Origin of the sequence: Frankia umida (assembly GCF_023242945.1) — a bacterium.
GTDB classification, from domain to species: Bacteria; Actinomycetota; Actinomycetes; order Frankiales; family Frankiaceae; genus Frankia; species Frankia umida.
On record NZ_JALKFT010000009.1, the window covers coordinates 1 to 114733 of the forward strand.

81 protein-coding genes, 4 tRNA genes and 1 pseudogene are annotated in these 114733 nt (G+C 72.3%); 56 read left to right on the forward strand and 30 right to left on the reverse strand.

The window, feature by feature from the left end; all coding sequences use genetic code 11:
• Positions 1-1013, forward strand: a 1013-nt coding sequence (locus tag MXD59_RS11065; RefSeq protein ID WP_248824605.1) for an IS3 family transposase, incomplete at its 5' end; no start/stop codon positions are given.
• Between the two features lie 279 nt (positions 1014-1292).
• Positions 1293-1539 (forward strand): annotated as a pseudogene (locus tag MXD59_RS11070) (tyrosine-type recombinase/integrase); the annotation flags it as partial.
• A gap of 117 nt (positions 1540-1656) precedes the next feature.
• Here MXD59_RS11070 and MXD59_RS11075 read toward each other — a convergent pair.
• Both MXD59_RS11075 and MXD59_RS11080 read right to left on the reverse strand, forming a co-directional pair.
• Positions 1657-1729: transfer RNA gene (locus tag MXD59_RS11075), tRNA-Arg, on the reverse strand.
• Between the two features lie 246 nt (positions 1730-1975).
• On the reverse strand, positions 1976-2857 hold the full coding sequence (locus MXD59_RS11080; RefSeq protein WP_248810789.1) for an aldo/keto reductase: 882 nt from the start codon (positions 2855-2857) through the stop codon (positions 1976-1978).
• A 411-nt stretch (positions 2858-3268) separates the two neighbouring features.
• On the opposite strand from MXD59_RS11080, the gene MXD59_RS11085 reads away from it, so the two are divergent.
• Together MXD59_RS11085 and MXD59_RS11090 are read left to right on the forward strand one after the other, a co-directional pair.
• Positions 3269-3859: a single-stranded DNA-binding protein gene (locus MXD59_RS11085; protein ID WP_248824606.1), complete on the forward strand. Its 591-nt coding sequence runs from the start codon at positions 3269-3271 to the stop codon at positions 3857-3859.
• 85 nt (positions 3860-3944) lie between these two features.
• Positions 3945-6020, forward strand: a complete 2076-nt coding sequence (locus tag MXD59_RS11090) for a DUF7846 domain-containing protein (protein WP_248824607.1) — start codon at positions 3945-3947, stop codon at positions 6018-6020.
• Between the two features lie 127 nt (positions 6021-6147).
• Here MXD59_RS11090 and MXD59_RS11095 read toward each other — a convergent pair whose 3' ends face one another.
• On the reverse strand, positions 6148-7494 hold the full coding sequence (locus MXD59_RS11095) for a DUF1214 domain-containing protein (protein WP_248824608.1): 1347 nt from the start codon (positions 7492-7494) through the stop codon (positions 6148-6150).
• Between the two features lie 141 nt (positions 7495-7635).
• Here MXD59_RS11095 and ettA point away from each other — a divergent pair, with 141 nt between their 5' ends.
• On the forward strand, positions 7636-9318 hold the full coding sequence (gene ettA / locus MXD59_RS11100; RefSeq protein WP_248810781.1) for an energy-dependent translational throttle protein EttA: 1683 nt from the start codon (positions 7636-7638) through the stop codon (positions 9316-9318).
• 134 nt (positions 9319-9452) lie between these two features.
• Here ettA and MXD59_RS11105 read toward each other — a convergent pair whose 3' ends face one another.
• Together MXD59_RS11105 and MXD59_RS11110 are read right to left on the reverse strand one after the other, a co-directional pair.
• Entirely contained in the window at positions 9453-9875 is a 423-nt protein-coding gene (locus MXD59_RS11105; protein WP_251079226.1) for a globin, read from the reverse strand.
• A gap of 30 nt (positions 9876-9905) precedes the next feature.
• Complete coding sequence (locus MXD59_RS11110; protein WP_248824609.1) at positions 9906-11633, reverse strand: glycoside hydrolase family 13 protein; 1728 nt, start codon at positions 11631-11633, stop codon at positions 9906-9908.
• Between the two features lie 188 nt (positions 11634-11821).
• On the opposite strand from MXD59_RS11110, the gene MXD59_RS11115 reads away from it, so the two are divergent.
• Positions 11822-14176, forward strand: a complete 2355-nt coding sequence (locus MXD59_RS11115) for an ATP-binding SpoIIE family protein phosphatase (protein WP_248824610.1) — start codon at positions 11822-11824, stop codon at positions 14174-14176.
• Here the strand turns inward: MXD59_RS11115 and MXD59_RS11120 are convergent.
• Together MXD59_RS11120 and MXD59_RS11125 are read right to left on the reverse strand one after the other, a co-directional pair.
• Entirely contained in the window at positions 14135-15703 is a 1569-nt protein-coding gene (locus MXD59_RS11120) for an SDR family oxidoreductase (protein WP_248824611.1), read from the reverse strand. The two genes, MXD59_RS11115 and MXD59_RS11120, sit on opposite strands and share 42 nt — an antisense overlap.
• Before the next feature lie 57 nt (positions 15704-15760).
• A complete protein-coding gene (locus MXD59_RS11125; protein WP_163549320.1) occupies positions 15761-16276 on the reverse strand; it encodes an HNH endonuclease in 516 nt (171 codons plus the stop codon).
• 435 nt (positions 16277-16711) lie between these two features.
• Here MXD59_RS11125 and MXD59_RS11130 point away from each other — a divergent pair, with 435 nt between their 5' ends.
• The 6 genes from MXD59_RS11130 to MXD59_RS11155 all read left to right on the forward strand — a co-directional run bounded on the left by MXD59_RS11130 (position 16712) and on the right by MXD59_RS11155 (position 23936).
• The gene (locus MXD59_RS11130) at positions 16712-17980 is read left to right on the forward strand and encodes a mechanosensitive ion channel family protein (RefSeq protein ID WP_248824726.1); all 1269 of its coding nucleotides are present in this window, start codon (positions 16712-16714) and stop codon (positions 17978-17980) included.
• 85 nt (positions 17981-18065) lie between these two features.
• Entirely contained in the window at positions 18066-18800 is a 735-nt protein-coding gene (locus MXD59_RS11135) for a response regulator transcription factor (protein ID WP_308301691.1), read from the forward strand.
• A 194-nt stretch (positions 18801-18994) separates the two neighbouring features.
• On the forward strand, positions 18995-20716 hold the full coding sequence (locus MXD59_RS11140; RefSeq protein WP_283096737.1) for an ATP-binding protein: 1722 nt from the start codon (positions 18995-18997) through the stop codon (positions 20714-20716).
• Entirely contained in the window at positions 20713-23124 is a 2412-nt protein-coding gene (gene malQ / locus MXD59_RS11145) for a 4-alpha-glucanotransferase (protein ID WP_248824613.1), read from the forward strand. Before MXD59_RS11140 ends, malQ begins: the two co-directional genes overlap by 4 nt.
• A gap of 10 nt (positions 23125-23134) precedes the next feature.
• Entirely contained in the window at positions 23135-23506 is a 372-nt protein-coding gene (locus MXD59_RS11150; protein WP_248824614.1) for a hypothetical protein, read from the forward strand.
• The gene (locus tag MXD59_RS11155) at positions 23493-23936 is read left to right on the forward strand and encodes a DUF5130 family protein (RefSeq protein WP_248810770.1); all 444 of its coding nucleotides are present in this window, start codon (positions 23493-23495) and stop codon (positions 23934-23936) included. The genes MXD59_RS11150 and MXD59_RS11155 overlap by 14 nt, the downstream gene beginning before the upstream one ends.
• Before the next feature lie 159 nt (positions 23937-24095).
• Here MXD59_RS11155 and pepN read toward each other — a convergent pair whose 3' ends face one another.
• A complete protein-coding gene (gene pepN / locus MXD59_RS11160) occupies positions 24096-26642 on the reverse strand; it encodes an aminopeptidase N (RefSeq protein WP_248824615.1) in 2547 nt (848 codons plus the stop codon).
• Between the two features lie 311 nt (positions 26643-26953).
• On the opposite strand from pepN, the gene MXD59_RS11165 reads away from it, so the two are divergent.
• The 3 genes from MXD59_RS11165 to MXD59_RS11175 are packed head-to-tail and all read left to right on the forward strand — an operon-like array spanning position 26954 to position 29581.
• Positions 26954-28441 (forward strand): AI-2E family transporter, encoded by a 1488-nt coding sequence (locus tag MXD59_RS11165; protein ID WP_248824616.1) that lies wholly within the window; start codon positions 26954-26956, stop codon positions 28439-28441.
• Positions 28438-29073 carry a mycothiol-dependent nitroreductase Rv2466c family protein gene (locus MXD59_RS11170; protein ID WP_248824617.1) on the forward strand — a complete coding sequence of 212 codons (636 nt, stop codon included), beginning with the start codon at positions 28438-28440 and terminating at the stop codon, positions 29071-29073. Before MXD59_RS11165 ends, MXD59_RS11170 begins: the two co-directional genes overlap by 4 nt.
• 19 nt (positions 29074-29092) lie before the next feature.
• Positions 29093-29581, forward strand: a complete 489-nt coding sequence (locus tag MXD59_RS11175; protein WP_248824618.1) for a ribose-5-phosphate isomerase — start codon at positions 29093-29095, stop codon at positions 29579-29581.
• Here the strand turns inward: MXD59_RS11175 and MXD59_RS11180 are convergent.
• The gene (locus tag MXD59_RS11180; RefSeq protein ID WP_248824619.1) at positions 29524-29913 is read right to left on the reverse strand and encodes a hypothetical protein; all 390 of its coding nucleotides are present in this window, start codon (positions 29911-29913) and stop codon (positions 29524-29526) included. The genes MXD59_RS11175 and MXD59_RS11180 overlap by 58 nt on opposite strands.
• 577 nt (positions 29914-30490) lie before the next feature.
• Between MXD59_RS11180 and MXD59_RS11185 the strand changes: the two genes are divergently transcribed.
• On the forward strand, positions 30491-31465 hold the full coding sequence (locus MXD59_RS11185; protein ID WP_248824620.1) for a glycosyltransferase: 975 nt from the start codon (positions 30491-30493) through the stop codon (positions 31463-31465).
• 116 nt (positions 31466-31581) lie between these two features.
• Positions 31582-35622, forward strand: coding sequence for an alpha-(1->3)-arabinofuranosyltransferase domain-containing protein (locus tag MXD59_RS11190; protein ID WP_248824621.1), 4041 nt, complete (start codon positions 31582-31584; stop codon positions 35620-35622).
• On the opposite strand, the gene MXD59_RS11195 is transcribed toward MXD59_RS11190, so the two are convergent.
• On the reverse strand, positions 35583-36383 hold the full coding sequence (locus tag MXD59_RS11195) for a hypothetical protein (RefSeq protein WP_248824622.1): 801 nt from the start codon (positions 36381-36383) through the stop codon (positions 35583-35585). The genes MXD59_RS11190 and MXD59_RS11195 overlap by 40 nt on opposite strands.
• Before the next feature lie 470 nt (positions 36384-36853).
• Between MXD59_RS11195 and MXD59_RS11200 the strand changes: the two genes are divergently transcribed.
• Positions 36854-38431: a condensation domain-containing protein gene (locus tag MXD59_RS11200; protein ID WP_248824623.1), complete on the forward strand. Its 1578-nt coding sequence runs from the start codon at positions 36854-36856 to the stop codon at positions 38429-38431.
• Positions 38432-38524: 93 nt separating this feature from the next.
• Here MXD59_RS11200 and MXD59_RS11205 read toward each other — a convergent pair whose 3' ends face one another.
• Entirely contained in the window at positions 38525-40384 is a 1860-nt protein-coding gene (locus MXD59_RS11205) for a hypothetical protein (protein WP_248824624.1), read from the reverse strand.
• A gap of 192 nt (positions 40385-40576) precedes the next feature.
• Positions 40577-42133, reverse strand: coding sequence for an MATE family efflux transporter (locus MXD59_RS11210; RefSeq protein ID WP_248824625.1), 1557 nt, complete (start codon positions 42131-42133; stop codon positions 40577-40579).
• A gap of 102 nt (positions 42134-42235) precedes the next feature.
• Between MXD59_RS11210 and MXD59_RS11215 the strand changes: the two genes are divergently transcribed.
• On the forward strand, positions 42236-43936 hold the full coding sequence (locus MXD59_RS11215; protein WP_248824626.1) for a glycosyltransferase family 4 protein: 1701 nt from the start codon (positions 42236-42238) through the stop codon (positions 43934-43936).
• Here the strand turns inward: MXD59_RS11215 and MXD59_RS26935 are convergent.
• Both MXD59_RS26935 and MXD59_RS11225 read right to left on the reverse strand, forming a co-directional pair.
• Positions 43903-44583, reverse strand: a complete 681-nt coding sequence (locus MXD59_RS26935; RefSeq protein ID WP_308301692.1) for a GNAT family N-acetyltransferase — start codon at positions 44581-44583, stop codon at positions 43903-43905. The genes MXD59_RS11215 and MXD59_RS26935 overlap by 34 nt on opposite strands.
• 26 nt (positions 44584-44609) lie before the next feature.
• Positions 44610-45026, reverse strand: a complete 417-nt coding sequence (locus tag MXD59_RS11225; RefSeq protein WP_248824627.1) for a type II toxin-antitoxin system TacA family antitoxin — start codon at positions 45024-45026, stop codon at positions 44610-44612.
• Positions 45027-45056: 30 nt separating this feature from the next.
• Here MXD59_RS11225 and MXD59_RS11230 point away from each other — a divergent pair, with 30 nt between their 5' ends.
• Positions 45057-45902 carry an aldo/keto reductase gene (locus MXD59_RS11230; protein ID WP_248824628.1) on the forward strand — a complete coding sequence of 282 codons (846 nt, stop codon included), beginning with the start codon at positions 45057-45059 and terminating at the stop codon, positions 45900-45902.
• Positions 45903-45924: 22 nt separating this feature from the next.
• Here the strand turns inward: MXD59_RS11230 and MXD59_RS11235 are convergent, their stop codons facing one another.
• Together MXD59_RS11235 and MXD59_RS11240 are read right to left on the reverse strand one after the other, a co-directional pair.
• Entirely contained in the window at positions 45925-46710 is a 786-nt protein-coding gene (locus tag MXD59_RS11235; RefSeq protein ID WP_248824629.1) for a DUF2705 family protein, read from the reverse strand.
• Entirely contained in the window at positions 46707-47897 is a 1191-nt protein-coding gene (locus MXD59_RS11240; RefSeq protein WP_248810739.1) for an ABC transporter ATP-binding protein, read from the reverse strand. The genes MXD59_RS11235 and MXD59_RS11240 overlap by 4 nt, the downstream gene beginning before the upstream one ends.
• 667 nt (positions 47898-48564) lie before the next feature.
• Here MXD59_RS11240 and MXD59_RS26385 point away from each other — a divergent pair.
• Both MXD59_RS26385 and MXD59_RS11255 read left to right on the forward strand, forming a co-directional pair.
• Positions 48565-50478 carry a PP2C family protein-serine/threonine phosphatase gene (locus MXD59_RS26385; RefSeq protein WP_308301693.1) on the forward strand — a complete coding sequence of 638 codons (1914 nt, stop codon included), beginning with the start codon at positions 48565-48567 and terminating at the stop codon, positions 50476-50478.
• A 48-nt stretch (positions 50479-50526) separates the two neighbouring features.
• Positions 50527-51231 (forward strand): DUF4230 domain-containing protein, encoded by a 705-nt coding sequence (locus MXD59_RS11255; protein ID WP_248824630.1) that lies wholly within the window; start codon positions 50527-50529, stop codon positions 51229-51231.
• A 70-nt stretch (positions 51232-51301) separates the two neighbouring features.
• Here MXD59_RS11255 and MXD59_RS11260 read toward each other — a convergent pair whose 3' ends face one another.
• Complete coding sequence (locus tag MXD59_RS11260) at positions 51302-54166, reverse strand: alpha/beta fold hydrolase (protein ID WP_248824631.1); 2865 nt, start codon at positions 54164-54166, stop codon at positions 51302-51304.
• Positions 54167-55633: 1467 nt separating this feature from the next.
• Between MXD59_RS11260 and MXD59_RS11265 the strand changes: the two genes are divergently transcribed.
• The gene (locus MXD59_RS11265) at positions 55634-56224 is read left to right on the forward strand and encodes an Hsp20/alpha crystallin family protein (RefSeq protein WP_248824632.1); all 591 of its coding nucleotides are present in this window, start codon (positions 55634-55636) and stop codon (positions 56222-56224) included.
• A gap of 92 nt (positions 56225-56316) precedes the next feature.
• Here MXD59_RS11265 and MXD59_RS11270 read toward each other — a convergent pair whose 3' ends face one another.
• Positions 56317-57213, reverse strand: a complete 897-nt coding sequence (locus MXD59_RS11270; protein WP_248824633.1) for an exodeoxyribonuclease III — start codon at positions 57211-57213, stop codon at positions 56317-56319.
• A 43-nt stretch (positions 57214-57256) separates the two neighbouring features.
• Here MXD59_RS11270 and MXD59_RS11275 point away from each other — a divergent pair, with 43 nt between their 5' ends.
• From MXD59_RS11275 to MXD59_RS11285, 3 genes are all read left to right on the forward strand, one after another.
• A complete protein-coding gene (locus MXD59_RS11275; RefSeq protein ID WP_248824634.1) occupies positions 57257-58012 on the forward strand; it encodes a RibD family protein in 756 nt (251 codons plus the stop codon).
• An 82-nt stretch (positions 58013-58094) separates the two neighbouring features.
• Entirely contained in the window at positions 58095-58931 is an 837-nt protein-coding gene (locus MXD59_RS11280) for a DUF1206 domain-containing protein (RefSeq protein ID WP_248824635.1), read from the forward strand.
• A gap of 83 nt (positions 58932-59014) precedes the next feature.
• On the forward strand, positions 59015-61720 hold the full coding sequence (locus tag MXD59_RS11285; protein ID WP_248824636.1) for an ATP-binding cassette domain-containing protein: 2706 nt from the start codon (positions 59015-59017) through the stop codon (positions 61718-61720).
• On the opposite strand, the gene MXD59_RS11290 is transcribed toward MXD59_RS11285, so the two are convergent.
• A complete protein-coding gene (locus tag MXD59_RS11290) occupies positions 61707-62141 on the reverse strand; it encodes a DUF962 domain-containing protein (RefSeq protein ID WP_248824637.1) in 435 nt (144 codons plus the stop codon). The two genes, MXD59_RS11285 and MXD59_RS11290, sit on opposite strands and share 14 nt — an antisense overlap.
• Before the next feature lie 187 nt (positions 62142-62328).
• Between MXD59_RS11290 and MXD59_RS11295 the strand changes: the two genes are divergently transcribed.
• Positions 62329-63672: an MFS transporter gene (locus MXD59_RS11295; protein ID WP_248824638.1), complete on the forward strand. Its 1344-nt coding sequence runs from the start codon at positions 62329-62331 to the stop codon at positions 63670-63672.
• Here the strand turns inward: MXD59_RS11295 and MXD59_RS11300 are convergent.
• Positions 63667-65028, reverse strand: a complete 1362-nt coding sequence (locus MXD59_RS11300; RefSeq protein ID WP_248824639.1) for an aminotransferase-like domain-containing protein — start codon at positions 65026-65028, stop codon at positions 63667-63669. The two genes, MXD59_RS11295 and MXD59_RS11300, sit on opposite strands and share 6 nt — an antisense overlap.
• A gap of 560 nt (positions 65029-65588) precedes the next feature.
• On the opposite strand from MXD59_RS11300, the gene MXD59_RS11305 reads away from it, so the two are divergent.
• Together MXD59_RS11305 and MXD59_RS11310 are read left to right on the forward strand one after the other, a co-directional pair.
• Positions 65589-66836 carry a glycosyltransferase family 4 protein gene (locus tag MXD59_RS11305; protein ID WP_248824640.1) on the forward strand — a complete coding sequence of 416 codons (1248 nt, stop codon included), beginning with the start codon at positions 65589-65591 and terminating at the stop codon, positions 66834-66836.
• A gap of 56 nt (positions 66837-66892) precedes the next feature.
• Positions 66893-67873: a beta/alpha barrel domain-containing protein gene (locus tag MXD59_RS11310; RefSeq protein WP_248824641.1), complete on the forward strand. Its 981-nt coding sequence runs from the start codon at positions 66893-66895 to the stop codon at positions 67871-67873.
• Here the strand turns inward: MXD59_RS11310 and MXD59_RS11315 are convergent.
• The 4 genes from MXD59_RS11315 to MXD59_RS11330 form a co-directional block, all read right to left on the reverse strand.
• Complete coding sequence (locus tag MXD59_RS11315) at positions 67870-68382, reverse strand: DUF3291 domain-containing protein (protein ID WP_248824642.1); 513 nt, start codon at positions 68380-68382, stop codon at positions 67870-67872. The two genes, MXD59_RS11310 and MXD59_RS11315, sit on opposite strands and share 4 nt — an antisense overlap.
• 90 nt (positions 68383-68472) lie before the next feature.
• On the reverse strand, positions 68473-69201 hold the full coding sequence (locus MXD59_RS26940; protein ID WP_372512036.1) for a L,D-transpeptidase: 729 nt from the start codon (positions 69199-69201) through the stop codon (positions 68473-68475).
• A gap of 192 nt (positions 69202-69393) precedes the next feature.
• Positions 69394-71481 (reverse strand): class I SAM-dependent methyltransferase, encoded by a 2088-nt coding sequence (locus MXD59_RS11325; protein WP_248824644.1) that lies wholly within the window; start codon positions 71479-71481, stop codon positions 69394-69396.
• A 659-nt stretch (positions 71482-72140) separates the two neighbouring features.
• Positions 72141-72214, reverse strand: a tRNA-Gly gene (locus MXD59_RS11330).
• A gap of 47 nt (positions 72215-72261) precedes the next feature.
• On the opposite strand from MXD59_RS11330, the gene MXD59_RS11335 reads away from it, so the two are divergent.
• The 5 genes from MXD59_RS11335 (at position 72262) to clpX (ending at position 77261) form a co-directional block, all read left to right on the forward strand.
• Positions 72262-72334: transfer RNA gene (locus tag MXD59_RS11335), tRNA-Pro, on the forward strand.
• Positions 72335-72397: 63 nt separating this feature from the next.
• Positions 72398-73900, forward strand: coding sequence for a trigger factor (gene tig, locus MXD59_RS11340; RefSeq protein WP_248824645.1), 1503 nt, complete (start codon positions 72398-72400; stop codon positions 73898-73900).
• Between the two features lie 349 nt (positions 73901-74249).
• Positions 74250-74891, forward strand: coding sequence for an ATP-dependent Clp protease proteolytic subunit (locus MXD59_RS11345; protein ID WP_248810697.1), 642 nt, complete (start codon positions 74250-74252; stop codon positions 74889-74891).
• Positions 74892-75040: 149 nt separating this feature from the next.
• Positions 75041-75667 carry an ATP-dependent Clp protease proteolytic subunit gene (locus tag MXD59_RS11350; protein ID WP_276511369.1) on the forward strand — a complete coding sequence of 209 codons (627 nt, stop codon included), beginning with the start codon at positions 75041-75043 and terminating at the stop codon, positions 75665-75667.
• A gap of 304 nt (positions 75668-75971) precedes the next feature.
• Complete coding sequence (clpX, locus tag MXD59_RS11355) at positions 75972-77261, forward strand: ATP-dependent Clp protease ATP-binding subunit ClpX (protein WP_163549139.1); 1290 nt, start codon at positions 75972-75974, stop codon at positions 77259-77261.
• Between the two features lie 104 nt (positions 77262-77365).
• On the opposite strand, the gene MXD59_RS11360 is transcribed toward clpX, so the two are convergent.
• Positions 77366-78640: a bifunctional folylpolyglutamate synthase/dihydrofolate synthase gene (locus MXD59_RS11360; protein ID WP_248824646.1), complete on the reverse strand. Its 1275-nt coding sequence runs from the start codon at positions 78638-78640 to the stop codon at positions 77366-77368.
• A gap of 233 nt (positions 78641-78873) precedes the next feature.
• Between MXD59_RS11360 and MXD59_RS11365 the strand changes: the two genes are divergently transcribed.
• The 10 genes from MXD59_RS11365 (at position 78874) to MXD59_RS11410 (ending at position 94993) form a co-directional block, all read left to right on the forward strand.
• Complete coding sequence (locus MXD59_RS11365; RefSeq protein ID WP_248824647.1) at positions 78874-80418, forward strand: glutamate ligase domain-containing protein; 1545 nt, start codon at positions 78874-78876, stop codon at positions 80416-80418.
• A 102-nt stretch (positions 80419-80520) separates the two neighbouring features.
• On the forward strand, positions 80521-80934 hold the full coding sequence (gene ndk / locus MXD59_RS11370) for a nucleoside-diphosphate kinase (RefSeq protein WP_163549136.1): 414 nt from the start codon (positions 80521-80523) through the stop codon (positions 80932-80934).
• Between the two features lie 421 nt (positions 80935-81355).
• Complete coding sequence (locus MXD59_RS11375) at positions 81356-82387, forward strand: rod shape-determining protein (protein ID WP_248810691.1); 1032 nt, start codon at positions 81356-81358, stop codon at positions 82385-82387.
• Between the two features lie 242 nt (positions 82388-82629).
• Complete coding sequence (mreC, locus tag MXD59_RS11380) at positions 82630-83625, forward strand: rod shape-determining protein MreC (protein WP_248824648.1); 996 nt, start codon at positions 82630-82632, stop codon at positions 83623-83625.
• Between the two features lie 6 nt (positions 83626-83631).
• Positions 83632-84174, forward strand: a complete 543-nt coding sequence (gene mreD, locus MXD59_RS11385; protein WP_248824649.1) for a rod shape-determining protein MreD — start codon at positions 83632-83634, stop codon at positions 84172-84174.
• Entirely contained in the window at positions 84171-86441 is a 2271-nt protein-coding gene (gene mrdA / locus MXD59_RS11390; RefSeq protein ID WP_248824650.1) for a penicillin-binding protein 2, read from the forward strand. Before mreD ends, mrdA begins: the two co-directional genes overlap by 4 nt.
• A gap of 63 nt (positions 86442-86504) precedes the next feature.
• Complete coding sequence (gene rodA / locus MXD59_RS11395; protein WP_248810686.1) at positions 86505-87740, forward strand: rod shape-determining protein RodA; 1236 nt, start codon at positions 86505-86507, stop codon at positions 87738-87740.
• Between the two features lie 55 nt (positions 87741-87795).
• A complete protein-coding gene (locus MXD59_RS11400; protein WP_248824651.1) occupies positions 87796-89856 on the forward strand; it encodes a TIGR03960 family B12-binding radical SAM protein in 2061 nt (686 codons plus the stop codon).
• Complete coding sequence (locus MXD59_RS11405; protein WP_248824652.1) at positions 89840-90664, forward strand: TIGR03936 family radical SAM-associated protein; 825 nt, start codon at positions 89840-89842, stop codon at positions 90662-90664. The genes MXD59_RS11400 and MXD59_RS11405 overlap by 17 nt, the downstream gene beginning before the upstream one ends.
• Before the next feature lie 315 nt (positions 90665-90979).
• A complete protein-coding gene (locus MXD59_RS11410; RefSeq protein WP_248824653.1) occupies positions 90980-94993 on the forward strand; it encodes an Rne/Rng family ribonuclease in 4014 nt (1337 codons plus the stop codon).
• Between the two features lie 132 nt (positions 94994-95125).
• On the opposite strand, the gene MXD59_RS11415 is transcribed toward MXD59_RS11410, so the two are convergent.
• Positions 95126-95806, reverse strand: coding sequence for an MFS transporter (locus MXD59_RS11415; protein WP_248824654.1), 681 nt, complete (start codon positions 95804-95806; stop codon positions 95126-95128).
• Between the two features lie 402 nt (positions 95807-96208).
• Here MXD59_RS11415 and rplU point away from each other — a divergent pair, with 402 nt between their 5' ends.
• The 4 genes from rplU (at position 96209) to proB (ending at position 99796) form a co-directional block, all read left to right on the forward strand.
• Positions 96209-96526, forward strand: coding sequence for a 50S ribosomal protein L21 (rplU, locus tag MXD59_RS11420; RefSeq protein ID WP_163548120.1), 318 nt, complete (start codon positions 96209-96211; stop codon positions 96524-96526).
• Between the two features lie 5 nt (positions 96527-96531).
• A complete protein-coding gene (gene rpmA, locus MXD59_RS11425; protein WP_163548119.1) occupies positions 96532-96801 on the forward strand; it encodes a 50S ribosomal protein L27 in 270 nt (89 codons plus the stop codon).
• Positions 96802-96963: 162 nt separating this feature from the next.
• Complete coding sequence (gene obgE, locus MXD59_RS11430; protein WP_248824655.1) at positions 96964-98601, forward strand: GTPase ObgE; 1638 nt, start codon at positions 96964-96966, stop codon at positions 98599-98601.
• 73 nt (positions 98602-98674) lie between these two features.
• Positions 98675-99796, forward strand: coding sequence for a glutamate 5-kinase (gene proB / locus MXD59_RS11435; protein WP_163548117.1), 1122 nt, complete (start codon positions 98675-98677; stop codon positions 99794-99796).
• 39 nt (positions 99797-99835) lie between these two features.
• Here proB and MXD59_RS26395 read toward each other — a convergent pair whose 3' ends face one another.
• A complete protein-coding gene (locus MXD59_RS26395; protein ID WP_283096732.1) occupies positions 99836-103078 on the reverse strand; it encodes an AAA family ATPase in 3243 nt (1080 codons plus the stop codon).
• Entirely contained in the window at positions 103078-104298 is a 1221-nt protein-coding gene (locus MXD59_RS11450; RefSeq protein WP_248824656.1) for a metallophosphoesterase family protein, read from the reverse strand. The genes MXD59_RS26395 and MXD59_RS11450 overlap by 1 nt, the downstream gene beginning before the upstream one ends.
• Positions 104299-104495: 197 nt before the next feature.
• Between MXD59_RS11450 and MXD59_RS11455 the strand changes: the two genes are divergently transcribed.
• The 4 genes from MXD59_RS11455 (at position 104496) to MXD59_RS11470 (ending at position 110124) form a co-directional block, all read left to right on the forward strand.
• Positions 104496-105755: a glutamate-5-semialdehyde dehydrogenase gene (locus MXD59_RS11455; RefSeq protein WP_248810676.1), complete on the forward strand. Its 1260-nt coding sequence runs from the start codon at positions 104496-104498 to the stop codon at positions 105753-105755.
• A gap of 132 nt (positions 105756-105887) precedes the next feature.
• Positions 105888-107513, forward strand: coding sequence for a malate synthase A (aceB, locus tag MXD59_RS11460; protein WP_248824657.1), 1626 nt, complete (start codon positions 105888-105890; stop codon positions 107511-107513).
• A gap of 219 nt (positions 107514-107732) precedes the next feature.
• A complete protein-coding gene (locus MXD59_RS11465; RefSeq protein WP_248824658.1) occupies positions 107733-108620 on the forward strand; it encodes an AAA family ATPase in 888 nt (295 codons plus the stop codon).
• A 64-nt stretch (positions 108621-108684) separates the two neighbouring features.
• Positions 108685-110124, forward strand: a complete 1440-nt coding sequence (locus tag MXD59_RS11470) for a vWA domain-containing protein (protein ID WP_248824659.1) — start codon at positions 108685-108687, stop codon at positions 110122-110124.
• 80 nt (positions 110125-110204) lie between these two features.
• On the opposite strand, the gene pgm is transcribed toward MXD59_RS11470, so the two are convergent.
• Entirely contained in the window at positions 110205-111854 is a 1650-nt protein-coding gene (gene pgm / locus MXD59_RS11475) for a phosphoglucomutase (alpha-D-glucose-1,6-bisphosphate-dependent) (RefSeq protein ID WP_248824660.1), read from the reverse strand.
• 239 nt (positions 111855-112093) lie between these two features.
• On the opposite strand from pgm, the gene nadD reads away from it, so the two are divergent.
• The 4 genes from nadD (at position 112094) to MXD59_RS11495 (ending at position 114191) form a co-directional block, all read left to right on the forward strand.
• Positions 112094-112693 carry a nicotinate-nucleotide adenylyltransferase gene (nadD, locus tag MXD59_RS11480; RefSeq protein ID WP_175084472.1) on the forward strand — a complete coding sequence of 200 codons (600 nt, stop codon included), beginning with the start codon at positions 112094-112096 and terminating at the stop codon, positions 112691-112693.
• Positions 112694-112811: 118 nt separating this feature from the next.
• Positions 112812-113318: a ribosome silencing factor gene (rsfS, locus tag MXD59_RS11485; protein WP_248824661.1), complete on the forward strand. Its 507-nt coding sequence runs from the start codon at positions 112812-112814 to the stop codon at positions 113316-113318.
• Positions 113315-114016, forward strand: coding sequence for a histidine phosphatase family protein (locus MXD59_RS11490; protein WP_248824662.1), 702 nt, complete (start codon positions 113315-113317; stop codon positions 114014-114016). Before rsfS ends, MXD59_RS11490 begins: the two co-directional genes overlap by 4 nt.
• Positions 114017-114117: 101 nt before the next feature.
• A tRNA-Ala gene (locus tag MXD59_RS11495) sits at positions 114118-114191 on the forward strand.
• Between the two features lie 243 nt (positions 114192-114434).
• Here MXD59_RS11495 and MXD59_RS11500 read toward each other — a convergent pair.
• Positions 114435-114733, reverse strand: a 299-nt coding sequence (locus tag MXD59_RS11500; protein WP_248824663.1) for a tetratricopeptide repeat protein, incomplete at its 5' end; no start/stop codon positions are given.

Genomic DNA, 114733 nt, shown 5'->3' on the forward strand with positions numbered 1-114733 from the left:
AAGAGCCCGGTGACGCGAGAGTGTCACGCCGGGATCTGCGGGAGCCCGGGGGTGCGATTCCCCCGGGCCACCCGACCGAGCTTCTTCGCGAGCGAGCAGAGGTGAAGTTCGAGTTCATCTCGAACCATGCTCAGGAGAAGCCGGCTTCCGCCGACGGTGTGGGCACGTTCCCCGTCGATTACATGTGCCGGAAACTCGATGTCTCCCGGCAGGGCTACTACGCGTGGAAGAAACGCGGCCCGTCGCAGCGTGAGAAGGACGACGTCACCCTGTCCACCATGATCCGGGCGATCTTCGATCGGCACGAGGGACGGTACGGCGTGCGACGGATCTTCCACGAGCTCCACCGCCAGGGCGTCGCCGTCGCCTACAAGCGTGTCCAGCGGCTGATGGCGACGACGGGCCTGGTCAGCGTGCATCCGCGGCCACGGCGGCCGGTGACGACGACGCAGGCAGCCGAGCCCTCCTCGCTGCCTGATCTTGTCGGCCGGGACTTCACGGCGTCCGAGCCGAACCTCCTGTGGTTCGGCGACATCACCTACATCCGCACCTGGGACGGCTGGGTGTACATGGCGTCCGTCCTCGACGCGTTCTCCCGGAAAGTCGTCGGCTGGGCCGTCGCCGACCATATGCGCACCGACCTCGTTCTCGACGCGCTCCGGATGGCCGTCGCCCGCCGGCAACCACCAGACGGGGTGATATTCCACGCAGACCGGGGAAGCCAGTACACCAGCCACGAATTCGCTGCCTTCTGCCACAAAAACAAGATCCGAAACTCGGTTGGTCGCACCGGGATCTGCTTCGACAACGCCGCCGCGGAATCCTTCTGGGCAACCCTCAAGAAAGAGTTCATCCACCTTCACCCGTTCGACACCATCGACCGCGTCCGGGCGGGAGTCTTCCAATACGTCGAAGTCTACTACAACCGGCAGCGAATACATTCATCAATCGGCTACCTCACTCCAGTCGAGTTCGAGGAGAAATTTGACAGAGGAAGCCTTCTCGTGGCATAGTCCGTACTGTCCACAAAAGCGGGAACCCTCCATCTCGTACCGGCGGCCGACGACCTCGACGCTTGCTTCCAACTGCTCCAAGGAGGCGTTATCGACGTTGGAGGCGGCGAACAGCTGCATCCGCCGGGTGATCTCGTCCAGTTCCTCGTCGAGCGTTCCGGGCCTGTTCCCGGTGCGGGTGGCACTGCGGATGACCGAACCCGACCAAGTCGACCTTGCCCTTGGCTCCTACGCCCGTGACTGCGGCGCCCGTGCATACGAGATCACCCGCACTGCGCACACCTCCGCCGGTTCTGGATGCCGCTACGACAGGCGGCCGGACTCGACAGCATGGCCTTCCACGGGCTACGGCGCACCTGCGTCACCCTGCTTCTCGACCTCGGCGTTCCGCCGCACATCGTCCGCGACATCGCCGGACACTCGGGCGATCGAGGTCACGATGACGATCTACGTCCATGCGTCCATGGGGGAGAAGCGCCGCGCCCTCGGCAAACTCGACGGCCACCTGACCAACCCGCGGCCCTGAGCACGCCCGACCCGTCGCTACAAGCGTTGCTACACGTGAGGGGTTTCGGGGAGCTCGGCTCCCCGGCAGACATGACGGAGGGATCGAAAGGCGCAGCATGTGGGCATGATCCCTACGTGCGCCCGGCAGGGATCGAACCTGCGACCTGGTGCTTAGAAGGCACTCGCTCTATCCACTGAGCTACGGGCGCGCTGATGCGTGGGCCCACCGGGCGGGCCGAACTCAGGGTAGCAAGTTCAGGGCCTGTGCTGGACACGTGGTGGACACGCCTGCGTCCGGAGCGTCGAAGAGACGGCCTGTGGTCGCGGTTGTGGTGCTTCGTCGTGCCTGGCGGCGTTGGTGCCGAGCCCGGCGGCCGTCACCTGATCGGGTGACGGCCGCCGGGGCTACTCGGCGATCAGCCGGTGGTACCGCTGGTACCTAGGCGTTGCTTGGGTCAGGCGGCGAGGTGGGCCAGGTCGGTGAACTCCTGGTCGGTGAGGGTGATGCCGGCGGCGGCGATGTTCTCCTCCACGTGGGCCACCGACGAGGTGCCGGGAATGGGCAGGACCACCGGCGAGCGGCGCAGCAGCCAGGCGAGGGCCAGCTGGGCGGGGGAGGCGGTGTGCGTCCTGGCGGCGGTGTCGAGGACACCGCCGGGCTGGGCCAGCCGGCCGGTGGCCATCGGGTCCCAGGGGATGAAGGCGATGTTCTCCTTCTCGGCGTAGTCGAGCAGCTCCTCGGCGGTGCGGTAGGCCAGGTTGTAGCGGTTCTGCACGCTGACGATCGGCACGATGGAACGGGCGTGGGCCAGCTCGGTCACGTTGACCTCGGACAGGCCGATGTGGCGGATCTTGCCCTCGTCCTGGAGAGCTTTCAGTTCGCCGAGGGAGTCCTCGACGGGGGTGTCGGGGTCGATCCGGTGCAGCTGGTAGAGGTCGATGCGCTCGAGTCGCAGGCGGCGCAGCGACATCTCCACCTGCTGGCGCAGGTAGGCGGGGCGGCCGACGGGGGCCCACTGGTTCGGGCCGCCGCGGGTCAGCCCGCCCTTGGTGGCGATGATCAGGTCGGCCGGGTATGGGTACAGCGCCTCGGCGATCAGGTCCTCGCTGACCTCCGGACCGTACGAGTCGGCGGTGTCGATGAAGGTCACGCCAAGATCTACAGCTCGGCGCAGGACGGCCAGGGCCTGCGCCGGGTCGGCGGGTGGCCCCCAGATCCCAGCGCCGGTGATCCGCATCGCGCCGAACCCGAGCCGGTTGACCGGCAGGTCGTCGCCGAGTCGGAACGAGCCGCTCGCGGCGGCATCCGTGCTGGTGGGGGTCGTGGTCGTCGACATCAGTGTCCTCCGGTACGACGGTGTGGCGGCGTGGCGGTGTGGCGATGCGCGGGACGGCACGAGTGCTGCCGGGGCCCGCGGCGACGGTTCGCCCCACGGACGGCACCGCCTGCCGTGGACGGCGTGGCCCGGATCGCCCGGGTCTACGGCCAGTGGCGGGTGCGGCGTCCGTGAGGGCAACAGCCCCACAGCGACAACCGGGGTGTCCCGGACGGTGTTCCCGTCCGCGAACGGTGTTGCCCGCCCCGGGCCGCTCCTACCGGGCCCGATGTGGGGATGCGCCGGCTGTGGACGGCGTCGCGTCGTCCACAGCCACACCGGATGGGCTTTGCCGGGCCGCGGTGGTGTCGCAGGCTGGGACGCACCCCGAACACCGGTCGTGGGGCACCCTCCCTGAACCTGAGGAGCACCATGCTTGACACCACCATCACTGTCGTCGGCAACCTCGTCGACGCGCCGGAGCTGCGGGTGACGGCGGGCGGCGCGTCCGTCTGCAGCTTTCGGCTGGCGTCCACGCCGCGGCGGTTCGACCGGGCGGAGAACCGCTGGGTCGACGGCGCCACGTTGTTCGTGCGGGTCTCCTGCTGGCGCCAGCTCGCCGACAACGTCGCCTCCAGCCTGACCAAGGGGGACCGGGCCCTGGTCTTCGGGCATCTGCGCCAGCGGTCGTTCGAGACGAGCGAGGGCGAGCGGCGGGTCTCCTTCGAGATCGACGCCGAGGCTGTCGGGGCCGAGCTGACCTGGCATGGCGCCCGCTCGCAGCGACTGGCCCGGGGCAGCACGCCCGCGCCCGCGCCGGCACCCACCGCGCAGCCCGACGACCAGGCCGCCGGCCAGCCCGACGACCAGGCCGAGGAGTTCACCGATGATGCCGTGGCGGCGGGTGACGACGGGCTGGCGGAATTCGCCGACCTGCCGGAGCTGCCCCTGCCCGCCGAGATGTCGAGCCGCCACGACGGGCGCGACAGCGCGGATCGTCACGCGGATGCGCTGGTCGGCTAGCCCGCGCGGGTCCGGTCCGTGGCCAGTGCGGCGCGGGCCGGACCTGCCGCCCGGTGGGCCGCGACTGCTCGGTAGCGTGCCGGGGGTGACAACCGGGCACGATGACGACGCGTCCGTGCCCCGGCGCAGCGCGGTCGGCTGGTACGTGGTGGCGCTCGCCGTGTGCGCGGGCCTCGGCGCGGTCGTGCTGCGGCACACCGTGTTCCCGCTGCTGTCGGTGAACAACGACGAGGGCATCTACCTGTTGCACGCCCGCACCCTCGCCGCCGGGCGGCTGTTCCCCGCCGCGCCCGACCCGGCGCAGTCCTACCTGCCGTGGCTGGGCACGGTGGTCGACGGCCACTACGTCCTGAAGTACACGCCGTTCGTCCCGGCGATCTACGCGGTGGGTCTGCTGCTGACCGGCAGCATCGACCTGGCGCTGGCCGTCATCGCCGCGGCCGCGGTGGTCGTCACCTACCTGCTCGGCGTGGAGCTGGGCGGGAGCCGCCGCGTCGCGGCGTTGTCCGCGACCCTGCTCGCGTTCTCCCCGCTGACCGTGATCCAGAGCGCCATGGTGCTCAGCTATCTGCCGGCGCTCATCCTGACGCAGGCCGCGGTCCTCGGGGTGCTGCGCGGGCGGCGTCGCCTGCGGGCCTGGCCGGTCGCGCTGGGGGGCGCCGCCCTGGGAGTGGCCGCCGCGGTGCGGCCCTACGACGTGGTGCTGCTGCTGGGTCCGCTGGCGGTGTGGCTGGCGGTCACCAGCGTGGGCCGGCGCTGGTGGCTGCTGCGCTGGCTGCTGTGCGGGCTGGCCGTGCCCGCCGTGGTGGTGCTGGTGACGAACCTGGCGGCGACCGGCAACCCGCTGCGGTTGCCGTTCGCCCTGCTCGAACCGGACGACCGGCTCGGCTTCGGTGGGCGCCGGCTCTACCCCGCGGACGGGCTGCACCAGTTCGGGCTGCCCGACGGGCTGCGCTCGGTCGGGGACCATCTGTGGCTGATGGGCGGCTGGGCCTGCGGCGGGGTGGTGCTGGCCGCCGCGGCGATCGGCGCCGCCGTGCGGCGACGGCTGCCCGCCCCGGCGGCGATGCTCGGGGTCGGCGCCGTGGTGTTCCTGATCGGATATGTGGGGTTCTGGGGGGCGTGGAACGCGGCCGAGCTGTGGGGTGGGATTCGCTATGTCGGGCCGTTCTACCTGGTCCCGGTGCTCATCCCGCTGGTCCATCTGGGTGCGCGGGGCGCTGCCGCGGGGGCGGCGGCGTTGCTGGCCCGCGGGCGGCGAGTGGGCCTCGCGGTGCTCGTGCCGGTGGTGACCGCCGTGGCGGTACTGACCGGCTTCGTGTTCTCCGGGGCGGTGCGCGACAACCTCGTGCTCACCGACCACGACAAGGACCTGCGCGCCATGGTGGCCGGGCTGCCGGGGCGGCCGCTGGTGTTCGTCGCGGCCAGCCCCGCCTTCCTGGGGCATCCCTCGCCGGTGACCGCCAACGGGCCGGACCTCGACGGCCGGCAGCTGTACGCCATCGCCCGCGGTGTGGACGACCTGACCGTCGCGGCGGACCATCCCGACCGGCCGGCCTACCTGCTGCGGCTGGCCACCGCGTACAACCGGTCGCCGAGTTCGCCGTCGGCGGCCCGGCTCGAACGGCTGGCTGTCCGGGCCGGCGGGCAGGTCGAGGTGACGGTGGCCGTCGGCGCCCGGTCGGTGTCGGGACCGGTGCGATCGGCTCGGCTGGTGGTCACCGCCGGCAGCCATCGCCTGACGGTCCCGGTCGATCCGCGGGCGGCCAGCGCGTTCACCCTCACCGTCGACGCGGACGGCCTCGACCCGGCGGACCTCACCCCGTCCGGTGGCGGCGACACCGCAGAACCGGACTCACCCACCGTGACGGCCAGCGCCGTGCGCGGTGGCCGCGGCACGTCGATCACCGTCGCTCTGCTGGCCACGGACACCCACGGGCGGGACCGCACGGTGGACCGCCAGATCCTCCCCGTCCGGCTCGCCACCCCCGCCGCCCCCGGCACTCCCAGCGCCCCCGGTGCGGTGACCCGCGCGGGGTCGGCGGCGGTCACGGTGCTCGGGTCGCTTGGGCGCGTCGACGAGGTCGGGGCCGGTGCTCGTCCACCGCTGAGCCTCACCCTCGCCTCGGCGCCTGGCCAGGGACGGTCCGGCAGCCGGTGAGCCGCGCCCAGCAAGTGGCAGCCGGTGCGTGGCAGCCGGTGCGTGGCAACGGGTGCGCGGCAAACGGTGCGCGGCAACCGACGCCGGCGGTGATGGTGGTGCTGATGGTGCTGGTGGGTCGTCCGGGTCAGTCGATCCGCTGGATGGTGGGTGGGGCGTAGCTGTCGTCGAGTACCGCGGGGCCGGGGCCGTCGACGCGCAGGGTCGGCCGGAAGTCGCCGGGGGCGGTGGGCAGCCAGTTCGCCAGTTCGTCGTCGTCCGACGGTGGTTCGCACTGCAGGAACAGGCGGACCGAGCCGTCCGGTCGGGTGCGTAAGCCCTTGGTGCGGCTGCCCAGCCAGTAGCGGGACAGCGGATTGTCGACCAGGTAGTAGTCGGGATAGTCGTGCATGGTGAGCGACCAGCTCGCCCCGTCCGGCGGCGGCGCGAGGTCGAGGGTGTAGCGGTGCGCGCCGGTCAGACGTCGACCGTCCGCGTCGAACAGGCAGCTCGCGCGCAGACTGCGGTACCCGTGGGTCGGGCCGACCGGCTGGCGGGCGAGGATCGCCCGGGCCAGGCGTCCGTGCTGGCGGTCCGCGATCCGCCAGGCCGGGTCGTCGCGGGTACCGGGACCGAAGAAGTCGATGTTGAAGTCCAGCGCGTGTGGGGTGCTCGACCAGCCACCGCGCAGCGCCCGGCCGGCGTGCACCAGGCGTTCCAGGCCGTCGCGGCCCGCCCGCAGGCCGCCGCGCAGCGACCAGGCCAGCGACGGATCCGGGTCGACGTAGGGCGACGGATCGTCGAACAGGCCCAGCGGGGCGAACCGGCGGGCGTACTCGACCTCGGCCGACGCCGGCGGGAACGCCGCCAGCCACATCCGCAGCTCCTCCCAGAACCGCAGGTCTTCGCAGATCGTCGAGGTGAACGGGGGCGGGCCGGGGGCCGCCGGCCCGTGCGGGTTGAGCGGGAACAGCCGCAGCGCGTCCTGCCGATGGTGGACGAGGTCGGCGTCCTGCGGGCTGTCCAGGGCGATCCGCGCGGTCACGATGAGCAGCCGGGTGGGGGCCTCGATCGGGACGAAGCCGACGGGCAGCCGCCGGGTCCACCCGGGCGGCACCAGGATGTAGGACGAGGGCACCGGGGACTCGGCGCCGGTGATGCCGGCCGACCCCACGTAGGCGAACACGTTGCGCCACAGGTCGGTGAACACGACCAGCAGCGGCGGCTCCGGGTCGGTCGGCACCTTCAGGATCACCGGGCCGACCGCGAGGTCGACCAGGGCGATCGACGACAGCAGGTCCGCCTCCAGGCTGACGAACGACGAGCGCGGCCCGGGCAGCTCCCACTGGTGGTCGAAGTAGTTGAAGCCGGTGTTCCCGCGGCTCCCGAGCCCACCGCCGGCGTACCGCTCCAGCAGTCGCACGCTGCTCACCAGCGGGTAGCCGAAGACGTAGGCCTCGGCCGCCAGTCCGAAGCGGTGATCGTTCGCACGCATGCCGGGCATCGCAGGCCATCCGATTCCGTCGGGTGTTCGCCGTCATACGTTGCGTGCCCGCAACCGGGTGAGTGCTACCCACCCACGGCGGGCCGATCACCGGCGTCGGGCCCCGCATCGTCATGCCCTAGGGTTGGAGACATGGCGCAGTACGTCTTCCAGATGCGCAAAGCGCGCAAGGCCCACGGCGACAAGGTCATCCTCGACGATGTGACCCTGTCGTTCCTACCCGGAGCCAAGATCGGGGTGGTAGGTCCCAACGGGGCCGGGAAGTCGTCCCTGCTGAAGATCATGGCTGGGATCGACCAGCCCAGCAACGGCGACGCGACCCTCAGCCCGGGCTACACCGTCGGCATGCTCGCCCAGGAACCATCCCTGGACGAGACCAAGGATGTCCGCGGCAACGTCGAGGACGGCGTCCAGGAGATCCGTCGGGTGCTCGCCCGCTACGAGGAGATCAACGAGAAGATGTCCGCGCCCGACGCGGACTTCGACGCGTTGCTCGCCGAGCAGGCCGAGCTGATCGACAGGATCGAGGCGGCGAACGCCTGGGAGCTCGACAGTCAGCTCGACCAGGCGATGGACGCGCTGCGGCTGCCCCCGGGCGATGCCGACGTGTCGCTGCTGTCCGGTGGTGAGCGGCGCCGGGTGGCGCTGTGCAAGCTGCTGCTGGAGGCCCCCGACCTGCTGCTGCTCGACGAGCCCACCAACCATCTCGACGCCGAGAGCGTCGCCTGGCTCGAGCAGCACCTCGCCCGTTACGCCGGCGCCGTGCTCGCCGTCACCCACGACCGGTACTTCCTCGACAACGTCGCCGGGTGGATCCTCGAGCTCGACCGCGGTCGCGCCCTGCCCTACGAGGGCAACTACACGACCTACCTGGAGAACAAGGCCGGCCGGTTGAAGGTGGAGGGCCAGAAGGACGCCAAGCGGCGCCGGGTCCTCGCCCAGGAGCTGGAATGGGTCCGTTCCAACCCGAAGGCCCGCCAGACCAAGAGCAAGTCCCGCCTGGCCCGTTACGAGGAGCTCGCCGCCGAGGCCGACCGGGCCCGGCCGCGCGACTTCGACGACATCCAGATCCCACCCGGCCCCCGCCTGGGCAACCAGGTCATCGAGGCCCGCGGCCTCGCCAAGGGCTTCGACGACCGGCCGCTCATCGAAGGGCTGTCGTTCACGATGCCCCGCGGTGGCATCGTCGGCGTCATCGGCCCGAACGGGGTCGGCAAGACCACCCTGTTCACGATGCTGACCGGGCAGGCCACACCGGACGCGGGTGAGCTCGTCATCGGCGACACCGTCGACATCGCCTACGTCGACCAGTCCCGCTCGGGCCTGGACCCGAAGAAGAACGTCTGGCAGATCGTCTCCGACGGGCTGGATCACATCATCGTCGGCAAGACCGAACTGCCCAGCCGGGCGTGGGTGTCGTCGTTCGGTTTCAAGGGCCCCGACCAGCAGAAGCCCGTCGGGGTGCTCTCCGGCGGTGAGCGCAACCGGCTCAACCTCGCGCTCACCCTCAAGCGCGGCGGCAACGTCCTGCTGCTCGACGAACCCACCAACGACCTGGACGTCGAGACGCTGCGCTCCCTCGAGGACGCGCTGCTGGAGTTCGCCGGCTGCGCGGTGGTGATCTCCCACGATCGGTGGTTCCTGGACCGGGTCTCCACCCACATCCTGGCCTGGGAGGGCACGGACGAGGACCCGGGGCGCTGGTTCTGGTTCGAGGGCAACTTCGCCGACTACGAGGCCAACAAGATCGACCGCCTCGGCCAGGAGGCCGCCCGCCCGCACCGGGTGACCCACCGCAGGCTCACCCGCGACTGAGCCCACCCCGACTGGGCCCACACGGGACTGGGCCCACACGCGACTGGGTCCACACGCGACTGGGTCCACACGCGCCCATGGTGGCCGGCCAGGAACAGGCGGGCCACCATGGGCGCCACGGCGTTACGGGCGGGTCAGTCCGGTCGGTTCTGCAGGGACTTCGCGGCGGTGCGCAGGTACTCCCACAGGGTGGCGAACTGGTCGGGCGGCAGGTTCAGCGAATCGACCGCCCGGCGCATCACGACCAGCCACGCCTCACGTTCGGCGTGGCCGATGGCGTACGGGACGTGACGCAACCGCAGTCGCGGATGGCCGCGCAGCGCCTGGTAGTCGCTGGGACCGCCCCAGTACTGGATGAGGAACAGCCGTAGCCGTTCCTCGGCGCCCTCGAGATCGTCCTGCGGGTAGAGCGGGCGCAGCACCGGGTCACTGGCCACGCCCTCGTAGAACCGCGCGACCAGCGTGCGGAAGGTGGGCTCCCCGCCGACCGCGTCAAAGAAGGTCGTGGTGGGCTGGGCCGGGGTGGAAGGCTGGCTCACTGGTCCATTGTGCGCCAGCCATCGGCCGCCCCGGCCACGCGTGGGCCCTCAGGGGGCGGGCGGCGCCACCCAGACGGTCGTGTCCGCCGGCAGATCGAGGGTCGCACCGTCATAACCCACAGGTCCGCTCGCCAGCGCCAGCCGTCCGGAGATCGCCAGCCGCACCGGCCCGTCCGTGGCCATCACACACGTCATACCGGACGGCCCCACCGAGGTGGCCGTCCCGGCGGTGTGTCCGGACGCAGACGCGGAACCGGGTTCGGCGCCCGAAACCGGCGGGAGCCGGTCAAAGGCCAGGCAGCCGGCCGGAACATCGTCACGCCAGCGCAGCTCGTCGCCCCGCAGATGCGGCAGTGAGCGACGCAGCGTGAGCGCGCCGCGCACCAGCAGCCAGGTCGACATCGGATCGGCGGCCTGGGCCAGCACGGTGCGCGCCGCCCAGTCCGCCGGCTGCGGCAGCCACGGCCGGACGCCGTCCGCGCTGAAGCCGTACGGCGGCGCGTCCCCCGACCAGGGCATCGGTACCCGGGCGCCGTCCCGGCCCGCCGAGGTACCCCCGGAACGGGTCCACACCGGGTCGCGCCGGTCGGCCGGGGCCACCTCGACCTGCGGCAGGGCCAGCTCGTCACCCTGGTAGAGCACGGCGACCCCGGGCAGCGCCAGCATGGTCAGCAGGGCCGCCCGGGCCCGGCGCTCACCGACCGCCCCGCCGCCGTAGCGGCCCACCGGACGGACCACGTCATGGTTGGCCAGCACCCAGGTGGCCGCGGCCCCGACCGCGCCGAGGGCGTCCCGTTCGGCGTCGATCGCCGCCCGCCACGCCGACGACGTGAACGGCGCGCCCAGCAACGAGAACGAGAACGTCAGATGCAGCTCGTCGGGGCGGACATAGCGGGCCAGTCGGACCGGATCGCTCACCCAGGTCTCACCGATGAGGACCCGGGCCCGACCATCACGAGCGGTGTAACCCTCGGTGAGGGTCCGCCAGGACCGGTAGATCTCGTGGACGCCGTCCTGGTCCCACACGTGCGGCTCGGCCTCGTCCCGGAAACCGCTGTCCGGTTCGAGGTCCACGCCGGGCGGGTTGTCCCGCAGTTCGGCGTCCTTGACCAGGCCGTGGCTGACGTCGATGCGGAACCCGTCGACCCCCCGGTCGAGCCAGAACCGCAGGGTCGCCTCGTGGTCGGCGCGCACCGCCGGATGCGACCAGTTCCAGTCCGGCTGCGCGGCGTCGAACAGGTGCAGGTACCACTGGCCGTCGGGGACACGGGTCCAGGCTGGGCCGCCGAAGACCGACCGCCAGTTGTTCGGCGGGGCCGCCCCGTCCGGTCCGCGCCCGTCCCGGAAGACGTACAGCGCGCGCCGCGGGTCACCCGGCGGTGCGGCGAGCGCCTCGACGAACGCCGGATGCGCGGCGCTGGAATGGTTCGGGACGAGATCGACGAGTACCCGCAGCCCCGCCGCCGCGGCCTCGGCCAGCAGCGCGTCCAGGTCGGCGAGCCGCCCGAACAGCGGGTCGACGTCGCGATGGTCGGCCACGTCGTAGCCGTGGTCGGCCATCGGGGACCGGTAGAACGGGGTGATCCACAGCGCGTCCACGCCGAGTTCGACCAGCACCGGCAGGTGGCGGCGCAGACCCGGCAGGTCACCGACCCCGTCGCCGTCGGAGTCGGCGAAGCTGCGCACGTACACCTGGTAGAGCACGGCCCGGCGCCACCAGTCGGCGCCCCCCGGAGCCGGAGAACCGGGGCGATCGGCATCGTCTGGATCAATCATGGAATCATCTGTGCTGCCATGACGTGTACTCATCCGCTCCATCCTGGTAGCGAACGGGGCCCCGCTGTCGGGTCCGACCGACCTGCTCGCGCTGCGCGATGTCAGGGTACGGAACTACACTTCCGCAGGTGGACCAGGTGACTGGCCGTTACGGCTCAGTCCCGGGAGTCGGGAACCGTCAGAAGCGAGTGGATACGGCTTCGACGTCCGACCAGGCTCCCGGGCATCGGTCAGACGCGTCCGACTCCGCTGTACCAGGCGACGAGACGGGCGCGGTCGGCGCGAGTGGCGCGGCGGCTGACGCCGGTCCGGGGGCGGCAGCGGCCGCGTCCGGTCGGCGGGCGGTCGATCGGCTGGTCGGCGTGCTGCGCCGCACCGCCCGCGGCGTCCGCTCGGCGGGCGCGGCCCCTGCCCGTGGCCCGGCCGGGGGTGGGCCGGGCGGGAGTGGGCAGGCCGGGAGTGGGCCGGGCAGGCGTGGGCCAGTGGGCCACCTGCCGGGTCTGGGCCAGTCCGGGGGAGTTCCCGGCAGCTTCCTGGCCGACGCGGGTCTGCTGCTCGCCGAGTCGCTGGACCCGGACCGGGTCGCCCGCCTGCTCGCCGACCTCGTCCTGCCCCACCTGGGTGCCGTCAGCCTGGTGTGGCTGCGCGAGGAGGACACCCCGCAGCTCGCGGCCTCGAGCTCGCTTGACCCGCGGGTCGACCAGCTGCTGCGCGCCATGATCTCCGCTCGCCCCCCGCTGCTCGCCGACGACTACCCGCCGGGGCTGGTGCTGCGCTCCGGGCAGACCTACAGCCTGCCGCGCCTGGCGGACATGCGCGCCCTGCGCACGGCCGCCACCGAATCGGGCTACCAGCGGTTCCGTCAGCTACGTGACGGGCCGACGGCGCATGTCCCGCTGTCCGCCGGCGGGGAGATCTTCGGTGTGCTCTCGGTCGGGCGGCCCACGGGCGACTACCGCAACAACGAGATCCTGCTGTTGGAGGGACTGGCCCGGCGCGGCTCGATCGCACTGCACAACGCGATGCGGTTCCGGGAGGCCCAGGAGTCGGCGCTGACCCTGCAGCGTTCGCTGCTGCCGGCGAACCCCCCGGCGCTCGACGGCGTCGAGATCGCCATGGAGTACCGCCCCGGAACGGCCGGCACCGAGGTCGGTGGCGACTTCTATGACATCATCCCGCTCTCCGGCGGCCGGTTCGGCGTCGCGATCGGCGACGTCATGGGCCGCGGGTTGCAGGCGGCGGCGGTGATGGGTCAGCTGCGGGCGGCGCTGCGCGCCTACGCGCTCGAGGAGTGGCCGCCGGCGGACGTGCTCTACCGCCTCGACCGGGTGGTCGGGATGCTGCCCGGCCTGCAGATGGCGACCTGCATGTACGCCGTCTACGACCGGCACACCGGACGGGCCGTCATCGCCAACGCCGGCCACCTGGCACCCCTGGTCGTGCTGCCCGACGAGGACCCCGACTATCTGGTGCTCGAACCGGGCCTGCCGCTCGGGGTCGGTGAGGGCGAGGCCGCCGGCTTCAGCGAGACCAGGGTGACCCTGCCGCCCGGATCCGCATTGGTGATGTTCACCGACGGTCTGGTCGAGTCGCGTCGCCGCCCGCTCTCCGACGGGCTGCAGAACCTGCGTCGCGGGCTGATCGAACAGCGCGCCAAGGCCGCCGCGGCCCGGGAGGCCCAGGCCGAACTCGACGCCGCGGCCGCGATCGCGGCTGGTTTCAGTGAGATGGCCGACGCGGCCCCCGGCGTCTGGACGGACCGTCGGGCCCCCGGCCCGTCCCAGGGCCCCCCGCCCGGTGTGGCAGACCGGCGCAGCGGCCAGGACCGGCGCGGAACGCTGCCGCTGCCCGCCCGCGGCGTCGAACGGCGCCGGCGTCGACCCCGCGGCGGTTCGTTCGCCGCGCGCAGCTGGTTCGGCCCGGACGTCATCGCCGGCACCGGTGAGGGCCCCGCCCAGGAGACCGCCCGTTCGCTGCTGGAACGCTGCCTGCTCGCCGCCGACCTGCCCAGCCGTACCGATGACGACACGGCGCTGATCGTGCTGACCACGCTCACGGTGAACCCGCCGCTGCTGGAGCTTTCCCTGCCCGCGGTGGCCGCTTCCTCCGGGCAGGCCCGCACGGCGATCCGCGCCGTCCTGCTCGACTACGGCATCGCCGCGGTCGAGGATGTGACGTTGCTGGTCAGCGAGGTGGTGACGAACGCGGTCCTGCACGCGCGCAGCGACCTGGTGCTGCGGGCGTTCCTGGAGCCCGGTCGGCTGCGGGTCAGCGTCGAGGACCGCGAGGGCGCCCATCTGCCACGGCCGGGGGCGGCGGCGGCCAACCGGCCCGACCCCGAGTCCGGCTGGGGGCTGCTGCTCGTCGAGGCCCTGTCGATGGCCTGGGGTGTGGAGACCACGGTCAACGGCAAGCGGGTCTGGTTCGACACCGAACTTCCCGAGGCCGACCCCGCGGCCCCGCCGAGACCGGTCTTCGGCGAACTGTCCCCCGGCGGCACCTCAGACGGTGGACCCCCGGTGCAGGGCCAGGGCCGCTCCTGAGTGTTCGTCGTCCGCGGCGGCCAGGTGCTCGGCCGCGCGGACGATGTTGCGTGCCATGCCACCGAACACGATGGCGTGGAAGGGGCTGACCGCCCACCAGTAGAGCTGCCCGTTGAGCCCGTGCGGACGGAACACCGCCCGCTGGCGGTACAGCGCGGTGCCGGGGGTGTCGCCGGGCAGGGCCCGCAGTTCCAGCCAGGCCTCACCGGGCAGCTTCATCTCGGCGCGCAGGCGCAGCAGCCGTCCGGGTTCGATCTCCTCGACCCGCCAGAAGTCCAGGGCCTCGCCGACGTGGACCGACGCCGGATCACGTCGGCCACGCCGCGGGCCGACCCCACCGACCAGGGTGTCCAGCCAGCCGCGGGCCGACCAGGCCAGCGGCCACGAGTACCAGCCGTTCTCCCCGCCGATGCCCTCGATGACCGCCCACAGCCGGGCCGGGTCGGCCGCGACGTCACTGTCGCGTTCGTCGACGAACAGCGCCCCGCCGCTCCACTGCGGATCGGTGGGCGCGGGTTCGCCGGGGGGCGAGGTGGCGCTGTGGCCGCCGGACCTCGCCGGCCAGACCGCGGTCGACCAGCGGGTCTCCACACCGCGCTCGCGGACCCGGCTCAGGGCGTGGGCGGCGGCGGCGTCGAAGCCCATCAGACCGTCCGGCGGGTCGGGGATGATCGTGCGCACCGCCCCGCCGTCGCGCACCACCACCTCGGTGCGCAGCGAGCGCACCAGCGGCCGGGCGATGGCCTTGGGCACCGGGGTGATCACCCCGACCCACAGCGAGGACAGGCCGGGGGACAGCATCGGCACGCCGAGGATGATCCGCCGGCGCAGCCCCTCGACCGCGGCGAAGCGCTGCATCATCTCGGCGTAGGTCAACACGTCCGGTCCGCCGATGTCGAACGAGCCGTGGGCGTCGGCGGGCGCCTCGAGCGCGCCGATCAGATAGTGCAGGACATCCCGGACGGCGATGGGCTGGATGCGTGTGCGCACCCAGCGCGGGGTGAGCATGATCGGCAGACGCTCGGTGAGGTGACGCAGCATCTCGAACGAGGCGCTGCCACTACCGATGATCACCGCTGCCCGCAGGACGAGGGTGGGCACACCCGAGTCGAGCAGAATGCGGGCCACCTCGTGCCGCGAACTCAGATGCGCGGACAGGGCCTGCCCGCCCCCACCGGCGTCCTGGGCCGGCCCGAGGCCGCCGAGGTAGATGATGCGCCGCACACCGGCGTCGCGGCAGGCGGTGGCGAAGGCGGTCGCGGCCTGCCGGTCGACGGTGGAGAAGTCGCCGCCGCCGTCGATCGAGTGGATCAGGTAGTAGGCGACGTCCACCCCGCGCAGGGCCGCACCCAACGTGTCGGGTTCGCGGGCGTCGGCCCGGACGATCTCGGCCTGGCCGGCCCAGGCGATATCCCGCAACCGGGCCGGGTCGCGGGTCATGGCCCGCACGGTGTGGCCGCGCTCAAGCAGACGGGGGGCCAGCCGGCCGCCAATGTACCCGGTAGCACCGGTCACCAGAATGAGCACTCCGGCTACCTGCCCCGCCCCGGCAGTGGGAATCCCGGGGCGGCGCGGCCGGTGGCCTCACGCGGAGGCGGCCTCGGTCACATCCGCGCTCAGATAGGCCGACCAGCGCGGATCCATCCGACGGGAGCCCAGAATGCGCCAAGCGGCTCCGCTCGGCGCTCGAGGTGCCGTGCGAAGCCGCCAGCCCAGATCGGCGACAGCCCGGTCGGCTTTGACATGGTTGCAGCGACCGCAGGCCGCCACGACGTTCTCCCATACGTGCTGACCCCCGCGGGAACGGGGAATCACATGATCCAAGGAGGTGGCCGGCGCGTTGCAGTAAACGCACCGGTGGTGGTCACGGGCCAGCACGCCCTTGCGGGTGAGTGGAACCTGGGAACGGTAGGGCACCCGCACGAACCGGGCCAACCGCACCACGATGGGAACGTCGATCGACGTCGCCGCGGACCGAAGTACCTGGCCGGCGGACTCGACCATGACCGCCTTGTCCGTCAGGACCAGAACGAGCGCGCGCCGTTGCGACACCACGCACAGAGGCTCATACGTGGCGTTGAGAACCAGCGCCTCTGCCACGCGCCGAACCTCCTGCCCACCGAGGGCCCTTTACGGGCCGATCTGCACAGCGTCTCCGGTGACAATGGACAGTCAACCGCCTTCGGCGGCAGAACGCGAGCCTGTTTGCATGGTCATCGCAATTCACACCGTGTCGCTGCACATATCTGGTGGCGTTTGTCACTCTCCGCCGATCATTGTGCGGCCTGTTGGTTACGCAGCGTCGACTGTTTGCCGGGCGTGGTCCCGATAGTGGACGGATCGGTGCCACGCCGTTGACGTGGGGGGTGGGGCGCCGGGAGGTGGTGGGCATCGGCGAGACTGATCGCTGATCGTCGTCTCCCGGGGGGGAACCGGCCCGGCATCCATCAGATCAGCATCGGAAGGTCGACCTACGTCGTGACGCCCGCCTCGTCCCTGCTGGCCGCCCCGCTCATCCCCATCCCCGGACTGGGCATGTTGCTGTCGAGCCCGCCAAGCCCCACCGCCACGGCCGCCTCCGCCGCCGCGACGATCACCCCGATGCCCACCCCCAGCCCGACGACCAGCACGGATCCGCTGGTCTCCCTGGCCGGCGTCGCCAACGCCGTGCGGGACGCCTGCGGTACCGATCCCGGCCTGCTGTGTCGCACCGTCTACAACGCCACGCACAGCAACTACCTCGCCTCGGGTGCGGAGGTCTTCCTCGGCACCCCGATCCGCATCGCCCTGATCCTGGTCATCGCCTTCCTGGTCCGCGCGTTGCTGCACCGGTTCATTCGCCGAACGACCGAACGGGCCGGGTCCGGCAACGCCGCCGGGCCGTTTCGCGGGACGCGGGCCGGAACACTGCTCGGCGCGTTCGGTGATCCGTCCGTCCTGATGGAAAGGCGCCGTCAGCGGGCCGCGACCGCCGGCTCACTCCTGCGCAGCGTGACCTCTGTCTTCGTGTTCGGATTGGCCTTTCTGAGCACCCTTGGCGAGCTGGGCATCAATCTCGCCCCGATCGTCGCCAGTGCCGGTGTACTGGGAATCGCCGTCGGATTCGGCGCCCAGAACCTGGTGCGCGACTTCCTGTCGGGGATGTTCATGTTGCTCGAGGACCAGTACGGCGTCGGGGACGTCATCGACGTCGGCGCGGTGTCGGGCACCGTCGAGGCGGTCAGCCTGCGGATGACCCGGCTGCGGGACGTGGAGGGCACGGTCTGGTACGTCCGCAACGGTGAGATCACCCGGATCGGGAACAAGAGCCAGCAGTGGGCCCGCACCGTCCTGGACGTCCCGCTCGACTACGACACCGAGGTCGAGGCCGCCAAGCGGGTGCTCACCCGCACCGCCGACAGCCTCTGGTCGGACGCCGAGTGGAGCGCGGTGATCCTCGAGGCGCCCGAGGTGTGGGGCATGGAGTCGATGACCGCGGACGGCTACACCCTGCGGGTGGCGATCAAGACCCAGCCGCTCAAACAGTGGGATGTCGCCCGCGAACTGCGCGAGCGGGTCCGTAACGCGCTGAGCCTCGAGGGCATCGCGTTGGGGTCCGTCCAGCGCAGCGAGGTCACCGTCGTCGACGACGACGACGACGAGCCGGCGGCGCAGGACGACGACACCGCGCAGCCCGGCGGTTCCGGCATCTCCGGCAACGCGGGTAGTTCCGGCGCGACGGACATCACCGAGGACGTACCCCGGCCGCGGATCGACCCGCCGAGCACCTCTCCCATATCTGAGCAGGGCCGGCCGCGGGGCTGAAGCCTGGCTGAAGACCGCGAAAGGTGTTGCTGAGACGAGTCGGCGGACCGCCGCGGGTCGGCGCCGCCGGGGCAGACTGGGAACCGTGCGAGTACTGGTGGTCGACGATGACACGGCCGTGCGGGAGTCCCTGGAACGTTCGCTCCGGTTCGAGGGCTATGAGGTGGCGACGGCCGGTGACGGTATCGACGCGCTCGCGGCCGTTCAGCGCGACCAACCCGACATCCTCATCCTCGATGTCATGATGCCCCGGATGGACGGGCTGGAGACCTGCCGCCAACTGCGGGCACGCGGCGACGACGTGCCGGTGCTCATGCTCACCGCCCGGGACGGCCTCGCTGACCGGGTCAGCGGGCTGGACGTCGGCGCGGACGACTACCTGGTCAAACCGTTCGCCCTCGAGGAGCTGTTCGCCCGGCTCCGGGCGCTGATCCGTCGGGCGGCACTGGCGGCCCGGGCGGCCAGCGTCGCCGGTGGTGCCGGGTCGGGCAGTGGCATGCCCGGCGCCGTGCTGTCCTACGCCGGGGTCGCGCTCGACCAGGTCAGCCGGCAGGTGCACCGTGGCCAGCGGGAACTGACGCTGACCAAGACCGAGTTCGAGCTGCTCGAACTCTTCCTCGGACATCCGCGCCAGGTCCTGTCCCGATCGACGATCATGGAGCGGGTGTGGGGGTACGACTTCGGTCCCACGTCCAACTCGCTTGAGGTCTTCGTGAGCTACCTGCGCCGCAAGCTGGAGGCCGCCGGCGAACCCCGGCTGCTGCACACCGTGCGCGGCGTGGGATACGTGCTGCGTGAGCCCTCGGGGGACCGTACGTGAGCGCTGCGCCCTCCCCGGGCGCCGTTTCCGCTCCGGCCTGGGGACACCCGATCCCTCCCGGCCAACCCGTCCCCGGGCGTTCGGGTGAGCGCCGGGCCACCCGCCGCTTCGGCGCCGGTCAGCCCTCGACGCTGCGCCCGTCCTCGCCGCTGGGACGCCTCACGCTGCGGGCCCGCCTCGCCCTGCTGGTCGGCATGGCGGTGGCCGCCGCCGTCGCCGTGGTCGCCGGGGTGTCGCTCGGCGCGACCAGCATCGTGCTGAACAACGCCATCGACGATCAGCTGGTCGAACAGGCGCAGGCATCTGCGGACACGATCCAGACCAACGCGCTGGGCAGCGGCGTGCAGGCCTTCAGCTTCGGGCTGGAGGGCCAGTTCCTCGACGCCGCCGGCAACCCGCTGGAGAACGCGGTCTCACCGTGGAACAAGGTGCCGATCCCGGTGAACGCCGCCGATGCCGAGGTGGCCCGCCGCGAACGCACCCAGAACCTGCGCACCATCACCGTGGACGGGCAGTCCTACCGGCTGGTCACCGTCCCGCTGCAACGGCCGGCGGTGGCCGCCGCGCTGCAGCTCGCCCGACCCACCACCGACGTCGACCGCACGCTGCGTGAACTCGGCCTGGTGCTGCTCGTCGTCGGCGTCATCGGGGTGGTGGGTTCGGCGCTGGCCGGTCGGATCGTCGCGCGCGCCGCGCTCAAACCCGTCGACGCCGCGGCGGCCGCCGCCGAGGAGGTCGCCCGCACCCAGAACCTCTCCGCCCTGATCCCGGTCATCGGCACCGACGAGATCGCCCGGCTGGCGGAGAGCCTCAACAGCATGCTGCGGGCGCTGGAGGCCTCCCGGGCCCGCCAGCGCCAGCTCGTCGACGATGCCAGCCATGAGCTGCGCACCCCCCTGACCAGCCTGCGCACCAACATCGAGCTGCTGCTGCGCGCCGAGGCCAACCCGCACCGGGCCCTGCCCGTGGCCGACCGCCAGGCCCTGCTGCGCGACGTCGACGCCCAGATGCGTGAGCTGTCCGGCCTGGTCAGTGAGCTCGTCGAACTCGCCCGGGACGAGGTGCCCGCCGATGAGGTCGAACGACTCGACCTGGCCGACATCGTCCGCGCCGCCGCCGAACGCGCCCGCCGGCGCGCCAACGGCAAGGGCATCCTGATCGACGTGGAGATCGGCGACGACGCCACCAGCAGCATCGACGCCACCGACACCATCGACGCCACCAGCAGCATCGACGCCACCGACACCATCGACGCCACCGACACCTCGGCCGCGGCGACTCCCGCCGTCATCGGCGGCGGCGCGGCGGGTGCCGGCCCCATGGTCGGCCTCACCGGTGGGCATGTCGTCAACGGCCGGGCGAACCTGCTGGAACGTGCCGTGACGAACCTGCTGGACAACGCCGTGAAGTTCTCACCCCCGGTGTCGGTGGTACGGATCAGCTGCCACGGCACCGAGGTCACCGTCACCGACGAGGGCCCCGGGATCACCCCGGAGGACCGTGTCCAGGTCTTCGACCGCTTCTACCGGGCCACCTCCGCCCGCGGACTGCCCGGTTCGGGCCTGGGCCTGGCCATCGTCGCCGACGCGGTGGCCACCCACGGTGGCTGGGTGCGGGCCGAGGCCGCACCCAGCGGCGGCGGCGCCCTGCTGCGGATGTGGCTGCCTCCCGCCGAGCCGGCCAGCGCCTTCGACCTCCCGGACGTCTACACCCCGCCCCCGTCCCCGCCGCAGGGCCTGCCTCCGGTCTCCCCGCCGCAGGGCCTGCCTCCGGTCTCCCCGCCGCAGGGCCAGCCTCCGGTCTCCCCGCGCGGCCTGCCCCCCGTCTCCCCGTGGAGCCGACCGGCACTCGAACCACCCCACCCGGGGCGGGGTGAGGACGCGCCCCCGGGACCCGGTCAGAATCCTGCGGTGTGAGCCAAGACGACCGTGTGAGCCCAGCCGACCCCACTCCCCGCCCTGCGCCCGCCGCCCCGCCCATCCCCGCCGCTGCGCCCGCGCCCGCCGATCCGGCCGCGCTCGCCGATCCGGTGCCCGCGGATCTGGCCGCGTTGGCCGACGCCTGCGGTGTCGCGGTGGGGTACACCGACGCGCTGGACCAGCCGGTACCCATCGCCGCCGACACGGTGCGCGCCGTGCTGGGGCTGCTCGGCATCGACCCGAGCGATCCGGTGGCCGCCCTCGACCGGTTGCACGAGGCCCGGTGGCGCCGCCAGCTGCCGCCCTGCGCCGTGGTGTCCGCGGCGACGCCGGAGTCGGTCACGGTGTACCTGCCGGTCGGTGTCGACGTCCACGCCGAGGTGGAGCTGGAGACCGGCGCGCGGCTGGCGCTGGCCGCCCCCGGTGGCCCGCGGGATCGGCGGGAGCTTGACGGCCAGCCGTGGGTGGCCCGCCCGATCGCCCTGCCCGCCGGACTGCCGCTGGGCGATCACGTCCTGCACGTCACCATCGCCGGCCAGCCGTCGCGCTGCCCGGTCATCGCCGTGCCGGACGTGCTGCCGGGACCCGCGGCGCTGCGGGCGCGGGGACCGCGCTGGCGGGCCTGGGGCTGGATGATCCAGCTGTACGCGCTGCGTTCGGAGCACGGCTGGGGGATGGGCGACTACGGCGACCTCGGTGAGCTCGCGGCCTGGTCCGGGGCGGCCGGAGCCGACGTGCTGCTGGTCAACCCGCTGCACGCGGCCGCGCCGACCCTCCCGGTCGCCGACTCGCCGTACTCCCCGGTGAGCCGGCGTTTCGCCGCGCCGCTGTACCTGCGTCCCGAGGCCACCCGCGAGTACGCTCAGGCCGACGCCGCCACCCGGGCCGCCGTGGACGACCTGGCCGCCCGGGCCCGCCGCGACGGCCGACCCGACGGCCTGCTCGATCGCGACGTCGTCTGGACGGCCAAGCTCGCAGCCCTCGAGCTGCTGTTCGCCACCACCCGTCCCGCCGGCTCCGCGAACGCCACCACGGCGGAGGCGGCGGACGCCGCGGAGCCGGGGGACGCGGACCTCGCGGACTTCGCCACCTGGTGCGCGTTGGCCGAACGACACGGGCCGGACTGGCGCGGCTGGCCCGCGGGACTCACCCGCCCGGACACCGACGCCGTCGCCGCCGCCCGGGTCGAACTCGCCGACCGGATCGCCTTCCACAGCTGGCTGCAACACCGCTGCGACGAGCAGCTCGCCACCGCGCAGGCCACCGCCCGGGCCGCCGGGATGGCCGCCGGGATCGTGCATGACCTGGCCGTCGGCGTCGACGCGGGGGGCGCCGACGCCTGGGCACTGCAGGACGTGCTCGCGGTCGCGGCCAGTGTCGGCGCGCCGCCGGACTCGTTCAACCAGCAGGGCCAGGACTGGGGGCTGCCACCCTGGCGACCGCAGGCCCTGGCCGAGACCGGGTACGCCCCGCTGCGCGAGATGGTCGCCGCGGTGCTGCGCCGCGGCGGCGGGCTGCGGGTCGACCACATCCTCGGTCTGTTCCGGCTGTGGTGGATTCCGCGGGGTGCCGGTGCGGCCCGCGGCACCTACGTCCGGTATGACGCGAAGGCGATGCTCGGACTCCTCGCGCTCGAGGCCACCCGGGCCGACGCCCTCGTCGTCGGCGAGGACCTCGGCACCGTCGAACCCTCGATGGCGACGGCGCTGGACGCGGCCGGCGTGCTCGGCTCCTCGGTGCTGTGGTTCGAGCAGGACGAGGACGGCAACCCGTTGCCCCCCGCCCGGTACCGGGCGGCCACCATGGCCAGCGTCACCACCCACGACCTGCCGACCGCCGCCGGCTACCTCGAAGGCGAACATGTGCGCCTGCGTGCCGGTCTGGGTCTGCTCGGCCGCTCCGAACAGGCCGAGGCCGACGCCTGGCGGCGTGACCGCGACGCCCTGCTCGCCCTGCTGCGCACCGAGGGCCTGCTGGACACCGAGGGCCCGCTGGACACCGAGGGCCTGCTGGACACCGCGGGTGCGGCGACGCCCGCGTCACCCGGGGTCGGGCAGGCGTTCCCACCTGGCGACCTGGACGCCTACGTGCGGGGAATGCACCGGCTGCTCGTCCGTTCACCCTGCCAGGTCGTGCTCGCCGCGCCCGGCGACGCGCTCGGCGATCGGCACCAGCCGAACCTGCCCGGCACCACCGACGCCTACCCGAACTGGCGGCTGCCGGTGCGTGACGGCGACGGCGCGGAGGTCACCCTCGAACGGCTGCTGGCCGAACCGGCCGTGGCCCGGCTGGGGGCGCTGCTGGGCGAGGTTCGGGCGGACGCGGGTACGGAGAGTCCGAACTCACCCTCCGGTGGGGGCCGGGTGGTACCCCTGTCGGAGGACCCGGGCACCACTTCCCGGTAACCTTCGCTGCGTGACTCCACGTCCAGCGCGGCCCAGGGGCGCCGCCTACCGCCGGGTGCTCACGGTCGCCGGCCTCGCGATGTTCACCGTTCCGGTGTTCGCCGCGACGGCATCAGCCGCGGAGATCGGGACGAAGTACAACCCCGACCCGTTGACCGTTCTGCAGACCTGGGGTATCTACGGCGGCGCCATCGCCGGCGGGTTCCTCATCGCGATCCTGCTGGCCGCCTGGTCAGGCCGGCGCAGCGGCCCGACCCGGTACCGTCCGGGCCAGGCCTGGGAGCACGACGACGTCTGGGTCGGCAAGCGTCCCGAGGAGCTCGAGGGCGCCCGCGAGGAGAAGGCCGTTCCGGGAGCAGGTGGAGCCAGTGGCAACTGGTGAGGCCTTCAGCCCCGAGCAGCTCGAGCGGCTGGATCGGGCGCTCGAGCAGGCCGAGAAGCACAGTGGCATCCCGTTCACGCTGCGGGTCGGCGCCGTGCGTGGTGACATCCGCCTGGCCGCGGAGCGGACCCTGTCCACCCTCGTCGGCGACCCCGCGCGGGACCCGGCCGTCCTGATCGTGGTCTCCCCGGGGCAGCGCGTCGTGCGGATCTCGACCACGCCCGCCGCCCGCAAGCGGATCAGCAACACCGCGTCGAGCCTCGCCTCGCTCGCGATGACGTCCAGTTTCTCCCTCGGCGACCTGGTCGGCGGCCTGACCTCGGGCATCCGCCAGCTCGCCGAGGCCGCCGGCCCCGCCGCCACCACCCCGGCGGCCCTGCGCCCGTCGGCTCCGACCGCCGCCCCGGCTGGCAGCCCCGCCCCGCACTGAACCACGGAGCGCACTGAACCGGGCCGCGCACTGAGCTGCGTCCCGCGCTGAGCCACGCCGTGCGCTGAGCCACGCCGTGCGCTGAGGGGCTCGCGGTGCCCGGCGGTGCCGCCGTCCTGGCCGACGAAGGGAAGCCAGGACGGCGGGCGCGGCCGCCGGCTAACCGGAGGCGATGTCCTTCTGCCGGGCGGCCAGGGCGCGGACCAGGCCGTCGCGGCCCTCGAGCAGGGCTCGGCGCAGCGGCGGGGTCGGGTCGCGTTCAGCCAGGTAGGCGTCGACCTTCGCCACCGTGTCGGGGGAGATGACCGAGGACGGGAACAGCATCTGGCTGATCGTCGCGGCCGTGTCGAAGCTGCGCGAGGACCAGATACCGCCGATCTCGGCGAAGAACCGGTCGACGTAGGGCAGGGTGATCTTCTGCTGGTCGGAGATCCAGAAGCCGCTCATCGTCGCCACCGCCAGGTGGTTCGACAGGTCCGCCGAGTCCATCACCGCGGACCAGGCCGCGGCCTTCGCCTCGGCGGTGGGGCGGGCGGCCCGGGCGGTCGCGGCGCGCTTCTCGCCGGTGGCGGTGCGGTCCCGGGCGAGCTCGGCGTCGATCTCGGCGTCGCCGTAGACGCCCCGGGCGACGAGCTGGATGAGCAGCGTCCAGCGCAGTTCGGTGTCCACGACCAGACCGTCGAGCACCTCGGTGCCCTCGAACAGGGCGCGGACCCGGGCGATCTGCTCGGGGTTCTCCGCCCTGGCGAACGTCGTGGTGAACACCAGCTGCAGGTCGCTGCCCGGTGCGGCGGCCCGGGCGAGCTCCTCGGAGCGTTCGGTGAGCGCGCGTAGCGCCGTGGCGCGGTTCGCCGGGTCACCGTAGGCGTCGATGGTGAGATCGGCCTTGGCGAGCAGCGACTGCACCACGCCGATGTCGTCCTCGGCGCTCACCCCGGACAGCACGAGGCGGACGTAGTCGCGGGCGGCGAGTTCCGCGTCGCGGGTCATGTCCCACGCCGCCGCCCAGCACAACGTCCGGGGCAGGCTCTCGGTGAACGACCCGATCGAGTCGATCAGGGTGGTCAGTGACCGCGGGTCGAGACGGACCTTGGCGAAGGTGAGGTCGTCGTCGTTGAGCAGGATCAGATCCGGCTGGCGGGCACCGACGATCTTCGGCACCTCGGTGAGCTCACCGGTGACGTCGAGCTCGATCCGTTCGCGGCGGACCAGCGCGCCGTCGGCGTCCCGATCGTAGAGTCCGACGGCCAGCCGGTGCGGACGCAGCGTGCGTGAGGCGGTCGGCGGGGCGCTCGCCGGCTCCTGCACGACGTCGAACGAGGTGAACAGGCCCGAGGAGTCGGTGGAGAACCGCGGGCGCAGCGTGTTGACGCCGGTCGTCTCCAACCAGGCGGCCGACCAGGCGGACAGGTCACGCCCGGAGGCGTTCTCCAGCTCGTCCAGCAGATCCCGCAGGGACGTGTTCGCGTACTCGTAGCGGCGGAAGTACGACCGCAGGCCGGCGAGGAACTCCTCCTGCCCGACCCAGGCGACGAGCTGCTTGAGCACGCTCGCGCCCTTGGCGTAGGTGATGCCGTCGAAGTTGGTGCGCACCGCGTCCATGTCGGGGGCGTCGGCGACGATCGGATGGGTCGAGGAGAGCTGGTCCTGGCGGTACGCCCAGCCCTTCTCGGCGTTGGCGAACGTCGTCCACCCGTTGGTGAACCGGGTGGAGGTGACCTGCGCCAGCACCGACATGTAGGTCGCGAACGACTCGTTCAGCCACAGGTCGTCCCACCAGCGCATGGTGACCAGGTCGCCGAACCACATGTGCGCCATCTCGTGCAGGATCGTCTCGGCGCGGCGCTCACGGCGGGCCTCGGTGACCTTCGCCCGGAAGACGTAGTCCTCCAGGAACGTCACGCAGCCGGCGTTCTCCATCGCGCCCGCGTTGAACTCGGGCACGAACAACTGGTCGTACTTGCCGAACGGGTACCGGTAGTCGAACACCCGGTGGTAGAAGTCGAAGCCGGCCCTGGTGATCTCGAACAGTTCGTCGGGGTCGAGATGTTCGGCCAGCGAACGGCGACAGAACAGCCCCAGGTCGATGCCGTCGTGCTCATCGCGGACCTCGTGGTACGGACCGGCGACCAGCGCGGTGATGTAGGTCGACATCACCGGGGTCTCGAGGAAGCGGATCGTGCGCACCCCGATGGCGGCCTCGGCCGTCGCGGCGACCGCCCCGCCCGAGATCGCCGACCAGTCGGCGGGCACTGTCACCGTGAGGGTGAACGTGGCCTTCAGGTCAGGCTGGTCGAAACAGGCGTACATCCGGTGCGCGTCGTACGTCTCGAACTGGGTGTAGAGGTAGACCGCGTCGTCCACGGGGTCGACGAAGCGGTGCAGCCCCTCACCGGTGCGGGAGTAGACCCCGGTGCCGATGACCCGCAGGTTGTTGGCCTCGGCGAGCCCGTCGAGGCGGATGCGCTCCCCGTCGAAGACGTCGGCCACCGCCAGCGCCCGGCCGTTGAGCACGACCTCGTCGACGCTGGCGGCCGCGAGCTCGATGAACGTCGACGCTCCCGGCTCGGTGCTGGTGAAGATGACCTGGGTCGACGTGCGGAAGTGCTCCGGGCCCGTCGTCAGGTCGAGTTCGACGTCGTAGGACGCCACGTTGAGCAGGCGGGCGCGCTCGCGCGCCTCGTCGCGGGTGAGATTGTTGGGCACCCGGTTCCTCTCAGCTTGCCGCTCGCGCGTCGGCTCGCAGCTAGTTCGGACGTCGACCGGCGCCTGCCGGGACGGCTCACACCGAGGTTCAGTCTCGCACGCCACCGGCGGGCCCGAACCCTGGTGGGAGACCCTCCGTGGCCGGTACACCGCCCGTGACCGTCGTGAATTGTCGGGTTTCGCGGCCCTGCCACTCCCACCGGCGCGGCCGGTACGGCACGATGGCGACATCTCCCGCGTGACGGGCGGGCGTCATCGTCCGCGCGGCGGGTTGGCGGACGTCGCACGGGCGGCGTCGGGAAGGAGCGCGGGTGAGACGGGTCGCTGGGCTGGGTCGAGTGCAGCCGCGGGCCCGCTCCGCCGCGCCAGCCCCCGGCCCGCCCGCAGGTTCGTCGCCGGCCGGTTCGCCCGCCGGTTCGTCACCGGCCGGTTCGCCCGCACCCTCGGCTGGTTCGTCCTCGGCTGGTTCGTCGTCGTCGGCTGGTTCGTCGTCGTCGGCCGGTTCGGCCTCGGCTGGTTCGTCATCGCGCAAGGGGTTCGTGCCGCGCCGGCTACGGGAGCTGCGGGCCGCGGCGCGCGCGGGGTATCCCGGCGGCGTCTCGCCGGTCCCCGCGCAGTCCGGTCGTTCGGAGGGGCCGGCGCGTGAGCTGTCGACCGCGCAGCGGGCCGAGGAGCACATCCCGGTGGCGCTGCGGGTCTCCGCCGGCTGGTCCTGGCGGCTGATCGTCACCGGGGCCGCGATCTGGATCCTGCTGATGGCGGTCGGCCGGGTCCGGCTCGTGGTCATCCCGATCATCGCCGGGCTGCTCATCGCCGCGCTGATCCATCCGCTGGCCCATCGTTTCCAGCGGATGGGCATGCCCCGGCTCGGGGCCGCGTTCGCGGCGCTGTTCGTGTTCGTCGTGGTGCTCGCCGGGGCGGCGGTGGCGGTCGGGTTCAACGCCGCCAACGAGATTCCGACCGTGTCCGACCAGGTCAGCCAGGGAGTCGAGCAGGTCCGGGGCTACCTGACCGACGGGCCGTTCCACCTGTCGCAGAGCCAGCTCGACGATCTGGTCGACGACATCCGGCGCAACCTCGCGAACAACCGTGGGCGGCTCGTCTCGGGCGTGATCTCGGGGGCGTCGGTCGCCGCGGAGGCACTCACCAGCCTGCTGGTCGCGTTGTTCTCCACGTTCTTCTTCCTCTACGACGGGGACCGGATCTGGGGCTGGATCGTCACCCGCTTCCCGGCCGGTGCCGAGCAGCGGGTGCGCGGCGCCGGCCGGGAGGCCTGGCTGACGATCACCGGCTACATCCGCGGGACGGTGTTCGTCGCGGCCGTCGACGCGTTCGGGATCGCGATGGGGCTGGTGGGCGTCGGTGTGCCGCTGGTCGCCCCGCTGGCGCTGCTGACGTTCTTCGGTGGCTTCATCCCGATCATCGGGGCCACCGTGGCCGGGGTCGCCGCGGTGCTGGTCACCCTCGTCTCGGGCGGCGTCACCGACGCTCTGATCATTCTCGCGGTGGTGTTGGCCGTGCAGCAGATCGAGGGCCATCTGTTGCAGCCGCTGGTGATGCGCCGCGCCGTGCGACTGCATCCACTGGCCATCGTGATCTCGCTGTCCGCCGGTGGTGTGCTCGCCGGTATTCCCGGCGCGATCGCCGCGGTACCGTTCGTGGCCGTCGTCAACCGGGTCGCCGGCTATCTGGCGGCCAGCGGCGAAACGACGCCACCAGCGGCGGACGGGAATCCGGTGCCATCCGGTCGGGTTGACTCCGACGATCACACTCCGTCAAACGAGGAGACTCGCCCGTGAGCACCGAGAACGTCGCCGGCGCCGACGCCGACATCGTGACCGCCGATCTGTGGTTCGACCCGAGCTGCCCGTGGGCGTGGATCACCTCGCGCTGGCTGCTGGAGGTCGAGCGGGTACGGCCCGTCCGCGCCCGCTGGCACGTGATGAGCCTGGCCGTGCTCAACTCCGGACAGGAGGTGCCCGAAGCGTACCGGGAGGCGATGGCGCAGGCCTGGGGCCCGGTGCGGATCTGCATCGCCGCGGCCGCCAAGCACGGCGAGGACGTCCTCGGTCCGCTGTACACCGCGCTGGGCCGGCGTCGGCACGTGGAGAAGGCCGAGTGGGACGCCGAGACGTTCGCCGCGGCGCTCACCGAGGCGGGCGCCGACCCGTCACTGGCCGACGCCGCGACCTCGACCGAGTGGGACGAGGCGCTGCGGGCCAGCCACCACGACGGCATCAGCCGGGTCGGTATGGACGTGGGCACCCCGGTGATCGCCGTCGGCGAGAACGCCTTCTTCGGGCCGGTGATCACGCCGGCACCCAAGGGCGAGTCGGCTGGCCGGCTGTGGGACGGCGTGCTGCTGGTGGCCGGCACTCCCGGCTTCTACGAACTCAAGCGCACCCGGGATGTCGGACCGATCTTCACGTGATCGGGCATGATGACGCATCATGCGCGTCCATCTAGGTTCTGATCATGCCGGCTTCCATCTGAAGGCGGCGCTCGCCGAACGCCTGGTGGAACTTGGCCACGCACCCGTTGACCATGGCCCGGTCGAGTACGACCCCGACGACGACTACCCGCCGTTCGTGCTCGCCGCCGCGCAGGCCACGGCGGCCGAACCGGACAGCCTCGGGATCGTCATCGGCGGCTCGGGTAACGGCGAGGCCATCGCGGCGAACAAGGTCGACGGGGTGCGCGCCGCGCTGGTCTGGAGCGAGCAGACCGCGACGCTTGGCCGTCAGCACAACGACGCCAACGTGCTGAGCATCGGCGCGCGGATGCACACCGTCCCCGAGGCCGTCGGCTTCGTCGAGGTCTTCCTTTCCACCCCGTTCAGCGGCGAGCAGCGTCACACCCGTCGGCTGCGGATGCTGTCGAACTACGAGCGCACCGGCGAGATCCCCGCCGTCCCCGACGCGGCGTCGCCCGCGTCCTGAACCCGCGGCTCCGGCCGGGCCTGTTCACCCGGCCGGAGCGCACGGTTCGCGACCCGGCCGGGTGGGCGTAGCACCAGGGTGCGTTCGGCTTCGGCGAGGTCCTCGTCGGTGGGCTGGGCCACGTCACGGGCCCGCATCGCGACCAGCGGCGGCAGGTGGGTGCGGCCCGAGCCGACCAGACCCCGCAACGGCGCGTCCGGATCGGCGGCCCCACCGCGGGAGCCGCCGGAGCCGCTGGTGCCACCGAAACCGCTGCCACCGCTGCTACCACTGGCGGAGCTGGCATCGTTGGTGGAGTCGTGGGGGCCGCTGGGACGGACGCTGCGGGCCATACCTCGAGCGTAGTGACCGGTCCCGGAATCCGCGGCGGAGCGGGTATTCGGACCGGCGCGGACCTTGCCCGACGGCGGCGGGGATCCGGCGTCGGGTAGATCGTTCTATTGTTGGTGGCCGTGGCGGGGGACTGTCGTCGCACACTCTCCCACGGTGGTCGGATGAGATTGACCGGGTGTTCGTAGTTCTTGCTGCTCTCCCGCTTGTGTTGCCGGAGATTTTCTGTTGCCCTTCGTCGCTGGATGGATGCCGTCCGCCATTGGACGGCGGAGTGTGTTCTCCTTCTGCTTCCCAGCGTCACTTCCCCGGGGCGCGATACCGGTCGACGTCGGCCGCGAAGGTCTCCGTATGCTTGTTACTGCCATGAGATCGTGAATGGCCACCCGCTTGTAGCACGTAGGTGGTGCTTCGCAAAGTTCATGGTGTGATCACTGCGTGGGAGGCTATGGATGAATACGTTGACTTCCATCGCGAACGAGTTGAAACTATGCGCTGATCTCGATCGGCCGCTCATAGTTGCGACGCCCCGGCCAGCGTCCGTGACCGGAACCGCCGTCGAAGCCTAGGAGCTGACTCGTGGACAGCGCGCCCGTGAGCGTCTTCGTGCCTGTGAGCGTCATCATTCCGGCCTACAACGAGGCGCTGCGGCTGCCCGGGGCACTGCCGGAGATCGTAGCCATGATGGGCCGGACGCCCGGTGCCGAAGTGATCGTGGTCGACGACGGCAGCACGGACGGCACCGCCGCGGTCGCGGAGAAACTGCTGGCCGGGCTGCCGGGTGGCCGGGTGCTGCGGTTGCCCTGGAACTCGGGTAAGGGGACCGCCGTGCGGGTCGGTGTGTCCGCCGCCCACGGCGAGTCCATCGTCTTCCTCGACGCCGACGGCGCCTCCGACATCGACGATCTGCCGCTGCTGCTCGCCGCGCTGGAACACGCCGAGGTCGCGCTCGGCTCGCGGCGCATCGGTGGGCGGGCGGTGCGCAGCAGCGGGCGTCGGGTCGGCAGTTGGGCGTTCAACCAGATCACCCGCTCGCTGGCCAGCCTGGATGTCGCCGACACCCAGTGTGGTTTCAAGGCCTTTCGGGGCCCGGAGGCCAAGCTGCTGTTCAGCCTCGCCCGGTCCTCGGGGTTCGGCTTCGACGTCGAGGTGCTCTCGATCGCCCGGTCCATGGGCTATCGCATCGCCGAGGTGCCGGTGACATGGGAGGAGATGCCCGGCGGCACGTTCCGGGTCGGTCGGCACACCCCCGCCATGCTCGTCGACGTCGTACGCGCCCGGCGTTACCTGGGTCGCTCCGCCCCCAGCGTGATCACGCCCGCGCACACCCCGATCGGCGCGGCACCCTCGAGCGTGTCGCCGTCGGTCGCCGCCGCGCCGGGCACCCCGCCGGTGTCGCCGGCTGTCGTGTCACCGTCCTCGCTGCCGGTGCAGGGGATCGTCACGCGAATGTCGGCTCGCCCGCCGCTGTCGCCGCCGCGCCGGCCCCTTCCGTCCTCGGTCACACCGTTTCCGCTGGCCGCGGCCGCGGAGCCGGAGGCCGCTGCCCGGTAGACACCGGCTTCGGGCACCGTGGGTAGGGTCGGCGTACCTCACATCCGGCCTTGGAGTCGAAGATCCGTTCCTCCGTCGTCAGTCCCCCCGCGCCAGTCACCGGACCACCCGCCCGCGTGTCCACCCCGCCGCGGGACGCACGCACATCCCGGTGGCCACTGCTCGGGATCGCCATCGGCTTCTCGGCGCTCTACCTTCTGCAGGCGCCCGGCACACTGACCGCGGACACCAAGCTCGACGTCCCGCTGGACCCGTGGGGCTTCATGGGTCGGGCGACCCACCTGTGGAACTCGCTGGCCGAGTTCGGCTACCTGCCGAACCAGTACGTCGGGTACCTGTTCCCGATGGGACCCTTCTTCGGGCTCGGCCACCTCCTCGGTGTGCCCCCGTGGATCTCCCAGCGGCTGTGGATGACCCTGCTGCTGACCGTCTCGACCTGGGGGGTCGTGCGGCTGGCGGACGCGCTGCGCCTCGGGATACCGGTGACCAGGATCATCGCCGGGCTCGCCTACACGCTGTCACCGATGTTCCTGGGCAAGATCGGGGCCACGTCGGTGGCGCTGGCCGGCGCGGCGATGCTGCCGTGGATCACGCTGCCACTGATCCTCGCCCTGCGCCCCGACGGCGCGCTCGGCGCCGACACCGGCACCGCCGCTGCCCGTCCCGCCGGTGCCGGCGACGGGGACGGGACGGCTGGGACCGACCGTCGGCTGACGCCGCGGCGGGCGGCCGCGGCGTCGGGACTGGCCGTGCTGTGTACCGGTGGCACCAACGCCACCGTCACGTTGTGTGTGCTGCTCTGCCCCGGGGTGGTGCTGCTGTTCGCCGGTGGTTCCCGGCGCGCCTGGGCGCTGCGGGCCTGGTGGGTCCTGTCGCTCGTGCTCGCCACCGCCTGGTGGGTGCTGGCGCTGGCGGTGCAGGGCCGCTACGGCCTGAACTTCCTGCCCTACACCGAGACGGCGGCGACGACGACCGCGACCACCTCGGTCGCCGAGGCGCTGCGTGGCGCCACCGACTGGCTGGCCTACCTGCAGCTGCCCCGGCCGTGGCTGCCCGCCGCGACCGAGTACATCTCCCGGCCGGTGCCGATCCTCGGGTCCGCCGCGGTCGCCGCGATCGGCCTGTGGGGCCTTGCCCGGCCGGACCTGCCCGCCCGCCGCCTCCTGCTGGTCACGCTCGCCGTGGGCACGGTGTCGGTGTCGGCCGCCTACCCCGGCGACCCGGGTGGGCCGCTGGCCGGACCGCTGCGCGACCTGCTCGGTGACCAGCTCGGCTTCCTGCGCAACGTCTACAAGTTCCAGCCGGTGGTGCGCCTGCCGATCGCCCTCGGCGTCGCCCACGCCCTGACCGTCCTGCCCCGTGGGTCGGCCCGGTACCGCCGGCTGTTCGCCGCGCGAGGATGGCCGCGGGCGGGGTACCACGGGGTGGCCAGCGTGACGGCGGTGCTCACGGCGGCCGCGCTGGTCTGTGGCATCACCCCGGCGCTGTCCGGACGGGCGCTGCAACCCCGCCCGTTCACCCAGGTGCCGGACTACTGGGTGCAGGCCGCGGACTGGCTCGCCGACAACCCGGACGGCGGACACACGCTCGTCCTGCCCGCCTCGCCGTTCGCGGAGTACTCGTGGGGACGGCCGCTGGACGAGCCGTTGCAGTGGCTCGCGAAGAGCCCCTGGGGGGTCCGCAGCCTCATCCCGCTCGGCGGGGTGGGCATCACCCGACTGATGGACGGCATCGAACAGGAACTCGCCACCGGCTCCGCCCCAGGCCTGAGCCGTGCGCTCGCCCGGGCGGGCATCGGCCAGATCCTGTTGCGCAACGACCTGGAGCAGAAGGACTGGGACGTGCCGCCGTCCACCGACGAGCTGCACCGGGCACTGGAGTCGTCCGGGCTGACCCGGTCGGCGTCGTTCGGGCCGCAGGTGCGCGCGCGAGCCTCGGCGAAGGAACGGCTCGTCCCGCAGCTGCGGGATCCGAGCACGACCGTGCCGGCGCTGGAGGTGTGGACGGTGCCGGGCGGAACGTCACTGGTGGGGTCCTACCCGGCCGACAGCGCCGTCGTCGTCTCCGGTGGCCCGGAGGCCACGGTGCAGCTCGCCGCCCAGGGCCTGCTCAGCCCGGACCGTGCCGCCGTGCTCGCCGGTGACCTCGCCGCCCCCGCCAACACCACCGCGCCGTCCACCAGCCCGGCGGCGATCAAGGTCGCGCCGGACGAGGTGATCGGCCCGCGAACGGCCTGGTTCGACACCGACACCCTGACCCGTCGGGACAGCATCTACGGCATCGTGCACGACGCGAGCTCCTACCTGCTCGGCCCGACGGGCAACGCCGTCGGCCGCTCCGGCCAGCCCAGCCAGTGGGCCGAGGACGACGTGGCCGGCCACCAGACCGTCGCCGGCTACGCCGACGGCAGATCGGTCACCGCCTCCTCCTACGGCTATGACCTGCTCGCCGCCCCGGACCTGGCGCCACCGGCCGCGGTCGACGGCTACCCCGCGACGGCCTGGACCGTGCTGCGCACCGACCGGTCCGGCACCCAGGGCCAGTGGATCCAGCTCGACGTCGGACGACGGATGTCGGTGCCCTACATCGACATCCAGCTGCAGTCGGAGGGTGCCTGGCGGCCGCGGGTGCGGGCGATGCGGGTGACCACCGAGACGGGTTCGGTTGTGACCGAGGTGTCCCCGGCGGAGGCCACGCAGCGTCTGGCCGTCCCCCCGGGGGAGAGCCGCTGGTACCGGCTGACCTTCGACCGGGTCGACCCCGAAGGCCCGGACACCCTCGGTGGCGGCCTGCGGGAGATCAGCATCCCCGGTGTCACCTTCACGCACTACGCGCAGCTGCCCGACGATGTCAGCGGCCTGTTCGGCGGTGCCGACCGCGGTCACATCGCCTATTCGATGGTCCGTGAGCGGGTGGACCCGGCGCAGCCGTTCGGCGGCTCCGAGGAACTGGTGCTCTCGCGCCGCTTCGAGGTCCCCACCCGGATGGACGTCGTCGTCGCCGGCAGCGCCAGCTTCCTGCCGCCACCGCGGGGCACCCCGGCGGGGGACGACAGCCCGCTGCTCATCGACTGCGGCAGCGGCCCGAGCCTGGTCGTCGACGGCCAGCGCTACCCGCTGCGGATCACCGGACGCAACAGTGACGTGACCGCCGTCCGACCCGTGCAGGTGTCGCTGTGCACCGACGGCAGCCGCCTGACCCTCACCCCCGGCTCCCACCTGGTGACCGTCGACCAGGGCGCCACCTCCATCCTGGTCGACTCGCTGAGCATCGTCGGGCCCGGCCGGGAACCCGCCCTCGCCGCCGCGCGGACCACCACCGTCGGCGCGTGGAACGCCGAACACCGCACCGTCACGATCGGCGCCGGCAGCCGGGCGTTCCTGTCCGTGCGGGAGAACGCGAACGCCTCCTGGACGGCGAAGCTCAACGGCGCCACCCTCGTCCCCCTGCGGTTGGACGGCTGGCAGCAGGGTTGGATCGTGCCGGCCGGCGCGGGCGGCACGATCGTCATCGAGAACGCCGCGGGCGAGGAGTACCGGCGCAATCTCCTCATCGGGCTGGTGGGCATCCTCGTCCTGGTGGTCCTCGCCGTGGTGCCGCGGTGGCCCGGCCGGCGCCGGGGTCGTCCCGACCGGCGCGACACCCCGCTGATGCCCTGGCTGGCCCGGATTCCCGGTGTGCCCCCGGGGTCGGATGCGGTGTCGGGCCCCACCCGGCCCCGGTTGCCGGCGCGGTTGGCCTGGGTCGGACTCGCGACGCTCGCGGTCGTGCTGGTGGCCGGTCCGGTCGCGCTGGCCGTGCCCGTGCTGGTGGTGATCGCACGGCGCTGGCCGACGGTGCCGGCCTGGATCGCCGGCGCCACGATGGCCGGTGCCGGGATCGCCGTCGCCGTCGCCCCGAACAGCACACCCGGCTCCGGCCAGGGTGCCTTCGGCGCCGCCACCCAGGTTCTCGGCGCGCTCGCGCTCGCCGCCGTCCTCGCCACACTGGCGTCCTGGTGCTGGAACCGTCCGCTCGCCGGTCCGGATGGACCTGGGCCGGATGGACCTGGATCGGATGGGCCCGGGCGAGAGGGACCCGGGCTGGATGAGCCTGGGGTGGATGTGCCCGGGGCGGCTCAGGTCGGGCCGTCGCCGTCTGTCGCGCCGTCCGTGTGATCGGTGCCGGCCCGCTCGGTGCTGGTCGAGTCGGTGCTGGTCGAGTCGGTGCCGGTCGGGTCGGTGTTCGGTGGCCGGACGTCCAGGCCGTTGCGGGGCGGGTGGCCAAGGCAGCGGGCGGCGCGTCCGGCGGCTCGGGCGTTGCGCCACCGGCGCGGCAGGTGGAGCTGGTCGAGCAGCGACGGACCCGTGAACTCACGGTCGAAGTCGGCGGCCAGCAGCGTCCAGTCCTCGGTGTAGCGCGGACCGTCCACGTCCGTCGACAGATGAAAGCCCATCATCCGCAGCTCACGCTGGCTGGCCGGGCGGGCAGACCACCCGGCCAGCAGGGGCGCCGCGGCGGGCACGGCCGAGGCGGTGGTGGCGAACTCGGCCGCCGGGTCGAGGCCCACCTGGCCGGCGGCGTGCCACAGCGGAGCGAAGGCCGCGGCGTCGTCGCGGCGGGCGGTACCGCGCAGGGCGGCCAGGGCCATGGCGCACACCCCGAGGCGCAGCAGCTCCGGATCGGTGCGCCGGAGCGCGCACGACGCCATCCGCACGGCGAACGTCCGCAGTGTCTCCGCCTCCACGTCCGGGCGGATCAGCTCGAGCAGTTGGCCGAGGCCGCCGGTGCGCCCAGCCTTGCGCAGCAGGGCGACGATGGCGATGTCACGCTCGTCCGGGATCGGGCGGGTCGCGTACCGCCGGGTTCGGCCGCCGGTCAGGCAGACCAGGTCCGCGAGTTCGAGGCGCTGCGATCCGGGCGTCCCGTTGTCGGACATACCGCTCCTTCGCCGCCGCACCAGCTCCGTCCGGACCCAGGCGCATCCGTCAACCCTGTGACCATCCTCTCATTTCTGCCGAATAATAACCAGGCTTGTACGCTGCGTGATCAGCGGGGGATGGCCAGGTGTGGGTGCGGGGTAGGCCGCGGGTGATGGTGGCCGCCGTCGCCGTCGCGGGGTCTGCCTGCGGCGACGTGACGGGGGCGGGTGGGGCCCGTGCGCTCCGATCAAGGCCGGCCACCGGCGATTGTGGGTCACCTCGGCGCAGGCGGCGGGCGCCGCCTCGTAGCCGGTGGTGGTGAACCGATGCGGGAATCGTGGCGGGGCGGCGACCCGATCGCCTGATCGGGCTTACCGGCGGTGCGGCCGGGACCTTCCCGCTGGTTAGGCTTGAAAGCTGCGACTGCATGGCGATCAGTGCGCCGTGCCGGGTGTGCGAGCTACGGGAGAGAGGCCGGCCGACAAGGATGGGATGGGCGCACGAGAGCGGAGCCGCCACTTCGCCGATTCCGGATCGAGTCCTGACTCCCGGCGAGCAGATTCTCGCCGCCTCCGATCGGGCGAGCGCACCCCTGACCTGTGGGCTGCTCGTCCAGACCGACGGCCAGCTTGATCCCCGCCGGTTGCGCGCCGCGGTCTGGACGGTCATGCGCCGCCATCCGATGACGCGCGCGGTGCTCTACGGTTCCCGCCAGCACGCCTGGCGCTTCGTCGCCGAGCCGACCAGCGACCCGTTCGGCTTCGTCGACGACGGCACCGAGGCCTGGCGGGTGCACGAGGTGCTCGCCTCGGCACCGTTCGACCTGCGCCGCTTCCCGCCGCTGCGGGTCGTCCTCGTCCGCCAGCCCGGTGGTGATCAGCTCAGCGTGGTCGCCCATCACCTGGCCCTCGACGGGCTGCGCCTGACCAGGCTCGCCACCGAGATCCTCGCCGTGTACCGCCAGTCACCGGGGGAGTGGGGGCTTCCGGGTGCCTTCGGCGCGGCCGATGGTGACGGCGAGCTACGGGGGATGCCGGCCGGCGTGGGGCCGGTGGTGCGGACCGCGCCGTCGCCGTGGGCCACGATGGCGCGGCGCTCGGGGCGCTACGTCGTTCCCCTGACCGCCGGGCGCGGTGAGGGCTACGGCTTTCACCCCATGGTGCTGGCGCTGCCCACCGGCGACCGCACCCTGGCCGACGGGCGCCGCATGACCATCAACGACCTTCTGCTCGCGGCGGCGCATCTGGCCATCGGCCGGTGGAACACCCGCCGCGGCGGGCAGACCGGCTGCCTGCGGATTCGGATGCCCATCGACCTGGCCCCCGCCCCCGCCCCGGCCACCACCGCGACCATGACCGCGGCCACCGAGATGCAGGGTAACCACACCGGTCAGGCGCTCATCATCAGCGAGGCGGCCGACCGGCGTGACCCGGCGCGGCTCGCCGCCCGGGTCGTCGACCAGACCGTCGAGGCCAAGGGCGCGATCCCGCCGCCGGTGCCGGGCGTGTCCGGGGCGCTCGGTGTCGCGATGGCCCGCTACGTTCCCGGCCCGTGGCGCAGCGGCCTGCTGCGCATCGGGGTCGCCGCCGCGCGGCCGCTGCTGGCACCTACCGCCGCCGTCAGCAACCTGGGTCGTCATGACGACGTGGCCGGTCCGGTCGGCGGCTCCGGCGAACGCGGTCGGTACCTCGTCGCCGTCGGCGACGCGGGGCGGGCGGCGCTGCCCGGTCCCGCGGTGACCGCCGCCTACTTCACCGGGACCGCGGGCATGCCCCAGGGGCTGTTCCTCGGCGTGATGAGCGTCGGGGGCGCCCTCAACGTCACGGTCTGCTATCACCGGCAGATGTTCGGACCGGAATCCGTACCGGCGTTCGCCGAACTGTTCCGGGCCGCCTACCTCGAGTTGGGCGACCCGACGGGGAGCGCGGCGGCGGCGCCCGCAGGGGTGTGCCCGCCCCCCCCGTCGCCGTCGAGGTCGGGCCGCTCCCGCGGCGGCGCGGCAAACGGCGCCTCCGTCCGCCGGTTGCCGCGAACAACACCGCGCGGCGCCGTTCCGACCCCCTGACACCGGCCGGCGCCCGACCGTCGAGACGGCTCGGCGGTCGGCCAGCACGGCCCAGGGGTCGGCCAGTGGTGCTCAGGGGTCGGCCAGTGGTGCTCAGTGGTCGGCGAGCAGAACGTCCAGGTCGACGCGCAGCAGCCACTGGTCCAGCTTGAACGGCGGGTAGGGCCAGGTCAGGCCGTCGAGAACCATCTGGTTCACCGGCAGCCACAGGATGCGCCGGGACGCGTCGACCGCGCCGCGGCGGACCCCGACATACCGGGTCGACGGTCCGCGTAGGCGGGACAGCCCCACGTCGATGGGACGGTCGGTCCGGAAGGTCATCTGGTTGCCCCGTCCGGAGGGGCGGATCACCTGCACCAGGCCGTCGAGGCCAGCCAGCAGGATCGCCCCGCTGGTCGGATCGAGGGTCACGCTGCGCACCAGGCCACCCTGATCGGTGCCGACCACCAGATAGTCGGGTGGGTTGGCGATGCCCCAGCTGTCCACCGGCCAGTTCCCGGTCGCCGGGCTGCGGGTCACCAGGCCCCGTTCGCGCCCGAGCTTCGGGTAGACAGCCAGGGTCTCGGCGGTCAGACCGTCGCGCCTGGTCCGGGCGATGTAGAGGGTGCCGTCGCCGTCGAAGACCGCCGACTCCATCCGCGAGCCGTCCTGTGCGGCCCGCACCGCGGTGCTACGCGGGGAGATCGTCCCCTGGGACTCGTTGTAGGAGAACTCCTGGATGGGGAACGGCTGCGTGCTGTAGTCAAGCCCGCGGGCGTCGCTGATCAGGACGAACCGCTCGTCGTCCGGTTCGCTGGTCGGGTCGACGCTGATCTCGCGCGGATTGACCACGACCTCGATGCCCAGCGGTCGCACCTGCGGGTACTGCCAGAAGGCGCGGACCCGACCGGTGGGGTCGATGACCAGCAGGGAGCCGTTGTCCGTGCCGCCGGCGCCGGTGCCCAGGTACTGGGCGATGACCAGATGGCCGCTGCGCGGCAGGCGGGCGATCGACGCCGGCCCACGCGGGGAGCGCGGCTCCAGCGCGGACAAGGTCGGGAAGGCCTTGGCGGCGATGTTGGGCTGGGCGGACGCTGCCAGCTCCGCCGCGGTGTGCGAGGCGGTCGGGTCGTAGACCCAGCGCCCGGAGTCGCGGTCCTTGCGTAGCGAGCCGATGCTCGGCAGTTCCCCGCCGGCGCGGACATCCCAGCCGTAGAACGGCATCAGCGAGGTGAACATGACCCGCTGCTCGTCGTCGTTTCCGGGCACGACGAGAACATCGGACGTGTCACCGCCGCCGACACCGCGATAGCCCGGATCGAAACGGGGCAGTGAGGTGCGGCCCCGACTGGAGGGAATGACCAGGCGGGTGAAACGCTGCGCCTCGGGCTCGAAGATCTCGAGTTCCATGTCGGTGCCGGTGAGCTTCGACTGGTCGTCGGTGAACGGTGTTGTGGAGATGAACACCGTGCCGTCCTCGGCGACGGCCGACATGAAAGCGGCCTGCCCGGGGCCGAAACCCCAACCGGGAATGTCGACGGTGCGCACCGCCGAGCCGGGTGAGCCGAGGTCGTTGAAGCTGTCCGGTGCGCCGTAGATGGTCAGCAGGTCCCGCGGCACCTCGCTCACCGCGCCGGCCGGTTCCGACGGCCCCGCCGTCACCCCGCCGACCGGTGCCGACGGCCGGGTGGCGGGCAGGCCGCCGCGCACCGCGCCGTCCGAGGACAGCAGCCGCCCGGCCAGCAGGCCACCCGCTGCCGCCGCGCCGAGCCCCAGACCGGTGCCCAGCAGCCGCCGGCGGGTCACCGGACCCTGGGTACGCCGACCCGACTGACCGGCGTACCCAGGACCACGACCGGTGTCGCTGTCGGCGGTGCCGCCGGCATCACTGCCGGGCTCGGAGCCGGATGACGACTCGTGCTCCTGGCGGCCGGGCTCACCGCTGTCGGTGCCCGAGCGAATCCTGACTGGCATGTGCGGCGGCCTCCGCCTCTCGACGCTGGTGGGGGCTTCCACACCGATGGAAAGGGAGCCCATCGAGTAGAACGACGGTACCGGACCGACCCATCCGGCATATCGGGCGTAGGGCAAAGGCCCACGCCCATTCGGGGCAGCCGAAACGGGTTGACCGGTGTCTTTTACCCTGGCCCGCAATCGGTCGGTCCTTCAGACCGCCGCCGGAAATCCGCCGTCCGTTGCCTGCCGGCGAACATCGGCGGCCTGCCGGGCTGCGGCCTCCTGGCGATCGGTGTGATGCAGCTGCACGACGAGCAGGCCGACGGCCACCGCGGTGACGAGTTCGGTGACCAGTGCCGCGACCGCCGTCGGCATCGCACCGCCGCCGGCGGAGACCAGCGCGCCGGCGGTGGCCACCGTGGCCACCGCGAGCACGGCCACCACCCGGCGCACGCCCGCCCCGAGCAGATAGGTGGTGAACATCAGGGTGACGGCCAGCAGTGTCATCGACAGCGCCAACACCCACAGCGCGCCGGACGCGTCGGTCAGATGGGCGCCGAACACCAGCCCGATCAGCCAGTGCGCGCCGACCAGACCGATGGCGGCCAGCAGCAGCCCGGGTGTGACCACGAAGACGAGCGCGATCGCGAGGGTCCCGCCGGCCGGACGACCTTCCTTGCGCCGCCGTGCCGCCTCGGGCAGCAGGAAGTTGGCCACCGCGAGCCCGATGAACACCGGAACCTTGCAGGCCGTCGAGATCGCCGCGTAGCCACCGACACCGGCCGACCCCAGCCAGCCGACGATCACCACGTCCATGTTCTGCAGCAGCGCCAGCGGGACGAGAGCGCCCAGCGCCACTGTCGTGTCCGCGATGACGCTCTGGCGGGCGCTGGGCCGCGGCGCCGGGATCGGCACCGGGATCGGTCCGGTGGCCGGCGGCAGCCCATCCTCGAGGAGCAGCGGCACCGCGACCTCGGCCGGCTGCCCCTGGCCCGCCGACGCCGACACCCGTCCTGACTCCTGCGCGACCGACAGCTCCCGCGCCACCGACAGCTCCCGCGCAGCTGTCAGCTCCCGTGCCGCGGCCAGGGACGCATCCGCCGGCGGGTCCTGGCCCGCGACGGTGGATGCGGAGAGCCGGGGCAGCCGGGGCGTGCGGTTGACCGCCCAGCGGCCATGCTCGGACCCGACCAGCACGCCGATGACGATGCCCAGGCCCGCGCCGTTGACGCCCATCCCGGCGACCACGAACAGGATCACCAGGCCGATCCGGACGAACCCCTCGACCACGAAGTTCACCGCGAGCCGCTGGTAGGCCCCGCGCGCCTGGATGAGGCCCCGCTCGACGCACAGCAGCGTCCACAGCGCCGCGCCGATCGTCGCCTCGGCGATCGCCACCGGATGGGGGTAGGACATCAGCGCCGCCACCGGCCGGGACAGCACGAGCGCCGCGAGCGTCGCGACGGCGATGCCAAGACCACACGCACCGCGCAGCCGACGGATCCAGTACCACTGCTCGCGCCGTGACTCACCGGTACCGGACGTCTCGTGGTGCACGACCCCGATGAGCAACGCGTTCCCGGCGACGGACAAGATCAGAAATATGCTGACCTGCACCGATACGGCGCCGTAGGCGTCCGAATCCAGGGAGCGCGCCACGATCAGGTTCATCAGCAGGTTGCAGCCGTTGACGAGCATTCCGGCCACCGCCAGCGACGCCGGACCAGCGAGCAGGCCGGTCACGGCCGCTCGCGAGGGCTTCGCCATCGGTCTCCCATCAGGCGCAGGACATGGATTTCTCCGGCATCGGTAGGTTGCAGGCGAACATGCTAAGCCCTGCCCCTTCGCCCGAGAGGAACGCCACTGGTGATGGGAAGCCCGCACGCGCCGCGTTCCGGCGCATCCGACCCGAGCCGGTACCTGCCCACTCTCGCTGGGCGGCACGTGGTGTTCCTCAACTGGCGCGACCGCGCGCACCCCCAGGCCGGCGGCGCCGAGCTGTTCTGCGAGTCCGTCGCCGAACGGTTCGCGGCCGCCGGCGTACGGGTGACCCTGCTGACCTCACGGGTGAGCCCGGACGGTGCACCCCCGGCGGCCGCGGCGCAGGTCGTGGCCGGCGTCGACGTACGTCGCGGTGGTGGCACCTTCGGGGTGTATCCGTCGGTGCTGGCCCGGTTGGCGAGTATCAGCCGCGCCGGGCACCGGGTCGACGCGGTGGTCGACTGCCAGAACGGAATCCCGTTCTTCAGTCCGCTGGTCCTCAGCGGGCAGACGCCGGTGGTGCAGGTACTGCACCACGTCCACCAGAAACAGTTCCCGTTGTACTTCCCGGGTCCGGTGGCCCGGATCGGGCAGTTGCTCGAGGCACCCGGGAGCCGGCTGGTCTACCGCCGTCGGCCGTCGGTCGTCGTCTCGCCGTCCACCCGGGAGGAGGCCCGTGCTGTCCTGGGACTGCCCGGCCCCCGCTACCTGGTCCCCAACGGGGTCACCGCGGCCACGGTGCCGAGCTCGCCGCAGGAGGTGGGCCCCGCGGTCACGCCGACGATCGTCTGCGTCGGGCGGCTGGTCCCACACAAGCGCCTGCATCTGCTGCTGGACGCGCTGCCGGCGCTGCTGGAGGCCCATCCCGGCCTGGTGGTGCACATCGTCGGTGACGGACCTGACCGTGAGCGCCTGACGGCACACGCGGTCAGCCTCGGCCTGAGCGCCCCTGCCGTGGCGGCGGGCGACCCGGGCGGCCCGTCCGGTCCGACCGCGGCGCAGGTGGTGCACTGGCATGGCCAGGTCGCGGCGCCGGTGCGGGATCGGCTGCTGGCCTCGGCCTGGCTGACGGTCAACCCCTCGCACGGGGAGGGCTGGGGTCTGTCGGTGCTGGAGGCCGCGGCGCTGGGGGTGCCCGCGGTGGCCTTCCGGGTGCCCGGGCTGCGCGATGCCGTCCGCGATGGCACGACCGGCTGGCTGGTGCGCGACGGCGAGCCGCTGGGCCCCGCGATCGACGCCGGCCTGCGGTTGCTCGCCGAGCCGGCCGCCGCGGCGGATCTGCGCGCCGCGGCGCGGGCCTGGGCCGCCGGTTTCACCTGGGACGCCAGCGCCGAGCTGCTCGCCCGGGTGGTCAGCGCCGAGATCGACCGGCTCACCGGCCCCGCCGTCGACGCCCGGTCGCGGGCCCGGGAACGACGCCGGATCGACGACGATCTCACCCGCGCCACGTTCACCCTGCCCGTGCACGCCGGCCTGCCGGCCCTGCGCCGTACGGACCTGGTCTACCGTCCGGATCCGGCCGGTGAGCAGGTCGTCGCCGTCCTCTACGGGGCCGACGCACGGCAGGCGCGGACCGCCCTCGAACGGGTGGGCGTCACCACGGCACCCGGCTCGGGTGGACTGCGCCTTCGTCCTGGCACCGGTACCGACCTGCTGCTCGCCGCGGGCCAGGCCACGGCGAACCCGGTCTCGCCAGCAAGCCCCGCCCCGCCAGCCACGGCGGCCACAGCAGCCGCGGCCACGGGCGGCGCGGAGGGCGTCTTCGCCCCGGGCGATCAGCCGGCGGCGGCTCGTAGTGCAAGGGCGTGAAGGTAGGGGTCGAAGCGGGTCGGACGGAAGCCGAGGTGCTGGTAGAACGCCGCCCCGGCGGCGTGCGGGGTGTGGGCCAGCAACACGGGCAGGCCGACCATCCGGTGCACGGTGAGGGAACGCATCACGGCGTCGCGCACGAGGCGGGCGCCGACACCGCGACCGGCGTACCGCAGGTCCACCGCGAGCCGGCCGACGAACATCGCCGGCACCGGCTCGGTCGGGCGCCGGGAGCGGCGGCGCGACCCGGGGACGCGTTCGACGGCGGCGGTCGCCAGGCAGTAGTAGCCGGCGATCCGCCCGCCCGCATCGCCCGACGCCTCGCCACCTGGCAGCGGATGGCCCGCTTCCTCGGTGCCCGCTTCCTCGGTGCCCGCGTCGTCGGCTCCGGGCCGCTGCGCCCGCGGTCCGTCGAGAACCGATCCCGCGCCGGTGAGGTCCGGGTCGCTCGGTCGCTCGCCACCGGGGGTGTCGGAGTCGCCTCGACCCGCCAGTGGACGATCGATGATCACGAAGGTGTTCGTGGTGCGGTCATGCTGATGATCGAGCGCGTGGTGGCGTAGCCAGACGTCCAGCGGATCATCCCCGCAGGTGAAGGTGTTGCGGTCCATGCCCTCGAGCAGGGCGGTCGGCTTGGCCAACGGCACGGAGACGGTCCTTCCGGGCGGGGTGGTTATTCGGCGCCCGGTTCGTCGTCGAGCAGGCGACGCAGCCGGGTGGCGTCGCTGGGCGGTGACTCCAGCAGGGCCTCGAACGCGCTCCAGTCCGTGTCGGGGACACGGAACAGGCGCCGGTCGGCGAGGACCTCACGGGCGTAGCGCTTCATCGCCTCGACGGCGAAGCTCTCCAGCGACAGACCTTCGCCCTCCGCGGCGTCGCGGATGGTGCGGGCCTCGTCCGTGGGTAGCACCACGGTCAGTCTGTCATCCCTGGTGGCACTCATCTTCGTAGTCTGCTCCCCGCGCGTACGTACCGGCCCGCCGGGTGTGGTGTGCCGCCCGGAGGTGCGCCGGTGCTTCGATGTACCCGGCGCCGGCCAGAACCCGAGGGCACCGAACCGGGTGTCCCGGGTGCCCCACGCCGTCACCATCGTCCATCCTGACAGAAGGGTCCGCCGACCGTGCCACCTTCGCCCGTGCCGACCGTCGCTCTTGCCCGCGGTGCCCGGATGCCCCGACTGGGCCTGGGAACCTGGCCGTTGGACGACCGTGCCGTGCAGGGTGTGGTCGAACAGGCGGTGGGGCTTGGCTACCGGCTGTTCGACACCGCGCACAACTACGGCAACGAGCGTGGGGTCGGTGCCGGGCTGCGCGCCGCCGGGGTGCCCCGCGAGGAGCTGTTCGTCACGACCAAGTTCAACAAGCGGTCGCACAGCGTACGCGGGGTGCGCCGGGCCGCGGCGGACAGCCTGCGTCGCCTCGACCTGGACTACCTCGACCTGCTGCTCGTCCACTGGCCGAACCCGTGGCGGGACCGGTACGTCGAGGCATGGCGGGGCCTGCTCGAGCTCCAGCGGTCGGGGCTGGTCCGGGCGATCGGTGTGTCGAACTTCAAACCGGCGCATCTGGACCGGCTGCTCGCCGAGACCGGCGTCGCCCCGGAGGTCAACCAGATCCAGCTCGACCCCCGGCTGGGACGGGCCGCCGCCCGGGAGTACCACGCCGCGCACGGCATCGTCACCGAGTCGTGGAGTCCGCTGGGTGCCGGCACCGGTCTGCTCGACGAACCGGTGATCGCCCGGATCGCCGCCGAACGCGGGCGGACCCCGGCCCAGGTCGTGCTGCGCTGGCATCTGGATTCCGGCTGTGTGGTCGTCCCGAAGTCGGCGAGCGAGCGTCGGCTGGCCGAGAACATCGCCGTGTTCGACTTCTCGTTGACGTCGGCCGAGATCGCCGCGATCTCGGCGCTCGATCGTGGCCCGGCCGGTGAGGCCGCCGCCCTCGACTCCGACACCTTCGGTCACTGATCAGGAGGTGATCAGGAAGTGATCAGGAGGTCACGTCACGGCGGCGAAAGTACACCAGGGCGATGACGATCATGGCGGCGGCGTAGAGGCAGCCGCGCAGCAGGGCGTCCGCGTACGGCGTGGCGAACGCGGCGCCGCCGGTGGCGATCTCCTGCATGAGCTGCATCGGCAGCCACGCACGGGCCGGATGGTAGATCCGCGACACCAGCATCTCCACCGGGAGCGCGTAGGCGATGCCCACCGCGATGGCACTGGCCGGGCCGCGCAGCACGATCGCGGCCAGGGCGCCGACGGCGGCGTAGCCAAGCGACCCGATGTACAGGTTCACGAACCCGGTGCCGAGGGCGGCCAGACCGGCCCAGCTGTGCCAGGCGGCGCTCGAGACCCCCTTGACCGGCGCCAGCGGAAAGGCCAGCGCCGCGGAGACCAGCGTCGCCACGGCCACCACCAGTCCGACGAACACGGCGAGCGCCAGCAGCTTGCCGGCGAGCAGCCGGGCCCGGTGCGGCTGCGCGACCAGCTGGTTGCGCAGCATCCCGTGACCGTGGTCGCCCGCGAGCGCCGCGGCGACCACCGACAGCGCGACCACACCGAGCAGGATGCTCACCGCCTGCGCGCCCTGGACCATGCCACCGGGCTCGGCCAGCCAGGCGGCGGTCACCGGGTCGCCGTCGAAGTCGGTGTGCCCGACGGAGAGAAAGGTCAGCACGGTGCCCAGCATCGCGCAGGCGAACACGGCTCCGAGCGTGCCCAGCAGGAAACGCCGGCGTAGCAGCGGCACCCATTCGGCCCGAAAGGCGTTGATCATGTGGCGCCCCCACGGCTGTGCGCCGGGTCGAGCCCGACGCCGGCCGACGGCACGCTGCCGTCCGGCAGGTGCCCGAGCGACCCGGTGCGGACCAGGTCGCCGTCGATCTCACCGGTGACGCGCAGGAACGTCTCCTCCAGGTTGGGGCGCTGGGTGCGCAGTGAGCGCAGCGCGATGCCCGCGCCCATCGCCATCCGGTTGAGGTCGGCGGCCAGGCCCTCCGGCCCGTGCACGGTGACGACCGGCTGGTGGGTGCTGGGGCCGGCCGCGTCCGGCATGTCCAGGCGCAGGTCGAGCTCGACCGGCAGGCCGACGTTGTTGATCATTCCGGCCAGTCGGCGGGCGTCGTCACCATGCTCGGGGACGAGGTGGATGCGCGGATCCTCGGCGGCCAGCAGGTCCGTGACATGCCCCTGGAAGAGCATCCGACCATTGTTGATCATGACAAGGTGGTCGCAGATCTGCTCGACCTCGGTGAGCAGATGGCTCGAGACGAACACGGTCATCCCGGTCGCGGCGAGCTGCCCGAGCAACGTGCGGATCTCCCGGATACCGGCCGGGTCCAGTCCGTTGGTCGGTTCGTCCAGGATGAGCAGGGACGGCCTGGGCAGGAGCGCGGCGGCGATCCCGAGGCGCTGCTTCATCCCGAGGGAGTAGGTGCTGAACCGGTCGTCCCCCCGCGCCGCCAGGCCGACCTGGTCGAGGACCTGGGTGACCCGGCGTCGACGCCCGGCGGAGCCGCCGCCACCGTGGGCGCCGAGGCCGCGCAGGGTGGCGAGCTGGTCGAGGTTGCGCCGGCCGGACAGGCCCGGGTGGAACGTCGGACCCTCGATCATCGCGCCGACGCGGTGCAGGTACCGGTCGGGCCGGCTGATCGGCTGGCCGAGCACGTACCCACGGCCCGCGGACGGACGGATGAGCCCCAGCAGCATCCGCAGCGTGGTGGACTTGCCGGCGCCGTTGGGCCCGACGAAGCCGGACAGCGCGCCGCGGGGGACCTGAAGGTCCAGCCGGTCGACCGCGCGGCGGGTGCCGTGGTCGCGGGTCAGGCCGCGCGTCCAGATCGCCGCCTCGGAGCGGGCGCTGGTGGCCGCCCGGCGCGAGCCGAGCGTGGGCCGGTGCCCGGCCGTGGGGCGGGTCGGCCCGGCCCGGGAATGCGTCGGGCCGACGGGTGAAGCGGACGTCATCGTTGCGTGCTCCCAGGCTCGAGTGTCGCCCCACCCGGATCGCCGCGGTGCGCGGTTCGACGGGCGGGACAGCCACGGTCTGGCCGCGAGACGGGCACGGCGGCGGCCGGGCCTGCGGTCGGCGATGACGACAGGGACGGCGACCGGCGCGGCAGCGCATGTCGCGGAGATTCGACGCCTACCTACCCGTGCCGGGTGGTGCGTCCAGCCAGGTCAACGAGCGGCCGGTAGTCCGGGTTCCGCGCGGTCCGAAGTTGTCGGGGTCGGATTACGCGGCGCCCATGCGAAACGCCTCATCCTCACGCCTTTGCCCCCCTTCGCGGTCCTTCTCCTTCGCGTCGCCTGTGACATGCGGGGCCGCCATGGGCGAAGGGAGCGCCGAAATGGATTTTTTCGGGCTTCTCGTTCTGTTTCCACTACATCTGGGTCGTCCATGGTGAAGGGCGCGCGAACCGCGGCTGACGTGGTGGCGCGTCGCCGTACCGGCCGGGGGTGGCGGCCGTCACCGGTGGGGGTCCCGGTGACCCCGGGGGAGGGCCCCCGTCCTGGTCGGATGGCCGTGCGTGGGAGGGTCGGTCGAGCCGTGGCCGGTGGGCGAAGTGTGCCTGATCGGTCGGATCGTGGCCCCGCCAGGCCGCGGCCACGGCGGGTGGACGACAATCCTGGCGTGAGCGAGACCGCTGGCCTGCGCCGTGGCCTCCGGGTGCTGACGTTGGTCGCCAGCGTCGCCATTGTGGTGATGCTTGTGCTTGCCGTGATCTCTGGGTGGGGGTCGAGGCAGGCCGCGACCGACCGCAGTCGCCATCTGGACCCGGCCGCCACCACCACCGCGCTGTTGCTCGCCGGCTACGTCGACCAGGAAAGCGCGTTGCGTGGCTATATCGTCACGCGCGACCGTGGCTTCCTGGCGCCGTTCACGACCTCCAACCGGTCCGTCCCCAGGCTCACCGCGACCCTGGAGGAGCTGCTCGTCGACTTCCCGGAGCTGCGCGCGCAGCTCGCCGAGGTCCGCACCGCCTACGACCTGTGGCGACGCGAGGTGGTGCGGCCCGAGCTCGCGGCGATGGCCCGTGGGGACGTCGCCGCCGCCACCGGCATCGTGCGCGAGAGCGCCCGGCGTGACTTCGACTCCCTGCGCACCGGCGTGGCCCGCCTGGGCGCCGGGATCGACCGCGAGCAGAACGAGGCGTCCGAGCAGCTGGAGACGGCCGCTGTCCTGCTGCTCAGCTCGCTGGCCAGCGCCGTGTTGATCATCCTGATCGTGTTGGCGACGGTGCTGACCGCGTCCCGGCGCTGGCTGCTGCGGCCGATCGGAGCCCTGCAACGAGCGGTGAACGCGGTGGCCGCCGGGCGCTACGACACCCGCATCCCGTCGGTGGGTCCCGCGGAGATCGTGGCGCTGGCCGCGGACGTCGAGACGATGCGCGCCCAGCTCGTCCGTCTGGTCCGCCAGAACCAGCGGTCCTTCGAGGCACTGGCACAGCAGGGACCCGCCGTCATCGCCCTGCGGGACGCGCTCACCCCCTCGCTGCTGCGGGCCCGTGACGTCATCCTGCACGGACGGGTGGAGCCGGCGCAGGGCGAGCTGGCCGGGGACTGGTACGACGCCCTCGACCTACCCGACGGCCGGGTCGCGGTGGTGGTCGGCGACGTCTCCGGGCACGGCGCCGCCGCCGGCGTCTTCGCCCTGCGGCTCAAACAGCTCCTGGACGCGGCGCTGACGAACGGGGGCTCACCCGCCGCCGTCCTCGAATGGGTGGTGGACAACCTCGGTGACACCGACGAGATGTTCGCTACCGCGATCATTCTCCTGATCGACCCGCGGACCGGTGAACTGCAGTACGTCAACGCCGGCCACCCCGACACCTTGTTGCTGCGCCGTCCCGTGACCCTGACCACGGCCCGCACCACCACCTCACCCTCGGCGGCCCTGGCCGCCACGGCGCCCCACGCGGCGCTGGCGGCCCTGGTGGCTCCGGTGGCTCCGGTGGCCCCGGACACCGCCGAGTCCTCGAGCGCTCCGGCGGTCGGCGCGACGGCGTCCAGCGGTGCGGTTGCGGACGCGGTGGCCTCGGACACGGTGGCTTCGGGCGCCGTGGCGGGAGGCGCCGCGAGCTCGGCTGTGGTGACGGCAGGCGCGCCGCGTCCGAAGGTTTCCCTCACCCGGGCCACCTCCGCCGGGGCGCCGAGGCGAGCCGCGCACCTGGCCCGATCCGCGGCGCCCAGGGACCGCGGACCAGCGCAGATCATCCGGCTGCCACCGACCGGGCCGCTGCTGTCGAGCCTGCTCGCCGCCCCCGACGCCTGGCAGAGCGGGACGCTCCAGCTGGAGCCCGGCGACGTACTGATCGCCTACACCGACGGCCTGGTCGAGGCCCGCGACGGCGCCGGCCGCCAGTTCGGGGTGCACCGACTGATCGCCGAGATCCTGCGCGATCCCACCCGTGACCCGGTGGGGCTGCTCGACGGCGCCTTCGACGCGGTCCGACGGCACGCCTCGGGGCAGCGCGACGACGACCGGACCGCCATCATCCTGGCCTGGTCCAACCAGCATGACCAGGAGGTCGACAGTGGGTCGTGATGATGACGACGAGCGTGGCCGGGGTGATTTCGGGGTACATCAACAACTATGAACGACGAGTCCGGTACGGACCGGCCCCAGACCGCCCCGCGGTCCGCTCGTATCCCTCGACTGCCCTTCAGTCCGCTGCGGCTGATCGCTGTCGCGCTGCTCGCCGTCCTCGTCGCTGGCCTCATCGCCGTGGTGGTCGGCTGGCGACCCAGCCTCAACCCGTTCAAGGAACGCACGATCGACCGCAGCTCCCCGGCGGTGCTGCGCTCCCTGGAGGATCTCAGCGAATACCACGCGGCCGGAGCCCACTTCGAGGTCGTCGTCGACCTCGAGGAGGACACCAGGTGGATCCCGTCGGCGCTCAAGGGTGAGCGCACCCTGTTCGTCGGGGTGGGCACGGTCGACTCGATGGTCGACTTCAGCCACCTCGGCAGCGGCGACGTGGTCGTCTCACCGGACCGGCGCTCGGTCACGATCAACCTGCCGAACCCGACGCTGTCGTCGGCGCAGCTCGATCTGAACCGCAGCTACGTCGTCGCCCGCCAGCGCGGCGTGCTGGACCGGGTGGGTGGCCTGGTCGGCGGGATCAGCAGTGACAAGGGGCTCTACCAGGAGGCATCCACGAAGATGACCGACGCGGCCAAGCAGGACGGTCAGGTCATCGAACTCGGCAAGAAGAACACGACCGCGATGCTGCGCGGTCTGCTCGGCGCGCTGGGCTTCACCGACGTCAAGGTGAACTACACCGCCGACAAGCGGTGACCCCGCGGCCCCTCGGGGCCAGTGGGTACCGCCCGCCGACGAGGGTGAGCAGGCGGGCGGTACCCGGGGGTCACCCCCGGGTGGCCTGTTCGGCGACGACCCGGTCGATCTCGGCCCGGAAATGCTCGGAAATCCTGATGACATGCGGTTCGCGCAGCAGGTAGAAATGCTCACACGGGACGTAGTAGGTCTCGTGGCTGCCGGTCAGGTAGGTTGACCAGGCATTTTCCGGGTCCGGGTTCTCGGCTGAGCGGTAGACGAGCGTGCGACCCGCCCAGGGGCCCGGGCGGTAGAAACGTTCCAGCAGCCGGCCGTGGTTGAAGAACACATCAAACTGTTCCGTTCCGCCGAACTGCACCACCCCGGTCAGCGGTATCTGCACCATCTTCTTCAACGTGGCCATGTTCGCGAGATTGGTCCGCTGCTCGGGCAGCAGTCGCTGGGTGAACCGGGCCAGCCGACGGCGGTAGGAGCTGGCATGGGCCTGTGCGTCCGCACTCGTCGGCCCGTCACTGATGGCGCTGGGAGTACCGGTGGCGCTGGGAGTACCGGTGGTGCTGCTGGCGGCGGCCAGGCGCAGCGGACCGTCGGGTGTGTCGCCCGGCTCGATGCGCAGCGAGGACGGGAGATAGGTGTCCATGATGGACAGGAATCCGACCTCCTCGCCGGCCGCGGTGAGCTGCTGGGCGATCTCCAGCGCGATCAGGCCGCCCAGCGAGTGCCCGGCAAGCAGATACGGGCCGCGTGGCGCCAGCAGCCGGATCACCTCAAGGTGGCGTCGCGCGGTCTTGGCGACGCTCCAGTCCGGGAGGCCGCGCCGTTCCAGCCCGTGCGCCTGGAAGGCGTAGACCGGCTGGTCGTCGCCGAGCCGGCGGGCCAGCGAGTGAAAGCCGAGCGCCAGGGCACCGGCGCCGGCGAAGCAGAACAGCGGGGGGCGTGAGCCGACGGTCCGCAGCGGCACGACGGTGGGATGACGCGGCCCGGACTGCTGGGCCAGCGACAGCGCGTGCGCGAAGGCACCGAGGGTTGGCGAGTCGACCAGGGTGGACGACGACATGGACACCCCGAGCCGCTCCTGCACGAGCGTGAGCAGCTCGTTGGCGGCAAGCGAGTCGCCGCCAAGCTCCATGAAGTCGTCGCCGATGCCGACCTCCTCGAGGTCGAGCACCCGCGTCCAGATGTCGGCGACGACGATCTCCCACTGCGTCCGGGGACGCTTGAACACCGCCGCCGGCTGGGGCGGTGGGGGCAGGGCGCCGCGGTCGACCTTGCCACGTTCGTTGCGGGGCAGCTCGGCGATCGGCACGATCGTCGCCGGCACCATCCAGACCGGCAGACGTTCGCGCAGCGCCCGGCGGACCCGGGCGGGGGAAAGCGTGTTGCCGTGCACCGCGGGCACGACATAGGCGACCAGGCGGTTCGGCCCGTCGGGGCTGCTCACCGCGGTGACGACGGCCTCGGCGATCTCGGGGGAGCGCAGCAGCGCGGCCTCCACCTCGCTCGGCTCGACCAGATAGCCGCGGATCTTCACGGCGGCGTCGCGTCGACCCAGCAGCACCAGCGTGCCGTCCGGCTCCCACCGCCCGAGGTCGCCGGTGCGACAGGTGGCGCGCCCATCGGGCAGCGGGGTGAACTTCTCGGCGGTCAACGCCGGGTTCTGCCAGTAGCCGGCGGACAGGTACGCCGAGGTCACCTCGACCTCGCCGACCTCGCCCAGCGGGGCGAGCGAGCCGTCCTCACGGCGCAGGACGACCTCCTTGCCGGGAGCGGGCCGCCCACCGGGGATCGTCCCGGTCGGCAGCACCGCCGTGGCCGGGATCTCGTGGAAGCCCAGCGAGGCGATCTCCGAGGCGCCCGTCCAGTTCACATAGGTGCAGGCCGCGGGCAGATGCGTGCGCAGCGCGGCGATGTCCCGCCCGTACGAGGCCTCCCCGCAGGTGATCACGATGCGCAGGTCGGGCAGCGGCTCGTCCACCTCGAGGGTGCCCAGCAACGCCCGCAACAGCGACGGGGTCGTCGCCAACGCGCTCAGCTGCTGGGTGACCAGCCAGTCGGCCAGACCGCGCACACCCGCCGACCGCGGATCGTAGGCGTACAGACCGCCCCCGTTGAGCAGCCCGAACACCACCACGGTGACGCCGGCCGCGAACGAGTACGGCAGCACCAGCGCCACCCGGTCGCCCGGGGCGAACCCCAGCCGCGTGGCGCCGGCGCAGGCCTCGCTCAGGAAGGTCCCATGTGTCCAGACGACGCCCTTGGGCGCCCCGGTGGAGCCGGAGGTGAACACGATGCAGGCCGGCTCGTCGAGGCGGGGTTCGGGCCACCAGACCGCGTCCGAACCGTTCGCGGTGATCCATTCCGAGCCGTCGCTGGCCGCGGCGGCCACGTCCAGGATCAGCTGGGGACCGGCCCCGCCGAGCAGGTCGAGCAGCGGTCCCGCGTTGACGCGGGTGGCCGCCGGCGCCTCGGACCAGCCGGTGTCGAGCGGGGGCAGGCCCACCGTCGAGCGTTCCACGGTGCTGTCGGCGAGGTCGGTGAGCAGGACGGCGCAGCCGGCCTGACGCACGATCTGGGCCATCCGCTCCGGCGGGACCATCGGGTCGAGCGGGACGACGGCCCGCCCGGTCTTCATCGCCGCGAGCAGGCCGAGCAGCCCGGTCACACCATGCGGGAGCAGGGTGGCGACCGGACCGACCTCGCTCGCGTCGAGTCGACCGAGGATGGCGACCGCGATGTCATCGGTGCGCCGGTCGACCTCGGCGAACGTCATCGACACACCCGGCGAGACCAGCGCGGGTGTGTCGGGTAGCCGAGCGGCGACCTCGCGGAACCGGCTGACCACCGAGTCGGGCAGCATGTCGAGGTCCAACCTCGGGAGGAAAGCGCTCCCGAGCTGGGCGACCGCCAGGGCCGCGCGCCGATCACCTTCGTTCACTGCCGCTCCCTCGTCCTGTGCCGCCCGCGACATCCGCGTCGCCAGCCTGCCGCGCACTGCCCGCCGGTTCCTGCCACCACCGGCGGCCCACCCACACCGACCCGGCGGATGCCCACCACCACGCCGCCCTCATCGACTGATCCACTTTCGCCGACTGATTCAACCTCGCCGGGTGAACCGGCTGCACCGAATGATTCAACCTCGCCGGCTGGACGATCTCATCAGCTGGTGCGTGTTTCGAGCGGTGCGGCCGGGCACTGTCGGCAGCCGCCGCTGATCCAGGCGGCACGGGGTCGTCCCGGCGGGTCGTCCCGGCGGCGTGCCCGGAGCGTCATTCGGGACGTCGCATCCGTCCGGCGGCTGTGTGCTGCCTGGGTGACGGCTGTGAGACGGCCAGGGGTGAGACGGTTTCGAAACCGTGCCGAGCGCGCCACGGAAACCTGTGCCGTACCCGGACGATCCGCTCCACGGGCCCGAACAGCCCACCTTGACGATCCCTCCTCCAGCTGGCGTCGATCGTTATATCACGGTCCTATGACATAGCTATCCAGGCCCTCCTTGTCCCTGACGGAAGGGTTGGTTTGTTGTCGCTTTAGCGACATGAATCTCGATCCGACGGCACGACATTGGTCAGCGCGTCGGTAATGCGGCCGGCGGACCCGCTGGTCGCTCGGCGCCGGGAGGAGATCCACCGGCGTCGCGGCGGGCGTCCCGGCGGATCCGCGTTGGCCGTCCCGAGGGTGTCGCGGCTCGCGATGACCGTGGAGTCGGCTGGTGCGCGGCGCGGCGCGGCGCGGCGGGGTGGGGCGGGGTCGGTGCGGCCGGTCGGTGGGCCCGGGTTGGAGGGCGTGGGTTGGAGGGAGTGGCCGGGTCGGGTCGGGGCGGCGCCTGCCGGCTTGGACGGTGCGGACTGGAGGCCCTCTTCCGGGTGTGCGCCGCGGTGCGGGCATGTCCGCGTCGGGATGGCCCGCAATCCCAGCGCAGCAGCGGTGGGAAGAGCTGTTCGCCCCCGGTCGGCCCCTCGTTCGGGGGCCCCGGTGCGGCGGCACTCACTCGCGTCCGAGAGCCGCGACGGCAAACGATGGCGCCCGGCGCGCTGATGCCGAGCGGCGACTGGTCGGCAGCGACTGGTCGGCGGCTGGTGGTCGGCGGGTTCGCGCGTGGGGGCGGCGAGGCGTGGGCCCGAGGGGAATCCGTGGCGACGGCACGATAGTTGTGATGGTTTTGGGGGGTATTGGACTGTTTCATGGCGAGTCATGGCCGGGTCGCGGCCTTGCGGGGCATCACGATCACGACGGATGAGTCCAGGACTTCTGAGCCCCCTTGTCGACGTAATGTTGAGTCATCTAGACTCATGAACTGTGAGGGAGGGATGAGCGCGGAGGTGTGGTCATGGTGAGGCGATCAGCGGAGAGCTGGCCGACGAAGAGCTGGTCAACGGCGAGTCGATCAACGAAGGGGAGTCCTGTGAGCACCTACCTGTGGGATCCGTTTGCCGCGCTCGGTCGGATGGACCGGGAGTTCGAGGAGATCGTCCGGCGGGCGTGGGGCACCCGGCGTCCGGTGCCTGCCGGCCGAGCGGTGCCTGCCGGCCGAGCGGTGCCCGCCGAGGTGGCGGTCCCGTCCGCCGATGTCGTCGCCGACGGCGACGATGTGCTGATCAACCTCGAGCTGCCGGGTATCGACGTGGAGCGCGACGTCGTCGTGGAGATCGACCGTGGCCGTCTGGTCGTGCGCGGTCAGCGGGAGGGGCACCAGGAGCAGGAGCAGGAGCAGGAGCGGGATGGTCGGGTGCACCGGGAGCGGTGGTCCGGCAGCTTCCGCCGTGAGTTCCGTCTGCCCGAGCGGGTGGACGCGTCCCGGATCTCGGCCGGATACGAGCGTGGCGTGCTGACCGTCCGGCTCGCGGGCGCGGCGGTCGCACCGAGGACCACGCGGATCGCCGTCGCCGCGGCGACGGCGGCGCAGCGGCCCGGTGAGCCGGCGTTGGCCGTGGGCAGCGCCATGACCGGGCCGGATGCCGCGTCGGACGCGCCCACGGACGCCGCGGGCGCATGAGAAGCCGGTCGGGGTGCGTTCCGCCCGCGCACCCCGACACCCCCGCGCGCGTCGGCGCGCCCGTGGTCAGAGATGGCGCGGTGCGCCCATGATCAGAGGTGGTGCGGTGTGCCCGTGGCTGAGGCGGACGATGCGCGGGAGGAGGCACGACCCGACGACGTGCGTGCGGACGGCGGCGGCACCATGGGGCCGACGTCCCCGTCCGGGGCGTGATCCAGGTCGACGACGACCGGCGCGTGGTCGCTGGTGCCGGTGCCCTTGCGGGCGGCCCGGTCCACCCAGACGGCGCGGACCCGCTCGGCCACGTCCGGGGTCGCGAGGGTGAGGTCGATGCGTATGCCGTTGTTCTTCGGGAAGGCCAGCTGGCGGTAGTCCCAGTAGGTGTAGACGATGTCCTCGGGCCAGCGGGCGCGCAGCACGTCCACCAGGGGAACGCCGAGGATCTCCGCGAGCGCGGCACGTTCCGCCGGGGTGACATGGGTGGAGCCCTCGAACTGGGCGAGGTCCCAGACGTCCACGTCGGTGGGGGCGATGTTGAAGTCGCCCAGTGCCAGCAGCGGGCCGTGCGCGGCCTCGGCCGCGACCACGTCGCGCAGCACGCCGAGCCAGCTCAGCTTGTAGGCGTAGTGCGGATCGTCGACGGCGCGTCCGTTCGGGATGTACAGCGACCACACCCGGACCCCGTCGCAGGTCGCGGCGATCGCGCGCGGCTCGGGATCCGGGAAGCCCGGTCCGCCCGGCAGGCCGCGCACCACGTCGTCGAGGGTGCCGCGGGACAGGATCGCGACCCCGTTCCAGCGGCCGTCCCCATGGTGGGCGGCGCGGTAGCCGCGGCGGAACAGATCCTCGTCGAACAGTTCGAGGAAGGCCTCGTCCGACAGTTTGGTCTCCTGGAGACACACCACGTCCGGTTCGGCGCGATCCAGCCACTCGATCAGCCGGGCCTGCCGGGCCTTCGCCGAGTTGATGTTCCATGTAGCGATCCGCACAGGTGATGACGGTAGTCCCGCCCCACATGCGATGCTGCGCCGCATGGACAACCGGTCCGCCGAACGGCCATATGTCATCTGCAGCTGTGCGATGTCCGTGGACGGCCGGATCGATGACTGTTCCGACCAGCGGCTGATGCTGTCCGGGCCCGCCGACCTGGACCGTGTCGACGAGGTGCGCGCCGGCTGTGACGCGATCCTGGTGGGCGCGGGTACGGTCCGGCGCGACGATCCGCGGCTCGCGGTGCGATCCGAGGTCCGGCGTGCGACGCGGGTCGCCGCGGGGCTGGAGCCCACGCCACGCAAGGTGGTGCTGTGCGGATCCGGCACGCTCGACCCCGCTGCCAGGCTGTTCGATACCGATCCGGTGGACGTCCTCGTGTACACCTGCGGCGACCGCTCTGCCAGCGACCGCTCTGCCAGCGACCGCTCTGCCGGCGACCGGCCGGGGCGGCGAGGCGGGTCGCGCACGGTGATGGTGGAACTGCCGGCCCTGGCGGGGCGCGCGGGGCTGATCGACGTCGCGACAGTGCTGGATGATCTTGCGCGGCGGGGGGTGCGGCGGCTGCTGGTCGAGGGGGGCACCTCGGTGCACACCGCGTTCCTCACCGCCGGGCTGGTCGACGAGCTCCACCTCGTGGTCGCCCCGTTGTTCGTCGGCGAGGCGGACGCCCCCGCCTTCGTGGGGCCAGGGCGGTTTCCGCGTGACGCCCGCGCCCGGATGCGGCTCGCCGAGGTGCGCCAACTCGACGACGTGGTGCTCGCCCGCTACCTGATCCATCCCGCGACGACCCGCTGATCCGTCCCGGTTTCACCAGCACGGGCGCGGGCATCGGTCCACCGGATCATCCGATCCAGTGGACCGCGAGGGAGTGATCACTGTGTCGGTGCAGGCGGCCGGGGTGTCCGGCGAGGTCAAGGGCAAGGCGAAGGACGCCCGACACTCACGGACGCTCGACCTCGCCGCGCGGGTCGGACTCGCCGGACGCGGGCTGGTCTACCTGCTCATCGGCGTGCTCGCCCTCCAGGTCGCCTTCGGGCTCAGCCGCGCCCGCGCCGACCGCTCCGGCGCGCTCGGCGAGATCCGCGACAAACCGTTCGGCTCGGTGGTGCTGGTCATCCTGGTCCTGGGCTTCCTCGGCTACGCGATCTGGCGGCTGCTGGACGGCGCCGTCGGTCAGCAGGGCGAACGCGACGCGAAGAAGCGGACCGCCAAACGGCTGGTCAGCGTGGCCCGCGGCGTCATCTACCTGGTCATCGCCGGCAGTACCGTCCACTTCCTGCTCTCCGGGGGCGGCGGGTCCGGCGACCCGGCGCCGTGGACGGCGCGGCTCATGCGCAACGACGCCGGACGGTTCCTGGTCGGCGCGGTCGGTGTCGTCGTCGTCATCGTCGGCATCGGCATGATCATCCGAGGTGTCGGGCGCACGTTCGAGGAGAAGCTCAGGACCGGCGAGATGGGTCGGATCGCGCACCGGATCGCCAAGCCCGCCGGCATGGTCGGCTACGTGGTGCGTGGCGTGGTCATCGGGCTGGCCGGAGTGTTCGTCACCCGGGCCGCGGTCGAGTTCGACCCGAAGGAGGCCAAGGGGCTCGACGGGACTCTCAGGACACTCGGTGACCAGGCCTACGGGCAGGTGCTGCTGACCCTGTGCGCACTGGGACTCGTCCTGTTCGGCATCTACTCTTTCTTCGAGGCTCGCTACCGCAGGCTCTGAGCGGACCGCGACTGTCCGGAGTCGGTCGACTTTCGGACATGTCCTGCAAGGGGCCGGGAACCGGGCCCTCGGCCAGGCACACTATGGTGCGTCTGGCGATCGAGGGAGACAAGTTCGTGGCTGGGACGACCCCGCTCAGAGTCAACACCCCGGCCGGGGAGGTGACTCTCGCCGGCGACGCTTCTGTCGTTGTCGGCCGGGCCCGCGCGGCCGACATCACGATCAATGATGGGCGAGTGTCACGCCGGCACTTCGTGCTCCATCCCTCGCCGGTCGGTTGGCGGGTCGAGGATGTGAGCGCCAACGGCCTGTGGCGCGACGGGCGCCGCGTCGGCGACGTGGAGATCCCGGGTGAGGTGCGGCTGCGCCTGGGCGCGGCCGACGGCCCCGAGGTCGTCCTGACACCGGTGCGTGCGAACGTCCCCCCGACGGCGCCGACTCGCGGGATGGGCGGCGCGGGCACACCGGGCGGCACGGGTGAGGCGGCCGTGGGGTCGCTGGCGACCCAGGTGCCGCCGACGCCGGCCACGGCGGTCGGTGCCCCGCCCGGTGCGGCGGGGGCGGGTGGGTCCGCGGGTGCTGGCGCCGGTTCGCCGTCCGGCGTGGGCCCGGGTGCGCAGCCGAGTCCGCCGTCGGGGAGCTGGCCGGTCGACCCTGCGACCACTCAGAGCGCGGTCGTGCATGCCCGTCGGCGGGTGCATCCCCTCAAGCCGGGCCGGATGCGGATGGGGCGCTCCCGCGACAACGAGATCATGGTCGCTGACCTGCTGTCGTCACGCCACCACGCCGAACTGCGGATCTCGCTCGGCGGTGTGGAGGTCGTCGACCTCGACTCGGCGAACGGGACGTTCGTCAACGGTCTGCGGGTCGGTCGCGCACCGGTGCTGCAACGCGACGTGCTCGCGGTCGGCCACCACCTGTTCCAGCTCGAGGGCGACACCCTCGTCGAGTACGTCGACTCCGGTGACGTCGCCTTCGAGGTGCAGGACCTGTCGGTGTTCGCCGGCGCCAAGCAGCTCATGCACGACCTGACCTTCCGGCTGCCCGGCCGTTCGCTGCTCGGGGTCGTCGGGCCGAGCGGGGCGGGCAAGTCGACCCTGCTCAACGCCCTCACCGGTTTCCGCCCCGCCGACCGCGGTGCCGTCCGCTACGCCGGACGTGACCTCTACGCCGAGTACGACGAGCTGCGCCGCCGCATCGGCTACGTCCCGCAGGCAGACCCCCTGCACGACCAGCTCACCGTGCGCGAGGCGCTGCTCTACGGCTCGGAGCTGCGCTTCCCCAAGGACACCACCGCGCAGGAACGGCGCGACCGGGTCGAGGAGGTGATCGGCCAGCTCGGCCTGACCGCCCACGCCGACACCCAGGTCAGCCGGCTCTCGGGCGGTCAGAAGAAGCGCACCAGCGTCGCGTTGGAGCTGCTCACCCGCCCGTCCCTGCTGTTCCTGGACGAGCCCACCTCCGGGCTCGACCCGGCCAACGACCAGTCGGTCATGGAGACCCTGCGGGGGCTGGCCAAGGGCGGCGGTGAGGGCTCGGCCGACGAGACCGGCCGCACCGTCATCGTCGTCACCCACAGCGTGCTTTTCCTGGACCTGTGTGACTTCATTCTGGTGCTGGCACCCGGCGGTCACGTCGCCTATTTCGGCCCGGCCGACGGGGCGCTGCGGTTCTTCGGCAAGAAGGACTTCCGTGAGTTCGCCGCGGTCTTCCGCGAGCTCGAGGCGACCCCCGGTGCCGAGATGGCCCGCCGGTTCCGCGACTCGGAGTTCTTCGTGCCCTCGGCAGTGGTGGCGCCCGCCGTGCGCCGGGCCCCACCGGAACTGCCGAGCATCCGCCAACAGCCGGTGTTCTCACAGCTGTACACCCTGACCCGGCGATACTGGCGGGTCGTGCTCGCCGACCGCTCCTATCTACGACTGATCATCGCTTATCCGTTCATCCTCGGCATCGTTCCACGGGTGCTCAAGGCACCGGACGGGCTGGGCCCGCTGCCCCAGGCACCCAACACCGACGCGACGAAGGTACTCGTCGTCCTGGTGCTGTGTGCCTGCTTCATGGGGATGGCGAACGCCGTCCGGGAAATCGTCAAGGAAAGACCGATCTACCGTCGGGAACGCACGATCGGTCTGTCCCGGACCGCCTACCTCGGCTCAAAGATCATTCTGTTGACGGCGATCACCACCGCGCAGTGTGTCGTGTTCACCCTGATCGCGGTCACCGGTCGAACCCCACCGGAGGCCGTCGCCCTCGGCTCGCCGCTGCTGGAATGCCTGGTCGCGGTCATCGTCGCGGCGCTGGCCTCGATGATGATCGGCCTGTTCGTGTCCAGTCTGATCGACAACGCCGACAAGGCGATGCCGATCCTGGTTCTGGTCACCATGGGTCAGCTGGTCTTCTCCGGTGGTCTGACGTCGATGAGCAACCGGCTCGTCTTCGAGCAGCTCAGCTTCCTCGCCCCCGCCCGCTGGGGTTTCGCGGCCCTGGCCAGCACCGACGACCTCAACGCCGTCGCCAAGCTGGGCAATCCCGCCCTGCGCAGCGACCCACCCGACGAGCTGTGGAAGCACACCACCGCGACCTGGGCCGCCGACGTCGTGCTCGGCATCATGATCGGCGTGGTGGCCCTCGCCCTGACCACCCTCATGCTGCGGCGTATCGAACCCAAGGTCACCCGGATCGCCCCCGCCCCGGTGCCCACCGGTGGCGCGGGTTCGGGTTCGGGTTCGGCGGGCAGCGGTGGCGCACACCAGCCTCAACCGCCCGCCGGACGCCTCACCCGCCGCTGACACCCGCGTCTGCCTCGGGCGAGGCGGCGCGGACGCCCGAGGTGCGGGCAGGCCCGGCGAGGAGATCGCCGATCTCCTCGCACCAGTGGGCGAGCCCACACAGCTGGTAGGTGATCGGGCCGCGGGTCAGGGCGGGGCGGTTGTGCTCGAAGAGCACATGGCCGGCGACCTGTAACGACCAGCCCGCGGCGAACAGGGGTATCCCGATCCGCGGCCGGGCCAGGACAAGGGGCAACGAGCACGCGACCGTCGGAATGCCGACCAGATGGGTCAGTCTGACGCCACGGCTGCGGTGTTCCGCGCGGTAGAACGCCAGCTTCGCCGCGAAAGGCGCGTCCTTCGTCGGCGCCGCGGCCGGATCATGCCTCTGGTCGGCAGCGTTCAGGTCAGGTACCCGCCGCGTGGGTTGCGTACCGCTCATGGAAGTGTCCTTTCCCGGTGCAGGTCAGTGTGATCCGCGCCGGCCGGCCGACAGCATGGGCCGCACCCGGAACATCCCGATTGCCAGGTATCTGTGGGCACGATAGGACCAGTGCGTGGACGGGGTGGGCACCACGGAACCGGATGAACACGGCGAATCGGGTGAACCGGTGCGGACGAGCGGGTCGGTGCGGCCGGGGGAGGGCGGCGGTGGCGCCTCGCGGCGACTGCTCGGGGTGCTGGCGGGATCGACCCTGTTGCAGTGGCTCGGCGGTTTCGCCATCGCTCCGATTCTGCCGTTGTATCTGGCCGATCACGATGTCTCCGTCGCCGGTGTCGGCGTCGTGATGTCGGCGTTCTTTCTGGGGGCGCTGCTGTCGCAGTATGTGGCTGGCTGGCTGGCCGGACTCCACGGCCACCGGCCGGTGCTGCTGGCGGGACTGGCCACCTACGCGGCCGGCTGCGCGGGGCTGTTCGTGACCGAGGGGGTGCTTGCGTCCTCGGCGCTGCGGGTGCTGCAGGGTGCCGGGGCCGGTGCGTTCGAGGTCGCCACGCTGACCGCGGTCGCGGTGACGGTCGCGCCGTCGGCCCGGGGGCGGGCGTTCAGCGCCGTGTACACCGGCCAGTTGCTGGGTGTGACCCTTGGTCCGGTCCTGGGGGGATTCGCCGGGGTCGAGCACATGCGGGAGCTGTTTCTCGCCGGGGGCGCGGCGGCGGTGCTGGCGTCGATACCGGTGCTGTGGATGCTGCCGTCCGCCGGCGGTTCGCGTGGAGTCGCGGGAACGGCGGCGTTGGCGAGCACGACAGGTGATCGAACCGGGCCGGTGCGGGCGTCGACCGAGGGTCTGGCCGCCGAGGGCCTGGCCGCCGAGGGCATGATCACGCCAGCGGCAGGGTCGGGACGCCCGGGACGTCCGGGACCTGGGCGGCCGGGGGTGACGTGGCTGCTGACGCCCGGGGTGGTCGGGCTGCTGCTGTGCGGGGCGAGCGGCGGGTTCGCGGCGGGGGTCTACGAGACCTGCTGGAGCCTGCTGATGCGGCGCGAGGGTGTGTCGGTGGAGCTCACGGGATTGACGTTCACCCTGTTCGGACTGCCGTACCTGCTGTTCGCCTGGCCGGCTGGGCAGCTGGCCGACCGGCTGGACCGGCGGGCGCTGATCGTGGTCGCGGCCCTGCTGCGCTCGGTCGCGCTGGTCAGTTACCCGATGCTGCACTCGCTGTCGATCATCATCGTCGTCGGCTGTCTGGAGGCCGTAGTCCTCGCCGTGATCAATCCGGCCGAGCAGTCGCTGCTGGCCCAGGAGGGGGCGGCCAGCGGAGCGACCGGTCGGGCCCAGGGCCTGTTCGCGACGGTGCGCACGGCGACGACCGTACTGGCGGCGCTGGTCTCGGGTGCGATCTTCGCCGTCGACCACCGGCTGCCGTTCGTGCTGGCGGGTCTGCTGGTCGTGGTCGTGTCGCTGTCGCTGCCGGTGCTGTGGCGTGATCTGGTCGGCTCGGCGCGGCCCGCGCAGGCCGCCGACTGCTCATGACCTGTCGTGCAGGGCACGGGCGAGCAGCGCCACGGCGGTCGGGATGTCCTGCGCCGGGATGCCGGCATAGGACAGCCGCAGGTGGGCGGTCTCCTGCTCGCCGATGGTGTAGTACCGGCCGGGGCCGACCACGACGCCGAGCCGGGCCGCCGCGGCCACGGTCGCGCCCTCGTCCACACCGCGGGGCAGGCCGACGAACATGCTGATGCCGCCGAGCGGTGGGGTGGCCGCGCAGTCGGGCAGTTCGTGGGCGACCGCCGCGACCAGGGCCGACGCCCGCTCACGCAGGGCGGTGCCCACGGCCCGCAGCTGCGCGGCCCAGCCGGGGCCGCTGACCAGTTCGATCACGGTGTGCTGGAGGGGACGGGAGACGAAGAAGTCGTCGACGATGCGCATCGCGCCGATCCGGTTCATCACCGGGCCGCGGGCGATCACAGCACTCACCCGCAGGCTCGGTGCGAGGATCTTGGTCAGGGAGACGATGGTGATGACCTGGCCGCGGTCGTCGTCGACGAACAGCGGCGGCGGCGTCTGCTCGCCGGCGAAGCCCAGCCAGCGGGCGTAGTCGTCCTCGATGACGAAGGCGCCGGCGACCCGGCAGATGTCGAGGATCTCGCCGCGCCGGTGCGCGGCCAGCACGCTGCCGCCCGGGTTCGCGTAGGTGGGTTGGATGACCAGCAGCCGGGCGGACGTGCGGGCGAAGGCGTCGCGCAACAGGTCCGGGCGGAGGCCGTCGTGGTCGCAGGGCACCGAGATCGGGGTGAGGCCGGCGCTGCGGGCCACCGCGAGCGCACCGGGATAGGTCGGCGTCGCGAACAGCACCGGGTGGCCGGCGGGCAGGATCGCCCGCATCGTCGCCGACAGCGCGCTCTGACTGCCCGAGGTGATCAGGACGTGCTCGGGGTCGGCGCCCAGCTGACGGCCGAACCAGCTGCGAAGTTCGGGGAGTCCGGCCGCGGGAGGGCTGGCCCAGGCGTCCGGGCGGCGGGCGGCGCGACCCAGGGCGGTGGCCAACCGGGCATCGGCGCGCAGGCCCGCGTCCAGATAGCCGGCGCCGAGCTGGAGACCGGGCGCGTTGGCGAGATGGACCACCTGGTCGAGGCCGGAGGGATGCACGGGGCTTGGTCCGAGCGCGACCTGCTGCCAGTCGGTGTCGCCAGTCCGGGTGGTACGCCGGGACGCGATGAACGTGCCGGAGCCCGGCCGGGTGACCAGGCGCCCCTCGGCGACCAGCCGGCCGAGCGCCCGTTGGACCGTCACCGGGCCGACCCCCAGCCTGGCCTGGAGCGCGCGCGTGCTGGGCAGCCGTTGTCCGACGGTGCCGGCATCGACGAGCCGATGAAGCTCTGTCACCACCCGGTCGATACTGCTATCGTTGGACATGAGATATAAGAATAGCGCTATCGCCAGGGGTGGCGCGCCGCTTCGCGGAGCCGCCGGTGTCGGCCGTCCCGGCTCGGTGCTCGTGTCACCGGGATCGACGGGCGGCGTGCGGGCGGCGGTGCGCCATGGCTGAGTGCGCGCTGCTGGTCGGATTCGCGCTGCTGGTCGGCGTCGCCGCGGTGTTCGGCCCGGACACCCGGGATACGCGCTACTACCTGGTCGCGTCGATGTGGCGCCGGGATAGCGCCCAAGCGGTACCACGGGAATGCGACACCGGGGGTAGTCCGGCGCGGACAGTGTCATCCGGATGTGCCCGGACAGGAGCCGACACCGGCGTCCCAACGGCTGCCGCCACGGCGGACACACCACTTTTCTGACAGTGAATTCACAGGTCAAGGCCCAATCCCCGGGTGGTAAGGGCATGCGGTGAAACCGGTGCTCGGGCGGGACGCGGTGCGGCAAACCCGGTGACAGCCGGCGACGGGCTGGCGCTAGGGTGAGCCGTCCGGAGTTCGCCGCCGTGGGGGATGGGTATGGAGATCGTCTTTTTGTGCGAGCAGTATCCCCCGATCATCTGGGACGGGGCGGGTGTCTACACCCACGACATCGCGCACGCCCTGGTCGCACTCGGTCATCGGGTGCACATCGTGGCCGCGCAGGGGCGCCGGCGCACGGACGAGGACCACGACGGGGTGCTCGTCCATCGGCGACCGCTTCTGCGTCTACCGGTCAGCCGCTATCTCGGCAAGGTCGGTCGTTCGATGCAGGGCGCGGACCATCCGCGGGACTCACTCGCCCTGCGGTTCATCCTCGCCGTGTCCTACGCGTTCTGGCTGCGCCGGCTGAACCTGCACCCGGACGTCATCGAGACCCAGGACGGCGAGACCCGTGGCCTGCGCACCGCGCTGCGCCGGGACGTCCCGCTGGTGATCCACCTGCACACCCCGACGATGATGGACGTCCGGCTGCGGCAGGGTAAGTTGCACGGCCGCGGTGCCCTGGCGGACCGGATCGACCGGTTCTCCGCCGTACGCGCCGACGTGCGGACCGCACCGTCCGAGCTGATCGTCACGACGTTGCGCGACTTCGGCTGGCTGAAGGAGAAGCAGGACGCCGACGTCATCCCCTACCCGTTCGATCGCACCCCGTACACCGGGGTGGTCCCGCCCGGGCAGACCGACCCGGTGCTGTTCGTCGTCGGCCGGCTGGAATGGCGCAAGGGTCTCGACGTGCTGCTGTCGGCGGCCGCGCTGCTCAAGGAGCGGGGGGTGGCGGCCACGGTGGTGCTCGCCGGCCAGTCCTCGGGCGTCATCGACGGTGTGCCGACGGGTGAGTGGCTCCAGCGGCGGGCCACCGAGCTGGGCGTGGCATGCAGGTTCGCGGGGCATCTGAGCCGACCCGAACTCGTCAAGGCGTACGAGGAGGCGCGGGTCGTGGTCGTCCCGAGCCGGTTCGAGAGCTTCTCCATCGCCGGCCTGGAGGGCATGGCCTCGGGACGTCCCGTCGTCGCGACCGCCACGACGGGTGTCGCGACCTGGGTGGCGAAGTGGAAGGGCGGCACGGTCGTGCCGCCGGAGGACCCGCGGGCACTCGCGGACGCGCTCGAGCCGTTCCTGCGCGACCCCGAACTCGCCGTCACCGTCGGCGCGCGGGGCCGGGCCGGCACCGCCGAACTGGAACCGCGGCGCATCGCGGCGGTGCGCCTGACGGCCTACCAGAAGGCGATCGACCGGCATGCGGCCCGACGCCGGCTGCGCCGTCCGCGTCCGGCACAGGCCTGAACCGGCGTGCGCATCCTCGAACCGCGGCCACGAAACTCCGATCGGCGGGGCCAGCGATGACCGGTCTGGCCGGGATCGAACTCGAACATCCGGTGCTGAACGCGGCGGGAACCTGCAAGTCGCCGCGGGACGTGGAAGTGTTCGCCCGCAGCGCGGTGGCGGCCATCGTGGTCGGATCGATCACGGTGGCACCGCGGGCCGGTAACACCGGCACCGTCTACTGGCCGGGCGGGACCTTCTCCGTCAACGCCCTCGGTCTGCCCAACCGCGGGCTCGACGAGTACGCCGAGCAGCTGCCGCGGATGGTCGAGATCGCCCACGAGGCCGGCAAGCCGCTGATCGTCAGCATCGCCGGCTTCGACGTCGCCGAGTACCGGCAGATGGCCGAGGTCGTCGGCGCGGCCGGAGTCGACCTGATCGAGGTGAACCTCGCCTGCCCCAACGTCTGGGACGGCGGGGCGCAGAAGCGCATCGCCTGCTTCGACCCACGCCAGACCGCGGCGGTCTGCGCCCAGGTCGGCGCCGCCCTGGACGCGCTGGCCGCCGCGGGTGGGGGCCGCAGGGTGCCGTACGGGGTGAAGATCTCGCCGTTCTCCGATCCCGCCGCCCTGGCCGAACTCGCCGATGTGCTCGGCCGGGCCGCCACGTCCGGGTCCGGGGCTGGGGCCGGTCCCGGCGGGCCCGCCTTCGTCACCGCGGTGAACACCTTCCCGAACGCGCTCGTGGTCGACGCGGCGGGACGTCCCGTCCTCGACGTCGAACTCGCCGGACTCAGCGGCCCGGCGCTCAAGCCCATCGGCCTGGGTCAGGTGCGTCAGCTGCGCCGGCTCCTGCCCGACACGGTGGCGCTCGTCGGCGCCGGCGGGATCACCAACGGGCACGACGTCGTCGACTACCAGCGGGCGGGCGCGGTCGTGGTGCAGGCGGCGACGGCGTTCTGGAACCGGGGCGAGGACCCCACGGTGTTCGGCGAGATCCTCTCCGGCTGGATCGACGAGGCGGACCCTGACCAGCTCGCCGCCGCGGACCCCGCCTAGCCCGCCTGGCCCGCCGCCGCGGACCCCGTCTGGCTCGCCGTCGGCGGCGGGAAGGTCAGCCGCAGGGTGAAGGCGGTCGGGGTCGGGCCGTGCGCGCGCAGATGGCGCACCCGGTCCTCGGCCTCCGCCGGGTCCGGCCGGTGCCCGGCGGGCACCCACCACAGGGCGTTGGTCGACCGGTGGGTCGGATGGAACCAGTCGCGGCGCCGCCGCAGAAAGGCGCCCTCGCCGTTGCGCAGGACGGCGGCGCACAGCGCGTCGACCGACTCCCACACCGCGAGGTTGACGATGGCCGCGAGCTGCTCCGCGGAACCCAGCCGAAACGTGTGCGGGGCGGCCTGCGCCGCTCCCGTTTCCGTCCCCGCTCCCAGCGACCAGAGGTAGCCGGGCTGACCGGTGACGGGCTCGGCCGGTGCCGACAGACCAGCCGCCAGCGCACCGGCGGACAGCGGCGCGAGCGGTTCGCGCACGCGGGCGATGTTCACCTGGGCGAGATGAAATCCCGTCATGACAAGAGCCTAGGGACGTCGCCCCGCGTGCGCCAGTAACGCCGCCCCGTCAACCACCGATCGCCGCCTCGCCGGCAGACGATCGCGCCGTCAGCCGTGAATGGAGATCGGCGTGCCGACCGGGATCAGGCGGGCGAGCGCCTCGATGTCGCTGTTGCGCAGTCGGATACATCCCATGCTCACATCGGTGCCGACCAGCTCGGGGTGGTTCGTGCCGTGCAGTCCGATGATGCCGCCGCCGCCGTTGAAGGTGGTGATCACGTCCGAGAAGCCGGAGAGCCCGAAGGCGTAGGGACCCCATGGCCCGTTCGGGTCCCCCGGTCGCAGCAGTTCGGTCAGGTAGAACGCGCCGGACGGGGTCGGCGTGCTCCCGGTGCCGATGCCGACCGGCAGCCGGACGACCACCTGGCCCTCGCGGGTGACGGTCAGCCGGTGCGCCGTGCGATCGACCACCAGCGCGTAGGGCGTCGTCGTCACCCGCACGTCACCGATCCGCACCCATCCCTGGGACCCGTTCGGCCGCACCGGCAGCATCACCCGCAGCCATCCGTCGTCGCGCCGCTGCCGGACGGCGAACACCAGCGGGGCACCCTCCTGGTTCGGATTCGTGAGCTGCCCGCCGACGGCATCCCGCTCGGGCGCCGTGTACCAGGTGATGCTCGGACCGGTGGCATGCGCGACCAGACGCGCCGCGGTGTCGCTGCCCGCCGCCGAGGCGCCGGGTCGGGCCGGCGGCTGGGACGTCCCGGCCTGTGGGCTCGGTGTCGTCGTCGACCGATGCTCGACGCTCGACCCCGAGCACGCCGTCACCACCCCCATCACCGCCACCACCAGAGCCCGCCCCGCCAGCCCTACTCGCCCCGTCCGCGTGTCCCGCGCTTCCACGCGGCCGGTCGCGACCGGTCTCCGAGCAGGCATTCCCATCCCACGAGCCCCCTGTCGTCACGCTGATATTACTCTGCGTAACTAGACGGCGTCCATGGCTGGCGCGGCCAGGGGTCGACGGGTGCTCTAGCGGCGGCGAGCCAGCACGCGGTAGGCGTTGGATCTGGACCCACCGGTCAGGTACGGACGGGTGACACCGTCGAGCACGAGACCCGCGGCGAAGGCGGGCGCGAGCGCCGTCGCGAGCGCCGCCCGACGCAGCCGCAGCGCGGTCGACGCCTCGGCGCTGCCCCACGGGTTCGACGGCGAGGGTGCCCGCGTCTGCAGGAATCCGAACGGCACCGACAGCGGATCACCCGGCTGGTGCACCTCGCCGAAGATAGGCCCCGAGGTCTCGAAGCCACGCTCCTCCAGCGCCGCGACGAGGTTCGCCGCGGGTATCAGGTGCTGGTGCTGGGGGATCAGCCAGCCGGGCCACATCGAGCCGTACCAGCGGGCCGCGGGGCTGTGCGGATTGGGCACCTCGATCAGCAGATGGGCGCCGGGTGACAGGACCCGCGCCGCCGCGTCCAGCTCGGCCTGCGGCTCACGGGTGTGCTCCAGGTAGTGGAACATGCTCAGGATGTCGTACTGACCCTTGAGTCCGTCGGCGAGCTCGGGGAACTGACCGCGGTAGACCTCGTCGGCCCAGCCCCGTCGCCGCGCCTGCTCGACGCCGCCGCCCATGTCGAGCAGGTCGAACCGGGTGGACGGCCAGATGGACCGGGCCGAGTTGCAGAAGTGCCCGTGGCCGCCGCCGACGTCCAACCAGCGTCGGGGCGTCGGGATGGCCTGGCGGGCCCGTTCCAGGTACACCCGGTCGTCGAACCCGAACAGCTCCTCCAGGGCCGACGCGCCGAGGCCGTCGTAGAAGTCGCGGTAGTAGAAGTCCAGCCCGTCCAGGGACAGCCGCGGATTCTGGAAGATGTGTCCGCACGCGGTGCACCGGTCGTAGCGAAACGTCCCCGGCTTGCCCTGGGTGACGTCGCGGCCCCGCAGGTGCGCGACGAGATCGCCGGCGCCGCACCAGGGGCAGTACGCCTGCGCGGGCTCGAGAAAACGATCGAGACCAGCGGCGAGATCCGCCTGGTAGGCGACCCGACTACGCGCGACCTGGGCGGGATCCGGTCGCACCGACACCTCGAGCAGTTCCCGCCGCAGCCCACGGCCCTGCTCGCCTGGCCCGGCCGGCCCTGCCTGCCCCGTCTGCCCGGCCCGCGCGGACGCGGGGGACGCGGGCGGCCGGGTGGGCGTCTCGCCGGCGTGTCCGGGCCAGACGCGGGTGGCAGCCGCCCGGAGCTGGCCCAAGCCGTCCCGGCGCCGCCGTAGGGGACTACGGGCGAGATCCGCCCCGGTGACCCGCACCCGCCGGCCGCCGACCAGGGCGGGTTGCAGCCAGGAGGCGGTGAGCGCGGCGAGCGCCGCCGGGGGACACCCGCCGGCCGTCAGCAGGATCGCCGCGTCCCGCAGCGCCGGCAGCACCAGCTGCGCGGGCTCCCAGGCGTAGGCGGTCCGCTGGACCGTCCACCGGTGCGCGCCGCGGTCGTCGGCGACGCTGAGTCCCGGCAGGACGGCGAGGTCGGTGGTGATCGGCGCATGCCGCTTGCCCAGCTGCAGCAACGCCACCAGTTCCGCCGCCGTCAGCCCACCGATGTCCGCGGTCCCGACGGCCTGGACGGTCCTGTCGGCCGGGGTCATCCCGGTGGCGTGGGCCGGGTCGCTGGTGTCGGTCGGATCGGTGGTGTGGGTCGGGTCAGCGGCGGCGAGAAGGCCGGAGCGGACCAGGACGTCCCGGCGGACCAGCACGGCGGCCCCGGCGCTGCGTCCCCGGGCGATGCGCCGGGACGGGAAGCTCGCCGGATCGACCATCCGCGCGAGGTCGAGCAGCTGGTGGGGCGACAGCGTGGCGGGCACGAGGTCGAGGACGTCCAGGCCGCGACGTGTGGCGTACGCCTGCGCGGCCAGGCGCTGCGCGTCGGTGAGTCGCACGTCGGCGCCGGTCAGCAGCAGGTAGGGCGACGGGTCCGCGTCGATCCCGTGGACGTGGTCGGACGCGGCGGTCTCGAGGGTCTCGATGGTGTCGAGCGCCTGGACCCGGGCATGGAGTCGGGCGGTGTTCACCCCGATCCCGATCCCGATGGCCACCGGGAGCCAGCCCCGACGTTGTGATGGCATGTGGACCCTTTCCTGGCGACGGTCGCCGGGATGTGGTGCGCGGCGACGCCGAAGCTATCGGGCTGATGTGAGGCAGGACACGGATGTTGAGGCCGCACAGTGCGGCGCAGCGTGGCCATGGCATCGCGGGATGCGACACGCGCGGGCGGCGGATATGCCGAACAGTCATCCCGGCGGCGGGGTCGGCCGGGCCACGCCACCGCCGTGCCCCGCCCTGGCCGGCCGGCGTCGTGGTCGTTCGCCGCCATCGCAGTCCTTCCCTGTCCGCGGGCCGCGCGTCCCGGTCCGGGGCTTGGCTGGATCGCCACGGCTCCGTCCAGGGGGCACCCTAAGCCACTGAATTGTTTCCGTCTGTAACGACGTGGCGTGCGGTGCGTCCGATGTGGAGCTCCCGCCGCGTGAGCGTGTCTCCGGTGGTCGCCGCACGGCGTCATGCCCCGGGCCTGCGATGTCCTTGTGTGGTCCGCGAAGTGCGAGGCTGCCGCGTCTCTCGCCCGCGACACGCCCGTCGGGCATCGGACGTCGGACAGCGCAGGCGGGGGAGGGACGGCCCGGCCGGACGAGACGGATCGAGGCGGACCAGGCCGCGCGATACGACAGGTGGTGACCGTGGGGTGGCGAAACGCCGAGGTGTGACAGCCGTGCCGCGACCGCGGCGGTGGAGCGGGTGACCGGGATCGAACCGGCATGGCCAGCTTGGAAGGCTGGGGCTCTGCCATTGAGCTACACCCGCGAGGTGATCGAGGTCAGCTTACCCCGTACTATGGGGAGGCGACGCCACGGGGCGTAGCGTAGTGGCTAGCGCGCCTGCTTTGGGTGCAGGAGATCGGGAGTTCGAGTCTCCCCGCCCCGACCGACAGCCCGATAGCCTCGGCGTGTCATCCCGTCCGACGTCGTACCAGGAGACAGCCGCGCCGTGAAGGCCACCAAGGAGACCCTCAGTCCGACCCGGGTCAAGCTCACCGTCGAGGTGCCCTTCGACGAGCTCAAGCCCTCGCTCGACGCCACCTACCGCAAACTCGCCCGCCAGGTGCGGGTCTCGGGCTTCCGGCCGGGCAAGGTGCCGCCGCGGATCCTCGACCAGCGGCTCGGCCGCGGCGTGATCCTCGACGAAGCCGTCCAGGAGGCACTGCCGCAGCTGTACTCCGAGGCCGTCCAGGCCGAGGAGGTCGACGTGCTGTCGCGGCCCGAGGTCGACATCACCGAGTTCGCCGACGGCGGCCAGCTGGTGTTCACCGCCGAGGTCGACGTGCGACCCGAACTGACGCTGCCGGAGTTCTCCGACCTGTCCATCACGGTGGACGCGGCCGAGGTCACCGACGAGCAGATCGAGGAGCAGCTCGTCGGCCTGCGAGACAGGTTCGCCCAGCTCACCCCGGTCGAGCGTCCGGTGCAGGACGGCGACTTCGTCTCCCTGGACCTGTCCGCCCAGGTGGACGGCGAGCCGGTCGAGGGTGCCGAGGCGACCGGCCTTTCCTACGAGGTCGGCAGCGGGAACCTGGTCGCCGGCATCGACGAGGCGATCATCGGTGCCGCCGACGGCGAGTCCCGTACCTTCACCACCGAACTGCTCGGCGGTGACCAGGTCGGCCAGTCGGCGGAGGTCACCGCGACGGTGCGCGGGGTCAAGGAGAAGGACCTGCCGGCGCTCGACGACGAGTTCGCCACCATCGCCAGCGAGTTCGACACGCTCGAGGAGCTGCGGGCGGACGTGGCCCGTCGCCTCGAGCAGACCCGCCGCGCCGAGCAGGTCGGGCAGGCCCGGGAGAAGCTGCTCGAGGCGCTGCTGGAGCGGGTCGACGTGCCTGTCCCCGACTCGCTGCTGGCCAGCGAGCTCGAGGCGCGTGAGCACCGGCTGACCCACGAGCTCGAGCACCTGGGCACCGACCGGGCCGGCTACCTGGCCACCCTGGAGAAGTCCGCCGAGGAGTTCGACGCCGAGGTGCGGGAGAACGCCGGCAAGGCGATCCGCTCGCAGTTCATCCTCGACGCCGTCATCGACGCCGAGTCGATCGGCATCGATCAGGGCGAGCTGATGGAGCAGGTCATCATGCGCGCCCAGCGTTCCGGGGTGCAGCCCGACGTGTTCGCCCAGCAGCTCGCCCAGGGCGAGGGTCTGCAGGCTCTGATGGCCGACGTGCTGCGGACCAAGGCCCTGTTCCTGCTGCTGGAGAGTGTCGCGGTGGTGGACGGCGAGGGCAGCCGGGTGGAGCTCGCGCTGCCCAGCCGCGCCTCGACCGAGGGCGACGAGGCCGAGAGCGACGAGGCCGAGGGTGACGAGGCCGAGGGTGACGCACCCGCGGCGGAGGCGGTCGAGGGCGACGAGAGCGCCCCGTCGGCCGAGGCGGCCACCCCCGCCGAGTCCACCTCCGCCGAACCGGCCGCGTCCAAGGGCAAGGTTCGCGACCGCGACATCTGAGTTCCGCCCCGCACGGCAGGGGCGCCCCGCGGGCGCCCGAACGGCCGCTGCGTCACCGATGGCCCCCGGGATAGATCCCGGGGGCCATCGTCGTTGAGCGGCCCGTACGGTCGGGCGTGGCCGGCACCGACGCGACCAAGGGTCACCGCGTCGCCGAACGTGGCCGGGTGCCGCCGGGTGCCGCCGGGTGCCGCGGGGTGTCGCGGGGTGTCGCCGGGGGGCGGTTGGACTGGCCGGTCCTCACGCCCAGCGCGAACATCGAGCCGGAAGGACCGGAACTCGCGCGTGTCACAGATAGTGTCGAGCCGGTCAATCAGCCGCCCCATGTGAGGAAGCCGAGGAGCTGACCGTGAGTAACCTCGCAGTTCCGCGCCTGCCCGTCTCGGGTTCGGAGCTCCGTTCGCCCGGCCAGGGCGGACCCGCGTTCGACGACCAGGTCTTCAACCGACTGCTGGCCAACCGGATCGTCTTCCTCGGCTCGGTTGTCGAGGACTCGATCGCCAACACGATCTGCGCGCAGCTGCTGCTGCTCAACGCGGAGGACCCGACCCGCGACATCTTCCTCTACATCAACTCGCCGGGCGGCTCGGTCAGCGCCGGGATGGCGATCTACGACACGATGCAGTTCGTCGAGAACGACGTCGCCACCGTGTCGCTGGGCCTCGCCGCGTCGATGGGCCAGTTCCTGCTGTGCGCGGGGGCCGCGGGCAAGCGCTACTCCCTGCCGCACGCGCGGATCATGATGCACCAGCCGTCCGGTGGGATCGGTGGTACCGCCTCCGACATCGCCATCCAGGCGGAGCAGATGCTCTACACCAAGCGGATGATGCAGGAGCGCATCGCGTTCCACACCGGCCAGCCGATCGAGCAGATCGAGCGCGACTCCGACCGTGACCGGTGGTTCACCGCCGGGGAGGCGAAGGACTACGGCTTCGTCGACCACGTCGTCCAGCAGGCCCGCCAGGTCCCCAGCGAGGGCCCGGTGAGCTGAGCGGCCCACCGGCCGCCGCTGGACACTGCCACCCCACTGGCCGCCCCTCACCCGGACCGCACGTCGTCATCCGCTTCCCGGAGGCACCCACCATGTACCACGAGACGCTCTACCAGCAGATGCGGTCCGATCAGGCCCGCCAGGCCGCCATGATGGCCCCGCAGGGCCGCTACGTCCTGCCGAACATCATCGAGAAGACGTCCCGCGGCGAGTACGGCATGGATCCGTACTCGAAGCTGCTCAAGGAACGGATCGTCTTCCTTGGCGTGCAGATCGACGACGTGTCGGCCAACGACGTGATGGCGCAGTTGCTGTTCCTGGAGTCCGAGGACCCGGACCGCGACATCTCGATCTACATCAACTCCCCGGGTGGGTCGTTCACGTCGCTGACCGCGATCTACGACACGATGCAGTTCGTCCGGCCCGACATCTCGACGATCTGCATGGGCCAGGCCGCCTCCGCGGCCGCGGTGCTGCTCGCCGCCGGTACGCCCGGCAAGCGGTTCGCGCTGGAGAACAGCCGGATCCTCATCCACCAGCCGTCCGCGCAGGGTGAGGGCCAGTCCAGCGACATCGAGATCCAGGCCCGCGAGATCCTGCGGATGCGGTCGCTGCTGGAGCGGATGCTCGCCGTGCACACCGGCCGCAAGGAAGAGGCGATCCGCAAGGACATCGAGCGGGACAAGATCTTCAGCGCCGAGGAGGCCAAGGCGTACGGCCTGATCGACGAGGTCATCAAGACCCGCAAGTCCTCCCGGCTCGCCACCACGAGCTGAGCGGTGCGCCTGTCGTGTCCCGGTGTGGCAGACCTGCGACACCGGGACACGGGTGGGTGCAAACGTGGTCAGCGGGTCCAGTCCGTGACGCCTTGGCCTAACGGGACGGTGTGGACGCGCGAGGTCGGCCCAGGTGACCGTAGGCTGACCGGTATGAGCCGAGCGATAGGGCACTCACCGGGTCGCTCGGCGGGGTACCGTCCCCACGGGGATGGTTGCAGGCAGACACGCGACGACCGGGCGGTGTCAACCGCCCCTGACACGCAGGCGACACCATCGTCTGGACGAAGGGACTGAGTCCTCGGTGGCACGCATCGGTGATGGCGGTGACCTGCTCAAGTGCTCGTTCTGTGGCAAATCGCAGAAGCAGGTGAAAAAGCTCATCGCCGGCCCTGGCGTCTATATCTGCGACGAGTGCATCGATCTGTGCAACGAGATCATCGAAGAGGAACTCTCGGAGTCCTCCGAGCTCAAGTGGGACGAACTCCCCAAGCCGCGTGAGATCTACGAGTTCCTCGACGGCTACGTCGTGGGCCAGGAGACGGCGAAGAAGACCCTGTCGGTCGCGGTCTACAACCACTACAAGCGGGTGCAGGCCAGCGGATCCGCGACCGGCGACGGCAGCAAGGGCGAGGTCGAGCTCGCCAAGAGCAACATCCTGCTGCTCGGTCCGACCGGCTGTGGCAAGACCCTGCTCGCGCAGACCCTCGCCCGGATGCTCAACGTCCCGTTCGCCATCGCCGACGCGACCGCGCTCACCGAGGCCGGTTATGTCGGTGAGGATGTCGAGAACATCCTTCTCAAGCTCATCCAGGCCGCTGACTATGACGTCAAGAAGGCTGAGACCGGCATCATCTATATCGATGAGGTCGACAAGATCGCGCGTAAGTCCGAAAATCCCAGCATCACCCGGGATGTCTCCGGGGAAGGCGTGCAGCAGGCGCTGCTGAAGATTCTCGAGGGCACCACCGCGAGCGTGCCGCCGCAGGGTGGCCGCAAGCATCCGCACCAGGAGTTCATTCAGATCGACACCACGAATGTCCTGTTCATTGTGGGTGGGGCGTTCGCCGGTCTGGACCGGATCATCGAATCCCGGATCGGCAAGAAGTCCCTCGGTTTCCGCGCCGTGCTGCACGGCAAGGACGACCCGGACGCCGCCGACGTCTTCGGCGACATCATGCCCGAGGACCTGCTCAAGTACGGCATGATCCCCGAGTTCATCGGCCGGCTGCCGGTGCTCACCAGCGTGTCGAACCTCGACCGCGAGGCGCTGATCCGCATCCTCACCGAGCCGAAGAACGCGCTGGTCCGCCAGTACAAGCGCCTGTTCGATCTGGACAACGTCGACCTCGACTTCACCTCCGACGCGCTGGAGTCCATCGCCGACCAGGCGATCCTGCGCGGCACCGGCGCCCGTGGCCTGCGGGCGATCATGGAGGAGGTGCTGTTGTCGGTCATGTACGACATCCCCAGCCGCAAGGATGTGGCCAGGGTCGTCGTCACCCGCGAGGTCGTCCTCGAGCACGTCAACCCGACGCTGGTGCCCCGGGACGTTGCCTCCAAGCGTGCCCCCCGCCAGGAGAAGTCCGCCTGACCGTACGAGCACCGCACGGCACGGCCCCGTACGGGGACGCGCGGCACCGTACGCAAGCGCGAGGCCGCGTCTGACCACGTGTCCGGTGGCGCGGCGCGTGCTGGTCAGCGCGTGCTGGTCAGCACGCGGCGGGCCTCGGTGAGGTGGTAGAAGGACCCGGTCACCAGGATCGCCGTGGCGGGCGCCGCCTGTTCCAGGGCGTGGCGCACGGCGGTGGTGACATCCGCCAGGGCCAGTGCCGGCCGAAGGCCGAGCCGTCCCGCCGCGGCGACCAGCTCCTGGGCGGGGATCGCCCGTGGGGACGCGGGCTCGCAGCACAGCACCGCCGCGATCCGGTCGGGGTCCAGTTCCGCGAGGGTGGCCTCGAAGTCGTGGCCGCGCAGCGCCCCGTAGACCACGTTCCACCGTTGGCCCGGGAACTCCTCGGCCAGCGACCGGGCGAGCGCCGCGGCGGCGGCCGGGTTGTGCGCGCCGTCGAGCACCCGCGGCGGATCGGTGCCGACGATCTCGAGGCGCCCCGGCGCCCGGACGGTGGCCAGGCCCGCCTCGACGACGTCGGCGGGCAGCCGGTGACCGACGAAGGCCTCGACGGCCGTGAGGGCGCAGGCGGCGTTGGTCTGCTGGTAGGTGCCGTGCAGCGCCAGCAGCACATCGTCGTAGTGGGCCAGGGGTGTGCGCGGATCGCCGCGGCGGCCGGCGCCGGCGGGGTCCGGGCGGCCGTTGTCGAAGGCGAACTGCGCACCGAGGCGCACCACGTCCGCGGCCGGGGTGCGGGCGAACACCTGGTCGAACCGGGCCGCGACGTCGCCGAGGACGAGCCGACTCCCGGGCTTGACGATGCCGGCCTTCTCCCGGGCCACCCCGTCCAGGCTGCCGGCGTAGTCCAGGTGGTCCGCGCCCACGCTGGTGACCACCGCGACCCGTCCGTCGGCGATGTTGGTCGCGTCCCACCGGCCGAGCAGGCCGACCTCGACCACCGCCACGTCCACGGCGCGCTCGGCGAACCAGCCGAAGGCGGCGGCGGTGAGCAGCTCGAAGAACGTCGGACGCTCGGCCATCGGCGTGGCCGCGTCCACCGCGGCGCCGACACAACGGGCGAACGCCTCGTCGTCGGCGGGCTGGCCGTCGAGCACGAGCCGCTCGTTGACCCGTTCCAGATGCGGGCTGGTGTACAGCCCGACGCGCAGCCCCGCCGCGCCGAGCAGCGACGCGGTGATCCGGGCGGTGGACGTCTTGCCGTTCGTGCCGGTCAGATGGATCACCGGGAACCGGCGTTGCGGATCGCCGAGGCGCCGGGCCAGTTCGCGCATACGGTCCAGGCTCGGCACCGGTGGCTGCGCGGTGATCGCCTGTTTCTCCAGGTCGACCGATTCGTTCAACGCCTGACACGCCGCCGCATATGTCCACGTCACCGGCTGACTTCGCCTCCCTGACCCCGCGGCGCCGAGCGCTGCCGCACTGGCGTCCGCCGCCCCGACCTCGGACGGACGGACCCCGACTGACCGGCCTCGACAGTAGCGACTTGGGCAACACGGACGAACAGTTCGGACCGTCCGGAGGGCGAACGTGCCGCAGCACACCCGGCCGGATCGGCCCCCGTAGGATCGGGGACGTGACAGGCGCCACGGTCAATGCCGGTACCACGCCCGACTCAGGTTCCCCCGCGTCCCCGGGTCAGGTGGCCTGGTCGGGTCCGTCCCGGTTCGCGGCCGCCTACGCGCGACGGGCCGGGGTCACGGCGCAGCCCGGGCTCGAGCGGCTACGCCGCCTGCTCGACCTGCTGGGCCAGCCGCAGCGGTCGTTCCCGAGCATCGTCGTCGCCGGTTCGGTGGGCAAGAGCTCGACCCTCGCCGTGATCACCGCCCTGCTCGAGGGGTTCGGTGTCCGCGCGGGCAGCCTGCGTGCGCCCGACTGGCTCGGCCCGGCCGAGCAGGTGGGGCTGGGCGGCGCTCGGATTCCGGCGGACGTGCTCGAACGCGCCTTCGACGACATCGAGCCCTACCTGCCGTTGGTGGAGGATGACGGCCACCTCGGCGCCCGCGAACTGCTGCTCGCGGTCGCGATCGCCGCCTTCGCCGACGCCCCGGTCGACCTCGCGGTCATCGAGTCCGGCGGGCCCGGTTCCGAGCTGCCCGGTGCGGGCGGTTTCGGTGACCTGGCCGACCTGCTCGACGTGCCGGTCGCCGCGGTGACGCCGGTGGCCCCCGCCTGGTCCGACGCCGGCTGGGCCGACAGCGGCGAGTCCGCCGGTGGCGAGTCCGGCGCCGGCTGGTCGGGTGATGACTGGTCCGAGGATGGCGGTTCGGACGGTGGCGGTTCCGCCGGTGGCTGGTCGGTCGACCTCGCCGGGGAGGCGGACGAGCCGCGGCTCGACCGGGTCGCCGCGCCGGTGGGAACCGTGATCCGTTCCGGCACGCTGGTCGTGCTCGCCCAGCAGGCGCTGCCGGCGGCCCGGGCGTTGCTGCGCCGAGCCGCGCTGGCCGGCAGCACCGTGGCGCGTGAGGGCATGGAGTTCGGGGTGCTGGGCCGCCGGGTCGCCGTCGGCGGCCAGATGATCACGTTGAAGGGGCTCGGCGGTACCTACGAGGAGCTCTTCCTGCCCTTGCACGGCGCGCACCAGGCCCACGACGCCGCGGTCGGGCTCGCCGCGGTCGAGGCGTTCCTCGGCGGTGGGCAGAACCAGCTTGACCTGGACATCGTGCGGGCCGCACTCGCCCAGGTGGACGGCCGAGGCCGGCTCGAGGTGGTCCGGCGCAGCCCCACCATCGTGCTGGACGTGGCCGACAGCCCGCCCGCCGTCACCGCCGTGGTCGAGGCCCTGCGCGAGGCGTTCGGCTTCGACTCCCTGGTCGCCGTCGTCGCCGTGGAGGGGGACGAGGCCACGGCGGCCCGGATGCTCGCCGTGCTGGAGCCGGTCCTGGCCGCGGTGGTGCTCACCGACGGCGCGACGGCGGGCGCCCTGCCCGTGGACGATCTGGCCGCCGTCGCCGGCGGGGTGTTCGGCGCCGACCGGATCGAGGTCACCCCCCGGCTCGAGGACGCCCTCGACGACGCGGTTCGCCTCGCCGAGGCCGAATCCGAGCTCGGCGGGGCCGGGGTGCTGGTCCTGGGTTCGGCGCCCGTTGTGGGACGGGCGAGGGCGTTGCTGCGCTTCTGAGGCGGCCCGGTTCGGGCATGGTGATGTCTGCGGCACCCTGTAAGTTGACGTGGGGCCCACGGGCTCCGCTGACGACGATGTCGATGATCGAGAAGGAGTACCGTGTCCGCCGAGCGCACCCTCATCCTGGTCAAGCCGGACGGCGTCAGCCGTGGTCTCGTCGGTGAGGTGGTCGGCCGGCTCGAACGCAAGGGGCTCAGCCTGGTGGCCCTCGAGCTGCGCACGCTCGAGCGTTCGGTCGCCGAGACGCACTACGGCGAGCACGCGAGCAAGCCGTTCTTCGGTGAGCTCGTCGACTTCATCACCTCCGGTCCGCTGGTGGCGCTCGTCGCCGAGGGCCCCCGTGCGGTCGAGGCCTCCCGCGGCCTGATCGGCGCGACCGACCCGGTGAAGGCCGTTCCCGGCTCGCTGCGTGGTGACTTCGCCACGGAGATCGGCCAGAACCTCGTGCACGGCTCCGACTCGCCGGAGTCCGCCAAGCGGGAGATCGACCTGTTCTTCCCCGGCCTGAGCTGACGTTGGTACCCGTTCGAGGTCAGCCTGTCCGGCCGGCCTCGAACGGCGGCCCGCCATGGTCGCTGGGCCCGGCATGCGGCACCTGTTCGGAAAACCGCGCTGTGTAGCTTCTTTCCGACGCCTGGGTATCCAGCGGGTCGATCCGGCGCAACCGTGACACGAGTGGTTTGACCGCCGTCCGGGACGGCGGGTGGCCGCACGGCGGTCTACCCTTGCGATACTCGCCCGGAGCGTGTTCGGTGGGTCGCGCGGGCCGGCTGTGCCGGTCGGTCGCACGCATCGCGGCAGGCTCGGCGGCCAGCCCTGCCCGAGCAACGAACCCTGTACGTGATTCACGCGGTTGTCCGGTTCCGGTGACCACCGGCGTCGCCGCGCCGAAGGCGGCCAGGACCGCATCCCCCCGGGAAGGTCGGTACCGACGATGTCCAGCTCACTGTCGTTTCTCGGTCGTGACATGGCCGTTGACCTCGGTACCGCCAACACCCTGGTGTATGTGCGGGGGCGCGGCATCGTCCTGAACGAGCCGAGTGTGGTCGCGATCAACACGACGACCTCGGGCATTCTCGCCGTCGGTACCGACGCCAAGCGCATGATCGGCCGCACCCCGGGCAACGTCGTCGCGGTCCGTCCGCTCAAGGACGGCGTCATCGCCGACTTCGAGACCACCGAGCGGATGCTGCGCTACTTCATCCAGAAGGTGCATCGTCGGCGTCACTTCGCCAAGCCGCGTCTGGTCGTCTGTGTGCCCTCGGGAATCACCGGTGTCGAGCAGCGGGCGGTCAAGGACGCCGGTTACGAGGCCGGTGCCCGCCGGGTGTTCATCATCGAGGAACCGATGGCCGCCGCGATCGGCGCGGGCCTGCCGGTGCACGAGCCGACCGGCAACATGGTGGTCGACATCGGCGGCGGCACCACCGAGGTCGCGGTGATCTCGCTGGGTGGCATCGTCACCAGCCAGTCGATCCGCACCGCCGGTGACGAACTCGACGTCGCGATCATCTCCTACGTGAAGAAGGAGTACTCGCTGATGCTCGGCGAGCGCACCGCGGAGGAGATCAAGATGGCGATCGGTTCGGCCTTCAAGGTGCCTGACGAGCCCAGTGCCGAGATCCGCGGGCGCGACCTGGTCACCGGCCTGCCCAAGACGATCGTGGTGTCCGCGGAGGAGATCCGCAAGGCGATCGAGGAACCGGTCAACGCGGTGATCGACGCGGTCAAGGTGACGTTGGACCGCTGCCCGCCGGAGCTCTCCGGCGACATCATGGACCGTGGCATCGTCCTGACCGGTGGTGGCGCGTTGCTACGCGGCCTGGACGAGCGGCTGCGGCACGAGACCGGTATGCCGATCCACATCGCCGAGAACCCGCTGCATTCGGTGGCGATGGGCTCGGGCAAGTGCGTCGAGGAGTTCGAGGCGCTGCAGCAGGTGCTGATCTCCGAGCCGCGGCGCTAGCGCCGGACCCGCGGCGCACCCGGCGTCCACCGCCCGGTCACCCCCTGGGGAGCACCTCCGGGTGGGGCCACGGGGAGAATCCGCCTCGCGGTCCCGCCCCGGCGGGCAACGACCGGTCCGATCCGGGAACATCGCGGCGAGGTCGGTCGTCCGATGAAAACGATGGGTGGTGTCCCCGCGCGCCCGGTCGCGGTGCGTACGCGATCGCGGTGCGGGACCTGAGAGCTCGTTCGGAGGCTGCTGTGGGGCGTGACACGAGGCGATCCCGCCTGGTGATCGCCGCTCTGCTCATCGCGGCGTTCACGCTGATCACCCTCGACTACAAGACGGGACGTTCGGCGACCGGCGCCCGAGGCGTCGTGCACAGCGCGCTCGGCGGCGTCGAGGACGGGGTGAGCGCCGTGTTCCGGCCGATCGGCCACACCGTCTCGTCGCTGGCCCACCCCAACCGCTATCACGACCGGGCCGACCGGCTCGCCCAGGAGAACGCCCGGCTGCGTCGTGACCTCGCCGACGACAAGATGATCACGCAGACCGGCAAGGAGCTCGCCGATCTGCGGTTGCTGGCGAACAAGGGTCAGTACACCATGGTCCCCGCCCGGGTGATCGCGATCGGCGACGTCACCGGCACCGACTGGACCGTGACCATCAACGCCGGCAAGGACGACGGCATCGCCACGGACAAGACCGTCCTGAACGCCGACGGCCTGGTCGGCACGGTCGCGTCGGTGACCGCCCACACCGCCGTCGTGCGGCTGGTCTGCGATCCGAACAGCCGGATCGGTGCCCGGCTCGAACGCACCCAGCTCCTCGGCGCGGTGGCCGGGGGGCAGGGCCCGTCCACCCTGGTCTTCACCGTGTACGACGCGTCGTTCCGGGTGCAGAAGGGTGACCGGCTCACGACCTTCGGCAGCCTGGACTACGTCGCCGGCGTGCCGATCGGTGAGGTCACCAAGGTCACCGACGTCGGCGGGCTGTCGCGCACGGCGGAGGTGCGACCGTACGTGTCCGTCGGCACGCTCGACCTCGTCGGTGTGGTCGTCGGGCGCCCGACGGTCGACCCCGGGGACCGCCTGCTGTCCCCCCAGCCCGCCCCCCCGGAGCCCACCGCCCCCGCCCCGGCACCGGAGGCCACCCTCGTTCCGGATGCCGCCGCCTCCCCAGGCGCCACGACGCAGGGCGCGACCGGCACCTCCGGCACCCCGGGCGCGACGGGCACCCAGGGCGGGGCTGGCTGAACCGGCATGTGGGAGATCCTCGACTCCGACGAGTCCGTGCGGGTGCGGTCGGTGGTGGCCGCGGTCCTGATGCTGCTGGTCGCGATCGTCGCGCAGGTGTCGGTGGTGGCGCGGTTCAACCTGCCCGGCGGGCGGCTCGACCTCGTCCTCGTCCTGCTGGCGTCGATCGCGCTGATCGAGGGGCCGCTGGTCGGGGCGATCAGCGGCTTTGTCGCGGGCCTGGCCGGCGATCTGGCGTCCACGCATGTTCTCGGACAGTCTGCTCTCGTTATGTGCCTGATCGGTTACGCTGTGGGTCTGGTGATGGATGCGGCGGAACGGTCGGTAGCGGTGCCTCTGGCGGTGATCGGCGGGGCCAGTGTGCTGGGCACCCTGGGCTATGCGGCCATGACGTCGCTGCTCGGTGAGGCGGCGATGACCGGCGGTGAGGCCATCCGACGGGCCGTCGTCGCGGGCCTCTACGCGGTGATCGCCACGCCCTTCGTGTTCCCGTTGCTGCTGCGGGGCGCGCGCCGGCTCGCCGGGGACCGCGGTCGGGGCGGCCGATGAACGACCGGATGCGGGTCCGCGTCCTGCTGCTGCGGGTCGCGGTGCTTTCGCTGCTGGTCACGCTCGGTGCCCGGCTGTGGGTGCTGCAGATCCTTGACGGTGACCACTACCGGCAGGTGGCCGAGACCAACCGGGTCCGCGAGGTGGTCACCCCGGCGACCCGCGGCATGATCCTCGATGACCATGGCCAGCCGCTCGTGCGCAACCGCACGTCCCTGGTGATCTCGGTGAACCGGTCGACCACCGATCGCCAGCCCGACCGCGGCAAGGCCGTGCTGACCCGGCTGGCCGGCGTGATCAACACCCCCGCCGACGACCTGGTCAAACGCATCCGCTTCTGCACCGCCCAGGTCAAGCCGCCCTGTTGGAACGGTTCGCCCTACCAGCCGGTTCCGGTGGCCAAGGACGTCTCACCGGCGCAGGCCCTCGCGGTGATCGAGCATCCCGACCGTTTCCCCGGTGTGTCCGCCGATCTCCAGGCCGTCCGGGAGTACCCGCAGGGGTCGCTGGCCGCGCACGAACTCGGCTACCTCGCCCCGGTCACCCAGGACCAGCTGGACAAACAGGGCGACGAGAAGGGCTACCACCTCAACAGCCTGATCGGCGTCGCCGGCCTGGAAAGCACCTACGACGACCAGCTGCGCGGCACGGACGGCGTCCAACGCCTGGAGGTCGACCGGTTCGGCCGGGTGGCGGGCACCGCGTCCACCACCGAGCCGGCCAGCGGCGACCATCTGGTGCTCAACCTCGACCTCGGTGTGCAGCAGGCCGCCGAACAGGCCCTGCAGGACACCATCAACTCCCTCGGCGGGGGCTCACGCACCGGATCCGCCGTCGTGCTGAACGCCCGGACCGGCGGCGTGGTCGCGATGGCGAGCCTGCCGTCCTACAACCCGTCGGTGTTCGTCGGCGGGGTGTCGGAGCAGGACTACCGGGCGCTGTCGGACCCGGCCAACGGCATTCCGCTGCTGTCCCGGGTCTACCAGGGTTCGGGTGCGGCGGGCTCGACGTTCAAGCCGGTCTCGACCGCCGTCGCGATGCAGAACCTCGGCGCCCGTGGCGACCAGCGGTTCCTCTGCTCGCAGACGCTGCAGATCGGCGACCAGATCTTCCACAACTTCGACGGTGAGTCCGCCGGGCCGATCACCCTGCACCAGGCCCTGGTGATCTCCTGCGACGTCATCTTCGACCAGTTCGCCTACGACTCCTGGCTCGGCGACGGTGGCCTGCGCAACGGACGCGGACCCTACGCGCCGCCCAAGGAGTACTTCGCCCGGATGGCCGAGGCCATGGGCTTCGGCCGCGGCACCGGGATCGACCTGCCGGGGGAGACGAAGGGGTCGGTCGTCGACCGGGCCGACGCCAAGGCCATCTGGGAGGAGTTGAAGGACTCCTACTGCCGGCGGGCGAAGAACGGCTACCCCGAGGAGACCGACCCGGCGAAGGCGGAACGTTTTCGCAAGTACGCCGCCGAGGCCTGCGTCGACGGCTACCTCTACAACGCCGGTGCCGCCACCCAGTTCGCCATCGGGCAGGGCCAGTACCTGTCGGTGAGTCCGCTGCAGCTCGCCAACGCCTACGTGGCGATCGCCAACGGCGGCACCCTGTACAGGCCGACCCTGGCCAAGGCCGCGATCTCGCCGGAGGGCAAGGTCGTGCAGACCTTCCAGCCGCACAGGATCGGCACCCTGCCGGTCAGCCCGGAGATCCTCGGCTACATCCGGGACAGCCTGCGGGGCGTGACCACCGAGCCCGGCGGCACCGGGACGGGCGTGTTCGCCGACTGGCCGAGCGCCACCATCCCGATCGCGGGCAAGACCGGTACCGCCGAGGTCGAGGGCCGGGGCGACACCTCGTGGTTCGCCTCCTTCGCCCCGGCGAACGACCCCCAGTACGTCGTCGTGGTGTCGATCCCCGACTCGGGCACCGGCGCCGAGTACGCCGCGCCGGTCGCCAAGCGCATCTACCAGGCGATCTACGGCGTCGGCCAGCCGGCCGCCCAGCCCGGTGGGCGACCCCCCGGGGCCCTGCCCAGGATCAACCGGGACGGCACGATCGCCGCCGCCACCGCCAGCGACCCGCTGCGCCCTCTGGGTCCCGGCGGGACGTCCAGCGCCGTCACGTCGATCCCAGCGGCCTCGGCCACCCCCCCGAACTCCGCCGGTGCGCTCCTGCCGGCGCTGGTCACGACGCCGACGAAGGCCCCGGTGACCACGCCGGTGGTCACCGGGGCCCCGACGTCCCCGCCGAGCCGTGCCCCGCCGTAGGAACAGCCGCGCGGGCCGCGGCGGGCGCGCAGATACCGCAGGAGGCGACGGGAGGTGGCGGGGATGAACCAGGACGTGGGGCCGACGGCGCTGCGGTCGTCGCCGGTGCCGGTGCGCGGGCGGATCGGGCAGCTACGGGACCGGGCGTCCGGGCGGCACTCGCCGTTGCGCCGGCTGGACTGGACGCTGCAGCTGTGCGTGGTCGCGCTGTCGGGTGTCGGCGCCCTGCTGGTCTGGTCGGCCACCCGCCAGCGCCTCGGCGAGGCCGGGGCCGACCCGCAGACCTTCCTCAAACGCCACCTGTTGAACCTGGTCATCGGCCTGCTGCTCGGCGCGGTCGCCACGGTCGTCGACTACCGGGTGATCCGGGCCTACGCGCCGTTCGTCTACCTGGGATCGCTGGTCGGCCTGGTGGCCGTGCTGGTGCTCGGGTCGACCATCAACGGCGCCCACTCGTGGATCGTGCTGCCGGCGGGCTTCCAGTTGCAGCCGTCGGAGTTCGCCAAGGTCGCCCTGGTGGTCGGCGCGGCGATGATCCTCGGCGAGAAACACGAGGACCGGCACACGGGCATCCAGCACAGCGCGCCCGGGCACGCCGACGTGCTGCTCGTGCTCGGGCTCACCATCGTGCCGATCGGGCTGATCATGCTGCAGCCGGACTTCGGCACCGTCATGGTGCTGGTGTTCACCGTGCTGGGGATGCTGGCGGTCAGCGGGGCGCCGCGGCGCTGGGTGCTCGGGCTCGTCCTGTGCGGGGTGCTCTTCGGCACCGCCATCCTGCAGTTCCATCTGCTGGCGCCCTACCAGGAGGCCCGGCTGACCTCCTTCGTCTCGGAGAACAAGGCGGCCAGCGGCACCGGGTACAACGTCAACCAGGCCATGATCGCCATCGCCAACGGTGGGATCTTCGGCCGGGGGCTGCTGCACGGCCAGCAGACCCAGGGGCAGTTCGTCCCCGAACAGCAGACCGACTTCGTGTTCAGCGTCGCGGGGGAGGAGCTCGGCTATCTGGGCGCCGCCGGGATCGTCGTGCTGCTCGGCGTGGTGCTGTGGCGGGCGCTGTCGATCGGTTTCGGCTCGCAGGACTCCTTCGGCGCGCTGATCGCCACCGGGGTGGTCTGCTGGTTCACGTTCCAGTCGTTCGTGAACATCGGGATGTGCCTGGGCATCATGCCCGTCACCGGACTGCCGTTACCGTTCCTGTCCTACGGCGGTTCGTCCATGTTCGCGAACATGATCGCCGTGGGTCTGCTCCAGAACGTCCGGCTGCGTTCACGCTCGGACCCGTACGCCATGTAGGGGTGGCGGCGGTGACCGTACGGCGCCGGTCGCGGCGTGCCGTAGGCTCGCGTGCATGTCCGGACAGTCGCTGTTCGCTCGCCTGGAGCCGCTGCTCCCGCGGGTGCGTCGACCCGTGCAGTATGTCGGTGGCGAAGGGAACTCCATCGTCAAACCGTGGGAGACCGCCGCCGTCCGCTGGTGCCTGATGTATCCGGACGCCTACGAGGTCGGCCTGCCCAACCAGGGCCTGCAGATCCTCTACGAGATTCTCAACGAGCAGCCCGACGTGCTGGCCGAACGCACCTACTCGGTCTGGCCCGACCTCGAGGCGCTGCTGCGCGAGCACGACCTTCCCCAGTTCACCGTGGACGCCCACCGTGCCGTCGGCGACTTCGACCTGCTCGGCGTCAGCTTCTCCACCGAACTCGGCTACACCAACCTGCTGACCGCGCTCGACCTCGCCGGCATCCCGCTGCACACGGCCGAGCGCCGCGAGCACGACCCGGTGGTCGTCGCGGGCGGGCATGCCGCGTTCAACCCGGAGCCGATCGCCAGGTTCGTCGACGCCGTCGTCCTCGGCGACGGCGAGCAGGCGGTGCTCGGGATCACCGACGTCGTGCGGGTCTGGAAGGCGGCCGGCAGCCCCGGTGGGCGCACCGAGCTGCTGGCCCGCCTCTCCCGGCGGCGCCTGGTGTACGTGCCGGCGTTCTTCGACGTCACCTACCGGCCGGACGGGCGGATCGAGGCGGTCCGGCCCAACCGGGACGACATCCCCGCCCGGCCGAGCAAGCACACCCTGTCCGACCTGGACTCCTGGCCCTACCCGAAGGCGCCGCTGGTGCCGCTCGCGGAGACCGTGCACGAGCGGATGAGCGTGGAGATCTTCCGCGGCTGCACCCGTGGCTGCCGGTTCTGCCAGGCCGGGATGATCACCCGCCCGGTGCGCGAGCGCAACATCGAGACCGTGGGCGCCATGGTGGACGCGGGGTTGCGCGCGACCGGCTTCAACGAGGTCGGGCTGCTGTCGCTGTCGAGCGCCGACCACAGCGAGATCGGTCGGATCGCGACCGGCCTCGCCGACCGGTACGCCGAGAGCAAGGTGTCGCTCAGCCTGCCCTCGACCCGGGTGGACGCCTTCAACGTCACCCTCGCCAACGAGTTCTCCCGCAACGGCCGCCGCAGCGGGCTCACGTTCGCCCCCGAAGGCGGCTCCGAACGGCTGCGCAAGGTCATCAACAAGATGGTCAGCGCCGAGGACCTGGTCCGCACGGTCAGCACCGCCTACGAGCACGGCTGGCGGCAGGTCAAGCTCTACTTCATGTGCGGCCTGCCCACCGAGACCGACGAGGACGTCCTCGAGATCGCCGACCTGGTCCGTGCGGTCATCCGCGCCGGACGGGCCGCCAGCGGTCATCGGGACATCCGCGCGACCGTGTCGATCGGTGGCTTCGTGCCCAAGGCGCACACCCCGTTCCAGTGGGTCGGGCAGGCCTCACACGAGGTCACCGACGCCCGCCTGAAACTGCTGCGCGACCGGGTACGGGCCGACCGGGAGATCGCCAAGGCAGTCGGATTCCGCTACCACGACGGACGTCCGGGCATCATCGAGGGCCTGCTGGCCCGCGGGGACCGTCGCGTCGGCGCGGTGATCGAGCGGGTCTGGCGTGAGGGCGGCCGCTTCGACGGCTGGAACGAGCACTTCTCCTTCGACCGCTGGGCCAGCGCCGGAGCCGCGGAACTCGAACCGCTGGGCGTGTCGGTGGACTGGTACACCACCCGGGAGCGCGAGGAACGCGAGATCCTGCCCTGGGACCACCTCGACGCCGGCCTCGACCGGGACTGGCTGTGGGCCGACTGGCAGGAGGCCCTGCGCGGGACCGAGCTGGACGACTGCCGCTGGACGCCCTGCTACGACTGCGGGGTCTGCCCGACCATGGGCACCGACACCCAGATCGGCCCGACGGGCCGCACGCTGCTGCCGATCGCGGGTGTCTCCGCCGGTGGCATGGCCGGCGACCCCGACACCTCGGCAGCGGACGCACCACCGGCGGACGCACCACCGGCGGAGGCGGTCAGTCCGGCCATGGCGGCCACCGGGGATGAGGCGGTGGTGCGCAGTGGCGCGTCGGCCTGAGGGCCCGCCACCGCCGCCCGTGGTCGCCCGGGTCCGGCTGCGCTTCGCCAAGCGGGGAAGGCTGAGATTTCTGTCACATCGGGACGTCGCTCGCACGTTTGAGCGCGGCCTGCGACGGGCCGAGGTGCCGATGGCCTACTCGGCGGGGTTCAGTCCGCATCCGCGGATCTCCTGGGTGGGCGCGGCGCCGACCGGGGCCGCCAGCGAGGCCGAGTACGTCGAACTCGCGCTCGCCGTCGTCGTCGAGCCCGACCGGGTGCGGGCGGCGCTGGACGCCGCGCTTCCACCCGGCCTGGACGTGCTCGACGCCGTCCAGGCTGCCAGTGGTGCCAGTGGTGCCGGTGGTGCCGCTGGTTCTGGGGCCGCCGGTTCGGGTGCCGGTGGTTCGGGGAGCCTGGCCGATCGGATCGACGCCTCCCGTTGGCGCATCCGGCTGCCGACGCTCGGCGAGCCGGCCCTGTCCGCCGCGGTCGCGGAGCTTCTGCGGCGGGACGAGGTGCAGGTGGAACGGGCGACCAAGGACGGTCGTCGGCGTTTCGACGCTCGCGGGGCTGTGGTCTTGGCCGTTTGTCGTGCGGAGAACGACACATGTGCGATACTGGAGTTGGTCGCACGGCACACGACGCCCGCTGTGCGGCCAGATGACGTGCTGACCGCCCTGTACGTGGTAGCTGGTCTGCGCCCGTCGGCTCCTCCCGAGCCCACCCGGCTTGAGCAGGGCCGGCTGCTCGATGATGGAACGCTGGCGGATCCGCTGGCGCCGGACCGCAACGACGCTGGCCGGCTGGTGGGTCGCTCCTCAGTGTGATGCAGGGCGTCGCAGGATTTCCCGGCGCTGTTCGCGTCGGACCGAGACAGTGGCTTCTGCGCGGTCGCGACTGCACATGCAGCGCGCCCGGGAGCCCGAGAGGCTTCTTAACCCGTGCCCGACGATGACCTGACTACCCAGACCCAGACTGATCTGGAATCCGCCCGCCCCGCGCCACGTCGGCGCCGGGCAGCCGGACGAGCCGCCGGTGCGCCCAGCGAGCCACCCGCCGCCCCAGAGCCAGCCACGCCCTCGGCCGGGGCGACCTCCGGCCCAACCGGGCCCGAGCCCTCCGAGAGGGCGGCGTCCGGCGCCGTGCCCATCGGCACCGGCGGGCCCACCGACCCGCCGCCCAGCGCGGCCGCCGCCGGCGTCCCCGCCGAATCGGCCGACGCGAGCGAGGCCGTCGCGGCGCCCACCAAGCGACGCACCCGTAGCGCTGGCACGACCACGACACGTACCCGATCCACCCGTGCCTCCCGGGCGAAGGCCGCCAGCGAAGCGGCCGAGGCCACCGAAACGGCCACCGTCGAGGTAGCCACCGCCCCGGCGGCGATCACCGAGGCCCCGGGGTCAGCCGCCCCGCCGGCCGAGGCCCGCGACGCCGAGCCGGCAGGTTCGACCGCGCAGGCTCCGGCTGTCGCTCAGGCGGCGTCCGAGCCTTCGGCAACCGAGGCTTCCGCGGCGCAGGCTCCGGCGCCCGTGCGGCGGACCCGGAGCCGGCGTGCGGTCCGTGAGTCGGCGCCGGCGTCCGACACGCCGGCGTCCGACACGCCGGCCACCGAAGCCGCGCCCAGCACCGATGCGGTCGCTTCGTCGGCGACGCCGGAGCCGGTCGCGGCCGCACCGGCCGAGTCGACCGCGACGGACACACCTTCGACACCGGCCGCCGAGGCCCCGAAGACAACCCGTCGAACCCGGGCCCGCAGGGCCACCTCGGCTCCCGTGAGCCCGCCGGGGGTGGCCGAAACGACGCCTCCCGCGTCCGGCGACGCCGCTGCCGGGTCCGTCGCCGCGGCGAGCACCGCGGACGCCGCCGCCAGCCCTGAGCCCGTGGCGGCCGACGGTGCGACCACGGAACCCGCGGCCGCGCCGCGGACCCGTACCCGGGCGCGTGGCACCCGGCGTCGCGCCACCAGCGAGAGCACCGACCCCACCGAAAGCGCCACCGCGGGCACGGCTCCCGCCGCCGCGGTCGCCGAGCCTGTTGTCGCCGAGGCCGTCCCGTCGGCGGTCGAGAGCGTGGTGGTGACCGGCTCCGCCGGCGCGCCCGAGGGGGACGCGATCCCAGCGTCGGCCGCAGCGGTCGACGTGGCCGAACTGGCTGACGACGCCGACGTGGCCGAGCTGGCCGACGGGGCTGTCGTGACCGGTGCGGAAAGCGCGACAACCGGCGCGACCGCTGTCGAGACCGACCCGGATGAGGCGCCGGACCCGGCCGCCACAGTGCCGGCGCAGGACGACTCGTCCGCCCCCTCGGCCAAGGCCGCCGGGACGCGCGGTCGCTCGAGGTCTCGGCGGGTCGCCGCTCCTACCTGGACCGATGCCGAGGCGGAGCGGACGCCCGCGGCCCGACCCGCGGCTCGCCGTCCGGTCGCGATGGTGACCTTCCAGGCGCCGGAGCTCGCCGTCGAGCCCCGCTGGCGCCGCGACGTTCCGCCAGTGGTGCCGCCGGTGGTCCCGGTCGCGCCGCTTCCCGTCGATGAGGTCGTGGCAACCGCCGCCGCGCCCGAGGCGGAGAACACCGCCAGGACCAAGGTGGACGCGCGCGACCCCGTCCTTGACGAGGACGACGAGGAGACCACGCTCGGTGACGTCGCTACGGGCGAGTTCGCCGAGTCCGACGTCGACGACGGCGATTTCGACGACGATGACGAGCAGGGCACGGGCTCCGGCTCGACGCGTCGCCGTCGCCGCGGCCGTCGAGGCCGTGGCCGTGCCCGCGGTGACGAGGACGGCCCCGACGAGTTCGGCGGCACCGGTTCGGCCGGCGACGCACCGGCGGTGACGGACGCGGGCCCGGACGGGCACACCTCCGTGGAAGCCGACTGGGACGGCGAGACCGCCGAGACCACGGAGGACACCGAGGACACCGAGGACACCGCGGATCATGACGGTGACGATGCCGACAGTGACGACGAGCGGGCCACCGGCTCGCGGCGTCGGCGTCGGCGTCGGCGCCGCTCCGGCGGCGACGAGGCGACCACCCCCGACGACCCGCCGAACACGGTCGTCCACGTACGCGAGATCCGCCGGGACGACGACCAGGTCCGTGGCCTCAGCGGCTCCACCCGGCTCGAGGCCAAGCGTCAGCGCCGTCGCGAGGGCCGAGACAACGGTCGGCGTCGGCCGCCGATCGTCACCGAGGCCGAGTTCCTCGCCCGCCGTGAGGCCGTCGAACGGCGGATGATCGTCCGCCATGCCGGTGACCGCACGCAGATCGCGGTGCTGGAGGACGGTGTGCTCGTCGAGCACTTCGTCACCCGCGCCAGTTCCGCCTCGTACGCCGGCAACGTCTACCTGGGCCGGGTGCAGAACGTGCTGGCCAGCATGGAGGCGGCGTTCGTCGACATCGGCAAGGGCCGCAACGCCGTGCTCTACGCCGGTGAGGTCAACTACGACGCGTCCGGGCTGGACGGCCGTCCCCGCAAGATCGAGCAGGTGCTCAAGTCGGGGCAGTCGGTCCTCGTCCAGGTGTCCAAGGACCCCCTCGGTCACAAGGGTGCCCGGCTCACCAGCCAGATCAGCCTGCCCGGCCGGTACCTCGTGTACGTGCCGGACGGCCAGAACGCCGGTATCAGCCGCAAGCTGCCCGACACCGAACGGTCCCGGCTCAAGAGCATCCTCAAGAAGATCACACCCGAGGACGGTGGTGTGATCGTCCGCACCGCGGCCGAGGGTGCGAGCGAGGCCGAGCTCGCCCGGGACGTGGAACGGCTGGCCGCCCAGTGGGAGGACATCCAGCGCCGCTCGAAGAAGGCGTCCGCGCCCTCGCTGCTCTACGGCGAGCCGGACCTGGTCGTGCGGGTCATCCGCGACATCTTCAACGAGGACTTCACCGAACTCGTCGTGCAGGGCTCCGGGGAGGCCCGCATCATCGAGGAGTACATCGACACCGTCGCGCCCGACCTGCGTCCGCGCATCCGGCGCTACACCGGCACGGGTGACGTCTTCGCCGACTACCGCGTCGACGAGCAGCTCGCGAAGGCGCTCGACCGCAAGGTCTGGCTGCCCTCCGGTGGCTCGCTCGTCATCGACCGGACCGAGGCGATGACGGTGGTCGACGTCAACACCGGGAAGTTCACCGGCAAGGGTGGCAACCTCGAGGAGACGGTCACCAAGAACAACCTCGAGGCCGCGGAGGAGATCGTCCGCCAGCTCCGGCTGCGCGACATCGGTGGCATCATCGTCATCGACTTCATCGACATGGTCCTGGAAAGCAACCGGGAGCTGGTCCTGCGCCGGCTCACCGAATGCCTCGGTCGCGACCGCACCCGCCACCAGGTCGCCGAGGTCACCAGCCTCGGCCTGGTCCAGATGACCCGTAAGCGGGTCGGCCAGGGCCTGCTCGAGGCCTACAGCGAGCAGTGCGTGCACTGCAACGGCCGCGGGGTGACCATCCACCTCAACGGTGGTGGCGGCGGCGACCAGTCCATCCAGAGCTACAACGGCCACGGCCATGCCCCCAACGGCCACACCCCCAACGGTCATGGCTCGAGCGGTGCGGGCCACAACGGCCAGCCCCGCAACGACCAGGTTCGTGGCGACCAGACCCGCGACGAGCAGGCCCCCGGCGATCAGGAGCAGCCGTCCGCGGGTGTGTCGACGGCGTCGGGCGGGCAGCCTGAGGCGGCGACGGCCAGCGCGGCCTCCGGCGGCGGTCGTCGTTCGCGCGGGGCGGCGACGCGGGCCGCGGGCGGTCCGGCGCTGGCCGCGGCGATCAGCGAGGCCGTGGCGTCCACCGTCGTCGTGGCCGGGGACGACGCCGCGCAGGCGGAGCCGGTCCACCCGGTCGCATCGGATGTCGGGCCCACCGGCGGCGACCCGGTGACCGTCAACGGCAACGGGCATCAGACCACCGCGAACGTGACGCCCCTCGGGGCGGACGCGCCGCCTCCCGTCTACGCCAACACCGACGATCCCGACAGCCTCGCCGGTGCCGAAGAGGGACCGGTGGTGGACAAGCCGGCCCGTCGACGCCGCCGGGCGTCCCGACCCGCGTCAACACCGTCCACCGAGGCCGCGTCGACGTCGGCGGAGCCATCCCCGGTGGCCGCCGCGACCGCCACGGCCACGGCGCCGGAACCAGCCGATCACGTCAGCGGCTGAGAACGCTCCCCACCGCGCGGCGGACCCGAGACCATCGGGCCCGCCGCGCGGTGTTCGCTGTCAGCGATGCACGCCTGCCCAGCAGGCTCGGCGGTGCGGACGGGGACGAGGGCGGGCTGTGACGAGGGTGGGCTAGGCGGCAGCGGGCCCGGCCGGATGGCTCTGGCCGGCCGGGCGGACAGGTGCCGAGGTGGTGGCGGGGGTGGCACGGAGGAACCCGCGACCCGCCGGTTCCTCCCGTAGCAGCAGGTCCAACGTGGCCCGTGACCTGCTCAGCGCGGCCTCGACAGCTTGGTGGGCGCGCCGGGCGTCGCCCAACTGCAGCGCGTAGGACGCGACGGTCAGCGACTGGACGAGATCATCCTGATCGGCGAGATCCGGACGCATCCGCGCGGACTGGGCCGACTCGGGCTGCGCGGTCGCCGCCGAGGTCGTGGTCGCCGGCATGGCGGTGGTCGCCGGCATGGTGGTCGTCGGCATGGTGGCCGCTGGCGTGGCAGTGGCCGATGCGGCCGTTGTCGAGGGGTCGGCGGTGAGGCCCCACGCGGCCGGGTCCTGACGCCTCAGGGCTATCCAACCGGCGGCGCCGGCGGTGGCCGCCAGCCAGCCGGCGCCGGCCCAGGCCGGCAGGCCGGCGAGGGCGGTCAGCAGCAGCCCGGTGACCATCAGGACGACAAGCGCACCGGTCGCCGCCGCCACGGTGCCGGGAACGGCCTCATGCCGGCGTGCGGCCGCCGTGGCCGGACGGCAGGCGGCAGCGAGCGCACCCGCTGCTCCGGTGGCGGCACCCCAGACCAGAAGCTGCCAGAGCATCCTCATCACCCCCGACATGACCAGGCCGGCAGCGACATCCGCGATCTCGACGGACGGCGCGCCATGTGGACGATTTATGCTTCTCCCTGTGCCGGGAGGTTCACCATGGCCCGTCCGAGTCATCCTCGAAATGACCCGCGGCGGGGGTGGGCGGGCCCCTACACACCGTCCGGCCGGCTCCCGACCGTCACCCTTGTGCGGAGGACCTGTAAGGTGGAGGCCGCGTGTCCCACCGGGCCGGGGTCATCCCACCGGGGAGCTGAAGCCCGGGCATGGTGCGGTCCGGGCGTTCGTGTGGATTCGGCACGCGGTGTGGTACGCACTCAAGCTCCGCAGGTCCCGTGTCGCAGGTGGGCACGGTGTCATGCGGTCACAGCGGAATGACAACAGCAGGGAGATCTGGTGTACGCGGTCGTTGCCAGCGGCGGCAAGCAGCACAGGGTCGCCGTCGGCGATGTCGTCGACGTCGAGCTCCTTTCGGGAAAGCCAGGCGCGGCCGTGAACCTTCCGGCCCTCCTGCTCGTCGACGGTGAGTCGGTCACCCATGCCGCGGACGCGCTCGCGTCCGTCGCGGTGACCGCCGAGGTGGTCGGCGTCGTCAAGGGTCCGAAGATTCGGATTCACAAGTTCAAGAACAAGACCGGCTACCACAAGCGTCAGGGCCACCGCCAGAAGCTGACGCGGCTCAAGGTGACCGGCATCGAGACCGGGAAGGCCTGACTCCGATGGCGCATAAGAAAGGCGCGAGCTCCTCGCGCAACGGTCGGGATTCCAACGCCCAGCGCCTCGGTGTGAAGCGCTTCGGTGGCCAGTTCGTCAAGGCCGGCGAGATCATCGTCCGCCAGCGCGGTACCCACTTCCACCCGGGCGAGCTGGTCGGGCGGGGCAAGGACGACACCCTGTTCGCCCTGTCCGCCGGGCACGTCCAGTTCGGGTTCCGGCGTGGCCGTCGGGTCGTGGACATCGTCGCCGAAGTGGCGGCGGTCGCGGCCTGAGCAGGCCATCTGGTGGCCCCGATCGGCTCGTGTGACCGGTCGGGAATATCCACCTCGACGTGAGTGCGCGAGCCGCGCGCGTCCCTTCTGTTGCGGTCGAACCGCTTCGGTCGGGGTGCGCGCGGTTTTGCGTGTATGGAGCGCAGGAGAGAGGAGGAAGTGATGTCGAACTTCGTCGATCGAGTAGTGCTGCACGCGGCGGCCGGGGACGGCGGGAACGGGTGCGCGTCCATCCACCGGGAGAAGTTCAAGCCGCTGGGCGGCCCGGACGGTGGCGATGGCGGTCGTGGCGGTGAGATCCGGCTGGTCGTCGACCCGAGCGTGACGACGCTGCTCGACTTCCACTTCCATCCCCATCAGCGGGCCTCCCGTGGGCGGCCCGGCCAGGGCTCCAACCGGCATGGCGCGGACGGAGACGATCTGGTCCTGCTGGTCCCCGACGGCACGGTGGTCCTGACCGAGGACGGTACGCAGCTCGTCGACCTCGTCGGCGCCGGCAGCGTGTACGTCCTGGCCCGGGGCGGGCGGGGTGGGCGGGGCAACGCGTCGCTGGCGTCCGCCCGCCGCAAGGCACCCGGCTTCGCCGAACTCGGTGAACCGGGGGAGCAGCTCGACGCTGTCCTCGAGCTCAAGACGGTCGCCGACGTCGCGCTGGTCGGTTTCCCCAGCGCCGGCAAGTCGTCGCTGGTGTCGGTGCTCAGCGCCGCCCGACCGAAGATCGCCGACTACCCGTTCACCACCCTGGTCCCCAACCTGGGCGTCGCCCAGGCCGGCGATCACCCCCCGTACACGGTGGCGGACGTTCCCGGGCTCATCCCCGGGGCAAGCCAGGGCCGTGGCCTGGGCCTGGAGTTCCTGCGGCACATCGAGCGGTGCACGCTGATCGTGCACGTGCTCGACTGCGCGACCCTCGAGCCCGGGCGCGATCCGCTGACCGACCTGGACGTGATCGAGGCCGAACTCGCCGCCTACTCGGCGGACCTGTCGAACCGGCCTCGGCTGGTGGTCCTGAACAAGATCGACATCCCGGACGCGGCGGATCTCGCCGACCTGGTGACCGCGGACCTGCGTGACCGTGGGCTCGACGTGTTCGCGATCAGCAGCGCGACCCGCCAGGGCGTGCACGCGCTGTCGCTGGCCCTGGCCGCCCGGGTGTCCGAGCTGCGCGCGGCCGCGCCCGTCCCGGTCGCGACCCGCGTCGTGCTGCGACCCCGCGCGGTCAACGAACCCGACTTCGTGGTCACCGCGCAGGGCGCGGACGGATTCCTCATCACCGGCTCGAAGCCGCTGCGCTGGGTGCGCCAGACCGATTTCACCAATGACGAGGCGATCGGCTTCCTCGCCGACCGGCTGGCCCGGCTCGGCGTGGAGAAGGAACTCGCCCGGCTCGGTGCCACCCCCGGCGTCGAGGTCACGATCGGTGATGTGAGCTTCGAATGGGAGCCGACGCTGAGCGGCGGCGGCTACGTCACCGCCGCCGACGGCCAGCAGCCCGCGAAGGTCGACCCGGTGGTCGACGACGAGATCCACCTCGGGCCACGCGGCTCCGACGACCGGCTGCGCTCCTCGGTTCGCCTCACCCGATCCGAACGGATGGCCCGCGCCGAACGCGCCCGCGGTTTCGACCCGTCCGACCCCGCAGACCCGGCTGGCTCGGTCGACCCGGCTGGCTCAGTCGACCCGGCTGGCTCAGTCGGCACAGTCGGCTCGGCTGGCTCGGTTGACCTGGAGTCGACGGTGGATCGTGCCCTGGTGGAGGTCCCCGGTTCCGCGGAACCGGGCGGCCCGGCACCGCAGTAGCGCGTCCCGGTCAGGAACTGGGCCCGGTCCGGTGACCGGGCAGGATGCCCACGGGTGGTGGAGGGTTCTGAACGTGCGCGGGTTCGTGACCGAGGCACAGCGGGTCGTGGTGAAGGTCGGTTCGTCCTCACTGACCACCGCCGCCGGCGGGCTCGACGTCGGACGGCTTGAGGCCCTGGTCAGCGCGCTGCTGCCACGGGTCGCCGCGGGCGGTCAACTGGTGCTGGTGTCCTCCGGTGCGATCGCCGCGGGCCTGGCCCCGCTCGGGTTCGACCGGCGTCCCCGCGATCTGGCCACCCAGCAGGCGGCGGCGAGCGTCGGGCAGAGCTCGCTGGTGCACAGCTACGCCGAGGCGTTCGGCGGTGCGGGGGTCCGCGTCGGGCAGGTCCTGCTGACCGCCACCGACGTCATCCGCCGCACCCACTACCGCAACGCCCGCACGGCCCTTGACCGTCTGCTCGAACTCGGCGTCGTCCCGATCATCAACGAGAACGACGCGGTGGCCACCCAGGAGATCCGCTTCGGCGACAACGACCGGCTGGCCGCCATCGTCGCCCACCTCGTGTCCGCCGATCTGCTCGTCCTGCTCTCGGACGTGGACGGCGTGTACGACGCCAACCCGCGGCACGGCCCGGCGAACCTGGTCCGTGAGGTGCGTTCGGACGCCGACCTCGTCGGCCTGACCGCCCGTGGCACCGGCACGGCGGGTGTCGGCAGCGGCGGCATGGCGACCAAGATCGAGGCGGGTCGGATGGCGGCGTCCGGCGGGGTGCACGCGGTGATCACCTCGACGGCGAACGCGACAGCGGCACTGCGTGGCGATCCTGTCGGCACCGTCTTCTACCCGACCGGCCCGCGCCGCGCCTCCCGGCTGCTCTGGTTGGCGCACGCGACCGCCCCCGAGGGACGGCTGCGCCTGGACGCCGGCGCGGTCGCCGCCGTGGTACGCCGCCGGGCGTCCCTGCTGCCCGCCGGCATCCTCGCCGTCGACGGCGACTTCGCGGCCGGCGACCCGGTGGACCTCGTCGACCCCGACGGCCAGCCTGTCGCCCGCGGCCTGGTCGCCTTCGACGCGGTCGAACTCCCGCGGATGCTCGGTCGTTCCACCGCCGAACTCGCCGCCGAACTCGGCCCCACCTACGAACGCGAGATCATCCACCGCGACGACCTCGTCCTGCTGCTGCCCACCCGCTGACCCGCCGCGGACCGCGTGGAACACGGGTGCCGCTCGCGGTCAGGGGATGGTTTCCACGCGGCTGCCGGTGGTCTCCTTGAGCACGCGGATCTGGTTGGGGATGCGGGTGCGCAGTTCGGTGACGTGACTGACCAGGCCGACGAGGCGACCGCCGGAGCGTAGTTCGTCGAGGACGGCCATCACCTCGTCGAGGCTGTCGGCATCCAGGGTGCCGAATCCCTCGTCGATGAACAGGGCATCGAGGCGGCGGCCGCCGACCTCGGCGGTGACGACGTCCGCCAGGCCCAGGGCCAGGGACAACGCCGCCTGGAAGGTCTCGCCGCCGGACAGGGTGCGGGTGTGGCGGCGCCGGCCCGTCCAGGCGTCGTCGACGAGCAGGCCCAGCCCGGCGCGGCGGCGGCGGTCGCGGCGGCCGTCGGCGTCGTGCACGAGGGTGAACCGGCCGGAGCTCATCGCGGCCAGGCGGCGGCTGGCGGCGGCGGCGACCTCCTCGAGCCGGGCGGCGAGCACGAAGCTTGACAGCGGCATGCCCTCGGTGTTGCCACCGCGGCCGGCGGCGAGTTCGGCGAGGTGACGCAGCTCGTCGAACTCGGTACGCAGCGGGCGCAGCGCGGTGAGGCCGGCCGTGTAGGCGGTGTGCAGCTCGGCGAGCTCGGTGGCGCGGAGGCTGGCCTGGGCGCTGGCGGCGACGGCCGTCTCGTGGGCCGTGCGGGCCCGCGCCGCCGCCGTCTCGTGCTCGGCCAGCGGCGGGGTGGCATCGGGATCGACGGCGAGGTCAGGGGAGGCGAGCGCCGCCACGAGGCCGGCAAGCCCATCGCGGTGGGTGCGGACCTCGGCCTCGGTGGCCCGCAGCCACGGTTCGTCGCGGACGGCGGCGCCAGCGTCGTCCAGATCGGCGAATCCGGCCTGGCGGACCAGGTCGAGAGTGGTGAGACCGGCCTGGACGTGGGCGGCGCGGGCCTGCTCGGCGCCCTGTTCGGCGGTGCGGGCGGTTTCGGCGTCGTCGGCGAGGTGGCGGACCGCGTCGAGCCGGCCGGCGAGCGCGCCTGCCACCCGCAGCACGTCGGGGATCTCGCCGAGCCCACGGGCGGCCCGCTCCCGGGCCTGGACGCCCCGCAGTTCGGCCGCGGCCACCGCCGCGCGCAGCGCCGCCACCCGGACCGTCGCGTCGTTGAGCACCGACTCGGCCTGCCGCTGCGCCTCCAACGCCGCGGGCAGCTCGTCCGCGGCGCGCCGGATCCCGTCGACGGAGCCGGCCAGGATGTCGGCGATCATCGGCAGGGACACTCCCGGCGGCACGTTCCGGTCCGGGCCGTCGTAGGTGACGCCCGCGGCCCCGCCACGGGCGCCGATCAGGGCGTCCACGCTGGGCAGCCAGGAGATCCCGGTGGCCCACGGGTGGCCGTCGGGCGTCTCGTCGAGGTCGGCCGGCAGGTCGGGGGAGGGCGCGCGGGTCAGTTCCGCGTGCAGGGTGCGGATGCGTTCGTCGAGGGCGCGGACGGTGCCGTCGGCCTCGGCGGCGGCGGTCGCCGCCTGATCGGCCTTCCTGGTGGCGTCGGTCTCCTGCTGCCTGCTGATCGGACGGGCCCGGACCTCGGCGGGGTCCGGATGCGCCAGGGCGCCGCAGACGGGGCAGGGGGTGTCGTCGACGAGGGCCGCCGCGAGCTCGGCGGTCATCGCGTCGACCCGCTCCTGGCGCAGGTCGTCGGCATGCTCGCGCGCCCTGTCGGCGCTCGTACGGGCGTCCTGGGCGGCGGCGACGGCCGCGCGGTGCGCGTCCACGGCGGTGCTGAGCCGCTGGGCCCAGCGGGCGCGTTCGGTCAGGCCGGGCAGGACGGCGCTGGCCCTGCGGGCCGCCTCGACCCGGGCGATGGCGTCCCCGCGGCGGGTGGGCAGCTCGTCGCACAGTCGAACCTCCAGGCCGGCCGCCTCCTCGTGCTGGGCGGCGGCCTGCGCATCGGCCTCGACGGCGTCGCGGGTGTCCTGCTCGGCGGTGGTGAGCGCACGGGCGAGCCCGGTCAGCCGCCCGAGCTCGACATGGGCGTCGCGCGCGGTGGCCGTGAGCCGGGCGATCAGCGCGGCCCCGGTCGCCCTGGTCGCCTCGGTCGTGTCCGTGTCCGTGTCCGTGTCCGGGGCGAGGGGCGGGAGAAGGTCGGTGGGGTGCGCGGCGAGAGCCTGGTGGGCCTCGTCAGCGGTGGCGTGGGTCGTCGTCGCGGCGCTGGTCAGCCGGCGTAGTTCGGTCAGGGCGGGGGCGACGACCGCGGCGCGGCGGGCGGCGTCGACGCTGGCGGCGAGGGCCTCGATGCGTACCTGGTCGGCGGTGAGCTCGAGGTGACGGGCGGTCAGCTCGCGTCGGCGCCGGATCCGGTCGGCGAGGTCGCGGGTGGCGGCCAGGGTCGACTCGGCGGTGTCGAGGGTCCGCCGGGAGACGAGCAGATCCGACGCCGCGGACCGCGCCGACATGGCGGCCGTGTCGGCGAGAGCGGCGGACCAGGACGGGTCGTCGGGTGGGTTCGCGGGTTCGTCGACGCCGGCGGTCTGGGCGATGCGGGCGGCGGCCCGGCCGAGCGTGGTGATGGCCTCGTCCAGGTCGGCGCGGCGGGTCCTGGCGCGGTCCTGCAGCCACTGCTCGGTGAACTCGAACCGGCTGACCCGGAACAGCCGCTTGAGCAGCTTCTCCCGCTCGTCGTGCTCGGCATGCAGGAAGTCCGCGAACCGGCCCTGGGGCAGCATCACGACCTGGAAGAACTGATCGGCGGTCATCCCGAGCAGCAGACCGATCTCGTGGCCGACATCCTGCGGGCGGCCCGCGATCGTCTCCCACCCCTGGGCCGCGGCAGCACCGGCCATGCCGCCGCGGCCCGCGTCGGCGCCGGTGGACGGCCCCCCGTCGCCGGGTGCGCCGGTGGAACGCGGTCGGCGTTCGAGGGTCGCGGTGGGATGTGTACGGGTGGTGGCGCCGCCGCGGCGCGGGCGGTCCCAACCGGGTGAGCGGGTGATGCGGTACCGGTCGTCGGCCACGCCGAACTCCAGGCACACCCAGGGCCGCACCGATGCCGGCGCGTGGTGCGAGCGCAGGTCCGGGCCGCCGGTGAGCTTGCCGCGCAGCCCCGGGACCTCGCCGAACAGGGCGAAGCCGAGCGCGTCGAGCAGGGTTGTCTTGCCCCCGCCGGTCTCCCCGCACAGCAGCACCAGGCCGCCCCCGCCGACGTGGTCCAGGTCGAGATCGACCCGGCCGGGGAAAGCGCCGAAGGCTTCCAGGCTGAGGTGGTGCGGGCGCATCAGGCGGCGTCCTCGACGGTGCGGGCCGCCGCCAGCGCCGCGGTGAGCAGCTCCCGTTCGCCCGGTGACGGGTCGGTGCGCACATGGGTGACGAAGGCCAGGGCGATCTCCAGGTCGGTGCGACCGCGGGTACGCGCGGCGAAACTGCGCTGGTCGGACTCGCTGGTGGGCGGCTCGTGGGTCAGGCGCACCGCGAACGGGAAGCGCCGTTGCAGCGTGACCATCGCGTCCAACGGACGGATCAGGTCGGTGAGAACCGCCGCCACGATGTCGTTCTCGTGCGGGGTGTGGACGGGGGAGGCGAGCAGGTCCGCCAGGGTGCCGCGCAGCACGGTGAGCCGGCGCCCGACCGGCACGGGCACCGCGTGCACCGCCCCGAGCCCGGCCGGACCGAGCTCGACGAGCAGGGACGCCTTGCCCTCGGCGGCCTCGGAGAACGAGTACGCCAGCGGCGAACCGCTGTACCGGATGGCCGGGGCGATCGCCTGCGGACGGTGCAGATGGCCGAGCGCCGTGTAGGTGATGCCGTCGAACAGGCTCGCCGGCACGTTGCCGAGCCCACCGACGGAGATGTCGCGTTCGCTGTCGCTGGCCGCCCCGCCGGTCACCCAGGCGTGCCCGAGCACCACCGCGCGGCTACCCGGATGCCGCTCGAGATCGGCTCGGATCGCGCCGAGGGCCCGGCGCATCAGCACCGCCGGCCCGACGCCACGCCCGCCCGCACCGCCCGCACCGCCCGCACCATCGCCTGGGGTGTCGGCTCCGGTGGGAGCCGGCTGGTCGATGTCGGCAGCAGCGGGCAGCTGGCCGGCGGCGCTGGTGGGTTCCAGATACGGGACGGGATAGACGCGTACCGGGCCGTGCGCGTCCTCGACGACGAGGGGGCGGGCCACCGCGGCCGGGTCGGTGCGGATGCTGATCCGCGGATCGAGCAGGCCGGACTTGTCCCCGAGGCGCCGGGCGGCATCGTGGTTGCCGCTGATCACCACAACCCGGGCGCCGGCGTCGCGCAGCCGCGAGAGCGCGTCGTCGAACAGCTCCAGGGCCCGCACCGGAGGGATCGCCCGGTCATGCACATCACCGGCGACGAGGACGAGTTCGACCCGCTCGCCGCGGACGACGTCCACGAGGTGGTCGACGAACGCGCCCTGGGCGGGAAGCAGGTCATGGCCGTGCAGCGCGCGGCCGAGGTGCCAGTCGGAGGTGTGCAGGGCCAGCATGCGGATCACGGTAGGCAGCCGGCTGGACCCGGCCGGCACGGGGGGTCGCCCCACCCGGCCGCGTGACCGACCCGCGTCGACCGTCCTGGCGGACGGGTCGTGACGGCGGGCGGACGGCGTCCCGAACCGGGGTGGGCCGGTAGCCTCGTGAGGGCGAGGTGCGCGGCGGCACCCGCGGCACTGGAGGATCCCAGCAGATGAACACCTCAGCGGAGGACGTCCGCGACACGGCCGTGCGCGCCCGGACCGCGGCGGCGGCGCTGGCCACACTCAACCGGGCCGCGAAGGACCGGGCGTTGCTCGCGATGGCCGAGGCGCTCGGCGCCCGGTCGGCCGAGCTGATCGAGGCCAACGCCCGCGACGTCGAGGCCGCCCGGGCGGCGGGTACGGCCGAGGCCATGGTCGACCGGCTGACCCTCACCCCGGCGCGGCTCGAGGCCATGGCCGGCGGGCTGCGGCAGGTCGCGGGGCTCGACGATCCGGTGGGCGAGGTCGTGCGTGGCCGGGTGCTGCCCAACGGTCTGGAGCTGCGCCAGGTCCGGGTTCCCCTGGGGGTCGTCGGCATCATCTACGAGGCCCGGCCGAACGTCACCGTCGACGCCGCCGGGCTGTGCCTCAAAAGCGGCAACGCGGCGCTGCTGCGGGGCAGCGCCTCGGCCGTGCGGTCGAACACCGCGCTGGTCGGTGTCCTGCGGGACGCGGCCCAGGCGGCGGGCCTGCCCGCCGATGCCATCCAGCTCGTCCCCGGTGTCGACCATGAGTCGGTGAAGCACCTGATGCGGCTGCGGGGGCTGGTCGACGTGCTGATTCCGCGCGGTGGCGCCGGCCTGATCCGCGCGGTGGTCGAGGAGTCGACCGTCCCGGTCATCGAGACCGGCGCCGGCAACTGCCATGTCTACGTCGATGTCGACGCCGATCTCGACCAGGCGCTGGCGATCATTCTGAACGCGAAGACCCACCGGGTCTCGGTGTGCAACTCCACCGAGACGCTGCTGGTGCACCGCGCGGTCGCGGACGCCTTCCTCCCGCGGGCACTCACCGCGCTCGCCGAGGCCGGGGTCACCGTGCACGGCGACGAGACCGTGCGCGCCCACGACGACCGGGTCGTGCCCGCCACCGACGATGACTGGGCCGCCGAATACCTCTCGCTCGACCTCGCCGTGCGCGTCGTCGACTCCCTCGACGACGCCGTCACGCACATCCGCCGCTGGGGCAGCGGGCACACCGAGGCGATCGTCACCCGCTCGCTGGGGGCGTCCCGCCGGTTCGTCGCGACCTGCGACAGTGCGGCGATCATGGTCAACGCGTCCACCCGGTTCACCGACGGCGAGCGGTTCGGCATGGGTGCCGAGATCGGAATCTCCACGCAGAAGCTGCACGCCCGCGGCCCGATGGGGCTGCCCGAGCTGACCTCGACCACCTGGGTGGGCATCGGGGACGGTCACCTCGTCTCCTGACGGGCGCCGGCGGCGAGGCGCCGGGGGCGTGAGCCCGCTCACGGCACCGCCCGGCGGGGTGCGGCAGGGTGCGGGCGAGGGCCGCACGCCCGACACTGGCAGGAGTGTTCGGCGGAGAGGGTGAGGGACGGCATGGGCGGTCTGACCGGTGTGACCACGCGGGGTGTGTCGGTGGTGCGGGACGTGCCGGGGCTCACCCCGGCGCAGGTGGACGCGGTCCTGTCCGAGGACGCCCTCGCGTTCGTCGCCGGCCTGCACCGGACGTTCGGTGCCCGCCGGGACGAACTGCTCGCCGCCCGCGCCGTGCGCCGTGCGGCGATCGCCGCCGGGGGGAGCCTGGACTTCCTGCCCGACACCGCGCACATCCGCGACGGGGACTGGCAGGTCGCGCCGCCGGCACCGGGCCTCGTCGACCGGCGCGCCGAGATCACCGGACCGACCGACGCGAAGATGCTGATCAACGCGCTCAACAGCGGCGCGAAGGTCTTCATGGCCGACTTCGAGGACGCCAACGTTCCGACCTGGTCGAACATGGTCGTCGGCCAGCACAACCTGAGCGAGGCCATCGCCGGCACCCTGGGGTTCGTCAACCCCGACGGCCGGCGCTACACGCTGAACGAGACCACCGCGACCCTGGTGCCACGTCCCCGAGGCTGGCATCTGCCCGAGCGGCACGTCCTCGTCGACGGCCAGCCGATCGTCGCGGCCCTCTTCGACGCCGGCCTCTACCTGTTCCGCAACGCGCTGGCGCTGCGCGCGGCGGGGCGCGGGCCGTACTTCTACCTGCCGAAGATGGAAAGCCATCTCGAGGCCCGGCTGTGGAACGACGTGTTCACCGCCGCGCAGGCGGAGCTCGGTCTGCCGGTCGGCACCGTGCGGGCCACCGTGCTCATCGAGACGTTGCCGGCCGCGTTCGAGATGGCCGAGATCCTCTACGAGCTGCGCGAACACTCCGCAGGGCTGAACGCCGGCCGCTGGGACTACATGTTCTCCACCATCAAGACGTTCGCCTCCCGCCCGGCCGAGTTCCTGCTGCCCGACCGCAACAGCGTGACGATGACCGTGCCGTTCCTGCGCGCCTACAGCGAGCTGCTGGTCGCCACCTGCCACCGGCACGGCGCACATGCCATCGGTGGCATGGCCGCGTTCATCCCGTCCCGGCGTGACCCGGAGGTCAACACGGTGGCGCTGGCGAAGGTCCGCGCCGACAAGGAACGCGAGTCCGGTGACGGGTTCGACGGCAGCTGGGTGGCCCATCCCGACCTCGTCCCGGTGTGCACCGAGGTGTTCGACGGTGTGCTCGGCGCGGCCCCCAACCAGCTTGGCCGCCAGCGCGACGACGTCCACGTCACCGCCGCCGACCTGCTCGCGGTGCGGGACACCCCCGGCGCGATCACCGCCGCCGGCCTGCGCGGCAACATCAGCGTCGGGGTGCGCTACCTGGAGAGCTGGCTGCGCGGCACGGGCGCGGTCGGCATCGACAACCTGATGGAGGACGCGGCCACCGCGGAGATCTCCCGCAGCCAGATCTTCCAGTGGATCGCCGCCGGCGTCACCCTCGACGACGGCAGATCGGTCACCGCCGAACTGGTCCGCGCCACCCTCACCGAGGTGCTCGACGAGATCCGCGCCATGGTGGGGGAGCAGATCTACGACGGCGGGCGGTGGAAGGACGCGGCCGCCGTGTTCGAGGAGACCGCGCTGGGCGAGCGGTTCGTCGAGTTCCTGACCCTGCCGGCGTACGAACGCATCGACTGAGCGGGGTCGCCTGGCCGTCCGGCCCGGGCCGACTCACCTCCCCGGGCCGACTCACCTCCCCGGCAGCCGACCGTGGCCGTGCGGCGCAGGGCTGCCCGACCTGTGCGTATCGGTCCGGGAACGGATGGTGAAGTACCCCTGTGACCCGTGTGCCTGGCACTATGGAGGGTGCGGGCATCATGGACGGTGCGGTGCTTGACCCGGGGACGGAAGGTGGCCATGTCGCTTCAGGAGCACGCATTCGCCGATGTCGCGGACGTGCGGGAACGCCTGCGCGCAACCGGATATCTCGCGGACGAGGCGATCGCCACCACTGTCTTCCTCGCCGATCGGCTGCGTAAACCGCTGCTGGTCGAGGGTCCGGCCGGTGTCGGCAAGACCGAGCTCGCCAAGGCCCTGGCGACCAGCGTCGGCGCCGAACTGATCCGGTTGCAGTGCTACGAGGGGCTCGACGAGGCCCGCGCCCTCTACGAATGGAACTACAAGAAGCAGCTGCTGCGGATTCAGGCGGGTTCGGGTTCGTCCGACTCGGAGGGCTGGCAGCAGGCCCACGACGACATCTTCAGCGAGGAGTTCCTGCTTTCGCGGCCGCTGCTCACAGCGATCCGCCGCGAGGAGCCGACGGTGCTGCTCGTGGACGAGACCGACAAGGCCGATGTCGAGGTCGAGGGTCTGCTGCTCGAGGTGCTCTCCGACTTCCAGGTGACGATCCCCGAGCTCGGCACGATCACCGCGATCCGCCGGCCGTTCGTCATCCTCACCTCGAACGCGACCCGGGAACTGTCCGAGGCGCTCAAACGACGCTGCCTCTACCTCAACCTCGAGTACCCCTCGGCCGAGCGGGAGAAGGAGATCGTGCTCTCCCGCGTTCCCGACCTGCCGGAGAAGCTGGCCGAGTCGCTGGTGCGGGTCGTGCGGGCGCTGCGGGCGATGGAGCTGAAGAAGGCGCCGTCGATCGCCGAGACGATCGACTGGGCACACACCGTGCTCGCGCTCGGGTTCGACACCTTCGACGAGGAGGCCGTCGCGTCCACCCTGGGCGTGGTGCTCAAGCACGCCAGCGACCAGGCCCGGGCCATCAGCCACCTCAAGCTCACCGCGAACTGACCGGCAGACCGCCCGAGAGCCCGGCCGGACGACGCGTCCGCCGACGAACCAGGGGAGCGCCGGCATGAACCTGCTGGACCGCACCATCGACTTCATCGCCGCGCTGCGCCGCGCCGGGGTGCCGGTCAGCAGCGCCGAGACGGTCGACGCGGCCACCGCCATCGGCGCCATGGGCTGGGCCGATCGCGACGGCGTGCGGGCGGCCTTCGCCGCCACCCTGGTCAAGCGGCCGCTGTACCGGCCGGCCTTCGACACCCTGTTCGACCTGTACTTCCCGCCCCGGATCGGTGACGGCGTCAGCCTCGACCCGCGCGCCGCGGCCAGCAGCGGCGACGGTGCCGGCGACGGCGAGCCGACCGAGAAGATGCCGCCGCCGGAGGAACTCAGCCCCGAGGAACTCGAGGGCCTGCGGCGGGCGCTGCGTGACCAGCTGCTCGGCGCGTTGCGTGACGGCGACGACGAGGCGCTGCGTTCGCTCGCCCGCGACGCGGTGACATCCTTCGGTGGGGGCACGGGGGGCAGTTCCGGTCGCTCCTGGTACCTCTACCGGGCGTTGCGCGCCATGTCCGCCGAGACCCTCGTCGCGGACCTGCTCAGCGCGCTGATGGGTGACACCGCACGCGGCGGCCTCGCCGAACGGGTCGCCCGGCAGACCATCAGCGATCGGATTCGGACGTTCGAGGAGATGGTCGCCGCCGAGGTTCGCCGCCGGATGGCGGAGGAACGTGGCCTCGAGGCCGTCGAACGCAGCGCGGTCGGCCCCCTCGACGACCAGGTCGAGTTCCTGCGCGCCTCCCAGCGTGACCTCGTCGAACTGCGCCGGCAGGTCTACCCGCTGGCCCGTCGCCTGGCCACCCAGCTCACCGCGCGCCGCAGCCTCGGACGCACCGGTCGCCTGGACTTCCGCCGCACCGTGCGCGCGTCCCTGGCCACCGGTGGGGTGCCCGTCGACACCAGGTACCGGCCCCGTAAGCCGCACAAGCCCGAACTGGTCGTGCTGTGCGACGTCAGCGGGTCGGTGGCGTCCTTCGCGCACTTCACCCTGATGCTCACCCATGCGCTGCGGGAGCAGTTCTCGAAGGTCCGCGCGTTCGCGTTCATCGACACCACCGACGAGGTCACCCGTTTCCTGCGGGGACTCGACCTCGGCGACATGATGGCGCGGATCTCCGCCGAGGCGGATCTCGTCTGGTACGACGGCCACAGCGACTACGGTCACGCCATCGACGCGTTCGCCGAACGGTACGGCGAGGCCGTCGGCCCCCGGACCTCGCTGCTCATCCTCGGCGACGCCCGCAACAACTACCGGCCGACCTCCGCGCACGTCTTTCGCCGGCTGTGCGGCCAGGCCCGGCACGCCTACTGGCTCAACCCCGAGCCACGCAGCTACTGGGGCTCCGGCGACTCGGCCACCGACGTCTACGCCGACCTTGTCGACGAGATGGTCGAGTGCCGCAACATCGCCCAGCTCGAGCAGTTCATCGAACGCATCCTGCCCTCCTGACATCGGCCAGGCAGCCCCGCCGCCGGGCCGGCCCCGCAAGGGCCCGCCGGCCGGCGTGCTCTGGTCGGTCAGGCTTCCGCTCAGCCGCGGGTCAGGGCCGCGTCGACGAGGGTCTGGGCCTCGGCGAGCACGGTGTCGAGGTGGTCGGCGCCGCGGAAGCTCTCCGCGTAGATCTTGTAGACATCCTCGGTGCCGGACGGGCGGGCGGCGAACCAGGCGTCGTCGGTGACGACCTTCACCCCGCCGATCGCCGCGCCGTTGCCGGGTGCGTGCGACAGCGCGGCCGTCACCGGCGCCCCGGCCAGCCGGGACGCGCCGAGGCTTTCCGGGGTGAGCGCCGCGAGGACCTTCTTCTGCGCGGGTGTGGCCGGGGCGTCGACACGCCGGTAGGCCGGGGCGCCGTAGCGCTCGGTCAGCTCCGCGTAGGCGCGGCCCGGGTCACGACCGGTCACCGCGGTGATCTCCGCGGCGAGCAGGCAGGCGATCAGGCCGTCCTTGTCGGTGGTCCAGACCCCGCCGCCGCGGCGCAGGAACGACGCGCCGGCGCTCTCCTCACCACCGAACCCCAGGGTGCCGCCGATCAGACCGTCGACGAACCACTTGAAGCCCACCGGTACCTCGACGATCCCGCGGCCCAGACCCGCACCGACCCGGTCGATCATGCTGGAGCTGACCAGCGTCTTCCCGATCGCGGTGCCGGCCGGCCAGTCGACCCGGTGGCCGAACAGGTAGTCGATCGCCACCGACAGGAAGTGGTTCGGGTTCAGCAGCCCCACGCCCGGTGTGACCACGCCGTGCCGGTCGGCGTCGGCGTCGTTGGCGAGCGCCACGTCGAAGGACCCGGCGAGCCGCAGCAACGAGGCCATCGCGTACGGGGACGACGGATCCATCCGGATCTTCCCGTCCCAGTCGGTGGTCATGAAGGCGAACGTCGGGTCGACCGTGGTGTTCACGACGTTCAGGTCAAGCTTGTAACGCTCGGCGATGGCCTGCCAGTAGACCAGGCTGGCACCGCCCAGCGGATCGACGCCGATACGCACCCCGGCGGACCGGATCGCGTCGAGGTCGATGATGTCGGCCAGGTCCTCGACGTAGGCACCGACGTAGTCGTGCACCACCGCCGCGGCCCGGGCGTCGGAGTACAAGACCTGCGAGACGCCGACGAGACCCGCGTCCAGCAGGGCGTTCGCCCGGTCCTGGATGACCTTTGTCACGCTGGTGTCGGCCGGGCCGCCGTGCGTCGGGTTGTACTTGAACCCGCCGTCGGCCGGCGGATTGTGCGACGGGGTGATGACGATCCCGTCGGCGAGACCGCGCCCGGAGGCGGCACGCTCGCGGTTGTGACCGAGGATCGCGTGCGAGATCACCGGCGTGGGCGTGGCTTCGCCATCCGGCGCGATGCGCACGGCGACGCCGTGGGCCACCAGCACCCGCAGGGCGGTGGCCAGCGCCGGCGCGGACAGCGCGTGCGTGTCGATCCCGAGGAACAGCGGCCCGTCGACCCCGGTGGACGCGCGGTACTCGCAGATCGCCTGGGTGGTCGCGAGGATGTGGTCGGCGTTGAACGAGCCGCGCAGCGCCGACCCGCGATGCCCCGACGTCCCGAACGAGACCCGTTGGGCCGGATCGGCCAGATCGGGATGACGATCATGATAGGCGGTGAGCAGGGCGTCGACGTCGACGAGATCCTCGGCGGCGGCGGGCTGGCCCGCGCGTGGGCTGATCGGCATGAGCAGCGGCTCCTCGCGAGCGGGCGGGCTGGCCGGCGGACTCCGCAAGCCTAGCCGGATCGCCTGCCGGGCGGCGGACCCCGTCGGCGGCCTGTGGATGACCACCGGGTGAACCGCGGCCCTGTGCGGGACGGAAGGTGGTCGTCGGCGGGAGGTGTTGTGGGACATCTCCCGACGCGGCGTGCATCGTGCGCATGCGCTGGCCACGGGGTTACGGTCCCCACGTGCGACTGGGCGTGATGGGCGGGACCTTCGATCCCGTCCACAACGGGCACCTCGTGGCCGCCAGCGAGGCCGCGGCGCTGTTCGACCTGGACGAGGTCGCGTTCGTACCGGTCGGTCGGCCCTGGCAGAAAGCCCACCGGGAGGTCTCCGCCGCCGAGGACCGGTACCTGATGACCTTCCTCGCCACCGCGGAGAACCCGCAGTTCACCGTCAGCCGGATCGAGATCGACCGGGACGGCCCCACCTACACCATCGACACGTTGCGTGATCTGCACCGGGTGCGCCCGGACGACGAGCTGTTCTTCATCACCGGCGCGGACGCCCTGGGACAGATCCTCACCTGGCGCGACCACGACGAGCTGTTCGAACTCGCCCAGTTCGTCGGCTGCAGCCGGCCGGGCTACCAGCTCTCCCTCGACGCCGCCCTGCCACCGGACCGGGTGAGCCTGCTCGCGGTACCGGCCCTGGCGATCTCCTCGTCCGACATTCGCTCCCGGGTCGGACGGGACGCCCCCATCTGGTACCTGACGCCGGACGGAGTCGTGCGCTACATCGCCAAACGGGGCCTCTACCGCGACGACACGACGCCTCCGGGGTCGCTGGGAACAGGTTGAGTGCCCTGTCCAGGCCGGAATGTGACACGCTGGTCCCAGCCGTCCCGACCGTGGACGGTGTCGCGCCATGGCCGGATTGGGCCGCGGTGCGGCTGTGACCATTCTGGAGATCCCGAGCGTGACCGCTTCCCCTCGAGCCGTCGAGCTCGCCCTCGCCGCCGCCCAGGCCGCGGCCGACAAGCTCGGCCGCGAACTGCTCATCCTCGACGTGAGTGAGCGCCTCGCCATCACCGACTGCTTCGTCTTGGCCGCCGCGGCCAACGAACGGCAGGTCAAGGGCATCGTCGACGAGGTCGAGGAGAAGCTGCGCCACCTCGGCGCCAAACCCGTGCGCCGGGAGGGGGAGCGGGAGGGCCAGTGGGTCCTGCTCGACTTCGTCGACATCGTCGTGCACGTGCAGCGGGACGAGGAGCGGGGCTTCTACTCCCTGGAGCGGCTCTGGAAGGACTGCCCGTCCATCCCGTTCACCGACGCGACCGTCGGCGCGGGCGTGGGCGCCGGTGCCGCGGTGCCGGCGGCTTCGGCATCAGCGGCTTCGGCGTCAGCGGGCTCGGTACCGGCGGGTTCGGTGCCGGCGACCGAGTCGGGCGAAAGCACGGGTGACGGCGCGGTGGGCGCCGCGTGAGGCTGCTGCTGTGGCGGCACGGCCGCACCACCTGGAACGAGGCTGGCCGCTTCCAGGGTCATGCCGACCCGCCGCTCGACCAGACCGGCCAGGCTCAGGCCGCCGCGGTCGCGCCGCTCATCCGGGCGATGAACCCCGAGCTGGTCGTCTCCTCCGATCTGCGGCGCTGCCGGGCGACCGCCGCCGCGCTCGAACTACCCGTGCGCGCCGACGCCCGGCTGCGGGAGATCGACCTCGGCGGCTGGTCCGGGCTCACCGGCGCCGAGGCCGCCAGCCGCTTCCCCGACGAGGACCGGGCGTGGCGGGCCGGGCAGGACGTCCGCCGCGGCGGCGGCGAGACCTACCTGGAGGTCGCCGAGCGCGCCGGTACCCTGCTTGACGAGATCCGCGCCGAGGGCCTGCCCACCCGGCCCGACGGTCTGATCGTGTTCGTGCTGCACGGCGGCACCGCCCGCTCGCTGATCGGCCATGTGCTGGGCCTGCCACCCGAACTGTGGTGGCACTTCGGCCCGCTGGCGAACTGCCGCTGGTCCCTGCTGCGCCTGGCCGAAGGCGGCTTCCGGCTCTCCGAGCACAACGCCGGCCCCCTGCTGACGGGTAAGCTCGGCGTCGCCGGATCAGGCCTGTCCGAGTCCCTCCTGCCAAGCCAGGGGGCCCCGACCGGGTCCGACACGGAGCCTGTACACTTGCCGAGGTAGCACAGCGGGGCGCACGACGAACTCCCGCCGGGCTGCTGAAGCAGACGGGCAGGGCGGCAACCCACAGGGCCTTCCCGGTCTGATATAAATGAACAGCAGTTGGGGCTGTGGCGCAGTCTGGTAGCGCATCACACTGGCAGTGTGAGGGTCAGGGGTTCGAATCCCCTCAGCTCCACGTAAATCTGGTTTTGTATCGCCTTCTCCCTTTGGGAGGAGGCTTTTTTCATTACGTCATGTTGCCGGGGGGTCGAGCCCGGTCAAGGGTTGCTCATACACCACGCGCTGAGCTGTGCGTTCGCCCCCGCCCGATGGCCCCGGCCTGTTCCGGGCAATGCGTTGATCTTTGCTGGCAGAGCCGGTCAGCCTGGTCTGTCCGTGTCCGGTGGCTGGCCGCTGTGTTCCGCCAACGCCCCCCTGATCATTGATCGGGGTGAGTGAGGCGGTCTCGTTCGTCGTCGATCGTCTGCGCCTGGGCGTGCCTGCCCATGGCGCGGAGTAGATCCGACTGGTTGTTCAGCGACATGGCGAGGTCGGGGAGGTAGGTGTCGGGCCGGTCGGCGGCCAGCCGGCGGCGGATCGTGACGGCTTCTTCGATCGTGGCCAGGGCCTGTTCCGGGCGCCCCAGATCCCCCAACCGGTTCGACTGGTTGTTCAGCGACGTGGCGAGGTCGGGGAGGTAGGTGTCGGGTCGGTCGGCGGCCAGCCGGCGGCGGATCG

Excerpts from the sequence above, each read along its gene's own strand:
- MXD59_RS26395 (WP_283096732.1), bottom strand. The coding sequence starts at position 103,078 with ATGCGCCCGCACCACCTCAGCCTGGAAGCCTTCGGCGCTTTCCCCGGC.
- MXD59_RS11455 (WP_248810676.1), top strand. The coding sequence starts at position 104,496 with ATGAACACCTCAGCGGAGGACGTCCGCGACACGGCCGTGCGCGCCCGG.
- MXD59_RS11305 (WP_248824640.1), top strand. The coding sequence starts at position 65,589 with ATGGAGATCGTCTTTTTGTGCGAGCAGTATCCCCCGATCATCTGGGAC.
- MXD59_RS11085 (WP_248824606.1), top strand. The coding sequence starts at position 3,269 with ATGCTTGACACCACCATCACTGTCGTCGGCAACCTCGTCGACGCGCCG.
- MXD59_RS11130 (WP_248824726.1), top strand. The coding sequence starts at position 16,712 with ATGTTGCTGTCGAGCCCGCCAAGCCCCACCGCCACGGCCGCCTCCGCC.
- MXD59_RS11255 (WP_248824630.1), top strand. The coding sequence starts at position 50,527 with ATGAACGACGAGTCCGGTACGGACCGGCCCCAGACCGCCCCGCGGTCC.
- mrdA (WP_248824650.1), top strand. The coding sequence starts at position 84,171 with ATGAACGACCGGATGCGGGTCCGCGTCCTGCTGCTGCGGGTCGCGGTG.
- MXD59_RS11325 (WP_248824644.1), bottom strand. The coding sequence starts at position 71,481 with ATGCCATCACAACGTCGGGGCTGGCTCCCGGTGGCCATCGGGATCGGG.
- MXD59_RS11315 (WP_248824642.1), bottom strand. The coding sequence starts at position 68,382 with ATGACGGGATTTCATCTCGCCCAGGTGAACATCGCCCGCGTGCGCGAA.
- MXD59_RS11285 (WP_248824636.1), top strand. The coding sequence starts at position 59,015 with ATGGTGCGTCTGGCGATCGAGGGAGACAAGTTCGTGGCTGGGACGACC.
- MXD59_RS11400 (WP_248824651.1), top strand. The coding sequence starts at position 87,796 with ATGTCCGGACAGTCGCTGTTCGCTCGCCTGGAGCCGCTGCTCCCGCGG.
- nadD (WP_175084472.1), top strand. The coding sequence starts at position 112,094 with ATGGGCGGGACCTTCGATCCCGTCCACAACGGGCACCTCGTGGCCGCC.
- MXD59_RS11470 (WP_248824659.1), top strand. The coding sequence starts at position 108,685 with ATGAACCTGCTGGACCGCACCATCGACTTCATCGCCGCGCTGCGCCGC.
- MXD59_RS11310 (WP_248824641.1), top strand. The coding sequence starts at position 66,893 with ATGACCGGTCTGGCCGGGATCGAACTCGAACATCCGGTGCTGAACGCG.
- MXD59_RS11195 (WP_248824622.1), bottom strand. The coding sequence starts at position 36,383 with ATGTCCGACAACGGGACGCCCGGATCGCAGCGCCTCGAACTCGCGGAC.
- MXD59_RS11235 (WP_248824629.1), bottom strand. The coding sequence starts at position 46,710 with ATGATCAACGCCTTTCGGGCCGAATGGGTGCCGCTGCTACGCCGGCGT.
- MXD59_RS26940 (WP_372512036.1), bottom strand. The coding sequence starts at position 69,201 with ATGGGGGTGGTGACGGCGTGCTCGGGGTCGAGCGTCGAGCATCGGTCG.
- MXD59_RS11140 (WP_283096737.1), top strand. The coding sequence starts at position 18,995 with ATGGCGGTGGCCGCCGCCGTCGCCGTGGTCGCCGGGGTGTCGCTCGGC.
- aceB (WP_248824657.1), top strand. The coding sequence starts at position 105,888 with ATGGGCGGTCTGACCGGTGTGACCACGCGGGGTGTGTCGGTGGTGCGG.
- MXD59_RS11450 (WP_248824656.1), bottom strand. The coding sequence starts at position 104,298 with ATGCTGGCCCTGCACACCTCCGACTGGCACCTCGGCCGCGCGCTGCAC.
- mreD (WP_248824649.1), top strand. The coding sequence starts at position 83,632 with ATGTGGGAGATCCTCGACTCCGACGAGTCCGTGCGGGTGCGGTCGGTG.
- rpmA (WP_163548119.1), top strand. The coding sequence starts at position 96,532 with ATGGCGCATAAGAAAGGCGCGAGCTCCTCGCGCAACGGTCGGGATTCC.
- MXD59_RS11175 (WP_248824618.1), top strand. The coding sequence starts at position 29,093 with ATGCGCGTCCATCTAGGTTCTGATCATGCCGGCTTCCATCTGAAGGCG.
- MXD59_RS11350 (WP_276511369.1), top strand. The coding sequence starts at position 75,041 with ATGATGGCCCCGCAGGGCCGCTACGTCCTGCCGAACATCATCGAGAAG.
- MXD59_RS11290 (WP_248824637.1), bottom strand. The coding sequence starts at position 62,141 with ATGAGCGGTACGCAACCCACGCGGCGGGTACCTGACCTGAACGCTGCC.
- MXD59_RS11415 (WP_248824654.1), bottom strand. The coding sequence starts at position 95,806 with ATGCTCTGGCAGCTTCTGGTCTGGGGTGCCGCCACCGGAGCAGCGGGT.
- MXD59_RS11215 (WP_248824626.1), top strand. The coding sequence starts at position 42,236 with ATGGGAAGCCCGCACGCGCCGCGTTCCGGCGCATCCGACCCGAGCCGG.
- MXD59_RS11465 (WP_248824658.1), top strand. The coding sequence starts at position 107,733 with ATGTCGCTTCAGGAGCACGCATTCGCCGATGTCGCGGACGTGCGGGAA.
- MXD59_RS11240 (WP_248810739.1), bottom strand. The coding sequence starts at position 47,897 with ATGACGTCCGCTTCACCCGTCGGCCCGACGCATTCCCGGGCCGGGCCG.
- MXD59_RS11180 (WP_248824619.1), bottom strand. The coding sequence starts at position 29,913 with ATGGCCCGCAGCGTCCGTCCCAGCGGCCCCCACGACTCCACCAACGAT.
- MXD59_RS11200 (WP_248824623.1), top strand. The coding sequence starts at position 36,854 with ATGGGATGGGCGCACGAGAGCGGAGCCGCCACTTCGCCGATTCCGGAT.
- rodA (WP_248810686.1), top strand. The coding sequence starts at position 86,505 with ATGAACCAGGACGTGGGGCCGACGGCGCTGCGGTCGTCGCCGGTGCCG.
- MXD59_RS11275 (WP_248824634.1), top strand. The coding sequence starts at position 57,257 with ATGGACAACCGGTCCGCCGAACGGCCATATGTCATCTGCAGCTGTGCG.
- MXD59_RS11110 (WP_248824609.1), bottom strand. The coding sequence starts at position 11,633 with ATGATTGATCCAGACGATGCCGATCGCCCCGGTTCTCCGGCTCCGGGG.
- obgE (WP_248824655.1), top strand. The coding sequence starts at position 96,964 with ATGTCGAACTTCGTCGATCGAGTAGTGCTGCACGCGGCGGCCGGGGAC.
- MXD59_RS11080 (WP_248810789.1), bottom strand. The coding sequence starts at position 2,857 with ATGTCGACGACCACGACCCCCACCAGCACGGATGCCGCCGCGAGCGGC.
- MXD59_RS11210 (WP_248824625.1), bottom strand. The coding sequence starts at position 42,133 with ATGGCGAAGCCCTCGCGAGCGGCCGTGACCGGCCTGCTCGCTGGTCCG.
- MXD59_RS11225 (WP_248824627.1), bottom strand. The coding sequence starts at position 45,026 with ATGGTGACGGCGTGGGGCACCCGGGACACCCGGTTCGGTGCCCTCGGG.
- MXD59_RS11375 (WP_248810691.1), top strand. The coding sequence starts at position 81,356 with ATGTCCAGCTCACTGTCGTTTCTCGGTCGTGACATGGCCGTTGACCTC.
- ettA (WP_248810781.1), top strand. The coding sequence starts at position 7,636 with ATGGCGCAGTACGTCTTCCAGATGCGCAAAGCGCGCAAGGCCCACGGC.
- MXD59_RS11095 (WP_248824608.1), bottom strand. The coding sequence starts at position 7,494 with ATGCGTGCGAACGATCACCGCTTCGGACTGGCGGCCGAGGCCTACGTC.
- pgm (WP_248824660.1), bottom strand. The coding sequence starts at position 111,854 with ATGCCGATCAGCCCACGCGCGGGCCAGCCCGCCGCCGCCGAGGATCTC.
- MXD59_RS11205 (WP_248824624.1), bottom strand. The coding sequence starts at position 40,384 with ATGCCAGTCAGGATTCGCTCGGGCACCGACAGCGGTGAGCCCGGCCGC.